The organism is Christiangramia oceanisediminis (assembly GCF_022570735.2).
Lineage (GTDB): Bacteria > Bacteroidota > Bacteroidia > Flavobacteriales > Flavobacteriaceae > Christiangramia > Christiangramia oceanisediminis.
The window spans coordinates 979,504-1,094,846 of sequence record NZ_JANCNS010000001.1; the positions used below are offsets into that span (position 1 = coordinate 979,504).

Genomic DNA, 115,343 nt, shown 5'->3' on the forward strand with positions numbered 1-115,343 from the left:
TAGATAGGTTTACTATTAAAAATTGAACAATGCTAGATGAATATTCAGCAAGCGACAAGGTTCTTCTTGCTTTAGACTGTATCATATTCGGTTTTGATAAGGAAGAATTAAAAATCCTATTGATCAAAAGGGATTTCGAACCGGAAAAAGGAAAATGGTCTCTTATTGGTGGTTTTCTAAAAAAAGAGGAAAACCTGGACGAAGCGGCAGACAGAATTCTTAATAAACTAACCGGGCTCAAAAATGTTTATTTAGAGCAATTACACAGTTATAGTAAAATAGACAGGGATCCTGTGGAAAGGACTATTTCTGTTGCCTATTATGCACTTATTAATATCGAAGAGCATAATGAAAAGCTTATTGACCAGTACGGTGCTAAATGGTTTAGCATCTCTGAAGCTCCAGGCCTTATCTTTGACCATGATATCATGGTGAAACACGCTATTAGCAGGTTGCGTTATAAGACTTCAAAAGAACCGGTAGGTTTTGAATTGCTCCCACCAAAATTCACTATGAAGCAGCTTCAAAAGCTCTATGAATCCATCTTATGTGAAAAGCTGGACAAAAGAAATTTTATCAACAAGATCAACGCGATGGATATACTGGTAAAACTGGATGAGAAAGATATGAGTTCATCTCGTAAAGGTTCATTTTTATATCAATTCGATCATGATAAGTACAAGCGAAAAAAAGCTGATGGATTTGATTTTAAAGTTTAAGGCATCATCGAATTTGCAGTTCTGCTCTGAAAAGGATTTTTCTTTTTCAAGTAATCCAGGGAAATAGGAATTCGCACTTCTTACAGTTCATAATCTGGCGAAAGCAGAAGTCGGCACGCAATCGATTGCGTATTTTCAAAAAGTTCGTATATTCATCCAGTTCGGCTTTAATACAGAAATAAGTCTATGCCCAATAATTCAAAGTTTCCTATTTAAAATGAAAAAAATAATTCTATTCTTACTTGTTTTCCCGTTTGTCTCCTACTCTCAAATTAGTGTGAGCAACCAAAAAACCGATGAAAATGAGTTCGCACTCGTTGATCGTAATTCGGTAGCCAGCATATTATACGATTCTGAAGATGAAAAACTGATTGATATATCGGCAAACTTTTTTGCTGATGATGTTCAAAAAGTAACCGGGAAAGGACCAGAACTAATCACATCTACATCAAATGTAAACGGAAATCTGGTCATTATAGGTTCTATTGGAAACAGCCGTTTTATAGATGATCTAATTGAAAAAGATAAGATCGACATAAGTGAAATTCGAGGCGACTGGGAGCGCTTTATTATTCAAACAGTTCAAAATCCCTATCCTGGGGTGGAACAGGCCCTGGTGATCGCTGGTAGCGACAAACGGGGTACGGCCTACGGTGTTTTCACGCTCTCAAAAGAAATAGGGGTTTCTCCCTGGTACTGGTGGGCCGATGCCCCCGTGCAAAAAAAGCAAAACCTTTTTGTTCAAAACAAATCCTATGTTGCTGAAGGACCTTCGGTTAAATACCGCGGAATATTCATCAATGACGAGGCACCGGCATTAACGAACTGGGCACGTGAAAATTACGGCGGATTCAATCATGAATTCTACGAGAAGGTTTTTGAGCTTATTCTTCGGAATAAAGGAAATTACCTGTGGCCAGCCATGTGGCGACCCACCGTATTTGCTACCGATGATCCTGAAAATCTGCGGCTGGCAGATGAATACGGCATCGTGATCTCAACCTCCCATCATGAGCCAATGATGCGCTATCATGAAGAATGGGATCGCTATGATGCAGGAGAATGGAATTATGAAACGAATGCCGAAAACTTGCAGAAATTCTGGCGTGGTGGAATTGAACGTATGGGTGATTACGAAAGTGTGGTAACAGTGGGGATGCGCGGTGATGGTGATGAAGCCATGGGCGAAGGAACTGCCGTGAATTTACTGAAAAGAATTATCGCAGATCAACGTACCATAATTGAAGATGTAACCGGTAAACCAGCTGAAGAAACTCCCCAGGTATGGGCCCTTTACAAGGAAGTACAGGATTACTATGACAAGGGGATGCGGGTAGATGATGACATCCTGATCCTTTTAGCCGATGATAACTGGGGTAATGTTCGAATCCTTCCGAAGAAGGAAGACCTGGACCATAAAGGCGGCTATGGAATGTATTACCATTTCGATTTTGTTGGCGGACCGGTTTCCTATCGATTCCTGAATGTAACCCAGATCGAAAAGGTATGGGAACAAATGAACCTCGCCTACGAATGGGGAGTGGAGGATCTATGGATCGTTAACGTAGGCGATATCAAACCTATGGAATTGCCTATTAGCTTTTTCCTTGATTTCGCCTGGAATGCTGAAATGAAAGCCCAGGATTTACCCGATTATTATAAAGATTGGGCCACGCAGCAATTCGGCGAGGATCATGCAGAAGAAATTGCAGGGATCCTTTCGGATTATACAAAATACAGTGCCCGTCGCACCCCTGAAATGCTGAAACCGGACACCTACAGCCTTGATAACTATCGCGAGGCGGAAAGAATACTTTCAGAATATGAGCAATTGCTGAAAAAAAGCAGAGCTATTTATAAAAAGCTCCCCGAAACTCACCAGGCAGCCTTCTACCAGCTGGTGCTATTTCCAATTGAAATGAGCAGCAACCTCAACCAAATGTATGTGGCAGCAGCTAAAAATAACAGGTATGCCATGCAGGATAGGGCTTCCACCAATATGTATGCAGAAAAGGTTAAGGAAAGATTCTTTAAGGACGCTGAACTTACCAAATATTACCACGACACACTGGCCAATGGCAAGTGGAACCATATGATGGCTCAAAATCATATAGGCTACACCAGCTGGAACGAACCGTCTGTAAACCGAATGCCTAAAATCACCTATATCCAGAATCAGGACAGGGCAGGGATTGGATACGTGCTGGAAAATGGCGAATCGTCCAGGTGGAATCCAGGTGGTTTGAACAGTAAGAAGTTTTCCCCGTTCGACCCGATAAATGACCAGGAATACTATATTGAAATCTTTAACCGCGGAAAGGAAAAATTGGATTATTCGCTAAACCCGAAAAATGATTGGATCCAGCTTTCCTCGAAAAGCGGAATGGTGGAATATGAGGAAAAGGTCTTTATTAGCATAGACTGGGATAGAGTTCCGAAGGATACAGAAAAAGGAGAACTCGTACTTTCAGGTGCAGGGCAGGAATTCAACATAGAAGTGCCGCTTAGGAAAGATGTTCCGGAAGCTTCAGGTTTTGTTGAGGACAATGGGGTTATTTCCATAGAAGCTGCCAATTTCACCAACAAAATAAATTCTGAAGATATCAGTTGGACGGTAGTGCCCAACATGGGCCGTACCAATTCGGCCGTGATCGTGGAACCGGCAAATGCAGAACGTCAAACACCCGGACCAAATACTCCTCATCTGGAATACGAATTCACAATTTTTGATGAAGGAGACCTGAAGATTGATACTTACCTATCTCCTACGCTGAATTTCAAGAAAAATGAAGGATTGAAATATGCCATAGCCATCGATGATGCGGAACCGCAAATTATCAATATACATGAAGGCGACATCAAACCAGACTGGGAATACCCGGAATGGTGGAACAAATCGGTTACAGATCATATTCGAATTAAGCCGTCTGAACACAAAAATATCAAAGCGGGAACGCATACCTTAAAGATCTGGATGGTAGATCCGGGAGTTGTTTTTCAAAAATTCGTGATTGATGCTGGTGGATTAAAGCCAAGCTACCTTGGGCCTCCGGAGAGCAAGAAGGTTGAATAACGATCAAAAAAACTAACAATCATGTTTCTGAAAAATCCTTACTGGCAGATAATCCTATTTCTGAGCTTTCCATTCTTGATGAAGGCCCAGGTTTCCCAGGCTTACCGGGATAGCATCAACAAACTCTCCTGGGAAGACCACCGGTTAATGCTTGACAAGCTTGATATCGATTCGCTGAGACCGGGTCCGTCTGGAGATCCTTCGGCTCCTAATGCAGCGAATTCTGACGAGGCCAAAGTGAAACCCTTAATTGATCTTCCAGATCCCCTCCAATTTGATAAGGGAGATACAGTAGCAAACAAGCCTGGCTGGGAAAAAAGAAGAAAGGAGATCATAGCGCATTTCAACAGGGAAATGTACGGGAAGGTTCCAGGAAATGTACCTGAGGTTAGCTGGAAGATAATTTCAGAAAAGGACTCGATCCTTGGAACCTTTCCGGTCACCATCCAAAAACTCAAAGGAATTGTAGACAATTCTTCGTATCCCGAAATTGAGGTGGCAATCGACCTAAGCCTGACCATCCCAAAAAATCAGGATAAGCCAGTTCCCGTTATCCTTAAATTTGACTGGATATGGCCAGGAATGCCACAGAAAAAAGAAGTAGAAGAGTGGAAGAAATTATTATTGAAGGAAAATTGGGGATTTGCCAGTCTGATTCCTACAAGTTACCAGGCAGATAATGGGGCTGGTTTGCGAAGGGGAATCATAGGCCTTACCAATAAAGGAGAACCAAGAGAACAACATGATTGGGGAAGCCTTAGAGCCTGGGCCTGGGGTGCTAGCGAGGTTCTAAATTATTTTGAGAACATACCGGAAGTGGATGCCTCCCGGGTCATCATTGAAGGATTATCTCGTTATGGCAAGGCAGCTATGGTGACTATGGCTTACGATGAGAGGTTTGCAGGTGGCTTTATAGGCTCTTCAGGTGCAGGCGGGGCCAAGATTCTCAGGAGAAATTTTGGAGAACAGGTAGAAAATCTTGCTTCGAGCGCTGAGTATCACTGGTTCTCACCGAGCTTTATAAAATATGCCGGCCCTTTAAGCGTAAACGACCTTTCGATTGATGGTCATCATTTAGTTGCGTTAGCTGCACCAAGACCTGTTTTTATCAGTACAGGCAACCCCGAGGTAGAAGGCAACTGGGTGGATGCCAGGGGCATGTTCCTGGCCGGAAAATATGCCAGTCCGGTTTATGAACTATTGGGATATAAAGGTCTGGTTGGAGGGGAGTATCCTGGAGTTGGTTCGTTTTTGAACGAGGGTCGGATTGCCTTCAGAGCACATGAGGGCGGGCATACAGTGGAACCAAACTGGCCTTATTTCATAGATTTCATTAAGCCTTTTTTAGAAAAAGACAATTGATCATTCGGGATTTATATTGGAAAAATAAAAGCCAAACGCTGTCTTCCTATAGATGAACAGGGTTTGGCTTTTTTGATACTAATCTTGTAGCCTCACCAGGGCTAAAACTTATAACCTACCCACAAATAAAACCAACACTTAAGCATGGGCTAAAATAAAAAGGGCTTGTATAAGGGCTAAAAACATTGAACGATTATGAATAATTCACTGAATAGACAGAAAGCTTAAAACATATAAATTTCAAAAAATATATAGCATATCGCTTTATTTCTTAAAAATTAAAACAATAACTTTCCATATAGGAGTTCTCCAAAATGTATAGATTGATCTAGGTAACTGAAAAATAAGGTATTTAAAAACTCTCCAATTAACTAACTAATCTCCTTCGCTTAAGGAAAAACTTCCATCCCCGTTAAAATTAGAAAGAGTAATAGTAACTGACCAAATTCCGGAGGTTCCACTCTGAGTTACACCAGAAAATGAATCAGGTTCTACATCGCCACGTAAAGTTTTATTTAAAACAACATTTCCATCTGCATCTTTAACTTCCATTTCAAATATCCCGGTACTAGAAGACGTAATATCAGCATTATAATCTGCAGAATTTAACGAATTTTGCCATAAAAAAGTTCTTTCAGCACTTCCTCCATTACCAGTGAAATCACCATCCACATCACCGAAAAAATCATCTCCATCATCAAAAAGAACCGTTCCATTAACAGTTAATTCCACAGATTGAGTTGAACTATCATCCTCAGAACTACAACTAACATTAAATGCAAGAAAAGTCGCAAATAAAATAAATAAAGCAGGCTTAAAAAATTTGATTTTTAACATAAATAAGATTTTAAGAGTTAGAGCTAAAACGTTATGTATTAGACAATATTACAAATTTTTATATATTAATAGCTTAATCTGGATAAATGCAATCAGTAAAACAGCGCATATCTCAAATATCGAGTAGTTTAGTGAAAGGATTAATTCAAAAACCATTTAAAAATTAATATGCCGACATATCCGAATCTAATTTTCCGCGACTTGTTTTAGCACGACCGTTCCACAATTTACAATGTTAATTAATAGAATATTTACTCCCACGGATCCTATTTTATTTTTATTAAATCGGATGTAAATTGACTTAGAAATACTTGATAAGCGGTTAGTTAATTTAAGTGGTTCTAATGAGCTTTTTTATTCTTGGCCCAGCTACGTGTTTCTTATTAACTAAAGTGGCTTAAAAACCACATTAATACAGGGCGTAATACAAGTAAGACCGCTTTCCTGGACCTACTTGTATACACCTGTATTTACTTGTTTCGGAATTCAACATCATTACTTGTATTTTTTCGCCTGTAATTATATAGGCTCTTTAGTTATCTAACCTTTACAGTTAATAACTTATCTATATTATAATTAGGAAGGCACCTATTTCAGAAAACCAGCTTTTGAAAGTATCCTACTATTAATTTCTGTTATCACGTATTGCTTATCAGAACTTTTGTGAGAGTGAAATATTTCATAAATTTTCTTTCGATTATAGCTTCTTTTCGGTTTATGTAATGACCTCGAATTAACCCAAAGAATAACCTCGTCCAAACCGGTATTTTTAATCCCCTTATACATTAGAATTTTTTCGAATTCAGTTAAGGTTTTTGGAAATTGAGTAAAATCTAAATCTGAAGAAAATAAATCAACTTTTTCGATATCTGTCAAAATTATACTGCAAAGCTCATCTAATAATAAATCCCAGTTTTTATAAATATCGAAAGGACGTTTCAAGTAACTGAATTTAGTAGCAGAAATAGATCTTAACTCCAATTCTAACCTCATAAAAAGAAGACATTTATTAAGTTTATCTGCTATTTTCCGTTTAGCTATTTTTGGTAATAGTTGCTTTCCTTTATCATAACATTTGAAGGTCAATTTTGTGCCAAGGAATTTTACCGTTTCCTTTTCTACTATCATCCTTTTAAGTTTTCCATATCTTTTCAAACTAGGAATAAATAAATCATGTTCCCGTTTTAACCTTACATTAAAACCAAGCTCTACTTTCTTTATATTACCTGCCATAATAGCTCGAATAGAAATTCCTGTAATCTTCGAAATCTCCTTTGCAACCTCGAAGAATTGTCTTCTATTCAAATCTTGGGATAATGATCCTTTTAATCCAAAATACCACCGCCTCCAACTGCCTTTTATATAGCAATATGGAGTTCTATTATCGGCTACTAATTCTAAGTTTTCTCCATTGCAAGGATTAGTTATTAAAAATTTACGTTTATCCTTACCAATATGGATTAGGGGTTCATTATAGTCAAAGAAGTTCCTTTCTCTAGCTGGCCAATGTATTTCCAATTTCATATTATCTACCATGACCTTCTATTTTTTAAAAATTCCACAAAATCTCCTTTTCTAACCGTAATTTTCCCTTTGTAACCATTCTGAAGAACTTTTAAGCCTTTTATTCGATAACGGTTAAAAGTACTCCTGCTAACCCCAAATTCTTTCTGAATTTCATCCACGGTTAAGTAAGCATCCATCCCTTTTTGAGCTTCAATTCGCTCGAAAAATTCTCTTTGACGTTTTTCCATACGGATGATACGTTTAATCACTAAAATTTTAAGTCTCTGAGAATCTGATTTTTTTGTACTCATTTTAAAACATTTATTGTTACTATTATTTTCAGTAACTAAACCAAATGTTAAAACTCGATGAACGGCATAGTTTTTTAGAGGTGGATATTAACAATTTAAAATTATAATGGCGCTTACATTAATTCTACAAGGGGATAAGCCTGTTAATAACTTTTTTATCCTCCGTAAGTTTTTTCCTACACTTAATTGAAGGATAAAAGATAAAATAAAAAAGCGCCCAAATTGAGCGCTAATTTTTATAATGTAAATAACAAACAAATCTAAATTGTGTTTTTGTATTTACTTAGTATTAAAAATTTGGGCAAATTCATATTCAGGAATATTGGATATAGCTTGCCTCGGTTTTATTTCCTCCATCGCCCTATTTACTTTAGTACGTTGTTTCTCTCCAGCACCCAAAAATTTACTAATAGCTTTCCAATTATTCCCATCTTTAATGGACATTAAAAATGCAGATTGACACATCGATGAAAAATCAAATTCAGGCTGATTAAACTCTTCTATGCCTTGAGAAACTAGCATCACCGCTACACCCTGTGACCTTATCTCTCTGAGTAGTTTTTCAAGGATTTCCTGAGATTTTTTCTCTTTAAATACATTATGAGCCTCATCGATAAGTAAAACGTATCTAAGAGCACTGTGATCTTTCTCCACAGCAACCTTATCCATATTCATAAAAGTGTTATATAAATAGTATATAACCAGAAAAGTTGCCGTAAAACGAACCTCCTTACTCAATTCCCCGGATAAACTGAAATAGTAATTCTGATTTATGAAATCACCATTTTTTTGACTATCGAATAATTCAATTTCGGTAAGCCCAATCAAAATTTGAGTTAAGCTTGAAGGTTTGTCTCCCGCAATTTCATATACATTATCTAGTACCTCTCGCAGCGTTGGAAAAGTACCGTCTTTATGATTTTCAAATGCAGCAATGGTTGCATCTTTTAAATTTTGCTTTTGGACATTCCCTAAATTTGCATATTTAGAAATAATGTCAACAAATCTTCCAATTCCTACGATTTTATTTCTTTCGTTAACATTATCTATAAAGGAAAGTGGATTTACTGGAAAAGAGTTTTGAGGAGTATCAATCAATTGAGCGCCTGTGATATTGAAGAAGCTATTAAAATCGCTATTATCCTTATCTCCTTCATTTAACCCTTTAAAATCTAAATATAAAAAGTTAACCTTACCGTTACTCTCCTGAACAATTCTTTCTAAAATTTTTCTAGAAAAATAAGACTTTCCTGTTCCAGAGTTTCCTGCAACCGCAATATGGCAGTTATTATACTTTGAAGTATCATTAGGAGTAAAATAAATTTCTTCATCATTCGATTCCCCCACTAATATTTTAAGTGGCTCAGAATATCCTTCCTTATCCTCAATGTAAAAATTATTATTTCTGGAGAATTCAAACTTATTTTCGAGATCCTCCATTCCCTCAATTCCCAATTCAATATTATCAAGCAAAAATTCGAATCCAGAAAAATTGGAATTTTCTTCAAAAAAAGTATTAATTAATTCCAGCCCATGATCTAAATGCATTTTTAAATACTTTCTAACCTCCGAGCTATCCTTATGTAGGTTATACTTCTGGCATACTAAAGCCACGTAATAGTTTCGGTAGTTTCCAAACAAAGTGTGATCCTTATATTCTTTTCCACCAAAAGATTTCAAATCCTTATTTAAATCCAGCTCTTCTGATTTATTCAAGGAATATGCTATCGCAATCCTTGATATATGATTTTCTGTACCTAACCCTAATTTATTAGTTAAAGTTTTTACGTAAGGTTCAAATTCCGGAGCAGTACTAATATTAAATTGCATCAGCTTTTTCTTTTTCAAAAACATCAAATAATTCTGTAACAGGCTCTACATGCTTAAAGGAGCTTTTTTCATTACTATGATTATTGATAAGATATGTTTTACTAATTTTTGGCGTAAGAATTTCAAATTCTTCTTTGGACATTTCCTTCTTAAGCAACGGGAATATTATAACTTGATCTGATACCTCAGGATAAAAATACTTCACGATACTCGATGAATGATCTACATCGAACTTTTGCATAGGTGAATCTATAAAAACAGGAAAATCAATATTGGACTCTTCCACAAGTCCTTTTAGTAAGGCTGTGGCGTACAATTGTTGCTCACCTTTAGAAAGAGAGTCCTTATTGATTATCTTCCCTCTTGAATCAATAAGATTTATCTCAATATTCTCACCCACTATTTCAACATTAACATCTTGTATAAAACTCTTCTTATGAAGAAGCAAATCTAAACCTTCCTTAATTTTCTTAGAAAGGGATTGTTTTTTCTCAATTTTGAAATCGGCAATAAACTTTTTCAGATATTGAATTGATTTTTCTACTTCCTGGCTAATTTTCAATTTATCTGAAGATACTTCCAATTTATCAGAAATCCGCTTTATTTCTTTATTAGCCTGGTTGATATTATTTTTATTATCCTCAATATCTCCTGTTAACGCACCAATTTCTCGGAGCTTAGTATCATATTGTAACTCCAAATCTGCTTTTCGCTCACGGTCAGCTTTAACTAAAGCATCTTCGGCTTTTTCTTCAGCTAATTTAATTTTTTTCGAAATATCATTTAGCTCATTCTTCGCTCTAACAAATTCTGTATTAATTCGGTTGAAGTTTTCCTTAAATGATAACTTAATATTATTTATAAATTGATCTAATTCCGCCTTCTCTGATTCCGAAAAATTGTGAATAATCTTAATTTCTTCAGAGGAATTTTGACCATTACTAAGGTGCTTTTTAAGCAAACCTTTCAGAGCTTCAACATAAAAATTCTGAACTTTATAATTAATAACTAAATCTTCCGGTTTAGGTACCGAAATCAAATCATTAATTACTTCATCGGTAAGTGAATCTATTTTTTCGGAATCAAATTTTTGATGAATCTGTTCTCTCTCCTTAACAACTTGCCCGAAAACTTTAGTTAATAATCTTCCAGATATTGCAAATGGAATGAACTCATAATGTGCTTTAAGTTCGTTATTCAGACTACTAACGGTTTCATCTAATTCTTCTCTTCGTTCTTTTAACTCATTTAGCTCCTTTAAGGTTATAAGACTACCTTGTTTAATTAGTTTTTCTTGAAGTTGATTGATTTCAAATTTAAGCCCTCCAGCTTCTTCTTCTAGCTCTTTTATGTCGTCCTCGAATTCTTTGATCTTATCCTTTGCATTATCAACTTTAACCTCTAATTCCTTTAGCGTTCTTTTCTCTTCAGCATTCGCAGTCTCGCTTTTTAGTTTGGTTAAATAACTTCCTAAATCATCCTTAAGGTTTTCGTATTGCTTAATTCCTAAAACTTCTGAATAAGCTCGGCTTAATTTTAACCTTTCTTCGGCAGTATGAATCTCTGCCAACGAAACAATTTTTTCTGCATCAAAGAAGAAAAACTTAGCTATTTCTTTGGGCATTATGAAATCCCTTATAAAGATTTCTTTCCCAACTTCCTCGGCTAGTTCACTTTCGTAGTTATCAATTAAAATTTCGAGATCTTCATCCTTATTCCCTTCAGTGTAATAGGTTCTAGTAACCTTTAATTCTTTACAGGTCACGTCAGGAATATTTACATTTTCAAAAGTTATTGAAACCGAAAATTTGGTTTCACCTTCATGTCCGGAAAGACGATTTAGGCTATTTTTAATATACTGCCGATAATTGCCGTTGTTTTCAATTTCCTTCTTGTAAATATCATCAACATCACTCATTTGTCTACCATATAAACACCAAACGAGAGACATTAAAAAAGTGGTTTTACCATAACCGTTCTTACCACTGATAATGACAATATTTTTATCTTCCGAAACAGATAAATCTATGAGATTTTCCCCCTTATAAATTCGGAAGTTATTTAATTCAATATTCTTTATAATCATGAGGCTGAAATATGCTTTTTATAAAGGTTTTCAATATCCTCAGTTAGACCTCTTCTTCTCATCATAATAACCTTAGATTTCTCTAGTTTTATTAAATCTTGAATAAGTTTAAATTGAGATTTGTCTCCTTCGCATGAGGATAATAGTAGTTCCTCCTCCTTTTGGATTGATCGGTTATGGTCCTTCATATCAAGGGTTTTATTAAAAACTTTATTGTAAATATCGGAAACTTTATAGTCAAAAAACAAATCTCTATACCAGGTTACTTGAATTGCGATTAATTCTTGATTATTAATCAGTTCAATAGAATGTCCTAATTCATTTATTTCCTTCTGAGCTAAAAATATCCTTTCCAGTATTTCAGCACGATGCTTAAATTTCACTACTCCGCCATTGGGAGTTGCAGCCTTATTACCGTTACGTCTAAAATCAGACCTATTCTCAGGTTTATTCCTTTCATCTTGAATCCAATTTCGCAAGTCTCTTAATGGAATCAACCAATCATTACCATTCTCAATCTGAGCAGAAATTGATTTATCCTTATTAACAACCGTACATGTCCAACAGCCGAATCTACTTTGTCCGCAAGATTTATGTGATTTATTCGCAACCATTGTAGGACACTCATAATCATCTGCACTTGCATCTGAGTAAATTGTAAATAATTCAGAGTTATCTGCTCCCCAAGGAGATTTAAATGTATTAATTATATACCAAACCTCTTCTAACTCTAAGTCTTTAATAGGAGAATAAACAAAAACATTTTTTTGAAGTGGATGCTTAGTCAACCTTTTTCCTTTTACTTCATGTTTCTTAATTGACTTAGCCCTGCTAGCACTTTCAGCCCTTCTAGTTCCTACTAGAATTATTGCCTCATCTTCTGGACTTAAAGTTTCTTCAATAAATCTAGAAGTCGGTTTAATTTTCAGCCTTTCAGTACACCATCGGAAAGAATTATTAGGTGCAGGGTAACCTTTTCCTATTAAGTTTACCCAAAATGAATCTTCTAATCTTGGTTTAGTCGTTCTTACTTTGACAGGCAGAGAATGTTTCAAAGCCGCTTTCTCAATTTTTTCCAAAACCCCATAAACATAATTCGTTATTATAGGATTTTCCACGAGAGTGTCATTACAAACAACGTAAATCTCTCTTTTCAAGAATTCGTCTCCGAAATGTTTTTTTACTTTGAGAAGATTTAACCAAACTAAGGTTAATAATACGGTGCTATCTTTTCCACCACTAAATCCAATTATCCAGGGGCGATTATCATCTTTTATAAGGTATTGGTCAACTAATTCGTTAACCACATGATCAGCTTTTTTCATACGTTGTAAAATACGCACTTATTAAAGCCAAAATCAAGCGGTTTTAAACCAAATATTCAGTATTTTTTAACAACTTCGATTAGGCTTTTTTCTATAAAGTTCATTAATAGTCAGACCGGAGCTTACACTTCTAAAAGCATTGCTATTAGAAGTGTTAGTAAGTGTCTTTTGAGTTGTTTGAGGATTTTCCTTAATTAGAAATGAATATTGATTAATAATCTTAAGTGCAAGTTCTTCATTATACTCTTTGACCAATTTCGGAATTCTAAACAAGTCAATTACCCACCAAATAAGGAAGCCCCAGAAAGTAATCCAACATAAAACTTGTATTCCCCATTTTTTGAGATAGGCATAATGCCACCCTAACACTATTAGCAATAAATAAGCTGTTCCTACGGACTTTTTTTTGGTTCTATACTCATTTATATATTGCTTTTGATATTCTGGCTTTAAACCATCTAATTTCTTTTGAACGAGATAAGGCAAATCTTCAGAATTTATCATAAGGGTAATTTTTGAGAAATACTTATTTGGAAACCTCCTTGCTCTTTAAATTCTTCATAAAATTCATTTTCCGTATTGAAATCCTGAGTTATAAAGTACCTATCATATCCATCATCATATTTCCTATAATCTTTATTTGAATTTTCAGTTTCGTACGGCAATAACTCCGCAGTAAAAACCTCTTTAATCCGTGGATTATTAGAAATAAGTATAGTATTCACATATTTAAAACCTTTATCAAAATAAGCCACTACCGTCCGCTTTAAAATTTGCTTTTCATTATCCTGGTCGTAAATAAATTTTTGAATAGATCGTGCAACTCCATCCTCAATTTCTTCAGTAGGACGTATTGGTTCCCATCCATCATATCTTGTAGCCTCAATTAATTCGCCGGCATTAAATTTTGATAAGGCTTTCAATATATCCAGATTATTTACTTGAGCTTGGACAGTATTACAGAATATAAAAATTAATAGTAGTAGTTCTTTTCTCATTATTGTGCTTTTTGGTCATACATAATTTTGGAAATAAAAAAAGCGTGGAACTGAATCCTACGCCCTTAAAGTACCGCCAAGCACTCATCCGACAAATAGGAACAGCCCACGCCGTAGCGTGAGCGTTCAACTATTACAACTGTCGGTATTCTAAAAATTGGCGGTTTTTAAGGGACAAGTAAAAGCTAACGCTTCTCTATACTATGTACTTCTTTCGTTTATTTCATGGGCTAAATATACTTAATTTTGAAATGAAACAGTTTTCATAATATTACCTAATATCTCATCATTAGAGTTTACATATCTACTCGTCATTCTGACGTCGGAATGTCCCATTACATGAGCAATGTGAAAAGGTGTAACTTTATTTAGGGCTAAAATAGTTCCAAAGGTATGCCTCGCAGAATGGAAGGTGAGAACCTTATTTATTTCAGCCATTCCTGCAATATCCTTCAGGTCTCTATTTAATGTAGCATTCGCTCTGTGCGGAAATACTTTACCCTGTAAACCTTTCATTTTATAGAATTTCAAAAGTCTTTTAGCTTCTGGAAGTAATGGAGTACTCACCAATTTTTTAGTTTTTTGTTGAACCTTTTTTATATGATCATCTTTAATGTGTTTCCACTCTAACTCCATGATATCCCCATATCGCAAGCCAGTATAACATCCAAATAAATATAAGTCTCGACTAAATTCTAAACCATTGGTTTTTTTACCACATTCTAAATCCGCGTTTTTAAATTTTCTGATTTCCTTTGGCGTTAAAAAAACGTCCTTTTCATTTTCTGGAAACCGTTTAATTTGCTTACAATAATTCTTCCTAATTAAATCCTTTTTCACGAACTCCTCTAACACGGTTATAAGGTTCTTTCTCCTAGTTGCCAACCCACTGTTTCCCGTTTCCTTTTCGACTTTTACCCAATGAAAAAAATCTGATATAAAACTATAATTCATATCATTCAAAGTTAAAACTTTCATTTTCCGATAATCCCTATATTCTTTCAATTGGGTTTTTAATAGCTCATAAGGTTTTTTAGTCGTCTCCGCTATATTGGGGAATTTCTTTTCTAAGAAATCATCATAGTGGGTGAAGAAATCATCATATTTAAGATCTTTTTCATAGTAAAAGTTCCTAACTTCTTCTTTAGTAATTGTACGGTTTTTAAGGTTGGATTCGAGTACAAACTTTTCCACTTTAGCCACCTCCTTATTTAATTCGCTTTCTACAAGTGAGCTATTTTTACAGTTACTCGTAGGTTTCCTTTTCTTTACATTCCACTCATCAGCTTTTAATCGTTTACCCTTGATATTCATTCTAAAAGTTTCACCATTTAATGTCACCAATAAATTGAGCGGATGCCTTCCGTCTTTTAATTTTTTATCCTTTCTGATAATTACATGTACTAAATAACGATTTTCCATAATTAAGATTTTTTTAACATTTTTAAAGGTCTATTTTTTACAAAGATTTTCAAAGCAAAGCTCCTGAATATTAGACTTTTGACCTAAAAAAGTTACATACAACCAAGCGGGTAAATAAGTTCTACATTTGTATTCTCCCAGAAACCTATTGGAGAGGAAAAAGAAATCAAAATTTAGGGTTCAAGAATAATAGGGCTTGAAAAAGGGCTAATAAATTTGATATATAGTGGATAAAGGTGGTTAGCCAATAAATTGAAAAACCCCCTGAAATAGGAGGTTTTATAGTTCATGATAGTTCATCATGTATCACAAATTGTAGCCTCACCAGGAATCGAACCTGGATCTAAAGTTTAGGAAACTTCTATTCTATCCATTGAACTATGAGGCCCTAATCTGGGTCCAAAAGTAAAGTTTTAAATGATTTTTTTAAAATACAGATGCAAAAAAAAGCGGGGATAATTCCCCGCTTTTAAAATATTTTGAAGCTTTCTATCGCACGCTAATGGATGGATATTTAGCTTTGATGAACATATAAACCCCGTAAGCCACTAAGCCCAGGGCCACAAGGCCAAGTACAATAGACCCGAATTCATTCTGAATATAACTAAAGGCATCGGTTTGCTTTCCTATCCCATTACCACCGGCAAAACCTGACTTCAGGGTGAGATAAGCCATAATACCAATAACGATACCACGAGCAGTATGTCCAACCTTTCCAGATTTGATAAGCAATTCCTGGGCTTTTTGGTCCATTCCGGCTTCCTGTACCTCTTCGCGGAACTTTTCAGAATAGGCCCGGTAAATATCGTAGATCGCTTTAATGGCCATTCCTATACCTACAATAATAGCGATGGTATCTCCATTAGAACCACCCATTATGGATCCCATCATTCCTCCGCCACTTCCAGATCCACCTCCAAAAGCGAGCTTAAATGAATAAAAAGCCAGGGCACCATAGATAAGGCCACTAATAAAAAAGGCTACTCTCTTTGCAGCTCCATTATTCCCTGGATTCTGAAAAACCTGGTAAAAGCGCCAGAAGACATAACCTAATAATCCCAATCCCATTAAAGTTAAAAGGATCTGACCGTAAGACTGGCCGGCGATGTACTGAAGGGCACCTTTGCTGCCGGTTTGCTGCCCGCCTTCGCCAAAGGCCGATAATGCTGTAAGTACTCCAATTATTGAATAAACTGCTCCTTTGGCGATCATCCCAAAGCGTGCAAAATTCTCTTTTTTAGAAGCCATATGTTTGATTTTTGATTAGTTAGATTTTAAATTTAAAGTATGTAAATCAATTCTTTTGGAATATTTAGAAAATATTAAGTTCGTATGAGAAGTTATAACGTAGATTTAAGCCTTTTAGACTCTTTTTCGAGTTTATTAAACTGAAATCACCAATTTGATACTTCAAAATTCGATAACGAATAATCAAAAAAATTAAACCATGAGATATTTTTCAGCTTCTATTATTGCAATTATTTTACTGTTTAGCCAGGGATGTGGCCCGGGCAATAACTCGCAGGCTGAAGGCAGTGAATATACCGGGATAATTGAGGCCTCCGGGATCACCAGTTATCAGTATGGCACTCATACCTTACGAACCGAAAATGACTTCTATGCCTTGAAAAGTGATTCAATAGACCTGAGCATTTACGAAGGTGAGAGGGTAACAGTTCAAGCAAATACAATTAATGGATATCCTGTAGATGGCGGGCCAGTTTACCTGAACGTAACCGAGGTAAGGGATTAGAATATCTGCCTGCGTTCGTGATTTAATGAAGCAAAATCTATATTTGCCAAAAAAGAACATGAAAAAAGCAATTATTCTTGCTGGCTTCCTCAGCCTTTTTATCTCCAACACGGCCCAATCCCAAATTGATGAAGACCAAACCGGTGCCTGGTATATGTACTTCTGGAATACCAGTTTTGGTGAAAGCCAATGGGGATTACAGGGAGATGCGCAATACCGTAACTGGAACCTGGGAGGAGACCTTGAACAATTGTTGCTACGCGGTGGTCTAACCTATTCACCCAAAAATGCCAATATTAAATTCACTTTGGGTTATGCAAATATCACCACAGGCGAATTTGGTGATGGCAATGAAACAGTAAGCGAAAACAGGATATACCAGGAAGCCCTGCTTCCGCACAAATTAACCGACCGGTTTTACCTTACCCACCGTTTTAGATATGAACAACGCTGGGTCGAAGACCAGGATTTTAGAACACGCTATCGTTATAATTTGTTTCTGAATGTACCTTTCAACCAGAAAAATCTTGGCAAAGGAGCCGTTTACCTGGCTTTATACAATGAAATTTTTATCAATGGTGAACGTGAGATCGGCGATGGCCGGGAGGTTGAACTATTTGATCGCAACCGGTTCTATTCAGCATTGGGCTATGCTATTAAAGATAACCTGAAGGTACAGGCTGGCTATATGACCCAGACCACCGATGCGTGGACTAAAGGACAGATCCAGTTAAGCCTTCATCATTCTTTCTAGAAGACCCTGGGAATAATGTCTATCTTTAACTCCTAACACTTGAATTATGAACCGACTTTTTGCTCTAGCCTGTTTCTTTATCTATTCAATTTCATTCGCTCAAAACATAGGTTTTGAAAAGGATGCTTTTGCCCATACCTACTCCATTGTTGCCAGGGATACCATTACCGGCGAAATGGCTGTGGCGGTGCAGAGTCACTGGTTTTCAGTAGGCCCTCTAGTGGCCTGGGGAAGAGCCGGTGTTGGAGTGGTAGCCACCCAGTCTTTCGTTAATCCAGCCTACGGACCTGAAGGCCTGGACCTCATGGAGAATGGGATGAGCGCAGAGCAGGCACTCACACAATTAATTGAACAGGACGAAGGCAGGGCTTACAGGCAGGTTGCCTTTCTGGATGATACTGGCAGCGTTTCAGCATTTACAGGGGAAAATTGCGTGGAGGCGGCTGAACATTTAACCGGCAAACACTTTTCGGTTCAGGCGAATATGATGCTGAACGATGAGGTGGTTACGGCTATGGCGCGGGCATATATGCAATTTGATAAATATCCGGTTGCTGAACGCGTCATGGAAGCTTTAAAAGCGGCACAGGAAACAGGTGGTGATATTCGCGGAAAACAGTCGGCTGCTTTGATCGTAGTTGGTCCTGAAAAGACCAGCAAGGAATGGAAGGAAAAAAAGATCGACCTTAGGGTTGATGATCATCCCGAACCGGTAAAAGAACTGGATAGGCTGCTGAAGGTTTCAAGAGCCTATGAACATATGAACAGGGGAGATCTGGCCGTGGAGGAAGGAGATATGACCAAAGCCCTGGAAGAATATGGCGCTGCCGAAAAAATGTTTCCAGGTAACCTCGAGATGAAATTCTGGAAAGCTGTTGCACTGGCGAACAATGGTAGGATCGAGGAAGCAAAACCCATTTTTCAGTCGATCTTTGAAGAGGATGAGAACTGGAAAGAAATGCTCACCAGGCTACCAAAATCTGGCCTGCTTAGCATTTCAGAAAGTGAACTTGAGGAATTGACCAAATAATTAAATATCTTTATACCAGCAAATTACCCGATTATGAAAAAACTGAACACTATTTCCGCTATAATCCTCATCCTGGTTTCAAGCCTGGTTCTTTCCTGCAAGGATGAACCTAAATCTGAGGAACAACAAGAATCTGCTGCCCAAACCACTTCGTCTGAAGATATGAAGCAAAATATGGCCAAGAGCAGCGATCTAAAATACAATCCTGCTCATGGCGAAGAAGGCCATAGATGCGATCTACCTGTAGGAGCTCCGCTAGACCAGCCAAAAGCCTCGCAACAGCAGGATATGACCATTTCACCGGTACGCTTAAAAAGCGCCATGCCTAAAATCAATCCGCCACATGGCGAACCAGGGCATGACTGTTCGGTTCCGGTAGGAGCAGAATTAAAAGGATAATAAAAAAACCCTCGCAGCAAGCGAGGGTTTTTTGTTTCAGTTTATTAGATAAGAATCAGTCTTCAAGCATTCCAGCTCTTTGAGCGTCTCTTGGCTCCGGCCAGGTCATTTGCTCGCCAGATCTCCTGCTTACAGGCAGGTTGATCTTTTCCCTGGAAGTCCTTTCCGGGTCTTCACTTGCCATATATGCAAGAATAGCCGTTAAGATCACGTTATTCCTAACATCATCAAAAACGATCTTATCATAAGTATCCCTGTTGGTATGCCAGGTATAGTTCCAGTAATCCCAGCTCAAAGAACTCAAATTGAATGCTGGTGCACCCGCAGCTACAAAAGAAGCATAATCTGATCCTCCTCTGCCCGGGGTTCCTGGAAATTCGGTTTCGATATGAGTGGTCACCGCTTCCGGCACCTCATACAACCATTCCCCCAGGTAATCATAGGCATGAAGGAATCCATTTCCGGAAATGTTGACAACTCTTCCTGTTCCGTTATCCTGGTTAAAAAGCACCTGCATATTTTCCACAATTTCGGGATGATCCTTTACAAAAGCCCTGGAACCGTTCAATCCCTGTTCCTCACTTCCCCAGTGACCAACCATGATGGTTCTTTTTGGATTTGGATACATCTTCTTCAGTATTCTCAAGGCTTCCATCATTACAAGTGTTCCGGTACCATTATCGGTGGCACCCGTAGCGCCGTCCCAGCTGTCGAAATGCGCCGAAAGGATCACGTATTCCTCAGGTTTTTCGGTACCTTCGATCTTAGCAATGGTATTGAAAGTAGGCACCTCTCCAAGTTCTTTAGATTCTGCCACTACTTTTATAGTTGGTTTATCTCCATATTCAGCAAGGCGATAAAGCATTCCATAATCTTCCAGCGACACATCGATGGTTGGGATCTTTTTGGTACTGGCTGAGAAAACCTTATTTACACCAAATCCGCGTGACCATCTTGAGGTAACGATCCCTGCAGCACCTGCTTTCTCCAGTGCCGCCGGCAAATCACGATAACCAAGACCTGTTTTTTCGAGACGTGCATCCCATTGTTTTTCAAGTGAATCGCGATCTTTTTTCATCTTTTCGAAAGATTCAGGAGTGGCCCACTCTTCCCAGTTATCATCTGGCCTCCCTGTTGGCTGTGGCATGGAGATCATCACGAATTTCCCTTTTACCTGCTGAAGCTTACTGGCAAAATCGGAAGAATCTGCCGCTTCAGGAATGATGATCACCTCGGCAGTAACTCCATTTTTACCGGTTGACGGACTCCAGGCAAGCTGCCTTGCTTCCAGGCTTTGAATTCGAGGTGAGATCATGTCTACATGAGTGATCCCTCTTTCCCAGCCTTTCCATTTTCCCCACTGCTCTTTTTCAGCGGTAATTCCCCAGTCCTGGTATTTCTTTACGGCCCAGTCATGAGCATTGTTCATTTGAGGTGTTCCTACCAGTCTTGGACCTACAACGTCCAGCAGTTCGTGGGCCAGTTTTTCAAGTTGAGAATTTTTTTCAGCCTCCTGAATAATATTCTCAATGGTTTCCTTTTTAGCATCCTGGGCCAGGCTCAGGGAAACATTCAGGAAAAGCAGCAATGCTGCTACCAATAAATTTTTGTTCATAGTTAAGGTTTAATTTACGAATGGCCTAAGATAACTTTTTTAGTATTTAAAATAAAGATGAGGTTTGCTGGTAATTACAAAGCCGTAAACATTCTGGAAAAGGATTTAAAAAAATTAAAAATTAGCTAACTTGGCGGTCGGCCAAAAAATTGGGCCTTTTTGAAATTAAATCTAAAATCTATCCGTTAAATGAGACCTAAATACGCCTACTTTAAAGTTATTTTTTTAGTGATCCCTTTTTTCCTTTCTGCCCAGCAATCTGACCTGAGCGTAGAAAAGATCATGAAAGACCCTGAATGGATGGGAACCTTCCCAAATTCGGTTAGATGGGGAATTCAAAGCGAAAATGTTTATTTTGAGTATAACCCGGAAGGGAATCCTTCAGATTCACTCTATAAGATCAATGTCAAAAATCCAAAAGACATTCAAAAGGTTAGCCTGGCAGAAGGCCGGGAATTAATGCCACGTGGCGGTGATTTTAACGAATCCCGCAGCAAGAAGGTGTATACCGACAATGGCGATCTTTTTGTTTACGATATGAAATCTGAAAAGAAACAGGAATTACTGGACCTGCCTTTCCGAATCGACGATCCCATGTTCCTGGCGAACGAAAACCAGGTTTCCTTCGAGGCCGATAACAATATTTTCCTGTACGACCTCAAAACGGGCAGCCTGAAGCAGATTACGAATATAGAATCGGGTTCTGAAAAGGATAAAGGAGAACGCAAATTATCTGAAAAAGATGAATGGATCCAAAACGAAAACCTTGAATTACTGGGGATCGTTAACCAAAGAAAAGAAGACAAGGAAAGTAGCATGGCTTATTTTGAATCGGTCAAGGAGAAAGAGGATTTCACGTTTTACCTGAAAGACAGGGAAGTTCGTGACCTCAACCTTTCCCCGAATGCCCGCTATGCCGGTTTTAGCCTGATCACCCGCGAACGCGGAAAAAGCACCAATGTCCCAAATTATGTTGATGAAAGCGGATATACCGTGAACCTGCCAGCGAGAAGCAAGGTTGGAGACATGGAGTATACAGCCGAACTGGCGCTTTATGACCTTCAAAAAGATACGGTCTATATGATCTCCATGGATAACTTACCAGGCATCGATGACCTGCCAGATTACACCGAAGACTACCCGGATAAAGAATGGAAAAAGGAAGCACGTGAAGTGATCCCTTCCGAAGTAAAATTCTCCCCAAATGGTGAAAAAGCAGTGGTAAACTTAAGGTCTACCGATAACAAGGATCGCTGGATCGCGAGTATCGACCTTCAGAACGGAAAAATTAAGTCGATCGAAAGACAACGGGATGAGGCCTGGCTGGCCGGTCCCGGAATTGGCTACACTTACTATGGCAACGAAACTCTTGGATGGCTGCCAGATAATGAACATATCTATTTCCAGAGCGAGGAAACAGGCTATTCCAATCTTTACCTGTTAAATGTGAATACCCGCAAAAAAACCAATCTTACTCCAGGGGATTATGAGGTGTTTGATCCGTTTCTTTCGAACGATAAAAAACACTGGTATTTTACATCTTCCATGGTTCACCCGGGAGAACGACATTTCTACAAAATGCCGGTAATGGGTGGAAACATGGAGCAGCTTACCAGCATGACCGGGAACAACGATGTTGATCTTTCGCCTGACGAAAAATATATGGCTATCACATATTCTTATATGAATAAGCCTGAAGAGTTATTTCTGAAAAAGACCCGGGCCAATGCCGAAGCCATTCAGGTTACCAGCGGCCAGTCTGAAGAATTCATGGCCTACGACTGGCGCGAGCCGGAACTGATACGTTTCGAAGCACAGGATGGCGCCATGGTACCTGCACGACTTTATCTTCCGGAAGCCGATGTAAAGAACGACGCCGCTGTGGTTTTTGTTCACGGTGCCGGTTATTTGCAGAATGCGCATAAATGGTGGTCGAACTACTTCAGGGAATATATGTTCCATAACCTTTTAACCGATCTGGGATACACCGTTATCGACGTGGATTACCGCGGAAGTGCTGGCTACGGAAGGGACTGGAGAACCGGGATCTATCGCCATATGGGCGGAAAGGACCTTAGCGACCAGGTAGATGCGGTGAATTACCTCATCGAAAATCACGATGTAGATCCTGAAAAAGTTGGTATCTACGGTGGAAGTTATGGAGGTTTCATCACCCTGATGGCCATGTTCACCGAAGCGGACACCTTCAATGCCGGAGCGGCACTGAGATCGGTTACAGACTGGGCTCATTATAACCACGGTTATACCTCGAATATCCTCAACGAACCTTCCCAGGATCCTATCGCTTATCGAAGGTCTTCACCTATCTATTTCGCGGAAGGCCTGGAAGGAGATCTTTTGATCGCTCATGGGATGGTAGATACCAATGTTCATTTCCAGGATGTGGTGCGACTGGCCCAGCGACTAATCGAATTAGGCAAGGAAGACTGGGAAATGGCCGTTTACCCGGTAGAAAGCCATGGTTTTATTGAACCAAGCAGCTGGACCGATGAATACAGGCGAATCCTGGAATTGTTCAATGAAAGTTTACTTGGGAAATAATGGATATAGAATTCGTTAGAAAACAATTCCCGGCGCTTCAGAAGGATTTTACCTTTATGGATAATGCCGGTGGATCACAGGTTCTTGGTAACGTGATAGACCGAATCAGCGCCTATATGGTGCATTATAATGTGCAATTAGGAGCCAGCTACAAGATATCTGCTGAAGCCGGGGAAAAAATACAGTACGCGACCTCAAAGATCGCAGAATTCATCAATGCCAGGGAAAGCAGGGAAGTGGTGATTGGCCCTTCAACCACCATGCTTTTGCGCATCCTGAGTCTAAGCATCAGTAAGAACTGGGAAGCTGGTGACGAAGTGATCGTTACCAATACCGATCATGAGGCGAATGTATCTCCCTGGACAGATCTTCAGGAAAAAGGCATTACAGTGCACATCTGGAAAGTCAATCCGGAAACACTCCAGCTTGAGATCGATGATCTGAAAAAATTGATGAATTCAAGAACCAAACTGGTAGCCGTAACTCATACTTCCAATGTGCTGGGGAGCATCAACCCGCTCAGGGATATCGCTAAAGCGGTTCATGAGGCTGGCGCCCTGATCTGTGCCGATGGGGTAGCCTATGCACCGCATCGAAAAGTAAATGTCCAGGAACTGGATGTAGATTTCTATACTTTCAGCTGGTATAAGACCTACGGCCCGCACCTGGCCATGATGTATGGAAAGTATGAACACCTGCTGGAACTCGAGAGCTTAAACCATTATTTTATCGGGAAGGAAGACATTCCTTATAAATTACAACCCGGAAATCTCAATTTCGAACTTACTTACAGCACCCTGGGTATTTTTGAATATTATGAGGATCTATACAGGCAGCATTTCAGCGAAAAGGAAAAAGATCGCGGAAGCAGAATGCAAAAGGTCTTTGATCTTATCGCTTCTCAAGAGGAAAAACTGGCCACGCTTCTGTTGAACTACCTGAATGAAATCCCGGAGATCAGGATCATTGGCGAAACCAATCCACATTCTTCCAAACGCGTACCAACCATTTCTTTCGTTCACTCAAAACTGAAAAGCAATGATATCGTTGAACGGGTGGACCCGCACAGGATAGGCATTCGTTTTGGCGATTTTTATGCAAAAAAGTTGATCCAGGACCTGGAGCTTCAGGAAAAAAATGGCGTGGTAAGAGTTAGCCTGGTTCACTATAATACCAAAGAAGAGGTGAACAGACTAATCAAGGTATTCCGGTCTATATTCTAACGGTAACCTCCAAAAACGCGGTTAAGCGGAACTTTTAGCGAAAGGTAGAAGGCATTTCGCCTCACCCGGTCATCAACTACCGGAAGCAGTTCTGCCAGGCCTCCAACTTCGGCTGTGAACTGGTTTCTTATTCGGTAAGAGATCCCAAGCTTCACCGGCACGGTGATCACGTGTATATCCTTTTCCTGCACCCTTGAGCCGTAATCTGGGATTTCCTGTATAAAGGCCACTCCAATTCCGCCTGTGAAATAGAAATCCCGAATTCTGCGGAAGGGATCATAATTGAAATAAGGCATTAGGGTGAGTGAATTATAATGATCGTCTTCATTAAGAAGAGGCGAAGAAAACCGGTCATAATAGAATTCTAGACCGAACGCCATTTTGGGCTTCAGGTAATAAGCTCCGTAAACTCCCAGTGCATAATTGCCTTCGTAACCGGAATTTGAAAAGCCTTCCGAATTATTAAAAACCTCGTTATTCACATACAGCGAGGTCATTTGAAAATTCAGTAAAGGACCAACTTCAAATTCAGAACCATATTGCTGGGACCAGCTTTCAGCGGAGAGGATCAGTACAAGAAGAAAGAAGAGTTTCCTTGCCATAGACCGGGTTAGGTATCTGGGAATTAGAATGATTTTCGGGGAATAAACTTACTCAATAAACCTGAACCTGCCAAGCCAAAAGCCTGGCAGGCAGGTTAAAAGCAGTTTATAATTTCTGAAGGCCTTTAGCCTCGTCTTTACTGGCCTCCATGATGCTGATGGCATATCCACCACCTGGAACCGACATTTGATTGATCTTGGATTTGTGATCAACCCTGTATTTTTTGATCTCGTAAGCCTGCGGATTTCGCTTATAATGCGCATCTGGCGCATCTGAGTAGACCGTAGCTATATATACCTTGTCCTTATCCAGGAAATCGAATTTGATGGAAGACATTCGGTTATCGTTTCCATTCACATTTCCAACGAACCAGTTGTTACCTCCTTTTTCCTTTCTGGCAATCGTTAAATAATCTCCCGGTTCAGCTTCCAGGTAGATACTGTTATCCCAGTCTATCGCCACATCTTTAATGAACTGGAAGGCATCCGGAAACCTCATATAATTTTCGGGCAGATCGGCAGCCATTTGAAGCGGGCTGTACATTGTTACATACAATGCCAGCTGGTTGGCGATGGTGCTGTTCACATGAGAATTGTTATCAGGATTCAGTTTGCTGATGTCCATTTCGAAGATACCCGGTGTGTAATCCATAGGTCCTCCCAGAAGTCTTGTAAATGGAAGCACGGTCACGTGATTTGGTTTTGAACCGCCAAAAGCCTGGTACTCGGTACCACGAGCCGACTCGTTCGCGATCAAATTTGGCCAGGTTCTGGCAAGTCCGGTAGGTCTTACCGCCTCGTGCGCGTTGATCATGATCTCATAATCGGCGGCTTTTTTGATCGCATACAGGTAATGATCGATCATCCACTGGCTGTAGTGATTTTCAGCTCTTGGAAGGATATCACCCACGTAACCACTTTTTACGGCGTTATAGCCATATTTCTTCATGAACTGATAGGCAGTGTCCAGGTGACGCTCATAATTTCTTACCGAAGAAGATGTTTCATGGTGCATAATCATCTCCACATCCTTGCTGGCGGCATAATCCTGGATCTCTTTTACATCAAAATCGGGATATGGAGTTACAAAATCGAACACATAATCCTTGGAATGCCCAAACCAGTCTTCCCAGCCTATATTCCATCCTTCAACCAAAACGCCGTCAAAACCATGTTCAGCAGCAAAATCGATGTATTCCTTTACATGCTCGGTATTGGCAGCATGGGTGTCGTTTGGTTCAGCTTCCTCAAAATTGGTTTCTCCCAGTCTCACCGCCTGGAATTCATCGGTATAATGCCAGGAGCTTTTCCCGGTGATCATTTCCCACCAAACCCCGATATATTTCATGGGCTTGATCCAGGAGGTATCGTCGATCTTAGAAGGTTCGTTCAGGTTATAAATGATCTGTGAAGCCGGAATATCCCTTGCATCATCACTCACCATCACCACTCTCCATGGAGAATGCGTTGGAGCGATCAAATAACCTTTATCGCCTTTCGCCCCTGGAGTAAGCCAGGATTCGAAGATCATGTTCTCATCGTCCAGGTTAAGGTGCATGGTGGAATAATCCACAAGTGCTGCTTCGTGAAGATTTATATAAAGACCATCATCGCTCTTCATCATCAGGGAAGTCTGCACCCCGGTATTCGAAAAAGAAGTCTGGGAAAGGTTGGCGGTGATGGAACTTTCCATTTTACCTCTTATTTCAGAAAGTCTGGATTCGGTATAATCGTACTCCTGGGTATCGTAATCACCAGGGATCCAGAAAGCCGTATGATCACCAGCCATGGCGAATTGTGTTTTTTCTTCCTTGATCACGAAATGGCCAAGACTTTTCTGCTGCGGAAATTCATATCTTAAACCAAGCCCATCATCATACAATCTGAACCGCAATACCAGCTCACGGCTGGTAGCCTCCTGAAGCAATCTAACTTCCAGTTCGTTGTACTGGTTCCTTACTTCCTTGTATTCCCCCCAAACAGGTTCCCAGGTCTCATCAAAACTCGAGGTTTTGGTGTCTTTTATGCTGAAACCATTTAAAAGGTCTTCCTCTTCCTTCAGATCAAAACCTAACTTACTGGGTTTTATAACGGCTTTGCCTTTGAAATCAAGTTTATAGACCGGGCTTCCGTCTTCAGAAATGGAGAATTCCATCTGAAGGTCAGAATCTGGTGAACTGATGCTTTGTGCGATTGCTGCACTTATGCTTAGCAGGCAAAAACTAAAAAGCAGGGTGATTTTCTTCATAATCTAATTAGGGTATTTTTCAATGAATTTTCAAAAATACGGCTATTTAAGGGTATAAAAAAAGGCTATTCCCGCGGAAAAGCCCTTCTTTCTCCAAATTTTGAAAAATTAGCCGATGGCCTGTTTAAGATCGTTGATTAGATCTTCTTCATCTTCAACACCTACGCTAAGCCTGATGAGTGAATCCACCACGCCCACCTTTTCTCTTTCTTCCTTGGGAATGGAAGCATGGGTCATGCTCGCCGGGTGCCCTGCTAAAGATTCCACCCCTCCTAATGATTCGGCCAGGGTGAAAACTTTTAGGTTTTCAACAATTCGGATCGCGCTTTCCAGGCTGTTCTCTTTGGTTGAAAAAGAGATCATCCCGCCGAAGCCTTTCATTTGTCTTTTTGCGATATCATGATTTGGATGATCTTCGAATCCCGGCCAGTAAACTTTATCGATCTTAGGGTTGGACCTAAGATAATGAGCCACCGCTGCCCCATTCTCACAATGCCTTTGCATTCTCAGGTGAAGGGTTTTGATCCCTCTAAGTACCAGGAAACTATCCTGCGGCCCACAAATGGCCCCGCTCGCCTTCTGAATAAAATATAGTTTATCTGCCAGTTCCCGGTCATTCACCACCAGGCCACCAACAACGACATCGCTGTGACCACCCAGGTATTTAGTGGCACTGTGCATGATGATATCGGCACCAAGCTCTAAAGGCCGCTGAAGATAAGGAGTGGCAAAGGTATTATCTACTGCCAGCAAAAGGTCGTGCTTTTTTGCAATCCTGGAAACCGCCTCGATATCGATAATATTCATCATGGGATTACTGGGAGTTTCCACCCAAATGAGCTTTGTATTCTTATTTACATATTTTTCAATTCCTGATGGCTCCTGCATCCCTATGAAATGAAACTTTATACCAAGCCCTTCGAAGATCTGTGTAAAAAGGCGGTAAGAGCCGCCATAAAGATCATTGGTTGAAATGATCTCGTCGCCGGGTTTGAACAGTTTCAAAACTGCATCTATGGCTGCGAGACCCGATCCAAAAGTCATTCCGAATTTGCCATTTTCAAGGCTGGCCATGGCCCTTTCAAGTGCCGCCCTTGTTGGGTTTCCGCTTCTGGAGTATTCGAATCCCTTATGACCACCCGGGGTACTTTGAGAATAGGTGCTGGTCTGGTAAATGGGCGGCATGACCGAATTGTAAGCAGGGTCTGTATTTTCCTGCCCCCCGTGAATGGTTTTTGTATTGAATTTCATCTTCAGAAAATTTTGAACAACAAATGTATTGAGCCCATTGGGCATTCACAAAAATAGACTTTACCTTTATATGGTTTTTAATATATAATTGCTTTGAAAAAATTTGGTATCCTGCTGGGGCTGGTTTCTCTTTTTATAGCCTGTGCAGATGACCCTAAGGAAAAAGATCAAAAAGAGCCGGATGAATCCCTTCAATTCACTTCTAAAAATATTGAAAAAAGCCTGGAAAACTGTTTGCCTGAAGATGGGGAATGCACCTTTATAAGTCTTAATTTTCCCTTAGCCGAAGGCACCGGTTTCCCTTCGGTTCGCATTAACCGGCAAATCGTCCAGTTTTTGAATAATACTATAGATTACCAGGAGGATGGTGGTATCCTGTCTCCAGATGAGCTGGCCGATAATTTTATCGCAAATTACAGGGAAACAGCTCAGGAGTTTCCCGAATATGAACTACCCTGGGAGGCCACTATCCTTGGGAAAGTGGTTTACTGGGATGATGAAATCATATCGCTTCGGTTTAAAACCAATATGTTCACTGGTGGTGCTCATGGATACGAAAGCACCAATTTTCTGAATTTTGATCCCGAATCGGGAAACAGCCTGAAAACCGAAGATCTTTTTACTGCTGAATTCATTGATTTTGTAGAACAGGATTTCAGAAAAAAGAATAAAATCCCGGAAAATTCAAATATCAACAGCACGGGAATGTTCTTTGAAAATGACAGTTTTCACCTGCCGCAGAATATTGGCATTACGCAAGATCAGGTTATATTACATTATAATGCCTACGAGATTGCCCCCTATTCCTCAGGGAATTTTACGCTTATCTATCCCCACAAGGAGCTTGAAAAATATCTGAAACTTGATTTCAAAAAAGAACCAGAATTGTAAAGCTTTTCCAAAATTCACGAAGTGATTCTTTTAAAAGTCCGTTCTTTGTAGTAATTCAAAGATCTTGGTTATGAAGAAAATTTATTACCTCTCCACCTGTGACACCTGTAAAAGAATTTTAAAGGAAATCGATGTCCCGTCATCCTTCAGACTTCAGGATATCAAGAACGAAGAGATCACTGAAGAGCAACTGGAGGAAATGAAGAAGCTATCTGGTAGTTATGAAGATCTATTCAATAAAAGAGCCCGGCTTTACAAGGAAAGAGAGCTGAAGAACCAGGATCTTTTAGAGGAAAATTTCAAGGCGTTGATCCTGGAACATTACACTTTCCTCAAAAGACCCGTGATCATTAACGGGGACGAAATTTTTATTGGAAACTCAAAAAAGACGGTAGAAGCGGCCAAAGCCTCCATTCATGACTAACCAGCGATTACTCGCGTTGCTTGCTGCTTTTGGTGCCAGCGCGATCTATGGTATAAATCATACCCTGGCCAAGGGTTTGATGCCAACTTATATTGAACCTTTCGGATTCATTTTTCTCAGGGTAACCGGAGCAGCCATCCTTTTCTGGATACTCAGCCTGTTCGCACCCAAGGAGAAAATAGCCACATCAGACTGGCCACGGATCCTCGGGTGCGCCGTCTTTGGGATGGTGATCAATATGCTCTTCTTCTTTAAAGGACTCAGTCTTTCAACGCCTATTAACAGTTCGGTTATCATCACCCTATCCCCGGTAATGGTACTTATACTGGCCTCATTTCTAATTGGCGAAAGGATAACCTGGCTTAAAAGCCTTGGAATTGCGGTTGGAATGGCAGGCGCCCTGGTGCTTGTTTTGTTCAGCAGTGAAGAGAGTTTCAATGCGCCAAATATTCCTTTAGGAAATGTTTTATTCATCGTTAATGCATTTTCCTACGGACTTTACCTCATCCTGGTCAAGCCGTTAACGGCAAAATACAGTTCGATCACCCTGATGAAATGGCTCTTCTTTATTGCTATTTTCATCAATTTCCCGGTCACAATCGGTGAATTCATGGATGTAGAATGGGGCAGTTTACCCTTCGAGGCGATCTGGCGAATGGCCTATGTAGTGGTAGGTACGACCTTTATGACCTATTTACTGAATATCTATGCATTAAAACAACTTTCGGCTTCGACCATCAGCGCTTTTATCTATTTACAGCCGTTGATCGCCATCGTATTCGCGATCTCGGTTGGTGCAGACAAATTAACGCCCGTAAAAGCGATCGCTGCTTTACTGGTTTTCGCTGGTGTTTATATGGTTAGTATGAGGAAGACTAAAGTTAAAGCTTAATAAAGGTCCATATTTGAAGTGCTTAAGCCTCCGGCGATCAAAAGGATTGCCACAGCACCACCAAGTACAGTAAGAACACTTAATACCGTGGAAACCGAGTGATTTTTGGTCCTTACTTCCTCTATGACCAGGCTTTCCAGCGGAAAACTATAATATTTTCCATCCACTCTTCCAATAACTTCCATTTTTCGAAGTTTTTTGAGCGTTGAAGAGCTTTTAGCAAGGCCAAAATAATCTGAATCTATTTTCTTGATTCGTTTAAAAACCAGTGTTTCCTGCTTAGTTTCAATCTTCACCTTTTTTCCTTTGGAGGCCGCTTCATCCAGGCTAGTATTTTTTGAATGGTACACGCTACAGGAATGAAACAGAAAAGAGACAATAAGTAGAAAAATCAGGGGCCTGGAACGGGTTAACAGGGATTTCATATTTCAGAAATTAAAAGCCTCTTAGATTCCCGGAGATTTAACAGGAAAAAAAATCCTGATAAATCATCGTAGAGTTATCAGGAGCAATTACCTTCTAAAGGTAAGCATATTCTATTATTTTTCAATGCTTTAAACCCTTTAAGTGTCCATCTTATAAATTGAAAGCAATGTTAACTTTTTGAAACAATTAGTTCAATAAGCTCATCTTCAGAAATTTCTGCCAGGACTCCCGTTTTATCCTGCAAATATTCCTTCAGTTCCATGGTATTTAAATCATAGGTTTCTTTTAAACCTTTTATGATAGTAGACAAATAGGTTTCATCGGGTTTGTTGATCTCATTTTCCAGGTAGGTTTCACTTGTAAAAGTAATTACAGGAAGGCCTTTAACCTCCCCAAGGTAGAGCAGCATTCCGTATCTACCCTTGCTAAAACAGTTATAATAACCTCGCTCTTTTAATTGCTCGAAATCAACTACGATCTTATCCTCGATTTTCAATTCCTGCCTAACCAGGTCTATAAACTGACCGGTATTTATTAAGTATCGCCTGCCCAGTGTTTCTGCCTCCTCATCTTTTCCGGGACGCAAAAAGCAAATTCCTCCACCATTCCAGGTCGGAGATCGTTTTGCAAAATACAATTCATATGGAATTTTCACAGGACCGCTCTCCACGGGCGGAGTTCTATCTGCACATCCCCTGAAGTTGACCAAAGCTCCAGCCGGAGTACCACCGGCTATATAACACATAAATCTTTCTTTTCTTAGATTTGATCCATAACAGGCATACCATACCTGTTTGACATCTGATTGCATGATTTAAAGCTTTTCTAATTCTTCCGGCCTAATATTTTGCGGAGACTTTCCGTGTTTCCGGGTATCTTCTTTGGTTAGGACCCTAAAATCTTTTGATTTTGGTGTTCCGTCCAGTTGATCGAACAGTTCTTTTGGCAGCCTGGTCAACTTACGCGAATCCAGGTCCAGCCACGACCCCATCATTTCACAAGTCGCACAATTATTGCCATTATGGTCGAAGATCCTGTGAATGAATTCGAAGAACATCCCGTCTTCCGATAATCCGCTTAATTCCAGGCTAACCCTAACCGGTTCCCCGGCAAAGATCTCTTTAAAATAATAGATATGCTCATAGAACACGATAGGGCCTAAATTATAATGGGAAAGTTGTTTATGGCCGAATCCATTTTCGGTTAGAAAACTCATTCGGGTATGGCTCATGAAGTTCACGAATGCCGAATTGGCCAGGTGCCTGTTGGCATCCAGGTCGCTCCATCTTATTTCGAATTTCTTGGTATACATTTCCTTTTTTTTGGCAAAACTATCAATAAAATTAGGCAATCGAAGCCAATTTTATCTAAGTTTATGCTAAAACAAAAGCATGCCCGTCTTAACTGGAAATTATATACCTCCGGGAATTTTTAAAAATCCGGATGTGGCCACCATATATTCGGCCATGCTCAGAAAGGTGGACCTGCCACCAGTAGAACGGGAACGAATTGAACTAAGCGATGGTGATTTTATAGATCTGGACTGGACCTATTCAAAAACCCCTCCAGCCTCCAAAAAACTGGTTATCCTGTTACATGGCCTGGCCGGAAGTTCAGACAGGGCCTATATGAAAGGAATGGCACGAGCTTTCAGATTTAGAGGCTGGGACGCTGCAGCTATGAATTTTAGAGGTTGCAGTGATGAATTGAACAGGTATTTCAGAAGTTATCATGCAGGGGCTACCAACGATCTTGCTGAAGTGATCACCCACGCATTAAGCCTTGGTAAATATGAAAAAATAGCACTGGTAGGATTCAGCCTTGGCGGGAACATGGTTCTGAAATATCTTGGAGAGAACAGAAGCCGACCAAAGGAGATCATAGCCGGAATTGGGGTTTCAGTACCCTGCGACCTGGCCGGTTCGCTAGGCGCGATCAACCGAATGCGCAATTTTGTCTACTCTAAGCGTTTTGAGCTCAACCTGAAAAAACACCTGTTAAAACGTGCTGAAAAATTTCCTGATCATATCAGTAAGGCCGAAATAAACGCCTGCAGTTCTATAAGGGATATTGATGAATTGTATACATCCAGGGCACATGGGTATAAAAACGCCTCAGAGTATTATGAAAAAGCCAGCTGTCTTCAGTTCCTGGATGGGATCGAAATACCAAGCCTGCTCATAAGCGCCAGAAACGACAGTTTTCTTTCTGAAGCCTGTTATCCATTTGGACTGGCAAAAGCTTCTAAAATCTTCCACTTTGAAGCCCCTCCTTATGGAGGACATGTTGGCTTTGTAACCTCAAAATCCATTTATTACCATGAGAAAAGAGCTATAGAATTTATCGAATCTATGCTTTAATAAATCGGTTTTGGGTTGTTAAGCTCATAAATTGGAGATGCTTAGGAATTGACTATCTTTGCGCAAGCTTTTAAAATTCAGGCATGATCCAATCAATGACAGGCTTTGGGAAGAGCGTAGTACAAATTCCCAATAAGAAAATCACCGTAGAGCTAAAATCTCTCAACAGTAAGAATTTTGACCTGAATGCACGCATTCCGTCGCAGTACCGCGAAAAGGAGCTGGACCTCAGAAATATCATTTCGGCTTCCCTTGGCCGCGGAAAGGTGGATCTTTCTATCTACGTGGAATATACCGGCGAACAGACTTCTACCAATGTAAATACCGAGGTGGTAAAAACCTATATGGATCAGCTTCGGAATATCGTAAATGCATCTGAAGTGGAATTGCTGAAAATGGCAGTAAAAATGCCAGATGCCCTTAAGACCATAAGGGAAGAAATAGACGAGGAAGAATTCAAAGCTATCGAAAAAGGGGTAGATGAAGCCCTGACCGAAATCAACAACTTCCGTACAGATGAAGGCCAGGCCCTTGAAAAGGACCTCAATCTCCGAATCTCGAATATCAAGGACCTGCTTGATAAAGTGATAAAAATGGACCCAGAGCGGGTTGAAGGCGTTCGTGAAAGACTTCGTAAAGGAATCGAGGAGATCAAGGAACAGGCCGATGAAAGCCGGTTCGAGCAGGAGATCGTTTATTATATCGAGAAATTCGATATCACCGAAGAGAAAGTAAGACTGGACAACCACCTGGATTATTTTCAGAAAACATTGAATTCTGCCGACTCAAACGGTAGGAAACTGGCCTTTATCTCCCAGGAGATAGGTCGTGAGATCAATACCATTGGGAGCAAATCTAACTATGCTCCCATGCAGCAACTGGTAGTTCAAATGAAGGACGAGCTGGAAAAAATAAAAGAACAAATTTTAAACGTACTCTAAATGGACGAAGGGAAACTAATCGTTTTTTCAGCACCATCGGGATCAGGGAAGACTACCATAGTAAGGCACCTGTTAAGAAATCCCGAATTAAAACTGGATTTTTCGATTTCGGCAACTTCCAGGTCTCCCAGGGAAAACGAAGTAGATGGTAAGGATTATTATTTCCTTTCACTTTCAGATTTTAAGCAGAAGATCAAGAACGATGAGTTTCTTGAATGGGAAGAAGTTTACCGGGATAATTTTTACGGCACGCTAAAAAGCGAGGTAGAGCGTATCTGGAAGGAAGGCAAACACGTGATCTTCGACATAGATGTAGTTGGCGGGCTGGACATCAAGAACATCTATCCGGAAAGAACCCTGGCTGTGTTCGTAAAACCTCCCAGTATCGAAGAATTAAAGATACGCCTCAAAAAAAGAAAGACTGAAACCGATGATAAGATCAATATGCGGGTTGCCAAGGCTTCTATTGAACTTGCAACCGCCCCTCAATTCGATTTTATCATAGAGAACAAACACCTGGGGACAGCTTTGAAGGAAGCTTACAACCTGGTTTCGGAGTATGTTGGAGCTGAAAAACCTTCAGAATGAACAGAAAGGTAGGCCTGTTTTTTGGCACTTTTAATCCTATACATACAGGACATCTCATCATTGCCAATCATATGGCAGAATATTCAGATCTGGATGAAATCTGGCTGGTGGTAACTCCCCACAATCCGCATAAGAAAAAAAGCAGTTTACTAGATAATCATCATCGCCTTGAAATGGTGTACAGGGCCTGTGAAACTTACGAAAAATTAAAGCCCAGCAATATAGAATTCGGTTTACCTCAACCCAATTATACCATTAACACACTGGTTCATCTTCGGGAACGCTTCCCAACTAACCATTTTTGCCTTATCATGGGGGAGGATAATTTAAAGAACTTCCATAAGTGGAAGAATAATGAGGTGATACTTGAAGAACACGAGATCTATGTCTACCCGCGAATAGCTCCCGGAAAAAAGGCCCTGGAACTCGAAGAGCATCCAAAAGTTCATAAAGTTGACGCTCCCGTTGTTGAAATCTCCTCAACTTTTATAAGAAATGCCATCAAAGAGTCTAAAAATGTTAGACCGTTGCTTAGTGCAAAAGTGTGGGAATATATCGACGAAATGAATTTCTACAGGTAAATAAAGACTGTTTAAAGAAATTTTCGAATATCCTTTTTAGCTGATTGATCCTACTTTTTTCATCGTGGAACTACAAGCTCTAGAACGTCGACTGCTCTCAATTTGACATTCTCGACCCCGTTAAACAGTCTTATTATCTTTTGGCTTCCATAGGTGGTATTCTTAAAACCTGACCTGGATAAATCTTGTCCGGATCCTGTAACATTGGTTTGTTCGCCTCGAAAATGAGCGGATACTGGTTTGGATCTCCATAATGCTCCTTGGATATCTTACTAAGCGTATCGCCTCTTTCTACAGTATGGAAAACAGCTTCTGGCTCGGCATTCTTTACATCCATTCGATCGTCTACCCTTCCAATTCCTTCAGAATTTCCAATTACCAGGATGATCTTTTCCCTGGTAGACTGGTCGAGGGCCGTTCCCGAAACCACTGCCATATCCCTTTCGATCTGGATCTTTAAATTTTCTGCTTTCAAATTAAGATCGGTGATGGTTTGCTCTAGTTTCTGAGCTGCTTTTTCATTCTCCCTCACCTGTTCCTTTTCAAGATTATCGCTTTTTCCAGCTTCTTCATTTCTGGTTTTATCTATTCCAAAAATCTTTTTTCCTGCATCTTTAATAAAAGTGAAAATCCCCATATTATAAGTTTGTGATTGGTATTCTTAAATGTACGAAAGCCAAACAGGTTTTAGCTTGCGAGCATTGCTAAAATTTTCCAAAAAATTCTGAAAATAAAAAAAACCGCCTCTCGCGAAACGGTTTTTTTCAACTAAATAACCAACCAAAAAGACTAAGAAAATATTCCATGCAACTTTAATCTGCACAGAACATTATTATAACGTGACATCATTAAATGCATTGTCTGGAAACCCAGGTTTTACTGTTAAATTTTAATTTCATCAGAATTAAAATATTCGCAATAAAAAGCACTAAAGAAAGAGAAAACCTTTATTAACCTTCAAATTTGACTATTTTTGAATAACAGAATGTAAGTAATATGGAGAAAACCCCGAGTTTTGGTGTTATTGGCGGAGGTAGCTGGGCCACTGCCATCGTGAAAATGTTATGTGAAAATCTGGAAACAGTGAACTGGTATATGCGCAGCGTTTATGCGGTGGAGCATATTAAAAAGCAGGATCACAATCCTAATTACCTGAGTTCTGTAGAATTCGATGTTAGTCAGCTTAACCTTAGCAACGACATCAACGAGGTTGTTGAGGCTTCAGAATACCTGATATTTGCCATTCCCTCTGCCTTCTTGAAAAGGGAGCTCGATGCGCTTGAAATTCCATTAAAAGACAAGATCGTTTTTTCTGCCATTAAAGGGATCGTACCTGAAACCAGTTTAATAGTTGGAGAACACTTCAATGAATATTTTGATGTTCCCATGGAGAATATTGGAGTCCTTACCGGGCCCTGCCATGCTGAAGAGGTCGCCCTGGAGCGTCTTTCTTACCTGACCGTTGCCTGCCAGGACGAAAAAAAGGCCGAGATCGTGGCCGGTTACCTGGGAAGTGATTATATCACCTGCAAGATAAGCGACGATGTGATAGGTACCGAATATGCCGCCGTTCTAAAGAACATTTATGCTATTGCAGCAGGGATCGCTCATGGGCTTGGTTACGGTGATAACTTCCAGAGCGTTTTGATGAGCAATGCCATAAGGGAAATGAAAAAGTTCATCAAGAAAGTACATAAGATGAAACGGAATATCAACGACTCGGCATACCTGGGAGATTTGCTGGTAACCGGCTATTCTGTGTTCAGCCGAAACCGTATGTTCGGGAATATGATTGGCAAGGGATATACCGTGAAAAGCGCTCAAATGGAAATGAGTATGATCGCAGAAGGTTATTATGCCACTGAAAGTGCCTACAAGATCAATAAGGAAAAGAAAGCGAAAACTCCAATCATCAATGCTGTATATGCCATCCTCTACAAAGGAGAAAATCCAAAAAAGGTCTTTAAGAAATTAGCAGATAAACTAAATTAATTAAAGTTTTTTCCTACAAAATTTCCGTTACTATTCTGATTATTAAACATTTCATCGGATTTTTTTGCATGAAATAAAAATATATATACTACATTTACAGGACCAAATCCAATTAATCTAAAATTATCATGAACAAGAAGTTTTTAATTCTTTGTCTTGGAGCGGGTATGTTTTTTACCAGTTGCCAGACAGACACCATTTCTGAAGATGTAATATCTGAAGAGCATTCCATTTTAAAAGAAAAGACATCCACACAGGTAGATTCTAAATTCCATACCGGGCCAGACTGGATCGTTGGGCCTGGGGCAGAGCTTCATGAACCAGACTGGATCACAGAACCGGGAGCCAATTTCCATACCGGGCCAGACTGGATCGTAGACCTTGCATTCTTTGCTTGTGGAGACGAATATGACGGAAAGGCAAACCTAACCGTTAATAAAAATAATGAAGCTGCTTATTCGAGCGCCGAGTCTGGAGAAGCGGTAAAGCTTAAGAACCTGAACGTTGGTGGAAAGCTTGATTTTTGCGGACTGCTTAGCGTTGAGAATGATGTGAACCTGCATCGTAATGCTGAATTTCGCCTAGCCGGAGAAATGATGATCGGGACTCCAGAGGAACCTGCAGACCTTATCATCAACAACGGAGCTCACTTCGATATCGCCGGTAAGGTTTATGTAACCGGAAACCTGATCATTAATCATAAAGGTACTTTGGAGATCTTTGGTGGAGAAGGCGAAGTGATGATAGTAGGAGGAGAAATTCAATTGGCCGACGTGATCCACTTTGTTGATCATCGCGATCATGACCACGACCACGAACATTAATAGTTATTTTGAATTATCGAAAAAACCGGTTGAGTTTCCTCAACCGGTTTTTTTATTTCGCCAGAATTCCCTTCTTCGGGATTATTGGTATTTGTAAGGCCGATTCTTTAATGCTGTTTTTCGAAAATTTGAAGGTCTTATCCAGCATCTGGTTGCCAATAAAATAACTTATCTTGAATTCATTATTCAGGCTAAGTACATCATCCTGTATGAATTCGATCTTTGCAAAATTTTTGGCGGGAAGCCGTTCCAGCCTGTGCCGCATGACCGAGGTCTTCTTCTTTTTATCATGTCCTTCTGAAACGATAAGAACCATTTCAAGTTCCTTATTAGAGTCGTTGATCAAATACACGTTCCACTCATCTGCACGGAATTCTTCGTTGAATTCGCGAACGGCAGCAACATAAACATCCTTAACCTCTGGAATTTCGATATCTTTTTTCAAAACTAGTCCTGTGTTTTGCTCTTTAATTTTTTCCAGATGAACCATAATATAACGGCTGCCAGGACGACCAGTCCAATCCCCATGCTCAACTCGATGAGAGCCTTGATAAAGGTCACATAAATGATAAGCAGTAAAACGATCAGGACTAATATTCCGAAGCCGTATTTCTTCATTACAGTGCCGATTTGAATTGTTCCAGGAATCTAAGATCGTTCTCGTAGAACATTCTAATATCCTCGATCTGGTATAAAAGCATGGCAATTCGTTCTATTCCCATACCAAATGCAAAACCTGAATATTCCTTCGGGTCAATTCCGCAGTTTTTAAGAACATTTGGATCTACCATTCCGCAACCCATGATCTCGAGCCAGCCGGTACCCTTGGTGATACGGTAATCGGTTTCGGTTTCAAGTCCCCAGTAAACATCTACCTCGGCACTTGGTTCGGTGAACGGGAAGTAAGACGGTCTTAGCCTTATTTTCGATTTTCCGAATAACTGCTTGGTAAAATAAAGAATGGTTTGCTTTAGATCGGCAAACGAAACATCCTTATCTATATAAAGTCCCTCCACCTGGTGAAAGATACAGTGCGATCTTGCTGAAATAGCTTCATTCCTGAATACTCTTCCCGGTGAGATCGTCCGGATAGGCGGCTTGTTATTTTCCATATACCGTACCTGGACCGAAGAGGTGTGGGTTCTTAGCAGAATATCCGGATTTGTTTGTATAAAAAAGGTATCCTGCATATCCCTGGCCGGGTGATATTCCGGAAGGTTGAGGGCGGTAAAATTATGCCAGTCGTCTTCCATTTCCGGGCCTTCGGAAACATTAAAACCAATATTTGAAAAGATCTCTATGATCTGGTTCTTCACGATGGAAATAGGATGACGCGAGCCTATTTCAACAGGCTCTGCTGGCCTGCTAAGATCCCCGTAGACACCCTTTTCTTCCTGATTCTTATCCAGCTCATCTTTAAGACTGTTAACTTTAGCCTGTGCAGTGGTCTTCAGTTCATTGATCACCTGGCCAAATTCCTTCTTTTGTTCGTTGGGAACATTTTTGAACTCGCTGAAGAAGTCATTCAGTATCCCTTTTTTTCCGAGATATTTGATTCTGAAGGCTTCTATTTCATCTTTGGTCTTCGCGTTAAAACTTTCAACCTCAGCAATATGCCCTTTAATTTTATCGATCATAGATGATTACTTTTCCGGAAGCGCAAATTTAATAAAATTTAATCCTAAACCTTTCCTTTTGAAGCCTTATTCCTGAGTGCAGCATTTGAATCGGCAAACATCTGGGTTCGCCTGTCTTCATAGATGAACTTGATAAGAAAGAATACCGAAATAGCCCCGAAAACATGCCAGAGCCAGTGAGTTCCCATTGGCATCACATAAACAAACCGGTCCATTAACCTGAAACTGATGGCCAGCCCAAAGCTTAAAAATGCCAGAAACACCCACCACCAATAATGGGTTCTCGTAGTGAAGAAGTACGTGATAATGGGCAGCAACAATCCAACAGCTGTACCAATATAACCTATTGAGGTTTTCAAAGAAACCGGCCAGGGGATCATCCTGATCCCGAAAACCAGGAATAGAATGATCAAAATCAGTAATAATCTTTGTTTTCGAGTTGCCTTCAGTTTAATTGTATAATACACCGAAACAGCCAGACACAGTATGACGATTGGCAACCAGTCCATATACATCCAAACATCATGGCTACGGGTTGCGTGGTAAACAGTACCCCCAATAAAGCCCAGCAAAAGCACCGGCAGACTCCAGGCGAGGAATCGATGATTATGGTAATCCCTGTAAACCTTTAAGGAAAAATAGATTATGATACCTAAGAACAGGATATTGCTGTAGGTATTGAAGGGTTCAACAGGTAACCTGCCCGCCAGGGTCTCCTGATAGATTGGACCGCTATCAAAAGGGAAGGATTCCACGATCTGCTTCAGGGCCATTTATGAGATGTATTCTTTTTCCATAAAATAATGTACAATAGCTTCTTTCATCAAAACGCTTTGTTCACCTGCCTTTAAAGATGGCAGTTCCTCCTTCACCTTAAAATGTGGCCATCCCTCATCATCATAAAAATCAAATTCATAATAACCATAGGGCTCCAGTAAGGTACAAATAGCTATATGCATTAGATCTATCTTATGATCTTTTTTATATCTGCGGTGGGGCTGACCCAATTCCTGGACCCCTATTAAGTAAATAATAGCATCCAGCTCCATTAACTCACCATCTGCGAACTGCATGGATAGTTTCTGCTGAACTTTCTCCCATCGTTCTTTTAATTGTTCATCTCTTGCCATATTGCAAAGATAATTCCTAGATTTAATTATTCTTATATTTGAGATATGAATACCGTGGATATTATTTTAAGCCTGGTACTGCTCTACGGACTGGTACGGGGCTTTTTTAGAGGCCTTCTTACCGAACTGGCTTCGCTGGTTGGGATCGTGGCCGGAATTTACGGAGCCGTTCATTTTTCTCATTTCCTGAGTGATTTTTTAACCAATCAGGTAGAATGGAAACCTCAGTATATAAATTTAATAAGCTTTGCGATCACTTTCGTAATCATTGTGGTACTTGTTTCCCTTGCCGGAAAAATGCTTACCAAAGTAGCTGCTTTTGCCGCCCTGGGAGTGGTGAATAAAATCCTTGGTTCGGCTTTTGGGATGATCAAGTCGGCCTTTGTAGCCAGCGTTATCATCATGTTCTTTAAAGCTACTAATGAGCGTATCGAGATCGTGGAGGATAAAACGCTCAGCGAGTCAATTCTTTATGAACCAGTAGAAAGCATTGCCCCTATCATTCTTCCTTCCATAATCAAGCAGGTTCGGGAACGGGACCTTCTGGAAGATTCTGGAGATGAAAACCTGATATAAAAAATCCGGCAAACCACCATAACTGGCTTTTGCCGGATGTAAATATTCTGAAAGTCTTACAGGAGACTAACCTTTCCTGTAGAGATGGAGTAGACTCCTCCTACGATCTTGATCTCTCCATTCTTTTCCATTTCATTAAGAATAGGACTTTTTTCCCTGATCCTGTTCATGGTAAGTTTCACATTGTTCTCTACCACGCCAGCCACAAATGAATCGTTCTTGGAACTTCTCTCACCATCGGTTTGAGTAGCCTCAACTGCAGGTTTAATATTACTAAGCAGGTGGGTGATGTTGCCAAGCTCTACATGGTCGCAGGCAGCTTTCACCGCACCACAGGCTTCATGGCCCAGCACCAGCACCAATTTACTTCCTGCTACTTTACAGGAATATTCCATACTTCCAAGGATATCGGTATTCTCAAAATTCCCGGCCACCCGGGCTACAAAAATATCTCCAACACCCTGATCGAATACTGTTTCAACCGGTACCCGTGAATCGATACAGCTCAGTACCACGGCCTGTGGCCACTGTCCTCCACTGGTTTTATCGATCTGGCTGGAATAATCCCTTTCATGCATATTCTTATTGGTAAACCTTTCATTTCCCGCCATCAGGTCATTGAGAACATCATCCGGGCTTAGTTTAGTTTGCTTTTCTTTATCTATAATCTCTTTAATCATCGCTTTAAAATTTTTGATTTAACTATAATTTGCGAGCCTCAGCAGGCTCATGTTTCTTTTCCAACTGAAAGAATTCGTAATAACTCTCAGGATTCTCGATAATCCCCCTTTCAGATATTAACTTGATATCTATATTTCTTTCTTCAGCTTTAATTTTAAAATCATCCAGTATCTCGATAATATCATCATCGAGGTATTTAGTACGGGTAACATCCATAATAAGATATGAATTTTTTTCCAGCCTGTTCAGCTCCTTGATGATCGCACCTTTGTTGATAAAGGTTACTTCTTCGGCAAGAGTCATTTTAACATTTTTACCTCCGTTGTCCAGGTTTTCCATATGTAGGAAATAAGAATTCTGGTAGTTTTTGATGAGAATTACTGCAATTCCCACTAGCAGTCCAAGACTAATACCTATTAGAAGATCCCCAAATACGATCCCGGTGATGGTCACCATGAATGGCACGAACTGCTTCCATCCTTTCAAATACATTTCCTTGAAAAGAGCTGGTTTAGCTAACTTATAACCTACTAAGAACAGGATCGCTGCCAATACCGAAAGTGGTATATAATTCAGGATATTTGGAATGATGATAATGGAGATCAACAGCAGGAATCCATGCATGATGGCAGACATTTTTGTCTGACCACCAGACTGGATGTTTGCAGAACTTCGTACGATCACCTGTGTAATAGGTAATCCACCTATCAATCCAGACATCAGGTTACCGGTTCCCTGTGCAAATAACTCCCGGTTGGTAGGGGTGGTACGTTTATGAGGATCTAATTTATCGGTTGCTTCCACGCAAAGAAGTGTTTCCAAACTGGCAACCAGTGCGATGGTAAAACCGGTCACCCATATTTGAACCGTCCCGATCATTTCCAGGGAAGGAAAGGTGAACTGTCCCAGAAACGAATCTAAACTATCCGGCACCGGAACATTAACAAGATGGTCTGCAGAAATAGCGAAGATTTCAGAGTCCCTTGTAAGCAGGTAAAAAACGATCCCCACAACTACAGCCACCAGCGGACCCTGCACCAGTTTAAAGAATTTACCCTTTTTAGACAGGACCGCTTCCCAAAGAACGAGTATCGTCATCCCGATCACCGCAATTAAGGTGGCGCCTGGACTAATATTATTGAAAACATTGAAGATTTCTGAAAAGGTATTTTCCCCATCAACCTGGAAAAAAGCCCAGTCTCCCTGGGGATCACTATCATAACCGAAGAAATGAGGAATTTGTTTCAGAATAATAATAATCCCGATACCTGTAAGCATTCCCTTAATGACCGAATTAGGAAAATAATATCCGATGATCCCGGCTTTTAAAAGACCAAACCCAATCTGAATAGCCCCTGCGATTACAACGGCCAGCAATAGGTTTTCATAACCAATAGTGGAGATGGCTGCGAGCACGATAGCTGCAAGACCAGCTGCCGGACCACTAACTCCAAGGCTGGAACCACTAATAGCCCCAACAACTATTCCCCCAATTATACCTGCAATAAGGCCTGAAAACAGTGGAGCACCACTGGCTAATGCGATTCCAAGACATAAGGGAATAGCTACGAAAAATACGACGATACTTGCAGGAAAATCTTTATTAAGATGTTTGAACATAATTTTATATAATTGATCCCAGTGATCCCTGAAACTTTTTAGATCACCTGAATGGTTGGTTTGATAAATAATTAAAATCCCGTCCCAGTAAGAATGAAACGGTCACCTGATTGCATGGCAATCACTTAGAAAATAACGCGTTATGCGTTTTTGGGAGGAGGCGATGTTATGGAGAGGAAAACGCCATAATAATCGTCTAAATAGTAGAAACCAGCTTCTCTCCTGGTTTGAAGAAAATGAATACTTTCATAATTCGATTCTATTTCTTCATAAGTATATTCAAAATTGATCTGGTTCTTGGAAGAGCTTTCTTCTTCGTTCGCATTGTACACAATTGGGATATCGATATCACCATCGATTAAACAATCCAGGGTATTCATACCTAAAAATGCAACAAATACCAATGCAAGTATGTGGGAAAATATCTTCACAATAGCTAAAATAGAAGAATTTTAAGATATCTAATAATAGATTGGCAGAACAATTTTTAAGAAAATGTGAATTTTGTTTAAAGTTTTCTCACATCTTCGGTCTTAATCCAGCCTTGCGCGCCATTTGCAAGTTCTATCTTAGACCACTCCTGGTAGTTCTCAAGGATGCGGGCCTTGGTGCCTTCGTGCAATTCAAAACTGCTTTCTCCTCGTAGATTTGGTTCATCACGAACTTCGGTCTCCTCTGCAAAAATAATAGCGTACTGATTGTTCTCAATATAGCTCTCCTGCTGGAAGGCAAATATTACAGAAACCAGGCTAAAGATCAACATGGCCATGGCCCCACCAAAAAGCAGTCTTTTGTATAAGGGAGTAGCCGAAAAGTAATATAGAAGGAAAAGAACCACGAATACAACCGAAAATACAATGCTCAAAACAGCCCAGGTATTATAGCTGAATACCGCAATAAGATCATTAAACCACCTGTCTATTCCGGTTTGTTCTACGGCTTCGATGTCATCAATAGCCATATTACGTGCGAATTCGATATTGTTCCTGATATCTTCATCTCCGGGGTCCAGCTGTAAAGCCTTTTCATAATGGTAGATACTTGGTGCAACCCGGTTTAATTTATAGTAGGAGTTTCCAAGATTATAATATACCTCAGCCGAAGCCTCGCCGTTTTCGAGAATTTCCTCGTACTTCGCCGCTGCTTCTTCATAGTTTCCGTTTTGGTAAGCAGTGTTTGCCGCCTCAAAAAGATCTTCTCCCTGGCCAAATACGCCAAAACCTAATAACAAAAAACTTAATAAGATCAATTTTTTCATTATTACAATTGTTTATCTAGGGTTGAGATTACACTAACCGATTTTTCATAATCCTGCTGCATGGCATCCCTGGAAGCAGGGGTATACCTTGCATATTCACAGCTCTCCAATAAGGATATAAAATCGGCGTTGGTCTGCTGGTCTACCTTCTTATCCTGAAGCAGGGACTGTATACGCTCCTTGCTCATCTCGCTGGTTTGAATACGCAGCTTGGCCTTCAAATAATTATGCATCGAACGTTCAAGTGCCAGGTAAAATTCTTTTTGATTTCCAAGATTTCGTTTGGCTTCAGAAAGGTATCGGCGTGCAAGTTTATCCGCTTTTCTAATACGATTCCCTTTTATATCGCGAGCACGTTCTTCTCTTTTCTTTCCGAAGAGAATAAAAAGAGGGATCGCGGCCAGAGGTAATACCAGCGCACTCCAGAAACCTAAAGAGCCCAGGAAGTTGTCATCATCCATAGACCTGAGACTGGTCTTTAATTTTATAAATCTGAACTGCTCATCAGGAATAGAAACTGCCTGCCTGCTGGAATTCGAAATTCCGCTGGGTTCGTTCCCTGCAAGCGGACCACTATCCACATTGATCAGGATCTCCTCAGAATTCATGGTCTTATAGGTTTCAGTCGAAGGGTCGAAATAGGAAAAGGAAAGTGCCGGAATTGGATATTTTCCCTTACGTGTTGGCACTATGGTATAGGTTTCAGAAATGCTTCCCTGCATACCATTGAGATTCGTGTTTACATTTTCCACTCGTTCCGGATCGTACATTTCAAGCGAAGAAGGAGCGGTAAGATCTGGAAGCTCAAATAACTTCAGGTTTCCATTTCCTTTCACCTCGACCTTTGCCTGTAAACTTTCACCTGCATTTAACTCATCCTTATTCGTGTTCACGTTAAAACTGAATTTCCCTACAGCCCCGGTGAAATTGGCAGGCTTGCCGTCTGGTAATTGCTTTACATTGATGGTCTTGTTATCTGCCGCTACGGTTTTATTGACCGTTTTATAGATTCGGCTACCAAAAATGTCCCTTCTTTCGCTGGGAACATCTACCGCGATGGAAAGGGTAAGGGGTTCAATATTGAGTTCTCCGCTTTTCTGTGGATAGAGAATAGTCTTTCTAAGGATTACATAACGATAAGGCTCCCCTCGAAATTCACCGTTTTCAACCCTTAATTGCTGAATGTCGATACTCTGACTCCAGAAGTCGTTGTATTTTGGACTGTCAAGTTCGCGCCAGTTGCTAACGCTCACCCTCGGGCTAACATAAAGCTTATAAACAATAGTAATGGCTTCGTTGAGATATGGATTAGCATTAGAGACCTCGGCGACCAGGTGAAGGTTGTCTTCAGCGATCAGCTCAGTATTGTCACCATCGGTTGGTTTATCTACCGCGGCCGTAATTTCTACTGCTAAAGGAGAAGTCTTGTAAATTTCGTCATCTATCAGCACCTCAGCCTGGCCAATCGTTAATTTCCCCCGTTTTTTAGGCTGAAGGTAAAAACTATAGACCTTGGAATATTCCATTTTCCCGTTCAGGATAGAATGGCTGATCTTCTGGTTTGGACCTCCAACCACGGTAAATCCGTCGAAGGAAGGAGGTTTGAAGTTATCTCCATCTTCGTTCATTTCAAAATCAACCCGCAGGCGTTCATTGATCCCCAGTTTTTCCCTGCTCACTTTAGCCTCAAAGCGAACCTGGGCCTGGATCACACCCCCGGCAAACAGTAAAAAACTCAATACCAAGTACTTCAGTTTCATCTTTTTTCTCCTTACAATCAGTCCTTTTGGTCGAAATTACAGCAAAAATGTTACCAATCTTTTTCAGATTTGACTTTCACTCCTTTTGCCTTTTCAGCGTTGATCTTATCCTGAACTTTTTTCTCTTCATTGTTCATCGCCTCCAGCAGGTTGTTTATTTGCTGTGGTGAAAGCTGGCCTTGTGCAGGTCTGGGTTGTTGTTGCTGCTGGTTATCGGTTTCTCCCTGATCTTTCTGTTGCTGGTCTCCCTGCTCCTTTTCATTTTTCTCATTCTCATTACCTTCCTGCTCATCCTGCTTATTCTCACCTTCATCACCAGGCTTCTGGTCCTGGTTCTGATCTTCACCACCTTCACCATCCTGGTTCTGCTGCTGCTTGTCTTCCTTCTCTTCATCGCTTTCTCCACCGCTATTCTGATCCTGGTTCTGATCCTGGTTTTGCTGTTCCTTCTCCAGCATCTTTTTCGCGAGGGCCAGGTTATACCGTGTTTCATCATCGGTTGGATCATTGCGCAAGGCATCCTTAAAGGCATCTACTGCCTCCTGATATTGCTTTTGCTGCATATAGGTGTTCCCCAGGTTATGATAAATACGATGTTTGTCTTCCTTTGTTGCAGCTACCTCTGCGGCTTCCTTTAATCTGCTTTCTGCATTCACCGATTTTTCCTTGGTGTAATACAGGTTTCCCATATTATACTTGGCGTCCACATTATCAGGTGCCTTGGCAATTGCTTTTCGGTAAGAAGCCTCGGCTTCGGCAAAATTGTTATCAGACAGTGCTTCCTGGGCCTCAGCCACATAGTCATAAGACTGCCTGAGCAGTTTTTCAGGTTTTTCCTGCGCATTCATATAGCCTAAGCCGAACAGGCAGATAATCGCCACCAGGATATTTTTCAGCTTAATTTTCATCTTTTTCCCCTTTCTTTTTTCTTTCATTGAAAAGATTCAACCTTTTTATCCAGGCCGTACTTCTCTCTAACACAAAGATATCTAGAAATAATAATGCCAAAGCCAATCCCAGGAACCATTGAAAATGAGATTTAAAATCGGCAAACTGTTTGGCTTCGAATTCGGTTCGTTCTATATTCTGAAGCTCCTCGCTAACCTGCTCTGTCACTTTACTCGTAACATTTCCTTCGATATAACTTCCCCTGGCCTGGTTTGCTATCTCCTGAAGGATCGATGGATTCAAGCGAGTGATCACCGTTTCACCCTGTGAATCTTTCTTATAATTCTGGATCACTCCATTTCTTTTAATTGGGATAGGCCCGCCCTTCTCTGTTCCAACACCAATGGTGTAGATCCTGATGCCCATTTCGGCAGCCTGATCTGCGATATCCTCTACATTACCTTCATGATCTTCCCCATCACTGATTATGAACAAAACGCGGTTGGTTTGCTGTTCATCATCATAATAGGTGGTGGCCAGTTCAATCGCATCGCTGATCGCCGTTCCCTGCGAGGAGATCATATCGGTATTCAGCGCCTGCAGGAACATCCTGGCAGCAGAGTAATCGGTTGTTATTGGAAGCTGCGGAAATGCTCCCCCGGCGTAGGCTATGATGCCAACCCGATCACTTCCGAGGTTAGAGAGGATCTGGCTTACCAGCTGCTTGGATTTTTCCAGTCGGCTTGGCGCTATATCCTCGGCATCCATACTTTTGGACACGTCAATCGCGAAAACGATATCCACACCTTCCCTTTTTACGGTTTCCAGTTTAGTGCCCATTTTCGGGTTTACCAGGGCGATCACCAGGCTGGAGATTGCCAGGATTACCAGCACGAGTTTTATAAAATATTTGGACCGAGACCTGTTAGGTGCCAGGAATTTTAGCAGTTGCGGATCGGCAAATTTCTTACGTGTTCGGTTCTGCCAGTACATCAACACCAGGAAAAACAGGATGATCACCGGGATCACCAGTAAGAACCAAAACCAATTTTCTTCCTCGAGTACGAACATCTTAAATAAAGCTTCTAAATAGGGTTAAACGCAGTAGAATCTCCAGCAGGAGCAGGCCACCGGCAAGCAATACCAAAGGTCTGAATTTCTCATCATAATTATAATAGCGGAATTCCTCTATTTCGGTCTTTTCAAGGGAATCGATCTCGGCATAGATCTCTTGCAGCTTTTCATTATCGGTTGCCCGGAAGTACTTCCCTCCGGTATCATTGGCGATTTCTTTAAGCAGATCTTCGTCAATCTCTACCTGCACATTTCCAAACTGGAATCGCCCGTTGGCCAATGTACCTATAGGGGAAAGCGCCATCCCGTTGCTTCCCACTCCAATTGAATAAACCTTGATCCCAAACTCAACGGCCAGCTCGCTGGCGGTATTTGGATCTATAAAACCAGCATTGTTCACACCATCGGTGAGCAGGATGATAACCTTGCTTTCGGCCTCGCTATCCTTCAAACGATTCACGGCGGTAGCCAGGCCAGAGCCAATGGCCGTACCGTTTTCCAGCACATTATTGTATTCTATATCTTCCAGTGCGTCCAGCACTATAGCCTTGTCGCTGGTTATTGGTGTTTTCGTAAAGCTCTCACCTGCATACACCACAAGACCTATACGATCTCCAGGACGATCATTAATAAATTCTTCAGCAACTTCTTTTAAGGCATCCAGTCGGTTTGGCTGAAGATCCCGCGCCAGCATACTGGCCGAAACATCTATGGCCATCACGATATCAATTCCCTGGGTGCTGCTGGTTTGCGTGGTCACATCTACCGTTCGGGGCCTTGCCATGGCCATGATGATAAGCACCAGTACCAGCAATCTTAATACAAAAAGAACAGGACGCAGTTTGGCCAATATTCCGCTTTTTGCTTTAAAGCCTTTGGTAGAAGAAATCTTTAACTCGGCTGTTTGCTTATGGCGCTTCCAGAAATACCAGGCGATGGCCATTGGTAGCAACAATAGCAACCAAAAGAATTCCGGGTTTTCAAAGTTGAAATTAGCAAACATTAGTTTAGATTATTTATTTCTACCGAGTTGATGATGCGTTCCGAGATCTCCTTGGCATATTGATCATTTTCATTGAATATCACCACTATTTGTTCAAAACCTCCCTTTTCAGCGAAATTAAGGATCACATATTCATTTGGAATACTTTCCCCGGTAATTGGATTAACCGCTTGCAGCGTACCAAAAACTTTCAATCCTTTCGCTCCATTGAGCGTGGTGAACTCTTCCTGTTTCATGATGATATTTCTTGCCCCCTGTTCTTCCAGATTAGCATAAATACCATCCACCGCTTTTTCAAGTTCAAAGTTCACTTCTCCCTGGAATTTGATGGTGCTCAGTGTAACATAGAAATTGCTAAGCAAACTTCCATACATAAAGCTTTCAGAACCTACCATCATTCGCTCAACTTCTCTTGGCATTTCAATTTCCCCGCGAATCAGTACCTCAGGCGTGGTAACCGCCACAGCCGGATTTCCATATTCACTTCGTATCCACTCTCCCTCCAGCAATTCCTTGGTAGGGTGCCCCAGGTAGGTGTCCTTAACATATGTATAGCCTTTGGTTGCGATCAGTGCAGTGATGCCGATCACAATTACAAGTACACCAGCAGCAATTCCCAGGATAATCCTGCGTCTTTTTCGTTTTCTGGCTCGTTCAGCCCTGTAAGCCTCATCTATTTCCAGTTCCTCCTCGGTAGGCTCAGGCACCGAAGCCCTCAGGTCATCTATGATATGCTGAGTCCTGGAACGATCTTCCTTAGCCGTGATCACGTCGGGTTTAGAGCGTGCGAATTTGGCGAGGTCAGCGCGATTCAGCATTTTTCTAAAGTCTTCGATGGTAGAATCGCTAAGATTTAGTTTATGCTGATCTTTTTGTTCCTTAAGATAAGTGATCAATTCGCCGGTGGTCATTTCCAGTCCATGATCATAAATTTTCCTGTCGAGATATTTTCTCGCGGCAAAACTCAATTGGGAATAATATTCCTTGATCTCCCGTTTTTCGAGCAATTGAGATTTATCGAGCTTTTCAAGCTCGGCCATCGCTTCTTCATAAGGTGGTAACTCCGGCTCTGCCTCATCCCGTCGTTTTTTCCGAATGATCAGGAATGCCACCAGCCCTCCGGCCAGCAGTATTCCCAGCAACCACCATAACCAGGATGGAATACTGAATCGTGGCGGCACCTCAACGGCAGGTTTTATGGGATATAATTTCTGTTTGGTCGTATCTACGATCACATCATAGACTTCAACCGGAATGGAATCTGTATAAAAGCTATTGTTCCCAATCAGAACTTCCTGTGATGGGATCACGTACTTTCCTGAATCGAACTGGGTTAAGAAATATTCTTTAAGCAGTTTATAATTATCCTTATTTCTTATAGTATCGACCTCATAGGATTCAACCATTTCAAGCGGGGAGAAACTATCTCCTTCCGGAAACACAACCAGATTTCCTGCAGCTGTTTCGACCTCAATGCTATAATTTATCTTTTCACCGATCTCGATCTCGGTTGAATCTACAGCAGCCGAAACCCTGGACTGTGCATTGATATTTGCACTTACAAGGAAGAAGGATATAAAAAACAGAAATCCCAGGCAGCCTGAGATATGCGGTTTAGAATATGTAGGTATCTTGTTTCTGTACATTTTAGTTTCTAAGCTCTTCTTTTAAAATAACCCAACAACTTTTTTACATAGCTGTCATCTGTGCGGTTATTGATTATCCCGGCACCGCTGAGATTGAAACTTTGATGAAAGTAATCCACGCGCTCCTGGAAATATTTGGAATAAGAATGCCTAACTGATCTGGATCCTGTATTTACCATTACATATTCACCAGATTCCTCATCCAGCATTTGCACCAGACCAAGGTTTGGAATGCTTTGTTCCATTTTATCAAAAACCCGTATTCCCGTAACATCATGTTTTCCGGCAACGATCTTCAGGGTTTGCTGGTAATCGTCTGCCATAAAATCTGAAAGGAGGAAAACAATGGCCTTCTTCTTCATTACGTTGGACAGGTATTTTAAGGCTCCGGCAATATCGGTCTTTTTACCCTGCGGCTGAAATTCGATTAGTTCGCGAATGATCCTTAATACATGCGAACGACCCTTTTTAGGCGGAATATAAAGTTCGATCTGGTCTGTAAACAAGAGTAGCCCGATCTTGTCATTATTCTGCGTGGCAGAAAAGGCAAGTGTCGCCGCGATCTCGGTAATGACCTCTTTTTTGAACTGTTGCTGAGTACCGAACATTTCAGATCCCGAAATATCCACCATCAGCATCATGGTTAGTTCCCGTTCCTCCTCAAAAACCTTTACAAAAGGTTCATTATATCGGGCGGTCACATTCCAGTCGATACTACGAACATCATCGCCAAACTGGTAAGCCCTTACCTCACTAAAGGTCATCCCCCTACCTTTAAAAGTAGAATGATATTCACCACCAAAAACATGGTCGCTCAAGCGCCTTGTCTTGATCTCTATCTTCCTAACTTTTTTAAGTAGCTCCTTTGTATCCATCTTTTGAAGTGGGCAGTTTTCAGTCGCAGTAAGCAGTCTGTAAACCGGCAATTTTTTCACTGCCTAGTGCCACTGCCAACTGTTTACTAATTTTAAGGTACTTCAATCTCGTTTACGATCTTATTGATAAGATCTTCTGAAGTAATATTTTCGGCCTCTGCCTCGTAGGTGATACCAATACGATGACGCAGTACATCGTGCACCACGGCCCTTACATCTTCCGGCACCACGTAACCGCGGCGCTTGATAAAAGCATAACATTTTGAAGCCACAGCCAGGTTAATACTACCCCTAGGAGAGGCACCAAAACTTATAAGCGGCTTTATGTCTTCGAGATTGTATTTTTCAGGAGTACGGGTAGCGAATATGATATCAAGAATATATTTTTCGATCTTTTCATCCATGTAGACCTCGCGTACCGCACTTTGCGCCCTTAAAATTTGTTCTAGACTCACAACCGGGTTCACTTTTTCGAACGCGCCTTTGAGGTTCGCACGAATAATGAGTTGCTCCTCGGCCATTTGCGGGTATTTGATGACGGTCTTTAGCATAAAACGGTCTACCTGTGCTTCTGGCAATGGATAGGTACCTTCCTGTTCCACCGGGTTTTGTGTGGCCATCACAAGGAAAGGCTTATCCAGAATAAAGGTTTCATCTCCAATGGTCACCTGTTTCTCCTGCATGGCTTCAAGCAATGCCGACTGCACTTTTGCAGGAGCACGGTTGATCTCATCTGCCAGCACGAAATTGGCAAAGATCGGCCCCTTCTTTATACTGAAATCATTCACCTTCATATTATAGATAAGCGTACCAATCACATCGGCAGGCAAAAGATCTGGAGTGAACTGGATTCGGCTGAACGAACCATGAACGGCTTGTGAAAGCGTGTTGATCGCTAAGGTCTTTGCCAGACCAGGAACTCCTTCCAGGAGGATGTGCCCCTGGCCGAGGAGGCCTATTAAAAGACGTTCTACCATGTGTCTCTGACCCACGATCACTTTGTTCATTTCAGTGACCAGCAGGTCTACGAATGCACTTTCTTTTTCAATTTTTTCGTTAATACTGGCTATATCAACAGATGAATCGTTTTCCATCATGATTTTCAGATTTTGATGTCGTGAATATACGTACTTGAAGTAAGCGTCGCAAATTGAAAATTTATTGGATTTAGAATTGTTAAAAAAAGGTTAAATAAAAAAGGCGACATAGAAATGCCGCCTTTGATTTGAGTTTAGTTGTTTACTTGTATTTCTACAATTCGATCTCACCAAGATCGGTAGTTGCGTTAGGTTCTACTTCAACATCGGTAATGGTGAATACTGAAATCCCGGCATCAGCTTCTGGAGTTACAACAAGATCATAAGTTCCTGCTGGCACACCATTCAATGAGAAATTACCTTCAGAATCGGTATAGGCCGAAATATTCACTCCTTCACCGGTAAGGCTTACCGTATGCTGAATATTGGTTTCCAATCCAACCGGATCGATCACCGTTCCAACTACCACTCCTGCATTGGCTTCAGCATTCACCCTGATTACAGGCTTAAGGATATAACCTCCGTTTCCGGTAGTTACAATAGATTCATCCACATCAAAATCAAGAATATAGGCATAGTTTTCACCAGCTTCAAAATCCTGGTTGATCTTTAGTTTCAAACCAGATTGCTGTGCGCTAGGAGTGTTCAATGGTTTTTTCTCACCATTCACGGTTACCGAGTTCTCTGTTCCAAGGATGAGTCTCATTTCGCTAACGTAACCTGCAGAAACTTCAGTATCTGCAAGCATTTGGGTCACACCACCGGTTAACGTTAGCAAATCATAAACTCCGGTTTGAACATTTTCCAGGCTTACCCAGCCATCACCTTCAACTTCTCCTTCTACCTCGCCTTCGGTTACGCCTTCAATTTTGATTTGAACATCCTGCACATCCACATGAACAGCATCATAATCTCCTGGAGCATCGGTCATCCTAACAGTTAAACTGGCTGTACCTTCACCTGTGCCGTTGGAATCATCATCACTACAACTCATAAAAGTAAATGAAACGATTGCAGCCATGAACAGGCCTTTTAATGTTAGATCTTTAAAATAATTCATAAGTAGATTTTATAGGTTTTGGAAGGGATAACGGCAAGATGCATGCAAGAATTTTTTCATGCAGGTGTTTTTAACGTATTTTAACGCAACTTAACCAGGGTTTAATGAAATAAAAACCTGTTGAAATCCTTATCATTTTAAAAAGAAAACCATGTTAACAGCTTTAATTACAGGAGCTACCAGCGGAATTGGCAAGGCAACCGCCCTTAAGTTCGCGAGCGAGGGTATGAACTTGATCTTATGCGGAAGAAGAACCAACAGGCTGGAGCAGCTACGTCAACAATTATCTGTGGAAACTGAGGTACAAATCCTCACTTTTGATGTAAGAAACCGCAGTGAAGTAAATGAAAGTTTGAATTCACTTCCGGAAGACTTCCGTAAAATTAATATTCTGATTAATAATGCCGGAAATGCTCATGGCCTGGATCCAATCCAGCAAGGGAATGTGGAGGACTGGGATGCGATGATCGATATCAATGTAAAAGGATTGTTATATGTTAGCAAAGCTGTGATCCCAGGAATGATAGAACGAAAATCAGGACACATCATCAATATCGGTTCAACCGCAGGGAAGGAAGTCTATCCAAACGGAAATGTATATTGCGCGAGCAAGCATGCGGTAGATGCGATCAACCAGGGAATGCGCATCGACCTTAACGGAACGGGTATAAGGGTTGGAGCGGTGAATCCCGGCCTCACACAAACCGAATTCAGCGATGTGCGATTCAAGGGCGATACCAAAAAAGCCGAAAAGGTCTACCAGGGTTTCAATGCCCTTCAGCCAGAAGATATCGCCGATATAATTTATTTTGTGGTTACCAGACCATATCATGTAAATATTGCCGACCTTGTAGTGATGCCAACCGCCCAGGCGTCGAGCACGATCGTTCATAAGAATTGATTATTTTTTATTCTTATTATTTATTCAGGCATGGCTCATTACCAAAATTTTGAAGAACTGGAGATCTACAAATTAGCAAGAGCTCAATGCATGAGCATTTGGAAATTGATCAATTCAACCGAGCTAGCAAAAGATTACAGATTAAAAGACCAAATTAATGGCTCTTCAGGCTCCGTAATGGATAATATAGCAGAAGGTTTCGGAAGGGGAGGCAACAAAGAATTCATCCAGTTTTTGAGTTTTGCCCGTGGTTCTAATCATGAAACAAAAGCACAGCTTCAGAGAGCTTTGGACAGAAATTATATATCCCAGACTGAATATCTGGAACTAACGGAAAAGTCTGAAATTCTCAATGAACAAATCTCTAGATTCATCAACTATTTAAGATCCTCTGAAAGAAAAGGATCTAAATATGACTAAAAATTAAACCAATAGAAAATAGAAAATAAATAATAGTAATAGCCAATAGAAAATCCATGATCAACAAACGCCTGCTTATCAAGAACCTGCTCGCTCATAACGACGAGAACAGTTTCTATGATAAAAAACGGCAGTTGAATATTGGCGAACGCGAGGGCAAGGCTAAATTCTTAAAACATATCTGCGCACTTTCCAATTCCAATCCCGAGAACAATTCATATATCGTGATAGGCGTGGAAGATGAGGATAACCAAATTACCGGGATCGATTTCTTCGATGATAGTAAGATCCAGAACCTGGTGAATGCCTATTTGACGAATCCACCTATCATTTCTTATGAAAACATTCCTTTTCCACATCTACCGGACCATCTGGTGGTGGGCCTGGTAACCATTAGACCCAATCATGGAAAGATCTGTTCCTTTAGAAAAAATATCTGGAAATATTATGGAGGTTCGGTTTTTTTCAGGGATGGAAGCATTAGCATGCCAAAGGTATTCGACATCGAGATCCAGGATGTTAACTCGGGCATCGTAGCCTCGATCGAAAATCATTCGCACAACAATATTGAACACACCCTGGACGGCGTTTTCGATTTTATGAAAAAAAGAAGGGATTACAATCCTACCTATAAGGTTTTTAAGGAGTATTTCGTGGTTTGCTGGGCAGGAAAGGAAAAGAAAATCAGGAATGAAACCTATTACTCCAGGGTAGACATTGAACTCATCAATGAACAGGTCAAGTTGTTTTATTCAGATCTTGACGAGGTAAGCATTAAGGTGGACAAGGATAATTTCAGTATCCTGGAATATGTTCACCTGGGATTTCATGACCAGTTCAAATATTACCCACTTGAGGAGGTAACCATCCGGTTTAAGGACAATGCGGGATATGATATCGACAGCAATTTATTGTTTGAACCACCTCGATTCGATAAAAAGACCCTTTTTCATATCTACAATACCAACCTCGCGCTTATACAGAAATTAAAAAACGGGCATGAGCTTACCGAAAGTCAAAAGAAAGATCTCAAAAACCTGCCGTCAACATTTTTATTATGTTATTTGAATAATTTTAATGAGGCTTTAACCGAACTCGAAGAAGCCAAACCTTATCTTAAGGCCTACAGCAAGGAAATTTACCAGTCATACAAAGAAAGTATGCGAATTTTAAGAAAGGTAAAATATAACTAATATGGCGAGGAAATTAGTAATTGGAGATCTTCATGGCGGGCTTAAGGCACTTGTTCAGCTATTGGAAAGATTAGATCTCACTCCAAATGATAAACTGGTCTTTTTAGGTGATTATGTAGATGGCTGGAGTGATTCGGCAAATACCGTGAGTTACCTAATAGATTTGGCCAGGCAGAATTCATGCATCTTCCTTCGCGGTAATCATGACGACCTGGCCCATCGCTGGCTCGAAAGTGGTGAAATGAACCAGAAATGGCTGGAACATGGGGGGCAGTCCAGTCTCGATGCCTATCGTAGATTAAACAAAAAGGAAAAGAAAGCTCACATTGAGTTCTACAGAGATATGTTCAATTATTATAAAGACGAGGATAACCGGCTTTTTGTTCATGCTGGTTTTACCAATCTTCATGGACCGGAACAGGAATATCACAGCACTGCTTTTTACTGGGATCGAACCCTTTGGGAAATGGCCCTGGCCATGAACCATGAACTGGAACCGGGTCATCATTCGTATCCAAGAAGATTAGGTCATTTCAAGGAAATCTATATTGGGCACACCCCGGTAACCCGTATTGGAGAGACCAAACCTGTTAACAAGGCAAATATCTGGAATGTGGATACCGGCGCAGCCTTTATGGGCCCAATTTCGGCCATCGACGTGGATACCAAGGAAATTTATCAAAGCGATCCGGTGCATACCTTCTACCCTGATGAACAGGGTAGAAATTAGCTTTTAATTATTACGTCTTCTAAAAGACTATTCATATATTTGAAGTTCAATTCCTTTGCGCCGGGTAAAAATTAGATATCCTGGCACGATAATGGAGATTTACCCTACTATAAAGTGACATAGAACATGGCGTTAAGCAATATTAGATTAGAAGTAATGAATACGGTCGAAAAATCTGTACAGGGATTTATCGACAAATATCTGATTCCCGTTGAAGAGATCTGGCAACCAACCGATCTTCTCCCCAACCTTCAGCAAGAGGAAGGATTTGAGCAGGTCCACCAGATCAGGGAAGAAGCCAAGGAATTAGGCTATGATTTCTGGGTAGTGCTGGTCGCCGACATGGTAACCGAAGAAGCACTTCCAACATATGAGTCCTGGTTAATGGACATGGAAGGTGTTGAGCAACATGGTAAGAGCCGTGGAGAACAGAACAGCTGGGCAAAATGGGTACGCCACTGGACCGGTGAGGAAAACAGGCATGGTGACACGCTCAATAAGTATCTATACCTCTCCGGAAGGGTGAATATGAAAGAGATCGAAAAAACGACTCAGCACCTAATAAATGACGGTTTTGACATTGGTACCGGAAGAGATCCTTACAGAAACTTCGTTTATACCAGTTTCCAGGAACTGGCCACCAATATCTCTCATAAACGAGTTGGGCAACTTGCCAAGAAGAAAGGAAATAAGATGCTGGCTAAAATGTGTAATATTATCGCCGGTGACGAGATGAGACACTATATGGCTTACCGCGAATTCGTAAAGACCATTTTCGAACACGATCCAAGCGAGATGATGCTGGCTTTCCAGGATATGATGAAGAAAAAGATCGTGATGCCTGCGCAGTTCATCCGCGAATCTGGCCAGGGTATCGCAGAAGCCTTCGAAAACTTCTCCAATGCAGCTCAAAGACTGGGCGTTTACACCACTCATGATTATATCGACATCCTTAAAAAGCTGAATGCTTACTGGGAAATCGATAAGATGAGGGAACTTAGCGATGACGCTGAAAAGGCCAGGGATTATTTAATGGCCCTTCCCGATCGTATGACCCGTATAGCCGAGAGAATAGCTGTTCCTCAGGATTCTCATAAATTTAAATGGGTGGAAGCCAACGGAATGGTCTAATCCCACTAAAGGAAAAACCAATATAAACCCTGCCTGATTTAGCAGGGTTTTTTATGAACTACATACAAAACCAAATCATGAAAAAAAGCCTTAGCCTAATTGCTATATTATTTTTGGTACTTTCAGGTTATGCCCAGACTTCGGAAAGACAGAACGAGATCAAACTCAATATCGCCAATACCATCGCAATCGCTTCGGTGGAATTTGGCTACGAACGCTTCCTGGACGAGCATCAATCCCTGGAAGGCGTTATACTTATCAACGATAGGATGAGCTATCGATCTGAAAAAGACTCGAGGGAATTCAAAACCAATAGTTTTAAGCTGGGATATAATTATTACTTCGGAAATGATTACGCCGGTTCGGGATTATATGTAAATCCCTTTTTGAAATATCGAAGCGGAGAATTTATTGAGGAAGATCCTATTGAGGACGGTAGTTCCCTCCGGATCACCGATATGGATTCTTTTATCATTGGCCTGGGTTCGGGGTATAAATGGAATTTCAACAACACCTTCGTACTTGGCCCATTTGTCAATATTGGCAGGAATTTCAGTGAAGAGGTAAAAGACCGATTTTCAGCCATTGAATTCAATGCCGGCTTTCATGTAGGATACCGATTTTAAAATTACATTTTCAAGCATAAAAAAAACCTGCCATGTTCTGGCAGGTTTTTTATTTTAAATAAGATCATTTATTAGGATTCCAGGGATTGTCCATCTCTCCAGCGCTTGTAGGTCGCCAGGTCCTTTTCCATCAAATTCAGGCAGAATGCGATTACCGCCGCATCATCCAGGTAACCTATCACAGGAATAAAATCCGGGATCAGGTCTATTGGTGACAGTACGTACAGCAAGGCTGCTCCCGCAGCGGCTATGATATTGAATGGAATATCCCGGTAATTTCCCCCGGCATAATCCTTAACCAGGGAAAATAGCAAAATGGCATCGTCCATATAGCGCTTGAGCTTTCCTTTACTTTCAAATTTGTTCAGGATGCGCTCCTCTTCTTCGATCACCTTTCCTACATCCTCTTTATCAAAGTTCTCGGTGCGTTTTCTGTGTTCCTCTTTTATTTCTTCTTCTGAAATATGACTCATTCCAATTCTGATTTTTCAATAAGGCCGAAAATAAAGATTAATTGAACCGAAGCCAAGTTTAAGCAACCAATTTAAGTTGGATTTAACTTTGAATTTTTCAGCAGCTTTGACTTTTGATCATAAAAAACCCCGGGCGAAGCCGGGGTATGAATTACACTTAAGAAACTAAACTACAAATCAAATTTGATCCCCTGGGCCAGAGGTAATTCGGTAGTATAATTGATCGTATTTGTTTGTCTTCTCATATAGATCTTCCAGGCATCCGATCCGCTTTCGCGACCTCCGCCGGTTTCTTTTTCTCCTCCAAAGGCTCCGCCGATCTCGGCTCCGGAAGTCCCGATATTCACATTGGCAATTCCGCAATCTGAACCTTCAGCCGAAAGGAATCTTTCAGCCTCTCTCAAATTGTTGGTCATGATCGCTGAAGACAGTCCCTGCCTCACACCGTTCTGTATATCGATCGCGTTTCCAACATCGCCTTTATATTTCAGCAGGTATAATACAGGAGCGAAAGTCTCATGCTGTACGATCTCGAAGTGATTTTCAGCTTCTGCGATCGCAGGTTTTACATAGCATCCGCTTTCGTAGCCTTCACCTTCAAGCACGCCGCCTTCTACAAGCACTTTTCCGCCTTCTTCTACCACCTTATCCAAAGCAGCCTGGTAATTCTTCACCGCGTCCTTATCGATAAGCGGACCAACATGGTTATTTTCATCCAGCGGGTTCCCGATTCTGATCTGCTTATAAGCGTTCACGATCGCATCCTTCACCTTGTCGTATACATCTTCGTGAACGATTAGTCTTCTTGTTGAAGTACAACGCTGACCGCAGGTTCCAACCGCTCCAAATACAGCACCTATAACGGTATTCTTGATATTGGCATCGGGAGTTACAATAATGGCGTTATTTCCACCCAATTCAAGCAGCGACTTTCCCAGTCTTGCCGCTACAGCCTGGGCAACGATCTTGCCCATTCTAATGGAACCGGTAGCCGAAATAAGCGGTACACGTTCATCCTTGGTCATCATCTCACCAACTCTGTAATCCCCGGTGATCAGACTGGAAACGCCGGCTGGCACGTTATTTTCCGCAAAGATCCTGGCCGCAATATTCTGGCAGGCAACAGAGGTCAATGGAGTCTTTTCGGATCCCTTCCAGATACAGGCATCGCCACAAACCCAGGCAAGAGCCGTGTTCCATGACCAAACCGCAACCGGGAAGTTAAAGGCCGAAATGATCCCAACCACACCAAGTGGATGATACTGTTCATACATTCTGTGGCCCGGTCGCTCACTGTGCATGGTTAGCCCATATAGCTGCCTTGAAAGTCCAACCGCAAAATCACAGATATCGATCATTTCCTGAACCTCACCGAGTCCTTCCTGGTAGGATTTTCCCATTTCATAGGAAACCAGTTTTCCAAGCGGCTCCTTCAGTCTTCTTAATTCGTCGTTGAACTGCCGTACCACTTCACCTCGTTGAGGAGCGGTCCAGGTTCTCCATTCCTTAAAGCCTTTTTCGGCCGTGGTGATCACCTTTTCATAATCCTGCTTGGTGGTAGCTTTTACTTTTCCTATCAGCTCTCCATCTACAGGCGAATATGATTCTATGATATCTCCGGTACTGAACCAGTCGGTTCCGGTGGAAGTTCCGTTATTGCTGTCGTTTAAACCTAAATCTTTCAGGGCTTGTTTGATCCCGAATTCTTCAGCGATTTTGCTCATTAATTTGTGTTTTTATCGATTATTTTGTGTAGTTGTAGCGAAAATACTAAAAATAAACCGCTATTCCTCGGCAGCCGTAAAGCGCTCATCTACTGGCATCACCTGGCCACAATTATTGCAGGTTCTCAATTCCTTGCTGCTGTAGAATTTCTTAAAATGCTTTAAAAAATCGGTTTCTATATCCCTTAGGGGAAAGTAAACCTCGTGTAATTTATGATTGCAGTTATCACAGAACCACATCAGGCCGTCCTTGCCTTCTTTATTCGGCCGCTTTCGTTCCACCACCAGTCCAATTGAGCCATCATGCCTAACCGGAGAATGCGGAACCTTGGCCGGATGCAAATACATATCTCCAGGCCCCAGTTTCATGGTTTTCTTTTGTCCATCCTCCTGTATATGCACTTCTATATTTCCTTCCAGCTGATAAAAAAGCTCTTCGGTTTCATTATAATGATAATCCTTTCGGGCGTTCGGCCCGGCTACTATCATCACGATATAATCACCAGATTCCCTGTACAGATTTCGATTCCCCACAGGCGGTTTCAGGGATTCCCGGTTCTGGTCTATCCACTTATTTAAATTGAATGGTTCGTTAACGGCCATATTTTCTATTTTTCCTAAAATTAATCATTCCTCCTTACAAAATTCTAAAACCCATATTAAATTGGGCGCCTGCCCTGCACCGCGCTATTCGCTCCAAGTCCTCGTCCAGCCTGTTGGCGAGACTCCGGGCTTTTCGCTGCTATCGCTGGCGCGCTTTCTATAAAAAGAATTGTCTTTTATAGAATATGCTCCAATTTTTAGTATTTTCAGGGCAAATATTCCCAAAAACATGAAAAAACTATTATTCCTATTCAGTTTAAGCTTTTTAATAGCCTGTAATGATCAAAATACCCAGGTTTCCGAAGGCAATGACACAGCCAGCAAAACGGAAAAGGATACCGTTCAAAATTTCGGGATCGTCATCCACGGCGGTGCCGGTACCATCCTTAAAGAAAATATGAGCGATTCGCTGGAGCAGGCTTATAAAGCCAAGCTGGAAGAGGCCATTCGTACCGGTCACGAGATCCTTGCCAATGGCGGAACGGCGATAGAAGCAGTACAACGAACCATCAACGTGATGGAAGACAGCCCGCTTTTCAATTCAGCAAAAGGAGCCGTATTTACCAACGAAGGCAAAAATGAACTGGATGCTTCTATTATGGATGGAGAAACCCTGAATGCAGGCGCTGTTGCCGGGGTGACAAATGTGAAAAACCCTATTAACCTGGCTTACGAGGTGATGGTAAATTCAGAACACGTGATGCTTTCTGGCAAGGGCGCCGAGCAGTTTGCCAAGGAGCAGGGACTGGAGATCGTAGATCCTGAATATTTCTATACCGAAAACCGCTACAGATCTATGGAAAGAGCCCGCGAAAGAGAAAAAAACAAAGAGGCAAATAAAACAGCTTTTTACGACCCGTTCATCAAAGATGAAAAATTCGGAACCGTAGGCTGCGCCGCCCTTGATAAGAACGGTAACCTGGCCGCCGGAACCTCAACAGGTGGAATGACTAATAAAAAATATAACAGAATTGGCGATGCACCAATAATTGGTGCCGGAACCTATGCCAATAACAAGACCTGTGCAGTTTCCAGTACAGGCTGGGGAGAATATTTCATCCGCGGGGTGGTTGCCTATGATATTTCGGCGTTGATGGAATATAAAGGCCTAAGCCTGGAAGAAGCGGCAAAAGAAGTGATACAGAATAAACAGCCAGAATTAGGTGGAAATGGCGGTATCGTTGCCATCGACCATGAAGGAAATGTTTCCATGGAATTCAACACCGCCGGCATGTACCGTGCAAAAATGAACAGGGAAGGTGAACTGGAAATCGGGATCTATTCAGAATAAACTATTTTTATTTTTTGCTTCAAAGTCCGCTCATGGCGGACTTTTTTATTTCCCGGGGTTTCGCTAAACACTTCAAAACATCCTTAAGAAGGATTAACAAAATTTTAGTTTTATTGGTTCGGAAGTTACCGAACAAAAAGAATAATTTTGCGGCCTTATGAAGAAAATGGACTGTTGTTCGCCCGAAAAGCAAAAACTGATCGAAGAGGTTGGCTTACACTTCGAGAAGACTCAGAATATGGCGCCACTGGCGGCTCGTATCTATGCCATCATGATACTTTCACCCAGCGATGGCCATACTTTCGAGGAGATCAAGGAGATCACCGCGGCGAGCAAAAGCTCGGTTTCCACGCAGCTCAATTTGCTGATGCAAACCAAAAAGGTAGATTATTTTACCAAACCCGGGGACCGAAAAAGATTTTTCAAAGCCAGCAGGGCTTACCTGAAAAATACCCTCAAGGAATACCTCGAGAATATTTCGGAAGAGATCAAAATGGTGGAAAAGATCATACAGTTCAACGCTACCTATAATTCAGAAAAATTTGAAAAGGACGGTCACATTCCCAAACTGTTCAGGGAATACCTGGCTGCCCAAAAAGAAAACCTGGAAACTACCATTCAGCGAGTTTCGGAATATGAAAATGATTAAGAATTAAAAATTGCTATGAAAAAGAGAACATTTTTTCAATTTCTTATTGCTTTGATCGGCCTCGCTGGAATGGTTTCCTGTAATGAGGGAAATTCCAGTGAACAAAATGCCGCTTCGGGACCGCCTCCAACCTACCCGGTCCTGGAAGTCCCCAGAAGGACCGTAACCGCTTTCAATTCCTATCCGGCGAACATTGAAGGATCGGTAAACAGTGCTGTTCGGGCTAAAGTTTCGGGTTATATTACAGATGTGCTTGTAGAAGAAGGCGAAGAAGTGAAAAAGGGCCAGTTGTTATTTAAGCTGGAAACCGAATCCCTGAACCAGGATGCCGAGGCTGCCAAGGCCAATGTGAATGCGGCCCGGGTGGAAGTTGAAAAACTAAAACCGCTTGTGGAAAAGGACATTATCAGCGAGGTGCAGCTGGAAACGGCCAAAGCTCAGCTGGAACAGGCTAAAAGCAATTATAACAGTATAACCGCCAATATCGGGTATGCCAATATCAAAAGCCCGGTAGATGGTGTGGTAGGAAAAATAAATTTCAGGAAAGGAGCACTGGTGAGTCCCCAGGACCAGATGCCACTTACCCAGGTCTCTTCCATAGAAGAGGTATACGCCATTTTTTCCATGAACGAGAAAGACTTTCTTGATTTTATGAGTGACGCCGAAGGGAAGACCAATTCAGAAAAGATCAGCAATATGCCTCAAGTTAGCCTGGTAATGGCGAACTCTAGAGCATATGAAAAAGAGGGAAAGATCGAAACCATTTCAGGCAACATCGATGAACAAACCGGTACGATATCTTTCCGGGCAAAATTCGAAAATAACGGCCTGCTCCGTAACGGAAGCAGCGGCACCGTAAAGATCCCGAAAACCTATGAGAACGCTGTCGTGGTGCCTAGCCTTTCAACTTATGAAAGACAGGGACAAAGCTTCGTCTATAAGGTAAAGGCAGATACCCTCACCTCCAGCGCCATTCAAATTTTAACCGAGGTGAATAAGCTGTATGTGATCAGGGATGATGATGGGGTTGACGAGGGAGACATCATTCTTGCCCAGGGAACCAGTAAGGTTAGGCCAGGCATGAAGATAAAACCTCAAAGGGTAAGCCTCGATAGTATCACCAATTCATTTGACCAGGTATTCAAATAAGGATCTATGCTTAAGACATTTATAGAACGCCCTGTACTATCTACCGTGATCTCGATCATTATCGTGATCCTTGGTATTCTTGGGCTCACCCAGCTTCCGGTAACACAATATCCCGATATTGCCCCGCCAACCGTACAGGTAAGCGCCACTTACCCTGGGGCCAATGCAGAGACTATCGTGGAAAGTGTGATCATTCCCATCGAGGAAGAGATCAATGGTGTGGAAGGGATGAAATACATGACCTCCAGTGCGAGTAATAATGGTTCCGCCACGATCCAGGTTTTCTTTGAACAGGGATATGATCCCGATATCGCAGCGGTGAACGTTCAAAACCGGGTGGCCAGGGCGAATGCCGTGTTGCCTTCAGAAGTTATTCGCTCCGGGGTTACCACGACAAAAGCCCAGAATTCGGCTTTATTGTATGCCGGGCTTTATTCCACTAATCCCGATTTCGATGACACCTTTCTTCAGAATTACCTTAACATCAATGTAAAGCCAGAACTTCAAAGGATCAACGGAGTTGGAGAGGTCACTGTTTTTGGTGGTAAGGATTACGCGATGAGGATCTGGCTGGATCCCGCAAAAATGGCCAATTATGGCCTGGTACCATCAGATGTTACTGCTGCAATAGGAGAACAAAGCCTGGAAGCCGCAGCAGGAGCTCTCGGCCAGAACGCCGGGGAATCCTTTGAATACGTTTTAACCTATGGCGGTAGGTATAAAACCGTCGAGGAGTATTCCAACGTGATCATTAAAGCCCAGGAAAACGGGGAACTATTGCGTTTAAAAGACGTAGGGACCGTAGAACTGGGAGCTCAATCCTATTCCTCCTTATCCAAATCGAAGGGTTACCCGGCACTGAGTTTCGGGGTATTCCAAACTCCGGGATCCAACGCCCAGGAGATCATTGAAGAGATCTATGTGAGGCTGGACGAAATGAAGAAGGACTTTCCGGAGGGAGTGGAATATATAGTCAATTACGACACCAATAAATTTCTTACGGCTTCCATATCCAAGGTACAAACCACCCTGATCGAAGCCTTCCTCTTAGTATTCCTGGTGGTCTTCGTTTTTCTCCAGGACCTAAAATCAACATTAATTCCAGCCATTGCCGTTCCGGTATCGATCATAGGAACTTTTTTCTTTTTGAACATGCTGGGATATTCTATCAACCTGCTCACGCTTTTCGCGCTTATCCTGGCTATCGGGATCGTGGTAGATGATGCCATCGTGGTGGTGGAAGCCGTGCACGCCAAACTAGAGGGCGGGGAAAAGGATCCTAAAAAAGCTTCGGTTTCGGCCATGAGTGAAATCGCAGGCGCGATCGTTTCGATAACCCTGGTAATGGCAGCGGTTTTTATTCCGATCACCTTTATCCAGGGACCGGCGGGAGTCTTTTATGAGCAATTTGGAGTAACGCTTATCATTGCTATTCTTATTTCGGCAGTGAACGCACTTACACTAAGTCCAGCTCTTTGCGCCATTTTCCTGAAACCCGAAAAGGAGAATAAGAAGAAAAACCTTTTACAAAAATTCTACGCAGCTTTTGATGCTGCTTTTGAAGCTACCCGGGATAAATATGTGTCTTCCCTTGGTTTCCTAACCCGGAATAAATGGCTGAGCTTCGTAATTCTTGGGGTGGCTGCAGGACTTATTTTATGGGCAAATAATCAGATCCCTACTGGCTTTGTCCCAACTGAAGATCGTGGAGTTGTTTTCGTGAACGGAGATCTGCCTCCGGGGTCTTCCCTGGACCGTTCCTTTAAAACCGCCGAATTGCTTTATGACCAGATGCAGGAGGTGGAAGGTGTTAGAACTGCTACCGTAATAGCTGGAAGAAACTTTTTCTCCGGTGCTGGTAGTTCTAATTTTATGGGCTTTATCATCCTGGAAGACTGGGAAAAAAGAGAGACAGAAGCGACCAGCATAGATTCCATCATCGCAAAACTCAATCAGAAATCATCCAGCCTGAGCGACGCCGAGATCATTTATTTCACCCCTCCCTCGGTTCCTGGTTTTGGTAGTGCCGATGGTTTTGAAATGCAATTACTGGACAGGCAGGCCGGCAGCCTGGAAGACCTCGATGAAACGGCGAACAATTTCGTGAATAATCTTATTCAGCAGCCAGAGATCGCTTATGCCTCGAACCCGTTCAGCACTAATTATCCGCAATTGCGAATCGATATCAATACTGCCAAGGCCAAACAGGCCGGCGTGGGAGTAAACGACATACTTTCTGTACTCCAGGGATATATCGGAGGAATTTACACTGCCAACTTCAGCCGATTTGGAAAACAGTATCGCGTTTTTGTTCAGGCCCTGCCAGATGAAAGGATTGAAAAAACAAGCCTGAACAGCATGTACGTAAAAACTTCAGGCGGAGAAATGTCACCCGTTTCCCAATTCGTGACCCTGAACAGGATATACGGCCCACAAAGCATTAACCGATTCAACCTTTTTAACGCGGTGGCGATAAACGGTACCGCAACACCCGGTTATAGCTCAGGTGGGGCAATTGATGCCATTCGAAGAACCGCAGACGAAGTTTTACCGAACGGCTACGATGTGGCTTTTTCCGGGTTAACGCGTGAGGAGATCGCGTCTTCCGGACAGGCGGGGATCATCTTTATGCTCAGCATCGTATTCGTTTATTTTCTGCTGGCTGCTCAATACGAAAGTTACCTGCTGCCATTTTCAGTAATACTGTCGCTGCCGATAGGAGTTTTTGGTGCCTACCTGGCCACCTGGTTAAGCGGACTTCAGAATAATATTTATTTCCAGATCGCCCTGATCATGCTTATTGGGTTGCTGGCCAAAAATGCGATCCTGATCGTGGAATTTGCCAGGCAGCGAAGACATGAAGGATTATCCATCACCGAAGCTGCCATTGACGGAGCTAAGGTACGATTAAGACCAATCTTGATGACCTCCTTCGCATTCATCCTGGGGCTTTTACCGCTTGTACTCGCGAGCGGTGTGGGAGCCGAAGGGAACAGGTCTATTGGTACAGGTGCCGCAGGAGGATTATTGATAGGAACCGTTTTCGGAGTTTTCGTGATCCCGGTTCTTTTCATCATTTTCCAGTGGTTGCAGGAGAAGATCGGTAAAAAACCCGAAAGCGTTCAAAACAATTAATCAAATCAGGAAAACGAAGAAAATGAAGAAGTTTTTTAATCTGAAATTGATACTTGCTGGCTTTGCGCTTATAAGTCTTCAGTCCTGTTTTGTGGCAAAGGATTATAATCAGCCTGAAGTAGTAGAAGAGGAGAGGTTCAGAACCGATAATATTGACCAGGACAGCCTGAATATGGCGAATGTTTCCTGGCGCGAACTATTTACAGATCCTGTACTGCAGGATCATATTGAAAAAGGCCTGGAGAACAATATAGACATCAGGGTAGCGCTGCAGCAGATCATCGCAGCCGAGGCGTATGTAAAGCAGGGAAAAGCAGGCTATCTACCCACTCTTGATGGGAATGCAACCTTCACTCACCAGGAACTATCAGAAAACAGCCAGTTCGGGTCCTTTTTCAGTTCGGTGAACCAATACGAAATAAGCACAGGACTTTCCTGGGAAGCCGATATCTGGGGAAAAATTCGCAGTCAGAAAAGGGCTTTTGATGCTCGTTATCTCCAGAGCCTTGCCGCCCACCAGGCTGTAAAAACCAGGCTGATCGCTGAGATCGCTTCCACTTATTACCAGTTGCTTGCACTGGATGAACAGATCAGGATCACCCAGGAAACGGTGGATACCCGCGAAAAAAGTCTCGATGTGACCCAGGCGCTTAAAGAAGCAGGTAATCTTACCGAGGTTGGGGTAAAACAAACCGAAGCACAATATTACACCGCCAGGGCCATTCTGATTGATCTGAAAAACGAGGAAAGATTGCTGGAAAATACCTTTTCTATCCTGCTGGGTGAAGCTCCGAAACAGATAGACCGGACCGAACTGGACGAACAGGAGATCACTACCGAGCTCAATATTGGGGTTCCGGTTCAATTATTACGGAACAGACCCGATGTCATGGCTGCCGAATATGAATTGATGAACGCCTTTGAGCTAACCAACGTGGCCCGAAGCAATTTTTATCCTTCCCTTACGCTTTCAGCTACCGGCGGACTTCAGGCACTGGAAGCAGAGGACCTGTTTAGTGTGAATTCTTTATTCGCCACGATCATAGGTGGACTTGCTCAACCCATCCTGAACGGGCGTCGTATCCGGACCGAATATGAGGTTTCACAAGCCGAACAGGAACAGGCAAGGTTGAGATTCCGTGAAGCGATCCTTACAGCCAGCAAGGAAGTCTCAGATGCGCTTTATTCTTACCAGGCTTCAACCGAAAAGATCGAAGTGAAACAAAAAGAATTTGAAGCTTATGACCTGGCTACGGAATATTCTGAAGAACTGCTTGTAAATGGTCTTGCCAATTACCTGGAAGTTCTAACAGCCAGGGAAAATGCTCTTAATTCCAGCCTGGATCTTACGAATGCACGCTTCAACCAGCTAAGATCTATCGTGGATCTTTATGAAGCGCTGGGAGGAGGCTGGCAATAAAAACTTTATAAATCGATAATTAGTTGAATGAGGACCCCAAGCCTAATGCGCGGGGTCTTTTTTAACCCTATCTTAAAGGTTTTCTGAAGCACAAAATCGTAAATTTAGGCTTAAAACCAGCAAAAATGAAAAGCAGTTTTAGTGAAATAATCAAAAGCGAAACGCCGGTACTGATCGATTTTCACGCCGATTGGTGTGGTCCCTGCAAGACCCTGGCACCAATATTAAAACAGGTAAAGGAAGAACTTGGAGACCAGGTAAAGATCGTAAAGATAGATGTGGACAAAAACCAGGAACTGGCAGGAAAATACCAGGTTCGCGGAGTGCCAACCATGATCCTTTTTAAAAATGGAGAACAGGTTTGGAGACAGTCTGGAGTGATGCCTGCAGAAGAGATCAAAAGTCGTATCACTTCAGCCTGATCACAGCTCGCTGAGGGGCGGAACTTTGAGTTCCTTAATATTCCAGTTGGCTAAGGAGGCCCCGGCCTGATAGGCACTTTCAAGAAAATCCAGCAGGGCTTTTCGTGGATTGTCCTTTTCCAGCAGATCGGAATAAGTGAGAATGGCCATGGGCGTACCATTATTCATTACCCAATTGGCTTCTTTTGGTTCTAACGGCTGGTTATCTAACCCTTCCGGTGATGGGAACGTATAAGAATAAAATGCAGGTTCCTGTACATTGTCATCCCCGGCCCAGAATCCAAAACTGATGCATTCATGGCTGTAAGCATCCTTATCTGATATTCGTGCCTCTTCCGGCATTGGCGGTGCTTTTTTACCAGAAAATCTTGTTACTGCAAGATCCATGGAATGCCAGTATAAATGAACCGGGCAGGTCTTACCGTAAAATCTTCCGCTGAATTCCTTAAAAACCCCATCTGTCCACCTGAAAGCTTTCCAGTAGGTTCTCACATAATCGGGATCGTAATGATGAAGATGTTTGATCTCTGAAAATTTATCTGCAATATCAAGATCATAAGGCCTGGAATTGATCTTTACGGGAATGCTCAGCTGATCCATGATCTCCATAAGACGCATGTAAAAGGTGCCTAGGTTCGTGCCTTCCTCCAGTGCAAAACTTTTTAGTTCACCCGTGCTTTTCCTCACCTGTATTTCATCATCCAGAACTTTTAAATTGATCGAGAAGGTTTCAAACCCATCCTTAATTGGAACAGGACCGGTGGTAAAGCCCTCTTCATTTACATATAATGTAATGTACCACCAGTGATTCTTCCTTGGCATGAAACACATCCTGATCTTGCCCATCATTTGAAACAATAGGTGCAGGCTTAGCTTCTCTTTTTCGTTACCAACATATTTGAAATCGGGCAATCTACTGGCTGTTTTCATCATTATTATTTTAAGGTTCCTCCTTTGGCCACCCACCATGGATGGACTTCTACGATTAGCCTGCCGGCCTGTACCATCGGGTCCAGCCTGGCAAGGCTATCGGCCTCTTCCAGAGTTGGCGTATTGTAAACCACAATCCCTCTAAGATCACCGTCTTCTCCCATGGGGCCAGTTAAACTGGTATAGCCCTCTTCGTACATCCTGGACAGGTGTGCCATATGTTGCTTTTGCAATTCAGCGGCTTCCGTTGAATCCTGGCTACGGGTAGGACCTGATTTTAAAAATACCATATAATATTGCTGCATTAAATAGGTGGTATCCCCATCTTTATAACTAAATGTCTGGTATCCATCTTTTTTTAAGCGAGCTTCCATTTCAGCGATATCATTTTTTACAAGGCTATCTGCTGGCCTGGTCCTTTCAGTCTCCAGGGAATTATTATTCTGTTCTTTCCCCTGGCAGGAAATTAAAGCCACAGCGGCTATTATCGTCCATATTTTCTTCATGATTTCCAGGTTTTAAATGGGTTGGTTAGCAGATTTGAATTATAATACTCAGCTTTTCCGGTGACTTCCTCTCCAAGCCAGTCGGGTTTATGGAAAATTTCTTCCTCGTCTTCGAGTTCTACTTCAGCGATCACCAGGCCTTCATTTTCATCATAAAACTCGTCAACTTCATAGGTATGATCGCCTTCTAACACCTCATATCGATTTTTTTCGATCTTTCCAGGCTCGCAGATCTTTAGAAGGATTCTTGCTTCATCAAGGGGAATTTCCTTTTCCCACTCGAAACGCGTCATACCATTTTCTGAAGATTTCCCCTTGATCGTCAAAGTGCCTTTTTGGTCATTGATCCTAACCCTAATGGTCCTTTCCGGGTCGGTATTGAGGTAAGCCTGGATGATTAGATATTTTCTATGGGCCAGATCCTTGAATTCATCAGAACGTACCAGGAATTTTCTTTCGATTTCTTTCATCTTATTTTTTGTGCTTAGAAGCTATATCTTTTATTTCATCAGATTCTATTCTTCCACTCTGGTACGGGTTATTTGCCAGGTAGATCATCGCATCTACGATGGTTTCGGGATGTATGCTTCGATATTTCTTTAATTTTCCAACCAGCAGGCGATCGCCTAGTGTCATGATCTTTTTCCAGGCGAATTCGAACGGCCTGCTTTCATCCCGATCACCCGAGATTAGAGAGGGTCTTAAAATATAGGTATGCGGTATTCCTTTTTCGATTACTGCACCTTCCATCTCGCCTTTTGTACGATTATAAAAGAACCGGCTCTCTTCATTGGCTCCCATGGAGGAAATGACCTGAAAAGTCTGGATATTATTCTTTTTTGAAAGTTTGGCTGCCGTTGCCGGAATACCAAAATCTACCATCCTGTAAACTTCTTCATCTGGAGTTTTCTTCTGGGTACTGCCAATACAACAAAAAACCTCGTCTGCCGTAAAAAGTTCGGTCAGGGTTTCCAGTTCAAATAGATCTACCAGGAATTCCTCGATCTTTTCATGTTTTCGATCTACATGTCTTCGGGTAAAGACCTTTATCCTGGTATATCGTTCATCTTCAATTAACCTATCCAAAAGAATACCTCCGGTTAATCCGGTTGCGCCAAGGATGATTGCGGTCTTATTCATGTTCCTAGAATCTTATTTATCGATTCTATAAAGTTATCAATTTTTCCAGTGGAATGTAGACTTACAACCTATGTTCAGAAACTGTAACTTTGAAACGTGAACTCCAACAGGAAAATCATTCATATTGATATGGATGCATTCTATGCTTCCGTAGAGCAACTGGATAACCCGGAATTGCGTGGAAAGCCTGTTGCCGTTGGTGGAAGTTCCCAACGCGGGGTGGTAAGCGCAGCCAGTTATGAAGCGCGGAAATTTGGCGTACGAAGCGCGATGAGCAGCGTGATCGCTAAGCGAAATTGTCCGGACCTGATATTCGTAAAAGCCCGATTTGAACGATACCGGGAGATCTCACAGCAGATCAGGGAAATCTTTTTTGAATATACCGACCTGGTGGAGCCGCTTTCGCTGGATGAAGCCTATTTAGACGTAACCGAAAATAAAAAAGGGCTGCCCAGCGCCACGCTTATTGCGAAACAGATACGGGATCAAATTAAGGAAAAAACGGGCCTGAATGCTTCGGCCGGGATCTCGATCAATAAGTTTATCGCCAAGGTGGCCAGCGATATCAACAAACCAAACGGACAAAAAACCGTGCCGCCGGAAGAAGTGCTTCAGTTTTTAGAAGACCTGGATATTCGAAAATTTTACGGAGTAGGAAAAGTAACCGCCGAGAAAATGTACCGCCTGGGCATTTTCAGCGGAAAGGACCTGAAGGAAAAAACCGAGGAGTATCTTACCGAGCATTTCGGAAAAAGCGGCAAACACTTTTATAACGTGGTGCGGGGAATTCACCTTTCCGAAGTAAAGCCGCACAGAATCAGGAAATCCCTTGGCGCAGAAAGAACCTTCAGCGAGAACATCAGTTCAGAGATCTTTATGCTGGAAAAACTGAAGAATATCGCTGAAGAGATCGAACGACGACTGAATAAAAGCCAGGTGGCCGGGAAGACGGTGACTTTGAAGATCAAATACAGTGACTTTACCCTGCAAACCCGCAGTAAAACCATAAATTACTATATTTCCAGTAAGGAACTGATCCTTGAACTCGCAAAAGAGCTGTTATACCAGGAAAAAATGAAGGATTCAGTTCGCCTGTTAGGCATTAGTTTATCCAATTTGAATACGGAAAAGGAAGATGAAAATGAAAAGAAGGAGATTTCGGTTCAGTTAAAATTCAAATTCTAAAGTTTCATGAAATACCCGCATCTTCTCTCGTGTATCTGGCTTGCGGCCTTATTCCTGTCCTGTTCCGAAGAAAAGACTTACCAGTTACCTGAAAATGCTGAATCGCTGCTTCACGGTGACAGTACCAAAACCTGGAAGATCGCCAGAAGATATAATAATGAGGTACGAATGAATATGGGACCCTGTTTTATGAGCTACCGGCAGAGCTTTAGCAAAGATCATCAGGTTAGCGATAACAATGCTGAAAATGACAATTGCGGACCAAGCCTTGTGGGAAACTGGGAATTTAAAAAAGGGGCAAAGGGCGATCCATATATCAAGATCAGCAGCCCTGATATTCCGGAATTACTGAATACAGATAAGGATTATAAATATTTCAAGATCCTGAAACTAAGTGCCGATACCCTGAAATTATCCTTTAAACACACCCAATACGGAAATACTTCGCGCACCATTACCGATATCCTGGTAAGAGAAGATCTCGACATAGGTGACCGGTATTTTCATCATTAAAATAATCATCCATGAAGAAAAGTATGCTGGTTAGTATCCTACTATTCGTATCGGTTACAGCGCTATTATCCGTAGGATATGATCATATTTTTGAGGGAAGCATAACCTATACTTGGATAGACTTAATTGGATCTATAATTGTTGGGACTGTAGTAACACTTCTTCTGTACTCCTTAGGCAAAAGATGGAAGGTGATTTACGACAATAAAAAACCGTAAGCAGGACTTACGGTTTTTTTAAATTTGATTAATTCTTCTGTTATTCGATCTCCGAAACCCTAAGTGTGTTCACCATTCCCTTGGCAGTAATAGGCATTGCCGCCAGGTTGATGGTAAAGTCTCCAGCCTCCACAAATCGATATTTCTTAGCAATTGCGCTAATATCCTCGATGGTTTCGTCGGTACTTACAAATTTATCATAGTAGAATGCCTTAACACCCCAAAGCAAACTTAACTGGTTCAGAATTCTGGTATTTGAAGTGAAAACCAGGATATGTGCCTCAGGTCTCCATGCTGAGATCTGGAAAGCGGTGTATCCACTATTTGTAAGAGTACAAATCGCCTTTGCCTTGATCTCGTTGGCCATATTGGCCGCGTGATAACAAACCGCCTTGGTGATATATCTTTTAGTTCTTACGTGAGGTGGCTCATGTGGCACTTTGATCAGTGGTGAATTTTCTACGGAATGTAGTATTTGCGACATCTTTTGGATCACCTGTACCGGGTACTGCCCTACCGAAGTCTCTCCCGAAAGCATTACCGCATCTGCCCCATCCATCACCGAGTTGGCAACATCATTTACCTCAGCCCTGGTTGGTGTAAGGCTGGTGATCATGGTTTCCATCATCTGGGTTGCGATGATCACAGGGATCCTTGCCTTTTTAGCGGTTAGTACCAGTTTTTTCTGAATCAATGGTACTTCCTGGGCAGGAATCTCAACTCCAAGGTCTCCACGTGCCACCATCAGTCCGTCGCAGTAAGCCACGATCTTGTCAATATTAGCGACTCCTTCCGGCTTTTCGATCTTCGCGACGATTGGAATTTTATACTTGCTATGTTTCTTGATCAGCTCCTGAAGTTCCATCAGGTCTTCAGCATGTCTCACAAAAGAAAGTGCGATCCAGTCTACCTGTAGTTCACAGGCGAATTCGGCATCTTTTACATCTTTCTCGGTCAGGGCCGGAAGTGAAATATTGGTATTTGGCAGGTTAACTCCCTTTTTCGATTTTAAGGGCCCTCCCTGTATTACTTTAGTTTTAACCTCGTTCTTCTTATTGGTAGATTCTACTTCGAAAATAAGCTTTCCGTCGTCCAGCAAAATTCGCTCCCCGGCTTTTACATCCTGTGGGAACGAATCATAGTTCATATAAACTCTTTTCGCGGTGCCCTTAAACTCCTCGCCGGTAGCAAAAGTAATTTCGTCGCCTTCATTCACCACTACCTCTTCCTTCATAACCCCAACCCGTAGTTTAGGCCCCTGAAGATCGGCAAGGATAGCGGCGTTAAAACCTTCCTCCTCGTTTAGTTCCCGAATCATTTTTACACGTTCCTTTACATCTTCATAATCGGCATGTGAAAAGTTAATTCGAAATACATTTACCCCTTCCTGCAGCATTCTCTTCAATACGTCTTTAGTGCTGGTTGCAGGGCCCAGAGTTGCGACTATTTTTGTTTTCTTGTTGGTAGGCATTATTCGAAAATTAGATTTTGTTTGGATTTAAGATTATCTACATCAATCGCATGTGCGGCCTGAACTCCAGGAATTTGCCCTATACTGTTGATCATTCTCAGGAATTCGTTTGTTGTTGCCTCTTCGCTTAGCTTCAAAAAATAATCAACCTTGTTATATTCGGGAACCAGGTAAACCTCTTGTGGAGATACCTCTTCTTCCCTGAATAGTGAACCAGACCTAAGCACCTTTACCGGTTTGCCTTTAAACTTGTTAGCTACAAGTTCAAATTTAAGGTAGGTGGCGGGATTCTTAAAAGAATACAGAGGATAGACAGCATTAAAAAGATTATGCATAAAATCTATATCCATCCGATCTCTTGTGAGCTTAAGCTTTAGATACTTATTTAAAAAAAATGCCATTTTGTATTCCTCCATAGAGGAATAAATAGCAATTAATTGAAAATGCTCATCTTCAACATCCAGAAGCACTTTATGCGATTGCATAAATTTAACTTTGAAGGCTAAAGATACTATTTGATTGACAATTTGAGGATAAAGCAGTCCTAAAATTCATAATTTTCTACGAAAACGTTTTAGTTCTCGTTAATTTCTTAAAAAATTATTCCATTTTTGTCTGCAGTGCGTAGTAAGCTCTTTTTGAGGCCTTTTCTTCGGCTTTTTTCTTGGAGGTCGCCCTGGCTTTTCCAACAACTTTGTCTTCTATCCAGAGTTTTACCCCAAAATGTTTTAATTCGTCGTTCCCGGTATCCTCATAGGTCTCATACTCAAAATCCTTTTTTTCTTTCTGACACCACTCTATCACCAGGCTTTTATAGCTGATCACCTTTCCTTCAAGTTGCTCGATATCCACGTAAGGATCTATTACCCTATCATAGATAAAGCGTTTGCAATATTTGTATCCCCGGTCAAGATAGATGGCACCCACCAGGGCTTCGAAAAGATTCCCATGAATGTTCACCCCAAATTGTTCCTTCGGAATATTGGTTTGAACATGATCTATAAGTTTAAGATCCTTTCCAAGTTCATTCAGGTGTTTACGGCTTACTACCTTGGATCTCATCTTGGTAAGATAACCTTCATTCCCCCCTGGAACCGCCTTAAATAGGTGAGAAGCAACTACGGCGCTCAGCATGGCATCCCCTAAAAATTCCATGCGTTCGAAATTAATCGCGTTGCCTTCAGAATCTCTTTGATTAAGGGAACGGTGGGTGAATGCTTTTTTATAATGAATGAGATTCTTGGGCTTAAACCCCAGGATTCCGGTAAGTATATTAAAAAAATTCCCGCCTTTACCAGAGCGGGAATTTAATATGTTACGAATAACGCTCATCGTTTATTCGTCGAATTTCTTAAAAACAACACAGGCATTATGACCTCCAAAACCAAAAGTATTGCTCATCACAATGTTGATATCTCTCTTCTGAGCCTTGTTTAGAGTAAGGTTCAATTCAGGATCTATATTCTCATCAACATGCTCGTGGTTGATGGTAGGCGGTACGATTCCATGTTTGATGGAAAGAATCGCAGCAATGGCCTCGATCGCACCGGCAGCACCCAACAGGTGGCCAGTCATGGATTTCGTGGAATTGATATTAAGGTTTTTCGCATGCTCACCAAAAACTTTCGTGATCGCCTTCAATTCGGCTACGTCTCCAAGAGGAGTTGAAGTTCCGTGAGTATTGATCGCATCAACATCTTCCGGTTTTAATCCTGCATTTCGAAGGCAGTTTTCCATCACCGCCACAACCCCATCACCTTCAGGATGAGGAGCCGTCATATGGTAAGCATCAGAAGAAAGACCTCCTCCTAAAACTTCGGCGTATATCTTTGCTCCGCGGGCTTTGGCATGCTCGTATTCCTCAAGGATAAGAGCACCACCACCTTCACCTAAGACAAAACCGTCCCGGGTAGAATCGAAAGGTCTGGAAGCTGTTTCCGGGCTTTCATTCCTGGTAGAAAGAGCGTGCATCGCATTAAAACCGCCCATTCCTGCCTGCGTAACTGCCGCTTCAGACCCACCTGAAACGATCACATCGCTATATCCAAGCCGGATATTGTTCAGTGCATCGATCATGGCATTAGCCGATGAAGCACAGGCTGATACCGTAGTATAGTTAGCTCCCATGAATCCATGTTTGATCGAAATATTGCCAGGGGCAATATCTGCGATCATCTTTGGAATAAAGAATGGATTGAAACGCGGTGACCCATCGCCAGTTGCAAAATTGATCACCTCATTCTGGAAAGTTTCCAGGCCTCCTATACCAGCTCCCCAAATAACTCCTACATGAAATTTGTCTACAGTATCCAGATCTATACCTGAATCCATAATGGCTTCGTCTGCAGATACCATCGCATACTGGGCAAACCGGTCCAGTTTCCTGGCCTCCTTTCGATCAAAATGATCTAAAGGATTGAAGTTTTTGAGTTCACAAGCGAATTTAGTCTTGAACTTTTCGGTATCAAAATAAGTGATAGGAGCACTACCACTTTTACCATTTACCAGCCCATCCCAATATTCATCAAGGTTGTTACCAATTGGGGTTAAGGCACCAAGGCCTGTAACTACAACTCGCTTTAACTCCATATGGTGTGTTAGTTTTTTATTTTTTTGCGTCTTCAATATATGAAATTGCCTGACCTACAGTGGCAATGTTCTCTGCCTGATCGTCTGGGATCTGGATATCAAACTCCTTCTCAAATTCCATGATCAATTCCACTGTGTCTAGTGAATCAGCACCCAAGTCGTTGGTGAAGCTGGCTTCGTTTACAACTTCGTTCTCGTCAACACCTAATTTATCAACGATTATAGCTTTTACTCTTGATGCAATGTCTGACATAATTTTTTATTTTAATTTTGATTAGGTGGCAAAAATAAAAAACTTTATTTTAAAACCGATTTTTCCTCTAAAAATGTGAGGTTAATTTACATAAAATTCATTGAAACGAATTAATTTTGCTTCCCAATAATTGTTAACACCCTTATTTTGAGTGACAAGCCGAAAGATTCCCCAAAAAAGATCGTCATATTTGCTTCAGGCTCTGGAACCAATGCAGAGAACATTATAAAATACTTTCAGAAAAACGATCAAATTGAAGTGGTGGCCCTTTTGTCTAATAACAGGTCTGCCGGGGCACTCAAAAAAGCACACCAATTAAATGTAAAAGCCCTGCTATTCGACAGGGAAGCGTTTTATGAATCCCACGAGGTACTCAATGTATTGAAGGATATCAAACCAGATCTTATCGTTTTAGCCGGATTTCTTTGGTTGTTGCCCTCCAACATCATTCGCAATTTCCCAAATAAGATCATCAACATCCATCCCGCTTTACTGCCAAACTACGGCGGAAAAGGAATGTACGGGAACCGGGTTCATGAAGCAGTGATCGCAAATAGCGAAAAGGAAAGCGGCATTAGTATACACTATGTAAATAAAGAGTACGATGAAGGGCAGATCATCTTTCAGAAAACCTTACCGATAAGCAGGCAGGACACCCCCGAAAGCCTGGCAGAAAAGATCCACGAACTGGAATACCGGCATTTCCCTGAAGTGATCGAAGATCTCCTAAACAACCAGCAATAGTGCAGGATTTCCAGGTTCATATGTATACCGATGGTGCAGCCAGAGGTAATCCTGGTCCTGGTGGCTATGGAATTGTAATGGAGTGGGTAGGAAAGCCATACCGAAAGGAATTTTCTAAAGGATATAAACTTACTACCAATAACAGGATGGAGCTGCTTGCCGTGATCGAAGGCCTTAGGAAGCTCAAAAAACCAGGAATTCATGTAAAGGTATTTACCGATTCCAAATATGTGGCAGACGCTGTAAACAAAGGATGGGTATTTGGCTGGGAAAAGAAATCTTTTGTGAACCGAAAGAACAGCGACCTGTGGATCGCCTTTTTAAAAGAATATCGCAAGCATCATGTGAAGTTTCAATGGATCAAGGGGCATAATGACCACCCGCAGAACGAACGTTGTGATGCGCTGGCAGTTGCTGCGTCCAAGCAAAAGAACCTACCGGTAGATGCGGGTTACTCCTCCTGAAAAATCAGGTGTAAATTCGGGTTTAGCGCTTGAAAAACAAACTGTATATTTGCAACTCATTTAAAAGCTGTTATGAGTAAATTATTGATTGTAGGAACCGTAGCCTTCGATGCCATTGAAACCCCATTTGGAAAAACCGATAAAATCCTTGGTGGCGCCGCCACTTATATAGGTCTTTCTGCTTCCCATTTTAACGTGGACAGCGCAGTGGTTTCAGTAGTAGGTGACGATTTTCCTCAAAAATACCTGGATCTTTTAACCTCCAACAATGTAAATATAGACGGAATTGAAATCGTAAAAGGAGGCAAAACCTTTTTCTGGAGCGGTAAATATCATAATGATCTGAATACCCGCGATACCCTGGACACTCAACTGAATGTTCTTGCCGATTTCAAGCCCGTAGTACCCGAAGCTTATAAGGATTCTGAATTCGTAATGCTGGGCAATCTTCACCCGCTGGTACAATTAAGTGTACTGGAACAGGTTGAAGATCCAAAACTGGTTGTACTGGACACTATGAATTTCTGGATGGACAATGCCCTGGAAGATTTGATGAAGGTGATCGCAAAGGTTGATGTGATAACAATAAATGACGAAGAAGCTAGACAACTTTCAGGAGAACATTCGCTGGTAAAGGCAGCCCGTAAGATCGAAAAGATGGGGCCTAAATTCGTGGTCATTAAAAAAGGAGAGCATGGAGCCCTGCTTTTCCATAAAGGACAGATCTTTTTTGCGCCTGCACTTCCGCTGGAAGAAGTATTCGACCCAACCGGGGCAGGAGACACCTTTGCCGGTGGATTCATAGGTTACCTGGCAAGAACGGGGGACATTTCCTTTGAAAATATGAAGAGTGCCATTATTTATGGTTCCAACCTCGCATCTTTTTGTGTTGAAAAATTCGGAACCGAAAGGATGGAAGTCCTTTCTGAACAGGAAATGAACGAGAGGCTTTACGAGTTCAAGACACTAACACAATTCGAAACCCAACTGGATTAATTTAACGCCCTGTAATTTCAGGGCTTTTTTTGTGACAAAAACAACAATATTCCTAAAAATCGGAAACTGAGTTATGAGTGATGCTTTAAAACACGAATGCGGAATCGCACATATTAGACTTTTAAAACCTCTTGATTACTATAAGGAGAAATATGGAACTGCATTTTATGGGATTAATAAAATGTATTTGCTGATGGAAAAACAGCATAACCGTGGGCAGGATGGCGCCGGTTTTGCAAGCATCAAACTCAACACCCTGCCAGGCGAAAGATATATAAGCCGGGTACGTTCCAATAAATCCCAGCCAATTCAGGATATTTTCGAACAGATCAACCAAAGGATCAACGAGGAAATAAAAGCCAATCCTGAGTATGCCGATGATACTGAATTACAAAAAAGACATATCCCCTACCTTGGCGAAGTGTTTTTGGGACATGTTCGCTATGGCACCTTCGGAAAAAACAATATCGAAAGCGTTCATCCATTTTTGAGACAGAATAACTGGATGCACCGAAACCTGATCGTTGCAGGAAACTTCAACATGACCAATGTAAACCGCCTTTTCAACAACCTGGTAGAGCTTGGTCAGCATCCTAAAGAACGCGCCGATACGGTTACCGTAATGGAAAAAATTGGGCACTTCCTGGATTCTGAAGTTCGTAAATTATACAAGAAATTAAAGAAAGAAGGATATTCTAAAGTTGAAGCATCACCCCTGATTGCAGAACAGCTTAATGTATCTAAAATCCTGAAGAAATCTTCCAAGAACTGGGATGGCGGGTATGCCATGGCCGGTTTAATGGGTCACGGAGACTCCTTTGTTCTTAGAGATCCTGCAGGAATAAGACCTGCCTACTATTATAAGGACGAAGAAGTGGTAGTAGTTGCTTCAGAAAGACCGGTTATACAAACGGTATTCAATGTGAATTTTGAAGATGTAACCGAACTACCTCCAGGACACGCCATTATCACTAAAAAGAACGGTAAGGTTAGCATCAAGAAGATCATCGAACCGCTCGAAAGAAAGGCCTGTTCATTTGAGCGCATCTATTTTTCGCGTGGTAGCGATGCAGAGATCTACCAGGAACGAAAAATGCTTGGAAGGCTGCTGATGCCAAAGGTGCTGGAATCCATAAACCACGATACGCTAAAAACAGTATTCTCTTTTATTCCTAATACGGCTGAAACTTCATTCTACGGAATGGTGGAAGCGGCCCAGGATGAATTGAACAAACAAAAGAATGAAGCGATCCTTGAGGAAAAAGAGACCTTAACCGATGCCAGGCTGCAGGAAATTCTTTCTCATCGACTGCGAACCGAAAAGATCGCCATCAAAGATGTAAAGCTGCGTACATTCATTACTGAAGACAGCAGCAGGGACGACCTGGTAGCGCACGTGTATGATGTTACCTATGGAGTGGTAAAACCAGACGATAATCTTGTGATCATTGACGATAGTATCGTAAGGGGAACCACCCTTAAAAAGAGCATCATTAAAATGATGGACAGACTCAAGCCACGCAAAATCATAGTGGTTTCTTCAGCTCCACAGATTCGTTATCCTGATTGCTACGGAATCGATATGGCGCGGCTTGAAGATCTGGTAGCATTCCGCGCTGCCCTTGAATTATTAAAAGCGGCCGGGAAATACGAGATCGTGGAAAAGGTCTATGAAAAATGTAAAGAACAGGTGGACCTGGACGATACCGAAGTAAAAAACTTTGTAAAAGAGATCTACGATCCATTCACCGATGAAGAAATTTCTGATAAAATTTCGGAGTTGTTATGCGATGAAGATGTGAATGCCGAGGTTAAGGTAATCTATCAATCGGTAGAAAACTTACATAAGGCATGCCCTAAGAATCTTGGAGACTGGTATTTTACGGGAGATTATCCAACGGCCGGTGGTAACAGGGTCGTGAACCGGGCCTTCATAAACTTTTTCGAAGGCAAAAAAGACCGAGCTTATTAAAAATCGGCCATTCAACTATTAATTATGCACTTCATCTAATATTCTTTGCATGAAGGTTTTTTCTGTCTACTTTAGTATTGCCATAACATAAGTAGGTTAAGTTCATGGTAGATTTGGGGCAAAAAAAGGTGGATGCAAATCCGCCTTTTTTTATTTGTAAATACTACACCGTTCCTGAATATCCTTTAAAAATTTTCTTCGTCCTTACAGACACTTTCAAGAATTGAATTTTAATTAAAATTATTGATTTTCAGTATTTTAACTAATTTATTTGCACTTGGTCTAAAAGCCGAAAATCGCAAAAAGATTCTTCTTATCTTTAAGATACCATAGCATAAGTAGGTTAAGTTCATGGTAGATTTGGGGCAAAGAAAGGTGGATGCAAATCCGCCTTTTTTTATGGAGTAAACTGAAATGATATTTAAGCCCTACCTAAACAACTTTCTGTTAAACAGCACTTTACCAATTTTTTGAGCCGTTCATCTAAAAGTTTGAAAGTCGACGATCTTTCTGCGTATATTCGGTAGACCATAGCATAAGTAGGTTAAGTTCATGGTAGATTTGGGGCAAAAAAAGGTGGATGTAAATCCGCCTTTTTTTATGGAATAAATTCAGGTTCAGACTTTCATAATTTCAAACAACTTATTGTCCTTCAGTATTTTATCAATTATTTTTACCGTTCATCTAAAAGTTTGAAAGTCGACGACCTTTCTGCGTATATTCGGTATACCATAGCATAAGTAGGTTAAGTTCATGGTAGATTTGGGGCAAAGAAAGGTGGATGCAAATCCGCCTTTTTTTATGGAATTTATTCAATAAAAAAAGAGCTGTTTTTCAACAGCCCTTTTTCATTTTTACGGAAAGTAAATATTATTTCGCCTTTGCGTATCTGCTTGAAACCTCTTTCCAGTTGATCACGTTAAAGAAAGCATCGATATACTCAGGACGCTTATTCTGATAATTCAGGTAATAAGCATGCTCCCAAACATCGATCCCAAGGATTGGCGTTCCGCCACATCCAATTCCAGGCATGATTGGATTATCCTGGTTGGCAGTAGAACAAACTTCTACCTTTCCACCTTTATGCACACATAACCAGGCCCATCCAGAACCGAACTGACCTGCAGCCGCCTTTGAAAATTCATCTTTGAATGCTTCAAAAGATCCAAAAGCGCTGTTAATGGCTTCAGCAAGTTCTCCTTCAGGTTTTCCTCCTCCATCTGGTGACATGATCTCCCAGAACAGCCTGTGGTTATAAAATCCACCACCATTGTTTCGAACTGCCTTATTATCCATATCAAGGTTTTGCAGAATATTCTCAATATTCTTGCCCTCAAGATCGGTTCCTTCAATTGCCGAATTCAACTTACTGGTATATCCAGCATGGTGTTTCCCATGGTGAATTTCCATAGTTCTGGCATCTATATGAGGCTCCAGGGCGTCAAAGGCGTATTTTAGTTTTGGTAACTCAAAAGACATAATTCTTCGTATTTTTAGTGATTAGTATAAAATATCTCACCCAAATTTAGCCATTCAGGCATTTAAAGGAAATTATTTAGTGTTATAAAATACTTAAAAGCAAGGTTACTTCCGGCTTCCTTATTATTTTACTTTTCAACAACCAATTCTCGCTATATTACAGGCTCAAAAATAATTCTGGATTGACTAATAGTTTCAATATTTACAATGCCTCTGCAGGCTCGGGAAAAACTTTTACGCTGGTCAAGGAATACCTGGTTCTGCTTTTCAATTCCCGGAAAAAGGATTCCTATAAAAATATCCTTGCCATCACTTTTACCAATAAGGCTGTTGGAGAAATGAAAAAAAGGATCATTGAAAGCCTTACGGATTTTACAATTGCACATGAGGAATCAGCAAAAAACCCGCTCCTTCAGGAAGTTTCCAGGGAAACCGGTTTGAGCGAAGAAGAAATACGATCACGGTCTGCTCAAATCCTTAAAAGCATCATCCATAATTACGCTGCTTTCGAGATCTCTACCATAGACGGCTTTACTCACCGCATTTTAAGAACCTTTGCCAGGGACCTGGGTATTCCCATGAATTTCGAGGTAGAACTGGACACCGAAGACATTCTAATGGAAGCTGTGGAAAGTTTAATAAGCAGAGCAGGTTCCGACCGGAAACTTACTGAGGTGCTCATAGAGTTCACGCTCACAAAAACCGATGATGATAAAAGCTGGGATATAAGCAGGGACCTTTTTGAGATTTCAAAACTGCTTATCAACGAAAACCACCAGAAATACATACAGCTTCTGAAACCCAAAACCCTGGAGGATTTTGAAAATTTCGACAGCAAACTGGTCTCAGATATCGAAATTGCTGAAAGAAGCCTTAAAGCTTATAGCGAGCATTTTTTTGACTTGATTAATAGCAACCAAGTCGAGGAAAGCTGGTTTACCCGAAAATCTGTTCCAGGTTATTTCAATAAATTATTGAAAGGTGATAAAAATGTAAATTTTGAAACCAACTGGGCGCGTAATATTGCCGATGCGCCCCTTTATAATAAATCCTTAGAACAAAGCCGAAAGGATCTCATGGACGGCCTGCAGCCAGAGATCGCCGATATATTTCAGACCACCAAAGATGCTTTTTTCAAGATCGAATATTTCACCGAGATCAGGAAAAACCTGGTACAGCTTTCTTTGCTGAACGAAATTAACAGGGAGGTTGAAAAGATCAAAAAAGAGCGAAATGTTCTATTGATCTCAGAATTCAATCCAAAAATAAGTGAACAGGTAAAAGATCAGCCGGCTCCTTTTATATATGAGAGACTGGGAGAGCGATATCAGAATTATTTTATAGATGAGTTCCAGGACACTTCCATCATGCAATGGGAAAACCTTATTCCGCTTATCGATCACAATCTTTCCCAGACTCAAACCAGTTCAGGACTTACCATAGTAGGAGATGCCAAACAAAGTATCTACAGGTGGCGGGGAGGCAGGGCCGAGCAGCTTATTGATCTTTACAACCAAAATAAGAATCCCTTTCAAATTGAACCTAACTTGATAAATCTGCCGGATAATTATAGGAGCGGTTCTAGCATTGTAAATTTTAATAACAGCTTTTTCCAGTTTGCGGCTTCCAGCCTTTCCTATCCCGATTACGCAGAATTATTCAGGCAAAGTGCTCAAAACCCCAAAAAGGGAAACTTCGGTTATGTGAATATTTCATTCCTGGAAGTAGAAAAAAGAGAGGAAGAATTCGAAAAATATCCCGCCAGGATCCTTGATATCATTTCAGAAATTGAGAAAAACGGTTATACAAGAAAGGATATTTGTATCCTTACCCGTAGGAAAAAAGAAGGTATTGCGGTTGCCGAATATCTCAGCGAGAACAGCATTCCTGTTATATCCTCAGAAACGCTTTTGATAAGTCAGTCTACCGAAGTACAATTAATAATAGACATACTTAACTTTTCCATCAATCCGGAAGACGGGCTTTTAAAATTTTCAATTTTCGACAAAATAGGCCCGGGAATAGTGCCTGAGCAGGACCAGTTCAGAATTCTCCATGAAAATCTCAAATTTCACGGAGCCGAATTTTTCAACTGGCTGGCAGATTATGATATTGACTTCGAACTTTCCAGGTTAAAAAAGCTATCGCTTTATGAAGCTTCGGAATATATTATAAGGAGTTTTGACCTGGTAAGCGGCTCGAACGCTTATGTACAGTACTTTCTTGATTTTGTTTTCGAAAACTCTCAAAAAACCACCAACAGCCTTCACGGTTTTCTGGAGAAATGGGAGAAACAGCAAAACAAACTTAGCATAGTGGTACCCGAAAGTGGCGATGCAGTAAATATAATGACCATCCATAAATCCAAGGGTCTTGAATTTCCGGTGGTGATCTATCCTTTTGCCAATTCCGAGCTTCAGGATACCCGAACCGATAATGTGTGGCTGCCAACATTTGACGAAAATATTCCGGTTGCTTATTTAAGTGCTTCCAAAAAACTGCTCAACTGGAATGAAAATTCAACAAACGCATATAACGAACTGATCGCTCATAAAGAACTGGATACATTGAATGTTTTGTATGTAGCCTGTACACGTGCTGCGCAGCAACTCTATATACTTTCTAACTATCATGAAAAACCTAAAAGCAACCCGAATGTCCCCGATTTATTAATGGATTATCTGAAATCCCAAGGTAAGTGGAGCGAAGATATGGTTTGCGAATTTGGTGATAAAGCCATGACTTTTCCTTCAAAAAACGAAGAAAGCAAAGCCTTTGCTCCTTCAAGATTTTACTCCTCTCCGGTTCAAAACCAGGCCGTGAGTATCATCACCCGGTCTGGATCCTTATGGGATTCCAAACAACAGGAAGCCATTGAAAAAGGAGAGATCGCACACGAAATCCTGGCCAGGGTAAATAAGGCACCCGATCTTCCTCATGCTTTAAGCTGGGCCATAGATTCAGGCTTGATCACGGAAGCTTCCCGATTGGAAATTGAGAACTTACTGCGTAAGATCCTTGATCACCCCGATCTAAAAGAATATTATTCTGAAGGGGTTAGAAATTATAACGAAAGGGAGCTTCTAACTTCAGAAGGAGAAAGGCTACGACCAGACCGATTGAATTTTAAAGGAAATACAGTAACCATTATTGATTATAAAACCGGTGGATTTGTAGATAAGCATGAAAAACAGATCTCAAACTATGCAAAAGCGATAAAAAACATGGGCTTTGAAGTGGATAAATGTCTACTGGTTTATACGAATGAGCCCGTTTTGATCAAAGTTGTGTAAAAGAAAATTAAATTTGTGGTTTGGTCTGCCTAATCAAAGACCATTCAATTAATAATTAAAAAATCTGATAAAAATCACACATATTATGTACGGAGCTATAAAACAGCATTTAGAAAAAGAACTGGAGGAAATCAAGGAAGCTGGGCTTTATAAAAAAGAGCGCATCATTACCAGCCCACAGGACGCGGTAATAAAAATTTCCACTGGCGAGGAAGTGATCAATTTCTGTGCAAACAATTACCTTGGACTGTCTTCACATCCAGAAGTGATAAAGGCAGCAAAAGACACCCTGGACAGCCACGGTTTTGGAATGTCGAGCGTTCGCTTTATTTGCGGTACCCAGGATATCCATAAAGAACTTGAGAAAAAGATCTCCGATTTTTACGGAATGGAAGATACCATCCTGTATGCAGCCTGTTTCGATGCGAATGGAGGGATCTTCGAACCCTTGTTAACAAAGGACGATGCGATTATTTCAGATTCACTAAACCATGCATCGATTATTGACGGAGTGAGACTTTGTAAGGCCGCCAGGTATCGCTATGAAAATGGGAATATGGATGATCTTGAAAAGCAATTGAAAGCGGCCAATGAAAGTGGCGCTAGATTCAAGCTTATCGTAACCGATGGTGTTTTCTCTATGGATGGACTTGTAGCACCATTAGACAGGATCTGCGACCTGGCCGATAAATATGATGCCCTGGTGATGATAGACGAATGTCACGCGACAGGTTTTATAGGTGAAAACGGCATAGGAACCCCGGAAGAGAAAAATGTACTGGGACGAGTAGACATTATCACAGGTACCCTGGGAAAGGCGCTAGGTGGAGCCATGGGCGGTTATACTACTGCTAAAAAAGAGATCATCGAGATCTTAAGACAGCGATCAAGACCCTATTTATTCTCTAATTCCCTCGCCCCTTCCATTGTTGGAGCCTCTATCAAGGTCTTTGAAATGCTTGAAAAAGATGACAGTCTCAGGAACAAGTTAAAGGAAAATACAGCCTATTTCAAAAAAGGGATCAAGGATGCCGGTTTTGAGATCATAGACGGGGAAGCCGCTATCGTACCGGTAATGCTGCATGACGCCAAGTTATCACAAGATATGGCCGATAAATTGTTAAAGGAAGGAATCTATGTAATTGGCTTCTTTTACCCGGTAGTTCCAAAAGGAAAGGCAAGAATTAGAGTTCAACTTTCAGCAGCTCATAATAAGGAGCATTTGGATAAGGCAATAAATGCATTTAAAAAAGTTGGAAAGGAATTGGCCGTAATCTAGTCTTAAGACAAATATTAAAATTATCTTAATTTTTTACTTAAATTACTGAGAATTAAATATTAAAATTCTAACAAAGCCCTTGTTAAGGCGCTGCAATTAAGAAAACTTTATTATTTTTATCTTTGGTTATATGCGTTAAGCGCATACTTTTGTTCACAATTAACACTTAAAACTAAACTATTAAATATGAAACATCTTAGCAAAATTGTACTGGCCACAATATTTCTTTTTGGCCTTACTTCGGTTAAGGCTCAAGATGCCGATAACCCCTGGGCAATTGGCATTGGCGTTAACGCAGTAGATTTCTATCCTACTGGTGAAGATGCTCCACTTGGAGGGTTCTTCGACGAATATTTTAACACCGGTGATCACTGGAACATTCTCCCAGCAGTTTCCAAACTTTCTGTATCGCGTTATATAGGAGCTGGATTCGTAGGGGAATTATCTGGTACCATCAATCAAATCGATAAGTATGGTGATAGAAGTGTTTCAGATCTTTCATACTATGCAGCCGATTTAAGTTTGGATTATAGTCTTCGCGCTATGTTAAACACCGGTTGGTTCGATCCTAATATTGGTATAGGTGGAGGTTACACCTGGATAGGCGATCAGGATGCTGAAGACATTTCAAACCTTGATTCATTTTCCTTAAATGGTAAGCTAGGGGTGAACTTCTGGTTTTCAGACCATGTTGCACTTTCAGTTGAATCAAAGTATAAAGAATTCTTTGAAGTAGAAACTGCTTCTCACTTCCAGCATTCAGCCGGAATTAAGTTCATCTTCGGTGGAAAAGATACCGATGGTGACGGGATCTATGATAAATACGATGAGTGTCCAGAAGAACCAGGTTTAGAAGAATTCAACGGATGTCCAGATTCTGACGGTGATGGAATCGAAGATCGTCAGGATGCATGTCCTAACGAAGCTGGTCTTGCTCAGTTTGACGGTTGTCCAGATTCTGATGGTGATGGTATCGCCGATCCAGACGACGACTGTCCTGATACTGCTGGTCTAGCTGAACTTAATGGATGTCCAGATTCTGACGGTGACGGAATCAGAGATGGTGATGATAACTGTCCAAATGAAGCTGGTCCTGCTGAAAATGACGGATGCCCATGGCCAGATAGCGATGGAGACGGAATCCTTGATAAGGATGATGACTGTCCAAACGAAGCCGGTCCTGCCGCTTCTAACGGATGTCCAGAACCATCAGCTGAAGTAATTTCTGAATTGAACGAATATTCTAAAACTGTACTATTCGACTTCAATAAAGCTACAATCCGTTCAGAGTCTGAAGAAGCTCTTCAGTCTATCGTAGACATCATGAATGAGTATCCACAAACTATTTTCCACGTTGAAGGTCATACCGATAGTGTAGGTGCTGAAGCTTATAACATGAAGCTCTCTAAAGAACGTGCTGCTTCTGTTGAGCAATGGCTTGAAGAAAATGGTGTACCAGCTAACAGATTAACTTCTGAAGGTTATGGTGAAAGCAGACCAATTGCTACCAACGACACTCCTCAGGGAAGACAGGAAAACAGACGTGTTGAGATCTCTCTTGACAAAGACAGAGAAATGAAGCAATAATTAGGAATTAGATTCTTAATAAATCATAGAAGAAAAACGCTCCGCTTTGCGGGGCGTTTTTTTATTTTAGGCCTATGGAATCATTTATTCACGAGGTATTAAAAAAACTGGACAAATCCTCGACCCCGCTTTCTGAGATCATCTTCATCCTTCCCAGTAAAAGAGCCGGATCATTTTTGCTGAAAGAGCTATCAACAATTACCGAAAAGGCAATTTTTGCACCTACTATTTACAGTATTGAGCAATTTACCGAAGAAGTATCGGGACTAGAAACTATTGATAACATTACCAGCCTTTTTGAGTTTTTCGAAGTTTACAGGCAAACTACTCCTAAAGACGATCTGGAAAATTTCGACTCCTTTCTTAACTGGGGTCAAAGCCTTATTCATGATTTCAATGAAATAGATCGCTACCTAATTGATCACCATTCTTTCTTCAATTACCTTTCAGAAATCCAGGATATCAACCACTGGTATTTAAAGGAAGAGAAAACTGAACTCATCAAACGGTATTTGAAATTCTGGAAATCACTGCCAAAATATTATGAAGCGCTAAAAGATTCCCTGTTAAAAAGCGGCCGTGGATACCAGGGTTTAATCTACAGGCGTGCGGCAGAAACAATCCAGCGGTACTCGAATATTACTTCCAAAAAACATGTGTTCATTGGCTTTAACGCGCTGAATGCGGCTGAACAGCTTATTATGCAAAAGCTGCTGGAAACGAATGTTGCAGAGGTTTTCTGGGATCTGGACCAGCATTTCTATCAGGATCCCGATCATGCAGCTTCAATTTTTATCAGGCAATATTTAAAAGAATGGGATTATTATAAAAAACAGCCTGTAACTATCAGTTCACAGCACTATTCAGAAGAAAAGGAAATAGATATTGTTGGTATTCCCAAGAACGTAGGCCAGGCAAAATACCTGGGTGAGATATTAACCGGAATGCAGCCCGACCAACTGAAAAATACGGCTATCATTCTTGGGGAAGAGGATCTATTATTGCCAGTACTCAATTCGATTCCCGAAGAGATAGGCGAACTGAACATTACGATGGGCTTCCCGGTGAAGAATGCCCCGGTGAATTCGTTGTTCGAAAACCTGTTTCATATCCATCGAATTCAGTCTGAAAATTATTATTACAAAGATGTGATAGCGATACTGGAAAGTCCTTCGCTTCAGTCTTACCTGGGCAAATCGGCAAACGAATTCTTAAACCGAATCCAGAAGGAAAACTTGGTTTATCTTTCGGCCAGCCTTATCATCGATTCCTTTCCAGATGAGCTGAAAGATACTGTTTCAGCCTGCTTCAGCCCAAAAAATAATTCCGTTAAGCAATTCCTTGATGATATTCAGAAGATCATTCAGAAAATAAAAATCCAGCAGAATAATGAAAATAATCAAATTGGTCTGGAGTTTTTGTTTCATTTTCACACCCTGTTCAACCAACTGGAAAATCTGAGTGAGAAGTATGAGCATATTCAAAATATCGACTCACTATACAGGTTCTACAATGAGCTAATGAGTACCCAGAAACTCGATTTCCAGGGAAAACCTTTTACCGGACTGCAGTTAATGGGAATGCTGGAATCAAGGGCAATTGATTTTGAAACAGTAATTATTACTTCTCTTAACGAAGGGGTGCTGCCGGCCGGAAAATCAGATAATTCATTTATTCCATACGACCTTAAACAGGAATATAAACTTCCCACGTACAGGGAAAAAGATGCGGTTTACACCTATCACTTTTACCGGTTACTCCAACGAGCCAAGAAAGTATACCTGCTTCACAATACCGAGGTTGATGGTCTTAATTCGGGCGAAAAAAGCAGGTTCCTTACCCAGCTGGAAATCGAAAAAATGTCCCGGCATAAAATGAAAAAATACCTGATAAGTCCAAATGTGCCTGGAATTAAACAGCAACTGCGCCAGGTTAAAAAAACTCCCCTGATCATGGAGCGCATTAAGTCTCTTGCAAATTCAGGTTTTTCACCTTCGGCCTTAACAACATATATAAGAAACCCTATGGATTTTTACCAGCAATATGTGCTGGGGATACGAGACCGGGAAGAGGTAGAAGAAACTGTTGCTTTTAACACCCTGGGGACAGTGGTTCATAATTGCCTGGAAAACCTGTATCGTCCCCTGGAAGGAAAGACTCTTACCAAAGACATCATTGGTTCATTTTTAAAAAGAGCCGATGAGCAGGTGACAAAGGAATTTCAGGACGCCTACAGCAAAATACCTTTAAAACAGGGTAAGAATCTACTTATTTTTGAAGTTGCCAAAAGGTATGTATTCAATTTTCTTCAATTTGAACTGAAAAGGCTCAATGAGCAGGAAGAAGTACAGATTCTCGAAATTGAAAAGGAATACAAAGCACAACTTTATATGGAAAAATTGCCTTATTCGGTTTATCTTCGCGGCAAAATTGACCGGTTCGAATTGGCAAACGGCATACCCCGAATTGTCGATTATAAAACCGGGAAAGTGGAGTCTAAAGATCTGAAACTGGACGACTGGGAGGAAATAACAAAAGATTATGATAAATACTCCAAAAGTTTTCAGGTTTTAACTTACGCTAGCTTGATTGCGCTGGAGAAAGGCCTTACATTCCCCGCTGAGGCAGGGATCATTTCTTTTAAAAATATGAGGTCTGGCTTTCTGGCTTTTGAAATGAAAAATAGCAAGCAAAAACTGATCTCCCAGGATATACTGGAACATTTCCAGGAAGAATTAAAGGCATTAATTTTAGAGATTTGCGATCCTGAAATCGCATTTGTAGAAAAAGACATTAAAAAGAATTATGGAGGTTTCTAAAGAAAAGAATATCATCGTTCAGGGACGACATGACAAACCCGTTGTAGTAGACCTGATCTTTAAAGATGATGGAAAACCTAAGCCAATCGTGATCTTTGCTCATGGTTATAAAGGCTTTAAAGACTGGGGCGCCTGGGATATAATGGGAGAAGAATTTGCAAAAGGAAACTTCTTTTTTATAAAATTCAACTTTAGCCATAATGGCACCACTCCTGAAAACCTAACCGAATTCATGGATATTGAAGCCTTTGGTGATAATAATTATGTGAAGGAGCTTGATGACCTTCAATCGGTTATAGACTGGGCTTTACTTCCTAATTTTAAATTCGCTTCCCAGATTAAGGCCGGAGATCTTAACCTTATTGGTCATTCTCGCGGTGGAGGAATCACGCTGGTCAAAGCAGCCGAAGACAACAGGGTAAGCAAATTACTTACCTATGCTTCGATCTCAGATTTTGGATCTCGATTTCCTGAAGGAAAAAAACTGGAAGCCTGGGAGAAGAAAGGAGTTAATTATATCGTAAATAGCAGGACAGGGCAGCAATTACCACATCATTATCAGTTTTACAAAAATTTCAAAGAAAATAAAGAAAGACTGAATATTAAAAAGGCAGCGAAAAAGCTTACGATCCCACACCTGGTTGCCCATGGTAGTAGCGATACCAGTGTATCTATTGGAGAAGCCGGAAATCTATTCGAATGGAGTCCTGCACCAAAACTACTGCTTATCGAGAATGCAGATCATGTATTCGGAACAAAACATCCGTGGAATGACGAAGAACTTCCAAAAGTTTTTAAGCATCTCATTCAAAAAAGCATTGACTTTCTCAACACCGATTCCCAGGAATTATGGGATGAATACGGGGAGTCTGACGACGATTAAATTAAAAAACCACTGCTGAAAACAGTGGTTTTTTTATAAAGATATGTTTCCCGACATTTTGAAAAAAGGCAAACAGGCATTTATCCATAAAAAAACCACCGCTGAAAAGCGATGGTTTTTGGTGGAGAATATCGGAGTCGAACCGATGACCTCTACGCTGCCAGCGTAGCGCTCTAGCCAGCTGAGCTAATCCCCCGGCTTGGGGCAAATGTAATAATTTTTCTGAAATAAGGAAATCTTTTATTTATTTTGAATTCATGATCCAATTAGCCCAGATTTCCGAGCTTCAGGAAATTAAAAATTTAACCGAAGCCTGCGCCAAAGCCATGCAGGGAAAAGGCATTTTTCAGTGGAATGAGCATTATCCTTCACTCCAAAAACTGGAAGAAGACATTCATAAAAAGGAACTATATGTCCTGAAAGAAGAGAAAATGATCCTTGGGATCATTGTTCTCACCAATCACATGGATGAAGAATACGTTCCCATAGAGTGGCTAAGCAAAACCAATAACAATTTGTATGTACACAGGCTGGCCGTACATCCTTCGGTCTGGGGTGAAGGTTACGGGCAACAATTAATGGATTTTGCTGAATCCATGGCCAGGCAGCAAAACTACGAATCGGTACGGCTGGATACCTTTAGCCAGAATCAAAGAAATCAACGCTTCTACGAAGCCAGGGGTTATACTAGACTGGGCGATATCTATTTCCCGAAACAAAGTGAGCATCCTTTTTACTGTTATGAACTATTGATTAAATGACAGGGGATTCTATCTTTGCCCTGCAACCAGTCATTCTTTGGAAAATTCAGTAAGTTTCAAGAGCATCAACAGGATCGCGATCCCGGCTATTATAGCTGGAATCGCAGAACCCCTAATTTCCCTCACCGATATCGCGGTAATTGGGAATGTAGATGATAATTCTGTTGAAGCCCTGGCGGCTGCAGGGATCGTTGGTTCGTTCCTATCTGCCATCATCTGGATCGTGGCTCAAACCAAAACAGCCATTTCTGCGATCGTATCCCAGCATTTGGGTGCAAACAGGTTACACGCCGTAAAGACGCTGATCCCACAGGCCATCGCTTTCAATTTCCTGTTCAGCCTGTTGATCTATATAACAACGGCCTATTTTGCAAAGGCTATATTCAGCGCCTATAATGCGGAAGGACTTATTCTTCAATATTCCGAAGAATATTACCAGATACGGGCTTTAGGTTACCCCTTAACCCTGGTTACCTTTGCGATTTTTGGAGTTTTCAGAGGTTTACAGAATACTTACTGGGCCATGAAATGTAGTTTAACAGGAGCTGCCGTTAACGTTCTTCTGGATTATCTTTTGGTTTACGGAATTGATGGAGTGATCCCAGCCATGCACCTGGCCGGAGCAGCCTATGCCAGCCTTGCTGCACAGGCAACCATGCTCATCATGGCTTTCTGGTTCTTTTTTAAGAAAACGCCCTTTCATCTTAAATTGAGCTTTACTATCAATCCCAGAATGAAAGGCCTGCTTTTGATGGCGGCCAACCTTTTTGTTAGAACCGCAGCCCTCAATTTTGCGATCTACCTAGCCAACGCCTATGCGACCGACTATGGTAAGAATTATATCGCAGCCCAGAGCATCCTGATGAACATCTGGCTGTTCTTCAGCTTTTTTATTGATGGCTATGCGAATGCAGGAAACGCTATAGGCGGGAAGTTACTGGGAGCCATGGATTATAGAAATCTTTGGGAGCTCAGTAAGAAGATCAGTAAATACGCCGTTTTCATCGCCCTGATACTAATGGGTATTTGCGCGCTTTTCTATGATGAGATCGGCCTGCTGTTCAATAAAGAGGAAAATGTCCTGGTGCTGTTCTCTTCGGTCTTCTGGATCGTACTGCTTATGCAGCCGGTAAATGCAATCGCCTTTATGTTCGATGGGATCTTTAAAGGTCTTGGAGAAGCCAAATACCTTAGGAATGTGTTATTGGTTGCAACCTTCCTCGGTTTTACTCCTACTCTACTGGTCGCCGATCATTTCGGACTTCAACTTTATGGGATCTGGATCGCTTTCTTTGTCTGGATGCTTATTAGAAGCGGAGCCCTGGTAGTTTATTTCAGAAGGAAATACCTCCATAAGGACGTTTAGTTTCTGTTAAGATGCCTTTTGCTTTTCAGCATTATGGTTAACTTTGAGGAAAAGCCTGTATTTTATGAGCACCACGCGTGAAAACGGAAGTTTATATAGCCATATAGAAAATAAGATCGCCACCGTAGAATTTGGCCACCCGGCCAGTAATTCATTTCCTTCCATTCTATTGGAAAGACTGGAAAAAGAGATCAGGAAATTATCTGAAGAAGATTCGGTAAATGTGATCCTTCTTAAATCAGAAGGTGAAAAAGCATTTTGCGCCGGCGCCTCGTTCGACGAGCTGGTAGCGATCGAAAACCTGGAAGATGGTAAGAAATTCTTTTCCGGCTTTGCCCGGGTGATCAACGCCATGCGGGAATGTAAAAAATTGATCGTTGGCAGGGTTCAGGGTAAAACTGTAGGTGGTGGTGTAGGCCTTGTCGCAGCCTGTGATTATGCGATGGCCACAGATGCAGCAGCCATCAAGCTTTCAGAGCTTAGCATAGGCATAGGCCCATTCGTGATCGCCCCGGCGGTGGAACGCAAAATGGGAGTGGATGCCCTTGCAGAACTCAGCCTTGCCGCTCATGAGTGGAAAAATGCTTACTGGGCAAAGGAAAAAGGCCTTTATGCAAAAGTTTTTGAGTCTGTAAAAGACCTGGATAAGGAGATCGAGATATTTACTGAAAAGCTGGCCTCTTATAATCCGCAGGCTCTGCTGGAGATGAAGAAAATACTCTGGAAAGAAACTCATAACTGGACATCTTTGTTGGATGAACGAGCAGCCATCTCGGGCGAACTGGTACTTTCTGATTTCACAAAAACAGCCCTGGCTAAATTCAAAAAATAAAAATGATGTTGAATCTCTTAATAGATCTGAGCAAAGAGCCATCTTATGAGGCCGGATATGAGCTGGGAAGTTTCCTGGCAGATAATATCTATCTTCTGCTAGGTTTATTGATTGGAATTGTAGCAGCTGTAATACTTAGAAAAAATCTTAAAATAAAACCATGATGCAGGAGCATTTACCAAAAGACAAGGATCCCAGTGAAGTCCAGGAATGGGGCTGGACGCTGGAAGAGTTCATCACCGAAAACTTCTGGTATCTACTGGCCGTGCTCATCCTTCTGGCCCTGTTCTTTTATGCCCGCCATCGCTGGAATGTCAGGAACCGAAGAAAATACCGCAATTAATGGAACAGGATACCTGGGAATTCTTCAACTTTTTAAGCGGAATGGGCTTATGGCTCATTCTGGCACTAATCCTAATAGGAGTATTTATCTATAAAAAATTCAGGAAATGATCAGCGTGTCTTTAACCACCCGGTGATGCTCAGGCGGGGAACCTTTACCGGTTTCACCTCATGCTCCAGTTCCTGGCTTTCAAAAATTACCACACGACCTGCCAAGGGATAAATATTCATTTCTTCTTCTTTTCCGTCCTCGTTGGTATAGATGGTTAATTCACCACCATTTTCAGGTTTCCAGTCTTCATTATTCAAATAACAAACCATCGATAATTTCCTCCTGCCATCATTCTGAAACGTGTCCAGGTGGCGCTTGTAAAAGGTTCCTTCAGGATAGACCGCGTAATGGAATTCCTTGTGCAAAATTCCCATAAAGCAGGTACGGTTAAGGTACTCAACAAGAGAGTTAATTTTCTTGAAATAAAGGTTTTCAGCAGGGCCATTGTCGGCTTCGTTGATCCAGAGAATAAAATCACCCCTGATAGATTTCTCAATGATTTCATTCGTTCTATTACCAATTGCAGCCTTTTTGAAATTATCCTCTTCATATTTCCTCATGAGACTATCCCTAAGGACATGAACCTCCTCGGCAGTGAAAAAGTCATCTACAATGCTGTACTTTTTATCCATGAGATCCTGGATAATGCTTTCGTACTGCTGATTTTCAACAAACTCAAGCTGCTCAAAAAGTTCCAATTCTGTATCTACCATGCTGAAAAAAATTTGGCAAATATAGTTCAGAAATCAAATTGAAAAGTGTTAAAAATTCAGCCATTAAAAATCGATTATCTTTGCACTAAAATCCTGTTTAAATGAGCAATATTAGAATCACTAAACAATTTTCTTTTGAAACCGGCCACGCGCTTTACGGCTACGATGGGAAATGCCGTAACGTACACGGCCACAGTTATAAGCTTAGTGTGACGGTAATTGGCCAGCCTATTACAGATAGTGATCATGTAAAGTTCGGGATGGTGATCGATTTTGGAGATCTCAAGAAGATCGTAAAGTCTGAAATAGTTGATCAATTCGATCATGCAACTGTTTTTAATAAAAATACGCCTCACGTGGAACTGGCCGAAGAACTAAAAAGCCGCGGACATCACGTTTTACTGGTAGAATACCAGCCAACCAGCGAGAATATGGTCATCGACTTTTCTGAAAAGATCAAAAAGCAACTCCCCTCACATATAAAACTACATTCCCTAAAATTGCAGGAAACCGAAAGCTCCTTTGCCGAGTGGTATGCCAGTGATAATATTTAGGGCGCATCCCCTCCGCCAAAGGCGGACAGGGTCGGGCTATACGCTTTTAGTCCCAATGGCCTGATAGCCATCGGGAGCTAAGCGCTGCTATCCCTTGCGCGTTCAGTAAGCATTAGACCTCACAGGTTTTTAAAACCTGTGAGGTCTGCCTTATCAGATCATTTCCAAGCTTTAGAGAAATCTCATATCTTTACCCCCGAACAGATCATTTATGAACATCCCCGAAGGCAAAAAAGTTTATTTCTCCAGCGACAATCACCTTGGCGCTCCAACCATGAAGGAAAGCCGCAAAAGAGAAGCGATTTTCGTGAAATGGCTGGACGACATCAAAAACAATGCTGCTGCGATTTTCCTGCTGGGAGATCTGTTTGACTTCTGGTTCGAGTATAAACACGTAGTGCCAAAAGGATTTGTTAGAACCCTCGGGAAACTGGCCGAAATAAAAGATTCTGGAATCCCGGTTTACTTTTTTGTAGGGAATCATGACCTCTGGATGAAAAATTACTTCGAAGAAGAATTGAATATCCCGGTATATCATAAACCCAAAGAATTTGAATTCAGCGGTAAAAAATTCCTGGTAGGTCATGGTGACGGACTAGGCCCCGGGGACGAAGGCTACAAAAGGATGAAAAAGGTCTTTACCAACCCCTTTGCTCAATGGCTTTATAAATGGCTGCATCCGGACCTGGGAGTTCCGCTGGCACAATACTTTTCGGTAAAGAACAAAATGATCTCGGGCGAAGAAGACCAGGAGTTTTTGGGAGAAGAGAAAGAATGGTTAATTCAGTACTGCAAGCGAAAATTAGAATCGAAACATTATGATTATTTCCTGTTTGGACATCGCCATTTACCGCTGGAAATAGACCTCAACGGAAAATCGACTTATGTAAACACCGGAGACTGGATAAGCCATTACACCTATGCCGAATTCGACGGCGAAGATCTTAAGTTGAAAAAGCTGGATTCTTAAACCGATTCCCTGATATCCTTCAGTTTTAACTGGATACTGGTATTCCCGTTCCAGGTATTTTCATCAAGGCTGTAAACAGCATCGAACTTTTTACCTGCTTTTATCAGGTCAAGTTTATCACCAAGGTTAAACCCTATCACATCAAATGCAGGACCGTTTTCATACTGTCTTACCTGGCATTTCAAATGGGTTTTGTCTCCACCAACGCATTTACCATAACCGGTATCTGTTAAGCCTCGGGATAGAAATACAGGAGACATATTTCCGGGACCAAAAGGAGCGAATTGTTTTAGTATCCTATAAAATTTTGGAGTGATATCTTTCAGTTCCAGTTCAGCATCTATACTGATCTCAGGCGTAAGCAATTTTCGATCTATGGAAGCCGAAACCACTTCCTCGAACTTCCTCTTGAAATTCTCATATTCCGATTCGAGAAGGGTTAGACCAGCCGCGTATTTATGTCCGCCGAATTGTTCAATATATTCCCTGCAACCGTCCAGGGCTTCATATACATCAAAGCCCTTGACCGATCTTGCCGAAGCCGCCAGCTTTTCGCCGCTTTTCGTAAAAACCAGCGTTGGCCGGTACCAGGTTTCCGTAAGCCTTGAAGCAACGATCCCGATCACGCCTTTATGCCAGTTCTCATTATAAACAACCGTGGTTAGTCGTTCTTCTTCCTGTAGCTCGAGGATCTGTTTTTTGGCCTCTTCGGTAATGATCTTATCGGTGCTCTTCCTATCTGTATTAAAGGTCTCTATCTCTTCAGCAAAGCCTTTAACCACTAGTTCATCCTCTTCGGTTAATAAATCCACGGCATGTAATCCATGCTTCATCCTTCCAGCAGCATTGATCCGTGGAGCCACTATAAAAACCAGGTCGGTAATCGTCACCTGCTTACGATCCCCTAAAATGCTTTTAATTCCTTTTCGAGGAGCCACATTGATCACGTGTAGCCCATGATAGGCCAGTATTCGGTTTTCGCCGGTTATTGGGACGATATCGGCTCCAATTGCTGTTGCTACCAAATCGAGATAAGGCAAAAGGATATCTTCAGGCTCCTCATTCTTTCTCACAATAGCCTGGATAAGCTTAAAACCAACCCCACAACCACAAAGTTCGTCGTACGGATATTTACAATCTTCCCTTTTTGGATCCAATACCGCAATGGCTTTAGGAATTTCAGAACCCGGCCGATGGTGATCACAAATGATGAAATCAATACCTTTCTCCTTTGCGTAAGCAACTTTTTCGATCGCCTTGATCCCGCAATCCAGAGCGATGATCAGGCTTATATCGTTATCGGCTGCAAAATCGATTCCCTGGTAGGACACGCCGTAGCCTTCTTCATAACGATCTGGAATGTAAGTAGCTACATTTGGATACCGCGATCTCAGGAAGGTAGCCATCAAAGCCACACTGGTGGTTCCATCCACATCATAATCTCCATAGACCATGATGTTCTCTCCGTTCTCCAACGCCTTCTCTATACGCTCCACCGCCAGATCCATATCCTTCATTAAAAACGGATCATGAAGATCGGCTAGCTCTGGCCTGAAGAATTTCCTGGCCTCTTCGAACGTATTGATCCCTCGCTGAACCAGAAGCCGGGCTACCGGCAATCCCACTCCCAGTTTATCTGAAAGTGTACTAACGGTAATAGTATCCGGTTTGGGTTTTAAGGTCCAGCGCATAAAATTTCGGTAAATGAATTTTGATCGAAAGTATTAAAAAAAGGAATAGCAGCTTTTAAAATTTAGCTCAATATTTCACGAACTCTTTTCTGAATTTGGGGCACTACTTCCTCCTCGAACCATGGGTGCTTACTGCGCCAGAATCGGTTCACAGGGGAGGGATGAGGAATAGGCCAGTGATCAGGTAAAAACTGATCGTAATTTCTTACTTTCTCTGTAAGATTTCCTTTTGAACTTAGATAATAACTGGTTGAATAAGCACCGATCAAAAATTTCAGTTTGACATTTTCCAGTTCTCTCCAAACTTCTTCATGCCACATGGGTGCACATTCCTTGCGCGGAGGCAGGTCACCGGTTTTTCCTTTTCCAGGATAACAAAAACCCATGGGAAGAATCGCGAAATTTTCAGAATCATAAAAGGTTTCCTCATCAACACCCAACCATTCCCGTAACTTTTTACCACTCTGGTCTTTCCAGGCGACTCCGGATTCATGTACCACTCTTCCCGGAGCCTGGCTTATAAGTACAATTTTTGAATTCTTACTGGCTTCAATGATCGGTCTTGCGCCAAGTGGCAGATGTGCCTGGCAAACCTTACAATCCCTTATATTCGTTAATAGTTGTTCCAAATCATAATTTTCCGGCCACCACGATCACGATCTCTCCCCTGGGAGGATTACTGGTATAATGTTCCAGAACCTCTTTGGCAGTACCTCTAATACTTTCTTCATGCATTTTGGTGATCTCTCTGGAAACCGAAAGCCTTCTTTCTTCCCCAAAATATTCCACAAAATTTCCCAGTGTCTTGATAAGCTTGTGAGGAGATTCATAAAAGATCATGGTTCTTGTTTCTTCGGCCAGCAATTTAAGCCGGGTTTGTCTTCCTTTCTTAACTGGTAAAAATCCTTCAAAAACGAATTTATCATTCGGAAGCCCGCTATTTACAAGTGCAGGTACAAAAGCCGTGGCTCCAGGCAGGCAGTCAACCTCGATTCCGTTTTCCACACAGGCACGGGTAAGTAAAAACCCAGGATCAGAGATCGCTGGCGTTCCGGCATCACTGATCAATGCTATGGTTTCTCCAGATTGGATCCTTGAAACGATCTGATCCACCGTTTTATGCTCATTATGCATATGATGGCTTTGCATGGGGGTGCCAATCTCGAAATGTTTCAGCAACTTCCCGCTGTTACGGGTATCCTCGGCAAGAATAAGATCAACCTCCTTAAGAACCCGGATAGCTCTTAAAGTAATATCTTCCAGGTTGCCTATAGGAGTAGGCACCAGAAACAGTTTTCCCATAAAATTCGCTTCTTATTTATCGAACTTATTTTCGATGTGGGCCATAAACCGGTTTTCGTGTTCCTCTTTTCCTTCCCAGTGATTATAATCTGGTTTTACAACCAGGTTGATGAATTTGGTAGCCTCTTCATGGCTGGTAAAGGTATTCAACTGGGAAAGAACGCGGTTATAATCGGCTGTATTTCCATCGAACAAATGCTTGATATAGGCAAGGCGTTCGTTAAGGCCAATATTGATGCCCTTCTTCAGCCGGTCGTTGAGAGACCTTGGTTTATTCTCTTCTGCCTTCTTATTGTTTACCGGCTCAAAATCTGGCAGGTTATCATAGTCTACCCCGATATTCCTGAAATCCTTTTTTGGCTTATGTTCAACCGTCTTTGAACCTGAAGATTCCCTGATGGAATTCAGGTCGTTCATCATGATATCTACCTTCTCGGTTTCCGGTGGCATCTGGGCCACGATATCCTTGATCTTTTCGGTAGCGGGTTCGGTAATCGCCACAGAATCCTTATTATACTCGGTTCCGTCTGGATGAAATTCATCATAAGACTGTGTTCTGGAAATGCGTTGTGGCATTTCGACTTCCAGTTCCTCATCTTCTTCAGCTTCCGAAACATCCAGGTGTTTTTCAGTAAAACTAAGCACCGTTAATTTCTCATAAAGGTGCCTGGCTAGCTTTTTAAGTTCTTTCGCATCCATATCCCCTTTTTTCTGAAGGATCAGTTCTGCGATATGGATCAAATCGGCTTCAATTTTCTTTTTCATTGTAAACTATTTTTCGATTAAACGTTAAAATATTATGGATCGAGGAATCATGAATTTAGTTCAAAATCTGTTCCGAATTCGATTTGAAAACTTTAACGAATAGGCCCTCAAGCGGGTTGTATTTTTAATAAATTTGTTCCACCTTTATGCGAAAGAGGTATTTCCCCATTTCGATTTGAAAAATACAAAATGTTTCTCGAAAATACAGTAAATCACGAAGAGCAATTTGGTTGGATAGAGGTTATTTGCGGCTCTATGTTTTCCGGAAAAACCGAAGAGCTGATCCGTCGTCTTAAGAGGGCGAAATTCGCCAAGCAAAATGTCGAGATCTTCAAACCTGCCATCGACACCAGGTACGACGAGGAAATGGTAGTTTCTCACGATTCCAACGAAATTCGCTCTACTCCGGTACCTTCAGCAGCCACTATTCGGATTTTGGCAGACGGTTGTGATGTGGTGGGGATCGATGAAGCCCAATTTTTCGATGCGGAGATCGTAACGGTTTGTAACGACCTTGCCAACCAGGGAATACGCGTTATCGTAGCAGGTCTGGATATGGATTTTAAAGGAAATCCTTTCGGCCCCATGCCTAATCTAATGGCGACCGCAGAGTATGTGACCAAGGTCCATGCGGTTTGCACTCGAACCGGGAACCTTGCACAGTTCAGTTACCGGAAGTCGATCAATGACGACCTTGTATTCCTGGGGGAAAATGAAGAATATGAACCTCTGAGTCGAGGCGCCTATTTTAAGGCCATGCTGAAGGAAAGGGTAAAAAAGATCGATGTAAACGACCCGCAGGAATTGAATTCAAAACAAAAGGAGGAAAATGCCGAAGGCTAAAGAAAGTGTTCTCGAGATCAATCTTGGAAATCTTGCCCATAATTATCGCTATTTAAGATCAAAATTAGACAAAGAGGTTAAGTTCATGTCTGTTGTCAAGGCTCATGCCTACGGAAGTGATTCGGTAGTCATTGCCCAGAAACTGCAGGAACTGGGAACCGATTATTTCGCTGTTGCCTATGTGGAAGAAGGTGTTCGTTTAAGAGAAAACGGAATCACACTTCCCATCCTGGTGCTGCATCCGCAATTCCATAATTTTGAGGAGATCATTGAACATTGCCTGGAACCCAATATTTACTCTGAAAAGATACTCAGGACTTTTATAGAAATTGCCGAAAAACAAAAGCAGAAGAACTATCCGGTTCACATCAAGTTGAATACTGGCCTCAACAGGCTGGGTTTTGATCAGCCAGAATTAGATACCGTATTCGAGCTTATTTCAGGAACCGGCAGCCTGAAGGTCGCTTCGATTTTTTCACATCTTGCGGCCAGCGAAGACTGGAAAGAACGGGAGTTCACGCTTGGCCAGATAGACCTCTTTCGAAAAATGGCCTGGCAGCTGGTTGAGAACTTGGGATATGAACCATTGCTACATATTTGCAATACCTCTGGTGTGATCAACTATCCGAAGGCCGCATTCACTATGGTTCGAAGTGGGATTGGCCTTTATGGTTACGGAAATGATGAAAATGTGGATCCTTACCTGAAACCTGTCGGCACTTTGAAAACCATTATTTCACAAAAGCGAAACCTGGAAAAAGGTGCTACAGTTGGTTATAACCGCGTATTTAAGGTAGAAAAACCCAGTGTGATCGCAACTCTTCCCATTGGTCATGCCGATGGCATCAACCGCATCTACGGAAAACAAAAAGCCGGCGTCTTCGTGAACGGCAAATATGCACCTATAATTGGCAACGTTTGTATGGATATCATCATGGTAGATGTTACCGACATCGATTGTGATGAAGGCGATGAAGTGATCGTTTTTGGAGGACCTCAACATCCGGTAGATTTTGCCGAGGCCGGAGGCACCATTTCCTATGAATTAATTACCGGAATCCAACGCCGGGTCACCCGGAAAGTGATCCCGGAATAACTGTATTCTCCAATATTTAAGTTTTTTATCTAAATTAGGGCCTCAACTAACTCCTAATACTAATATTTATGGCCTTTTTAAAAGACTTTAAAGCATTCCTTTTTCAGAAGGACATCGTAATGCTTGCTACTGCCGTTGTGATTGGCGCAGCATTTAACAAGATCGTAACCTCTGTGGTGAACGATGTGATCATGCCAATCATAGGCCTGCTTACCGGCGGAATTGATTTCACCCAGAAATTCATTTCACTCGACGGGGAGAGCTATGCAGACCTTGCCGCTGCACAGGAAGCCAACGCTGCCGTGATCACTTACGGGAACCTGATCCAGGCGATCATCTATTTCATAATCATTGGCTTTTTCATATTTTTGGTGCTGAGAGCTTACGAGAGAACCAAGAAAAAAGAGAACGTGGAAGAAGCTCCGGCTCCAAAAGGTCCTACTCAGGAAGAGATCCTTTTAGAGATAAGAGACGAATTGAAAAAACAGAATTCATAAAGAAGTACGCTTACCGCTACATTACTCATTTAAACACCAAACCCCCGGAAAAAACCGGGGGTCTTTTTTTTACAAATCTCACAAATTCGTAAAAATTGAACACTTCAGGTTTTTTTTTCAATCCATAGTATCGCCTGTTCCAATTCAACTAATACCTTTGCAATCACATTTTTAAAATTCTTGGCTAATTATGAAAGTAGCTGTTGTTGGAGCCACCGGAATGGTGGGAAACGTAATGTTAAAAGTACTTGAGGAAAGAAATTTTCCTTTAACTGAATTAATACCGGTAGCTTCGGAAAGATCGGTAGGAAATAAGATCGAATTCGCAGGAAAGGAATATGAAGTAGTTGGATTGGAAACAGCGGTTTCGATGAAACCGGAGATCGCCTTATTTTCAGCCGGTGGAGACACTTCGCTGGAATGGGCACCAAAATTTGCTGCAGCCGGCACTACCGTGATCGATAATTCTTCAGCCTGGAGAATGAATCCTGAAAACAAACTGGTTATTCCGGAGATCAATGCAGATCTGCTTTCAGCTGAGGATAAGATCATCGCCAATCCAAACTGTTCTACCATTCAGCTTTTAATGGCATTGAAACCGCTTCATGATGCTTATAGGATCAAACGTGTGGTGGTTTCGACTTACCAGTCAATCACCGGAACCGGGGTAAAAGCTGTAAAGCAGCTGGAAAACGAATATGCCGGAGCTCAGGGAGAAATGGCCTACCCTTACCCAATTCACCGTAATGCGTTGCCTCACTGCGACGTGTTCCAGGACAACGGGTATACCAAGGAAGAAATGAAACTTACGAACGAAACCAAGAAGATCCTTGGCGACGACTCGGTAAATGTGACCGCTACCGCCATCAGGATTCCTGTGGTTGGCGGGCATTCTGAATCGGTGAATATCGAGTTCGAAAGAGATTTTGATGAAGTGGAAGTAAGGCAGTTGTTAAATGATTTCCCCGGAATCAAAGTCCAGGATAATCCAGGTGTGAACACCTATCCTATGCCTATCTATGCTGAAGGGAAGGATGATGTTTTCGTAGGCCGAATCAGGAGAGATCATTCCCAGCCAAACAGTTTGAACATGTGGATCGTGGCCGATAACCTTAGAAAAGGAGCCGCTACAAATGCCGTTCAGATCGCTGAATATTTGATCGAAAACAAGCTGGTATAAAATCAAAAAATATTTGAATATCTTTAAAGGCCTGATAAATTAAACTTTCAGGCCTTTTTTTGGTCTAAGAAATATAACCCAAGCATTAATTAAATTTTATGAAAAAAATAATAACCCTTGCCTTAGCTGCCGGAACCCTGATTGCCTGCAACGATGAGGCGGAAAAAAAAGACAGTATCGCTGTGAATTATCCCGAAACTAAAAAAGTGGATACCGTTACCGATTATTTTGGAACCGAAGTTAAAGATCCCTATCGCTGGCTGGAAGACGACCGCAGCGAGGAGACCGAAAGCTGGGTAGAAGCCCAGAACGAGGTTACTTTCGATTACCTGGAAAAGATCCCGTATCGTGAAAAGTTAAAGCAAAGACTTACTGAATTATGGGATTATGAAAAACTAGGAGCTCCTTTTACCGAAGGTGATCATATCTATTTTTATAAGAACGACGGACTTCAGAACCAGAGCGTGCTTTACAGAAAAAAAGGTCCTGATGCCGAAGCAGAGGTTTTCCTTGATCCGAATAACTTCAGCAAGGACGGAACCACTTCTCTTGCCGGGATGAGCTTCTCTGAAGACGGAAAGAAGGTGGCTTACGCCATTTCTGAAGGCGGGAGTGACTGGAGAAAAGTCATCGTGATGAATACCGAGAACAAGGAGATCCTTGGAGATACCATTAAGGATGTAAAATTCAGCGGACTTTCCTGGAAAGGAAACGATGGCTTCTACTATTCAAGTTATGACAAGCCAGAAGGCAGCGAGCTTTCAGCCAAGACCGATCAGCATAAATTGTATTACCATAAACTGGGAACTGCTCAAAGCGAGGATAAGGTTATTTTTGGTGATAAGTCTGAACAAAAAAGAAGATATGTTGGAGGTAATGTAACCGAAGACAACCGTTATTTGATCATTTCTGCAAGAAATTCGACCTCAGGCGGTGAACTTTACCTGATGGACCTTCAAAAACAAAATCCGGAACTGGTAAGTATTATTGATAATATGGATACTGACAGTTACGTGATCGATAACGAAGGAAGCAAGCTTTATATCGTGACTAACCTGGATGCGCCAAACAGAAGGATCGTAACTGTAGATGCGTCTAATCCTTCTCCAGAGAACTGGGAAGACTTTATTCCTGAGACAGAAAATGTATTAAGTCCATCTACAGGTGGAGGCTATTTCTTTGCGGAATATATGGTAGATGCCATTTCCCAGGTCAAGCAATATGATTATGATGGTGAACTGGTAAGGGATGTAGAACTTCCTGGAATTGGTTCAGCAGGTGGATTTGGAGCGAAAAAGGATGAAGATGTTCTTTACTATTCGTTCACTAATTATGTTACTCCGGGAACCATTTACAAGTATGATATCGAGGAGGGAACTTCAGAAGTTTACAACAAACCAAATATCGATTTCAATTCAGAAGACTATACCAGCGAGCAGGTGTTCTATACTTCCAAAGACGGCACTAAAATACCAATGATCATTACCTATAAAAAAGGTACTGAAATGAATGGCAAGAATCCAACACTTCTATACGGCTATGGTGGATTCAATATCAGTCTTACACCTGGATTCAGTACCGCTAACAGCGTATGGCTGGAGCAGGGAGGTATTTACGCTGTTCCAAACCTTCGCGGAGGCGGAGAATACGGAAAAGGGTGGCATGATGCCGGTACCAAGCTTAAAAAACAAAACGTATTTGACGATTTTATCGCAGCTGCGGAATATCTGATCGAGAACAATTACACTTCTAAAGATTATCTTGCGATTCGTGGAGGTTCAAATGGTGGACTGCTTGTTGGTGCTACCATGACCCAGCGTCCAGACCTAATGAAAGTTGCTCTTCCAGCCGTTGGAGTGATGGATATGTTAAGATATCACACCTTTACTGCAGGTGCCGGATGGGCATATGATTATGGAACTGCTGAAGACAGCAAGGAAATGTTCGATTATCTATACGGTTATTCTCCTGTTCATAATGTGGAAGCCGGAGTTGAATATCCTGCAACCCTTGTAACTACGGGAGATCACGATGACCGAGTGGTGCCAGCACATTCATTCAAGTTCGCTGCAGAACTTCAGGAAAAACAGGCTGGTGATGAGCCGGTATTGATCCGTATCGAAACCAAGGCGGGGCATGGAGCCGGAAAACCTACCAGCAAGATCATCGAAGAATATGCTGATATCTTCGGGTTCACTCTTTACAATATGGGCTTTGAGGCTTTGCCGAACGAGATTGATAAAAATGTAAAAGGTTAATTCAATTCAATCCCAAAAATTTTTAAACGCCGGCCTAGTGCCGGCGTTTTTTATTTCACTTTGATTAATCGATCTCCTTTAAGATAAAAACCCTCCTCCGCCTCATATAGGATGGCTTCATCATCATCTGAATAAGACCTTAAGATCACGAAATCCTCCTCGATAAATTGATGTAAACGCCTTACTTTTTCTTCATCATTACAGGCTTTACCAATAATATGATATTTCCCGTCCCGATATTCAGTTTGAGTTCCAATTACTTTCACAGGCAAGATGGTCTCCAGGTATTTAACATAGATCTCATAAGCGCCGGTGACAACATACACTTCAATTCCATTTTGAATGCTCCTATTGATTTCGTCCAGAAATTCTTTCCTGAATTGCTCCGGAAATTCCCTTTCCCAGTATTCTTCAGCCAATTTCTGAACCTCTCCCGGTTCCAGACCGTTCAGATATTCATAAAACCGATCTTTAAACCAGGTCTTATCAGCAAGATCCAGGCTATAGACCAGCCCGGCATATAACATTCGAAAAATTGAAACACACACTCCCTGGTGTTGACGACACAGGAATTTAAAGAACTCGTTTTTCGAGGACTTCTTATAAAGAGTTTTATTAAGATCATAAACCAGGATCCGCTTCATATGCTTCCGCTTATAGCATTAAGATAATAAGCAAAAATCAAATTGATAAATCATTTGAAATCGTAACTTAGATTTTAAAAGTTGGCATGCTCAAATTAAGCAAGGTTTCTTTTAGTTATGACAGGGAACCGGTTCTCCAAAATATCAGTTTAAAGATCAGTGAAGGCCAGAATATCTCGGTTATTGGGGAAAGTGGCTGTGGTAAAAGCACACTGCTTAAGCTCATTTACGGATTGTTACACACCGATGGCAAGATCACCTGGAAAGACCGGGAGCTGAAAGGCCCGAATTTTAACCTCGTACCGGGCGAACCTTTTATTAAGTATCTGGCACAGGATTTTGACCTGATGCTGCCCCTGACCGCTGCCGAAAATGTGGGTAAATTCCTCAGTAATTTTTTTCCAATTAAGAAAAAACGCCGGATCAAGGAATTACTGGAAGTTGTTGAAATGGAAGACGTGGCCAATAAAAAGGCAAAGTTTCTTAGCGGTGGACAGCAACAGCGAATCGCCCTGGCCCGAGCACTTGCCGATGAACCCGAAATTTTGCTTCTCGACGAACCTTTCAGCCATATAGACCATTTCAGGAAGAACAACCTTCGAAGGCGACTTTTCTCTTATCTGAAGGAAAAGAATATCACCTGCATCATTGCGACTCACGACAGTACCGATGCCATGTCGTTTGCAGACAGGACGCTGGTGATCAAAAATGCTGGTATCTATGCCGACGGAAGTCCCGAGCAACTTTATAACAATCCGCCAAACCAGTATGTAGCTTCACTTTTTGGAGATGTGAATCACCTGATGCACAAGAATATTTCGGCAGATTCAGAAAGTAGAAAACGAGTTGTTCTTTATCCCCACGAAATTGGAGTAAACCGGAATTCTAAATTCAAAGCAAGCGTTAAAAATTGCTATTTTAAAGGAGAATCTTATTTAATCGAAGCCAACCTAAACGGGGAGCGAATACTCCTGGAGCATCCTGAAAGTTTGAAGTTGGGAACCAAAATAGGAATTTCAGTTTCAGAAAAACTGATCCAAAAAAGGTTTACCTAACTTTTTGAATATGAATTTTCTTGCCGTTCAGTTCGAATTCCTCCTGCTCCTTTAGGCCTAAAAGCTGTTGAGCCACCGGGGCCTGCACACCAATTGCATAGAACTTTTCACCTTCCACCTCCATCTCACCCGCAGGGATCGAAATAAAATAATTTGCGGCACTGGTATACACGATGCTTCCCACACCAATTTTCTCATTGATCTTTTCCTTCGGAAGCCTGGCTAGAATGTGATCAAGTCTTTCATATTCCCTGAGCTGAACATGGAGCTTGTTCCATTCGATATTGATCATTTCCCTGCCGGTTTCGTATTTATCGCCTGCACTGCTTTTGGATTCATTTTCGAGATCCTCCTTTAGCTGTTCCATGGCGATCGAAATTCGCTGAATTCTTTGCTCCACATATTTCTTACAGGAATTCATTAATTCCAGCCTGACATTATTCATGGTTACATCTATTGTAAAAATCTCACAGGTTTCGGAAACCTGTGAAGTTTGCTTTCATCTTACTCCAAGGAGAATTTGCCATAATTAGACATCTGCCCCACGATCCAGTTCTTCCTTCGCTGGATAAAACTTGAGGCAGGATTAGCCCTGTATTCACGGGGATTTGGCAAGACCGCCGCAATGGCAGCCGACTCATACGCCGTGAGATCTTTAGCGTCCTTTTTGAACCAGTGATAGGCAGCAGCTTCAGCACCGTACACGCCCTTGCCCATTTCGATGCTGTTGAGATAGACCTCAAGAATACGCTCCTTACTCCACAGCATTTCAATCAAAAAGGTGAAGTAGGCTTCCAGGCCTTTCCTGAACCAGGTGCGCCCGGGCCAGAGAAATACGTTTTTAGCAGTTTGCTGTGAAATGGTAGAGGCTCCCCTGATCTTTCTTCCGGAACGGTTGTCTTCCATCGCCTTTTTGATCGCTTCAAAATCGAAGCCCTTGTGTTTTACAAAGTTCTGATCCTCGCTTGCGATCACTGCCAGTTGAAGATGCCTTGAAATATCCTCAATCGGGACCCATTCATGATCGATCTCTTCCTCGGGATGTTCAAAATACCTGATTACCATGAGTGGCGTTGCAGGTACCGGAAGCCATTTATAGACCAGCGTAATAAAAATGCTGAATAAAAAAAGTCCCAGAAGGATCTTGAATATGAATTTAAAAAATCGTTTTATCATGATTTTAAAGCTAAATCTGCCAGTTCCCGACCTACAAGGCTACCTATTGCTACGCCCATTCCGCCAAGTCTAACGCCTGCATAAACATTGGGTGCAATTTGCCTGATAATTGGCTTTTTTTGATCGCCCACTCCCATGATACCGCTCCAGGATCTTTCGATCTCGAAGGGAATATCAGGTAAAATGCAGGTTTTTAATAGTTCTTTTAAGTTATTCTGAATGATTTCGGTAAGGCCGGTTTGATCGGTTTCCTCGGTCTTAAAATCGAGGTTCCTTCCCCCGCCGAAAAGTATGCGGTCGCCGATATTTCTGAAATAATAATAGCCTTTATCCAGGTGAAAAGTACCGCGGAAAGGAAGTTTTTCGAGGGGTTTGGTGATCAGGACCTGGGCCCTTGCCGGCTTAACTTCTTCGATACCAAGCCTGTGACCAAAACCATTGGTTGCTATTAATAAGTTTTTGGAGTGGAGTTCAAGTTGATCGGTTTCGATTTTCACATAATCTGCTGCAGAATCGAAACTTTTTACCTCAACCCGGTTCAATATTTTGATGCCTTCTGAATGTGCTTTTTTAAGCAGGGCGCTCATCATTTTACCAGTATCGATCTGCCCCTCGAATTTGCTGTAGATCAGTTTAGGCTGAATTTTTCTAAATCCAAATTTGTTCTCTTCAAGGCTGAATACCTTATCATGGAACACGGGTTCTAATAATTCATTGATTTCAGGAATTTTCCTGATACATTTAGCATACAACTCCTCATCTTCCGGAACAAATAGCTCATATCCACCATAGTTTTGATAATCGATCTCACGATCACCCAGGTTCTTTCGAAGCAGTTCCAGGCCTTTAACGCGCTTCTTTACCAGTTCCACCACTTCTTCTTCAGAATGCGTTTTAAGATCCTCAAGGATCTCGGAAATACTCCCAAAACAGGCAAAACCGGCATTCTTGGTACTGGCTCCCTCCGGCAGTAATCCTTTTTCGAGAACCAGAATTTTTGAACCAGGATCCAACTCTTTTAGTCTCAATGCGCAATTGAGTCCGGTGATTCCGCTTCCAACGATGGAATAATCGATATTTTGAATCCAGGAGTCGGCTTCCCAGAAGGAGAAATTCATTGATTTTTATTTTGTACTGGTGAAAATACAAAAAACCTCACAGGAATCTGAAACCTGTAAGGCCTATTAGGAGCAATAAAAAACCCCGGTAAAACCGGGGCTTCGTTTATGCTTCATCCATGGGCTTCATTTTGAAGTCTTCCATGAATTTAGTGGTGTAATTACCTTCTATATAATCCGGATGATCCATCAATTGTCTATGGAACGGGATCGTGGTTTTGATACCTTCGATCACGAACTCATCCAGCGCACGCTTCATCTTATTGATCGCCTCTTCCCTTGTCTGGGCGGTTGTGATCAATTTCGCGATCATGGAATCATAGTTTGGTGGAATGATATATCCGCTGTAAACGTGGGTATCGATACGCACCCCGTGACCTCCCGGTGCATGCAGGTTAGTGATCTTTCCTGGTGAAGGACGGAATCCATGATAAGGATCCTCTGCATTGATCCTGCACTCGATGGAATGCAATTGTGGGAAATAATTCTTTCCGGAAATCGGCACTCCGGCAGCAACAAGGATCTGCTCACGGATCAGGTCGTAATCGATCACCTGCTCGGTGATTGGATGCTCAACCTGGATACGGGTATTCATTTCCATAAAGTAGAAATTCCTGTGTTTATCTACCAGGAACTCAACGGTTCCTGCTCCTTCATATTTGATGAATTCAGCAGCTTTTATCGCGGCTTCTCCCATTTTCTTACGAAGCGTATCGGTCATGAAAGGCGACGGAGTCTCCTCGGTAAGCTTCTGGTGACGACGCTGCACAGAGCAGTCTCTTTCAGAAAGGTGACAGGCTTTTCCGCTGCTGTCTCCAACAACCTGGATCTCGATATGGCGAGGCTCCTCAATAAGCTTTTCCATGTACA

General features: G+C 41.6%; 112 protein-coding genes, 2 tRNA genes and 1 pseudogene (1 of these 115 running past the window's edge). 55 read left to right on the forward strand and 60 right to left on the reverse strand.

Annotation, left to right across the window (positions count from 1 at the left end):
- Positions 1–29 precede the first annotated feature (29 nt).
- The 3 genes from MKO06_RS04330 to MKO06_RS04340 all read left to right on the forward strand — a co-directional run bounded on the left by MKO06_RS04330 (position 30) and on the right by MKO06_RS04340 (position 5,154).
- Entirely contained in the window at positions 30–719 is a 690-nt protein-coding gene (locus MKO06_RS04330) for an NUDIX hydrolase (RefSeq protein WP_241549433.1), read from the forward strand.
- 217 nt (positions 720–936) lie between these two features.
- Positions 937–3,792: a glycosyl hydrolase 115 family protein gene (locus tag MKO06_RS04335; protein ID WP_241549434.1), complete on the forward strand. Its 2,856-nt coding sequence runs from the start codon at positions 937–939 to the stop codon at positions 3,790–3,792.
- 21 nt (positions 3,793–3,813) lie between these two features.
- Positions 3,814–5,154: a glucuronyl esterase domain-containing protein gene (locus MKO06_RS04340; protein WP_241549435.1), complete on the forward strand. Its 1,341-nt coding sequence runs from the start codon at positions 3,814–3,816 to the stop codon at positions 5,152–5,154.
- Positions 5,155–5,529: 375 nt separating this feature from the next.
- Here MKO06_RS04340 and MKO06_RS04345 read toward each other — a convergent pair whose 3' ends face one another.
- The 11 genes from MKO06_RS04345 to MKO06_RS04395 all read right to left on the reverse strand — a co-directional run bounded on the left by MKO06_RS04345 (position 5,530) and on the right by MKO06_RS04395 (position 16,717).
- The gene (locus MKO06_RS04345; RefSeq protein ID WP_241549436.1) at positions 5,530–5,991 is read right to left on the reverse strand and encodes a hypothetical protein; all 462 of its coding nucleotides are present in this window, start codon (positions 5,989–5,991) and stop codon (positions 5,530–5,532) included.
- A gap of 588 nt (positions 5,992–6,579) precedes the next feature.
- Entirely contained in the window at positions 6,580–7,527 is a 948-nt protein-coding gene (locus MKO06_RS04350) for a hypothetical protein (RefSeq protein WP_241549437.1), read from the reverse strand.
- A complete protein-coding gene (locus tag MKO06_RS04355) occupies positions 7,521–7,808 on the reverse strand; it encodes a MerR family transcriptional regulator (protein ID WP_241549438.1) in 288 nt (95 codons plus the stop codon). The genes MKO06_RS04350 and MKO06_RS04355 overlap by 7 nt, the downstream gene beginning before the upstream one ends.
- A gap of 279 nt (positions 7,809–8,087) precedes the next feature.
- A complete protein-coding gene (locus tag MKO06_RS04360; protein ID WP_241549439.1) occupies positions 8,088–9,656 on the reverse strand; it encodes a DndE family protein in 1,569 nt (522 codons plus the stop codon).
- The gene (dndD, locus tag MKO06_RS04365; protein ID WP_241549440.1) at positions 9,628–11,724 is read right to left on the reverse strand and encodes a DNA sulfur modification protein DndD; all 2,097 of its coding nucleotides are present in this window, start codon (positions 11,722–11,724) and stop codon (positions 9,628–9,630) included. Before dndD ends, MKO06_RS04360 begins: the two co-directional genes overlap by 29 nt.
- Positions 11,721–13,049 carry a DNA phosphorothioation system sulfurtransferase DndC gene (gene dndC / locus MKO06_RS04370; RefSeq protein ID WP_241549441.1) on the reverse strand — a complete coding sequence of 443 codons (1,329 nt, stop codon included), beginning with the start codon at positions 13,047–13,049 and terminating at the stop codon, positions 11,721–11,723. Before dndC ends, dndD begins: the two co-directional genes overlap by 4 nt.
- Positions 13,050–13,115: 66 nt before the next feature.
- On the reverse strand, positions 13,116–13,553 hold the full coding sequence (locus MKO06_RS04375) for a TM2 domain-containing protein (RefSeq protein ID WP_241549442.1): 438 nt from the start codon (positions 13,551–13,553) through the stop codon (positions 13,116–13,118).
- Positions 13,550–14,047: a hypothetical protein gene (locus MKO06_RS04380; RefSeq protein WP_241549443.1), complete on the reverse strand. Its 498-nt coding sequence runs from the start codon at positions 14,045–14,047 to the stop codon at positions 13,550–13,552. Before MKO06_RS04380 ends, MKO06_RS04375 begins: the two co-directional genes overlap by 4 nt.
- A 240-nt stretch (positions 14,048–14,287) precedes the next feature.
- Positions 14,288–15,469, reverse strand: a complete 1,182-nt coding sequence (locus MKO06_RS04385) for a site-specific integrase (RefSeq protein WP_241549444.1) — start codon at positions 15,467–15,469, stop codon at positions 14,288–14,290.
- A 316-nt stretch (positions 15,470–15,785) separates the two neighbouring features.
- Positions 15,786–15,857, reverse strand: a tRNA-Arg gene (locus tag MKO06_RS04390).
- Positions 15,858–15,958: 101 nt separating this feature from the next.
- Complete coding sequence (locus MKO06_RS04395; RefSeq protein WP_241549445.1) at positions 15,959–16,717, reverse strand: DUF1206 domain-containing protein; 759 nt, start codon at positions 16,715–16,717, stop codon at positions 15,959–15,961.
- A 199-nt stretch (positions 16,718–16,916) separates the two neighbouring features.
- Between MKO06_RS04395 and MKO06_RS04400 the strand changes: the two genes are divergently transcribed.
- The 4 genes from MKO06_RS04400 to MKO06_RS04415 are packed head-to-tail and all read left to right on the forward strand — an operon-like array spanning position 16,917 to position 19,405.
- On the forward strand, positions 16,917–17,222 hold the full coding sequence (locus MKO06_RS04400) for a hypothetical protein (protein WP_241549446.1): 306 nt from the start codon (positions 16,917–16,919) through the stop codon (positions 17,220–17,222).
- A gap of 58 nt (positions 17,223–17,280) precedes the next feature.
- Positions 17,281–17,976, forward strand: coding sequence for a DUF2490 domain-containing protein (locus MKO06_RS04405; protein WP_241549447.1), 696 nt, complete (start codon positions 17,281–17,283; stop codon positions 17,974–17,976).
- A 46-nt stretch (positions 17,977–18,022) separates the two neighbouring features.
- The gene (locus tag MKO06_RS04410; protein WP_241549448.1) at positions 18,023–19,006 is read left to right on the forward strand and encodes a DUF1028 domain-containing protein; all 984 of its coding nucleotides are present in this window, start codon (positions 18,023–18,025) and stop codon (positions 19,004–19,006) included.
- A gap of 33 nt (positions 19,007–19,039) precedes the next feature.
- On the forward strand, positions 19,040–19,405 hold the full coding sequence (locus tag MKO06_RS04415) for a hypothetical protein (protein WP_241549449.1): 366 nt from the start codon (positions 19,040–19,042) through the stop codon (positions 19,403–19,405).
- 55 nt (positions 19,406–19,460) lie between these two features.
- Here the strand turns inward: MKO06_RS04415 and MKO06_RS04420 are convergent, their stop codons facing one another.
- A complete protein-coding gene (locus tag MKO06_RS04420; protein WP_241549450.1) occupies positions 19,461–21,020 on the reverse strand; it encodes a M20/M25/M40 family metallo-hydrolase in 1,560 nt (519 codons plus the stop codon).
- A 189-nt stretch (positions 21,021–21,209) separates the two neighbouring features.
- On the opposite strand from MKO06_RS04420, the gene MKO06_RS04425 reads away from it, so the two are divergent.
- Both MKO06_RS04425 and MKO06_RS04430 read left to right on the forward strand, forming a co-directional pair.
- Complete coding sequence (locus tag MKO06_RS04425; RefSeq protein WP_241549451.1) at positions 21,210–23,582, forward strand: S9 family peptidase; 2,373 nt, start codon at positions 21,210–21,212, stop codon at positions 23,580–23,582.
- Entirely contained in the window at positions 23,582–24,805 is a 1,224-nt protein-coding gene (locus tag MKO06_RS04430; protein ID WP_241549452.1) for a cysteine desulfurase-like protein, read from the forward strand. The genes MKO06_RS04425 and MKO06_RS04430 overlap by 1 nt, the downstream gene beginning before the upstream one ends.
- Here MKO06_RS04430 and MKO06_RS04435 read toward each other — a convergent pair.
- The 3 genes from MKO06_RS04435 to MKO06_RS04445 all read right to left on the reverse strand — a co-directional run bounded on the left by MKO06_RS04435 (position 24,802) and on the right by MKO06_RS04445 (position 28,906).
- Complete coding sequence (locus MKO06_RS04435; RefSeq protein ID WP_241549453.1) at positions 24,802–25,407, reverse strand: outer membrane beta-barrel protein; 606 nt, start codon at positions 25,405–25,407, stop codon at positions 24,802–24,804. The two genes, MKO06_RS04430 and MKO06_RS04435, sit on opposite strands and share 4 nt — an antisense overlap.
- A gap of 106 nt (positions 25,408–25,513) precedes the next feature.
- Positions 25,514–27,655, reverse strand: coding sequence for a glycoside hydrolase family 97 protein (locus MKO06_RS04440; protein WP_241549454.1), 2,142 nt, complete (start codon positions 27,653–27,655; stop codon positions 25,514–25,516).
- Positions 27,656–27,763: 108 nt separating this feature from the next.
- Complete coding sequence (locus tag MKO06_RS04445) at positions 27,764–28,906, reverse strand: trans-sulfuration enzyme family protein (RefSeq protein ID WP_241549455.1); 1,143 nt, start codon at positions 28,904–28,906, stop codon at positions 27,764–27,766.
- Between the two features lie 93 nt (positions 28,907–28,999).
- Here MKO06_RS04445 and MKO06_RS04450 point away from each other — a divergent pair, with 93 nt between their 5' ends.
- From MKO06_RS04450 to MKO06_RS04460, 3 genes are all read left to right on the forward strand, one after another.
- Positions 29,000–29,797, forward strand: coding sequence for a DUF3298 and DUF4163 domain-containing protein (locus MKO06_RS04450; protein ID WP_241549456.1), 798 nt, complete (start codon positions 29,000–29,002; stop codon positions 29,795–29,797).
- Positions 29,798–29,867: 70 nt separating this feature from the next.
- Positions 29,868–30,221, forward strand: a complete 354-nt coding sequence (locus MKO06_RS04455) for an arsenate reductase family protein (RefSeq protein WP_241549457.1) — start codon at positions 29,868–29,870, stop codon at positions 30,219–30,221.
- On the forward strand, positions 30,214–31,113 hold the full coding sequence (locus MKO06_RS04460) for a DMT family transporter (RefSeq protein WP_241549458.1): 900 nt from the start codon (positions 30,214–30,216) through the stop codon (positions 31,111–31,113). The genes MKO06_RS04455 and MKO06_RS04460 overlap by 8 nt, the downstream gene beginning before the upstream one ends.
- On the opposite strand, the gene MKO06_RS04465 is transcribed toward MKO06_RS04460, so the two are convergent.
- The 3 genes from MKO06_RS04465 to MKO06_RS04475 form a co-directional block, all read right to left on the reverse strand.
- The gene (locus MKO06_RS04465) at positions 31,110–31,538 is read right to left on the reverse strand and encodes a hypothetical protein (protein WP_241549459.1); all 429 of its coding nucleotides are present in this window, start codon (positions 31,536–31,538) and stop codon (positions 31,110–31,112) included. The genes MKO06_RS04460 and MKO06_RS04465 overlap by 4 nt on opposite strands.
- 170 nt (positions 31,539–31,708) lie before the next feature.
- Positions 31,709–32,350: a hypothetical protein gene (locus MKO06_RS04470; protein ID WP_241549460.1), complete on the reverse strand. Its 642-nt coding sequence runs from the start codon at positions 32,348–32,350 to the stop codon at positions 31,709–31,711.
- A 3-nt stretch (positions 32,351–32,353) separates the two neighbouring features.
- Complete coding sequence (locus MKO06_RS04475) at positions 32,354–32,851, reverse strand: acyl-CoA thioesterase (RefSeq protein ID WP_241549461.1); 498 nt, start codon at positions 32,849–32,851, stop codon at positions 32,354–32,356.
- A gap of 79 nt (positions 32,852–32,930) precedes the next feature.
- Between MKO06_RS04475 and MKO06_RS04480 the strand changes: the two genes are divergently transcribed.
- The 4 genes from MKO06_RS04480 to nadD all read left to right on the forward strand — a co-directional run bounded on the left by MKO06_RS04480 (position 32,931) and on the right by nadD (position 36,009).
- A complete protein-coding gene (locus MKO06_RS04480) occupies positions 32,931–33,899 on the forward strand; it encodes a YheT family hydrolase (protein ID WP_241549462.1) in 969 nt (322 codons plus the stop codon).
- An 83-nt stretch (positions 33,900–33,982) separates the two neighbouring features.
- On the forward strand, positions 33,983–34,840 hold the full coding sequence (locus MKO06_RS04485; protein ID WP_241549463.1) for a YicC/YloC family endoribonuclease: 858 nt from the start codon (positions 33,983–33,985) through the stop codon (positions 34,838–34,840).
- Positions 34,841–35,428, forward strand: a complete 588-nt coding sequence (gene gmk, locus MKO06_RS04490; protein ID WP_241549464.1) for a guanylate kinase — start codon at positions 34,841–34,843, stop codon at positions 35,426–35,428.
- Positions 35,425–36,009 (forward strand): nicotinate (nicotinamide) nucleotide adenylyltransferase, encoded by a 585-nt coding sequence (gene nadD, locus MKO06_RS04495; RefSeq protein WP_241549465.1) that lies wholly within the window; start codon positions 35,425–35,427, stop codon positions 36,007–36,009. The genes gmk and nadD overlap by 4 nt, the downstream gene beginning before the upstream one ends.
- Positions 36,010–36,142: 133 nt before the next feature.
- On the opposite strand, the gene lysM is transcribed toward nadD, so the two are convergent.
- On the reverse strand, positions 36,143–36,646 hold the full coding sequence (gene lysM, locus MKO06_RS04500) for a peptidoglycan-binding protein LysM (RefSeq protein ID WP_241549466.1): 504 nt from the start codon (positions 36,644–36,646) through the stop codon (positions 36,143–36,145).
- Between the two features lie 359 nt (positions 36,647–37,005).
- Here lysM and MKO06_RS04505 point away from each other — a divergent pair, with 359 nt between their 5' ends.
- Together MKO06_RS04505 and MKO06_RS04510 are read left to right on the forward strand one after the other, a co-directional pair.
- Positions 37,006–38,001 (forward strand): NAD(P)H-dependent glycerol-3-phosphate dehydrogenase, encoded by a 996-nt coding sequence (locus tag MKO06_RS04505; protein ID WP_241549467.1) that lies wholly within the window; start codon positions 37,006–37,008, stop codon positions 37,999–38,001.
- 128 nt (positions 38,002–38,129) lie between these two features.
- Positions 38,130–38,825: a hypothetical protein gene (locus MKO06_RS04510; RefSeq protein WP_241549468.1), complete on the forward strand. Its 696-nt coding sequence runs from the start codon at positions 38,130–38,132 to the stop codon at positions 38,823–38,825.
- 52 nt (positions 38,826–38,877) lie between these two features.
- Here MKO06_RS04510 and MKO06_RS04515 read toward each other — a convergent pair whose 3' ends face one another.
- Genes MKO06_RS04515 through MKO06_RS04535 form a run of 5 tightly spaced genes read right to left on the reverse strand, consistent with a single transcriptional unit; the run spans position 38,878 to position 41,592 of the window.
- On the reverse strand, positions 38,878–39,270 hold the full coding sequence (locus tag MKO06_RS04515) for a hypothetical protein (RefSeq protein WP_241549469.1): 393 nt from the start codon (positions 39,268–39,270) through the stop codon (positions 38,878–38,880).
- A 2-nt stretch (positions 39,271–39,272) separates the two neighbouring features.
- Positions 39,273–39,443: a hypothetical protein gene (locus tag MKO06_RS04520; protein WP_241549470.1), complete on the reverse strand. Its 171-nt coding sequence runs from the start codon at positions 39,441–39,443 to the stop codon at positions 39,273–39,275.
- Positions 39,443–40,462 (reverse strand): phenylalanine--tRNA ligase subunit alpha, encoded by a 1,020-nt coding sequence (gene pheS, locus MKO06_RS04525; RefSeq protein ID WP_241549471.1) that lies wholly within the window; start codon positions 40,460–40,462, stop codon positions 39,443–39,445. The genes MKO06_RS04520 and pheS overlap by 1 nt, the downstream gene beginning before the upstream one ends.
- A 44-nt stretch (positions 40,463–40,506) precedes the next feature.
- Positions 40,507–41,235: a hypothetical protein gene (locus tag MKO06_RS04530; protein WP_241549472.1), complete on the reverse strand. Its 729-nt coding sequence runs from the start codon at positions 41,233–41,235 to the stop codon at positions 40,507–40,509.
- Complete coding sequence (locus MKO06_RS04535; protein ID WP_241549473.1) at positions 41,236–41,592, reverse strand: hypothetical protein; 357 nt, start codon at positions 41,590–41,592, stop codon at positions 41,236–41,238.
- A 45-nt stretch (positions 41,593–41,637) separates the two neighbouring features.
- Here MKO06_RS04535 and MKO06_RS04540 point away from each other — a divergent pair, with 45 nt between their 5' ends.
- On the forward strand, positions 41,638–42,168 hold the full coding sequence (locus tag MKO06_RS04540; RefSeq protein ID WP_241549474.1) for a CvpA family protein: 531 nt from the start codon (positions 41,638–41,640) through the stop codon (positions 42,166–42,168).
- Between the two features lie 56 nt (positions 42,169–42,224).
- Here MKO06_RS04540 and MKO06_RS04545 read toward each other — a convergent pair whose 3' ends face one another.
- The 12 genes from MKO06_RS04545 to MKO06_RS04600 form a co-directional block, all read right to left on the reverse strand.
- A complete protein-coding gene (locus MKO06_RS04545; protein WP_241549475.1) occupies positions 42,225–42,848 on the reverse strand; it encodes a carbonic anhydrase family protein in 624 nt (207 codons plus the stop codon).
- A gap of 22 nt (positions 42,849–42,870) precedes the next feature.
- Positions 42,871–44,469: a SulP family inorganic anion transporter gene (locus tag MKO06_RS04550; protein WP_241549476.1), complete on the reverse strand. Its 1,599-nt coding sequence runs from the start codon at positions 44,467–44,469 to the stop codon at positions 42,871–42,873.
- 140 nt (positions 44,470–44,609) lie between these two features.
- On the reverse strand, positions 44,610–44,900 hold the full coding sequence (locus MKO06_RS04555; protein ID WP_241549477.1) for a hypothetical protein: 291 nt from the start codon (positions 44,898–44,900) through the stop codon (positions 44,610–44,612).
- Between the two features lie 77 nt (positions 44,901–44,977).
- The gene (locus MKO06_RS04560; protein WP_241549478.1) at positions 44,978–45,727 is read right to left on the reverse strand and encodes an SH3 domain-containing protein; all 750 of its coding nucleotides are present in this window, start codon (positions 45,725–45,727) and stop codon (positions 44,978–44,980) included.
- A gap of 2 nt (positions 45,728–45,729) precedes the next feature.
- The gene (locus MKO06_RS04565; RefSeq protein ID WP_241549479.1) at positions 45,730–47,487 is read right to left on the reverse strand and encodes a BatD family protein; all 1,758 of its coding nucleotides are present in this window, start codon (positions 47,485–47,487) and stop codon (positions 45,730–45,732) included.
- 50 nt (positions 47,488–47,537) lie between these two features.
- Positions 47,538–48,395 carry a tetratricopeptide repeat protein gene (locus MKO06_RS04570; protein ID WP_241549480.1) on the reverse strand — a complete coding sequence of 286 codons (858 nt, stop codon included), beginning with the start codon at positions 48,393–48,395 and terminating at the stop codon, positions 47,538–47,540.
- A complete protein-coding gene (locus MKO06_RS04575; protein ID WP_241549481.1) occupies positions 48,385–49,446 on the reverse strand; it encodes a vWA domain-containing protein in 1,062 nt (353 codons plus the stop codon). Before MKO06_RS04575 ends, MKO06_RS04570 begins: the two co-directional genes overlap by 11 nt.
- A 1-nt stretch (position 49,447) precedes the next feature.
- A complete protein-coding gene (locus MKO06_RS04580; protein WP_241549482.1) occupies positions 49,448–50,452 on the reverse strand; it encodes a vWA domain-containing protein in 1,005 nt (334 codons plus the stop codon).
- Complete coding sequence (locus MKO06_RS04585) at positions 50,452–52,098, reverse strand: BatD family protein (RefSeq protein ID WP_241549483.1); 1,647 nt, start codon at positions 52,096–52,098, stop codon at positions 50,452–50,454. Before MKO06_RS04585 ends, MKO06_RS04580 begins: the two co-directional genes overlap by 1 nt.
- Before the next feature lie 8 nt (positions 52,099–52,106).
- Positions 52,107–52,973 (reverse strand): DUF58 domain-containing protein, encoded by an 867-nt coding sequence (locus MKO06_RS04590; RefSeq protein ID WP_241549484.1) that lies wholly within the window; start codon positions 52,971–52,973, stop codon positions 52,107–52,109.
- A 92-nt stretch (positions 52,974–53,065) separates the two neighbouring features.
- Positions 53,066–54,070 carry an AAA family ATPase gene (locus MKO06_RS04595; protein ID WP_425248404.1) on the reverse strand — a complete coding sequence of 335 codons (1,005 nt, stop codon included), beginning with the start codon at positions 54,068–54,070 and terminating at the stop codon, positions 53,066–53,068.
- Between the two features lie 154 nt (positions 54,071–54,224).
- Positions 54,225–55,070 (reverse strand): DUF4382 domain-containing protein, encoded by an 846-nt coding sequence (locus MKO06_RS04600; RefSeq protein WP_241549485.1) that lies wholly within the window; start codon positions 55,068–55,070, stop codon positions 54,225–54,227.
- A 151-nt stretch (positions 55,071–55,221) separates the two neighbouring features.
- On the opposite strand from MKO06_RS04600, the gene MKO06_RS04605 reads away from it, so the two are divergent.
- The 6 genes from MKO06_RS04605 (at position 55,222) to MKO06_RS04630 (ending at position 60,071) form a co-directional block, all read left to right on the forward strand.
- Positions 55,222–55,971: an SDR family NAD(P)-dependent oxidoreductase gene (locus tag MKO06_RS04605; protein ID WP_241549486.1), complete on the forward strand. Its 750-nt coding sequence runs from the start codon at positions 55,222–55,224 to the stop codon at positions 55,969–55,971.
- Between the two features lie 30 nt (positions 55,972–56,001).
- On the forward strand, positions 56,002–56,391 hold the full coding sequence (locus MKO06_RS04610; protein WP_241549487.1) for a four helix bundle protein: 390 nt from the start codon (positions 56,002–56,004) through the stop codon (positions 56,389–56,391).
- Positions 56,392–56,447: 56 nt separating this feature from the next.
- Positions 56,448–57,584: an ATP-binding protein gene (locus tag MKO06_RS04615; protein ID WP_241549488.1), complete on the forward strand. Its 1,137-nt coding sequence runs from the start codon at positions 56,448–56,450 to the stop codon at positions 57,582–57,584.
- Between the two features lies 1 nt (position 57,585).
- The gene (locus tag MKO06_RS04620; protein ID WP_241549489.1) at positions 57,586–58,314 is read left to right on the forward strand and encodes a metallophosphoesterase family protein; all 729 of its coding nucleotides are present in this window, start codon (positions 57,586–57,588) and stop codon (positions 58,312–58,314) included.
- A 126-nt stretch (positions 58,315–58,440) separates the two neighbouring features.
- On the forward strand, positions 58,441–59,445 hold the full coding sequence (locus tag MKO06_RS04625; protein WP_241549490.1) for an acyl-ACP desaturase: 1,005 nt from the start codon (positions 58,441–58,443) through the stop codon (positions 59,443–59,445).
- Between the two features lie 77 nt (positions 59,446–59,522).
- Positions 59,523–60,071 carry a DUF3575 domain-containing protein gene (locus MKO06_RS04630; RefSeq protein WP_241549491.1) on the forward strand — a complete coding sequence of 183 codons (549 nt, stop codon included), beginning with the start codon at positions 59,523–59,525 and terminating at the stop codon, positions 60,069–60,071.
- Between the two features lie 149 nt (positions 60,072–60,220).
- Here the strand turns inward: MKO06_RS04630 and MKO06_RS17155 are convergent.
- From MKO06_RS17155 to MKO06_RS04645, 3 genes and pseudogenes are all read right to left on the reverse strand, one after another.
- A pseudogene (locus MKO06_RS17155) lies at positions 60,221–60,325 on the reverse strand (YkvA family protein); the annotation flags it as partial.
- A 389-nt stretch (positions 60,326–60,714) separates the two neighbouring features.
- Positions 60,715–62,268, reverse strand: coding sequence for an L-piperidine-6-carboxylate dehydrogenase (gene amaB / locus MKO06_RS04640; protein ID WP_241549492.1), 1,554 nt, complete (start codon positions 62,266–62,268; stop codon positions 60,715–60,717).
- 60 nt (positions 62,269–62,328) lie between these two features.
- Positions 62,329–62,871 carry a 3-hydroxyanthranilate 3,4-dioxygenase gene (locus MKO06_RS04645; protein WP_241549493.1) on the reverse strand — a complete coding sequence of 181 codons (543 nt, stop codon included), beginning with the start codon at positions 62,869–62,871 and terminating at the stop codon, positions 62,329–62,331.
- 229 nt (positions 62,872–63,100) lie between these two features.
- Between MKO06_RS04645 and MKO06_RS04650 the strand changes: the two genes are divergently transcribed.
- The 6 genes from MKO06_RS04650 to trxA all read left to right on the forward strand — a co-directional run bounded on the left by MKO06_RS04650 (position 63,101) and on the right by trxA (position 70,937).
- Positions 63,101–64,162, forward strand: coding sequence for an isoaspartyl peptidase/L-asparaginase family protein (locus tag MKO06_RS04650; RefSeq protein WP_241549494.1), 1,062 nt, complete (start codon positions 63,101–63,103; stop codon positions 64,160–64,162).
- Positions 64,163–64,319: 157 nt separating this feature from the next.
- Positions 64,320–64,811, forward strand: a complete 492-nt coding sequence (locus MKO06_RS04655; protein WP_241549495.1) for a GbsR/MarR family transcriptional regulator — start codon at positions 64,320–64,322, stop codon at positions 64,809–64,811.
- Between the two features lie 15 nt (positions 64,812–64,826).
- Complete coding sequence (locus MKO06_RS04660; protein ID WP_241549496.1) at positions 64,827–65,960, forward strand: efflux RND transporter periplasmic adaptor subunit; 1,134 nt, start codon at positions 64,827–64,829, stop codon at positions 65,958–65,960.
- A gap of 6 nt (positions 65,961–65,966) precedes the next feature.
- The gene (locus tag MKO06_RS04665) at positions 65,967–69,095 is read left to right on the forward strand and encodes an efflux RND transporter permease subunit (RefSeq protein ID WP_241549497.1); all 3,129 of its coding nucleotides are present in this window, start codon (positions 65,967–65,969) and stop codon (positions 69,093–69,095) included.
- Between the two features lie 22 nt (positions 69,096–69,117).
- Positions 69,118–70,515, forward strand: coding sequence for an efflux transporter outer membrane subunit (locus MKO06_RS04670; RefSeq protein ID WP_241549498.1), 1,398 nt, complete (start codon positions 69,118–69,120; stop codon positions 70,513–70,515).
- A 125-nt stretch (positions 70,516–70,640) separates the two neighbouring features.
- A complete protein-coding gene (gene trxA, locus MKO06_RS04675; RefSeq protein ID WP_156280427.1) occupies positions 70,641–70,937 on the forward strand; it encodes a thioredoxin in 297 nt (98 codons plus the stop codon).
- On the opposite strand, the gene MKO06_RS04680 is transcribed toward trxA, so the two are convergent.
- From MKO06_RS04680 to MKO06_RS04695, 4 genes are read right to left on the reverse strand one after another with little or no spacing between them, the layout of a single operon-like run.
- Positions 70,938–71,870 (reverse strand): DUF5996 family protein, encoded by a 933-nt coding sequence (locus MKO06_RS04680; RefSeq protein WP_241549499.1) that lies wholly within the window; start codon positions 71,868–71,870, stop codon positions 70,938–70,940. It abuts the gene before it with no gap.
- Between the two features lie 2 nt (positions 71,871–71,872).
- Positions 71,873–72,373: a YciI family protein gene (locus MKO06_RS04685; protein ID WP_241549500.1), complete on the reverse strand. Its 501-nt coding sequence runs from the start codon at positions 72,371–72,373 to the stop codon at positions 71,873–71,875.
- A complete protein-coding gene (locus MKO06_RS04690) occupies positions 72,370–72,843 on the reverse strand; it encodes a CYTH domain-containing protein (RefSeq protein WP_241549501.1) in 474 nt (157 codons plus the stop codon). Before MKO06_RS04690 ends, MKO06_RS04685 begins: the two co-directional genes overlap by 4 nt.
- A 1-nt stretch (position 72,844) precedes the next feature.
- A complete protein-coding gene (locus MKO06_RS04695) occupies positions 72,845–73,513 on the reverse strand; it encodes an NAD(P)H-binding protein (protein ID WP_241549502.1) in 669 nt (222 codons plus the stop codon).
- A gap of 96 nt (positions 73,514–73,609) precedes the next feature.
- On the opposite strand from MKO06_RS04695, the gene dinB reads away from it, so the two are divergent.
- Positions 73,610–74,698, forward strand: a complete 1,089-nt coding sequence (dinB, locus tag MKO06_RS04700) for a DNA polymerase IV (RefSeq protein ID WP_256946154.1) — start codon at positions 73,610–73,612, stop codon at positions 74,696–74,698.
- 6 nt (positions 74,699–74,704) lie between these two features.
- On the forward strand, positions 74,705–75,211 hold the full coding sequence (locus MKO06_RS04705; RefSeq protein WP_241549504.1) for a lipocalin-like domain-containing protein: 507 nt from the start codon (positions 74,705–74,707) through the stop codon (positions 75,209–75,211).
- A gap of 258 nt (positions 75,212–75,469) precedes the next feature.
- Here MKO06_RS04705 and pyk read toward each other — a convergent pair whose 3' ends face one another.
- The 5 genes from pyk to MKO06_RS04730 form a co-directional block, all read right to left on the reverse strand.
- Positions 75,470–76,900 (reverse strand): pyruvate kinase, encoded by a 1,431-nt coding sequence (gene pyk / locus MKO06_RS04710; protein WP_241549505.1) that lies wholly within the window; start codon positions 76,898–76,900, stop codon positions 75,470–75,472.
- The gene (locus tag MKO06_RS04715; protein ID WP_241549506.1) at positions 76,900–77,385 is read right to left on the reverse strand and encodes an IPExxxVDY family protein; all 486 of its coding nucleotides are present in this window, start codon (positions 77,383–77,385) and stop codon (positions 76,900–76,902) included. Before MKO06_RS04715 ends, pyk begins: the two co-directional genes overlap by 1 nt.
- Positions 77,386–77,500: 115 nt before the next feature.
- Entirely contained in the window at positions 77,501–78,232 is a 732-nt protein-coding gene (gene rnc / locus MKO06_RS04720; protein ID WP_241549507.1) for a ribonuclease III, read from the reverse strand.
- Positions 78,233–78,235: 3 nt separating this feature from the next.
- Positions 78,236–79,489 (reverse strand): beta-ketoacyl-ACP synthase II, encoded by a 1,254-nt coding sequence (fabF, locus tag MKO06_RS04725; RefSeq protein ID WP_241549508.1) that lies wholly within the window; start codon positions 79,487–79,489, stop codon positions 78,236–78,238.
- Positions 79,490–79,505: 16 nt separating this feature from the next.
- The gene (locus tag MKO06_RS04730) at positions 79,506–79,742 is read right to left on the reverse strand and encodes an acyl carrier protein (protein ID WP_013069791.1); all 237 of its coding nucleotides are present in this window, start codon (positions 79,740–79,742) and stop codon (positions 79,506–79,508) included.
- 147 nt (positions 79,743–79,889) lie between these two features.
- On the opposite strand from MKO06_RS04730, the gene purN reads away from it, so the two are divergent.
- The 4 genes from purN (at position 79,890) to MKO06_RS04750 (ending at position 83,918) form a co-directional block, all read left to right on the forward strand.
- Positions 79,890–80,486: a phosphoribosylglycinamide formyltransferase gene (gene purN, locus MKO06_RS04735; RefSeq protein WP_241549509.1), complete on the forward strand. Its 597-nt coding sequence runs from the start codon at positions 79,890–79,892 to the stop codon at positions 80,484–80,486.
- A 20-nt stretch (positions 80,487–80,506) separates the two neighbouring features.
- Positions 80,507–80,950: a ribonuclease HI gene (rnhA, locus tag MKO06_RS04740; RefSeq protein ID WP_279346167.1), complete on the forward strand. Its 444-nt coding sequence runs from the start codon at positions 80,507–80,509 to the stop codon at positions 80,948–80,950.
- Between the two features lie 72 nt (positions 80,951–81,022).
- Positions 81,023–81,946 (forward strand): PfkB family carbohydrate kinase, encoded by a 924-nt coding sequence (locus MKO06_RS04745; protein ID WP_241549511.1) that lies wholly within the window; start codon positions 81,023–81,025, stop codon positions 81,944–81,946.
- Positions 81,947–82,019: 73 nt separating this feature from the next.
- Positions 82,020–83,918: an amidophosphoribosyltransferase gene (locus tag MKO06_RS04750; protein ID WP_241549512.1), complete on the forward strand. Its 1,899-nt coding sequence runs from the start codon at positions 82,020–82,022 to the stop codon at positions 83,916–83,918.
- A gap of 870 nt (positions 83,919–84,788) precedes the next feature.
- On the opposite strand, the gene MKO06_RS04755 is transcribed toward MKO06_RS04750, so the two are convergent.
- Complete coding sequence (locus tag MKO06_RS04755; RefSeq protein ID WP_241549513.1) at positions 84,789–85,397, reverse strand: superoxide dismutase; 609 nt, start codon at positions 85,395–85,397, stop codon at positions 84,789–84,791.
- A 182-nt stretch (positions 85,398–85,579) separates the two neighbouring features.
- Here MKO06_RS04755 and MKO06_RS04760 point away from each other — a divergent pair, with 182 nt between their 5' ends.
- From MKO06_RS04760 to MKO06_RS04780, 5 genes are all read left to right on the forward strand, one after another.
- Positions 85,580–88,690, forward strand: coding sequence for a UvrD-helicase domain-containing protein (locus MKO06_RS04760; RefSeq protein WP_241549514.1), 3,111 nt, complete (start codon positions 85,580–85,582; stop codon positions 88,688–88,690).
- 85 nt (positions 88,691–88,775) lie between these two features.
- Positions 88,776–89,969, forward strand: coding sequence for a glycine C-acetyltransferase (gene kbl, locus MKO06_RS04765; RefSeq protein ID WP_241549515.1), 1,194 nt, complete (start codon positions 88,776–88,778; stop codon positions 89,967–89,969).
- Between the two features lie 186 nt (positions 89,970–90,155).
- On the forward strand, positions 90,156–91,556 hold the full coding sequence (locus MKO06_RS04770; RefSeq protein WP_241549516.1) for an OmpA family protein: 1,401 nt from the start codon (positions 90,156–90,158) through the stop codon (positions 91,554–91,556).
- Between the two features lie 74 nt (positions 91,557–91,630).
- Positions 91,631–94,375 (forward strand): PD-(D/E)XK nuclease family protein, encoded by a 2,745-nt coding sequence (locus MKO06_RS04775; protein WP_241549517.1) that lies wholly within the window; start codon positions 91,631–91,633, stop codon positions 94,373–94,375.
- A complete protein-coding gene (locus MKO06_RS04780; RefSeq protein WP_241549518.1) occupies positions 94,362–95,258 on the forward strand; it encodes an alpha/beta hydrolase family protein in 897 nt (298 codons plus the stop codon). The genes MKO06_RS04775 and MKO06_RS04780 overlap by 14 nt, the downstream gene beginning before the upstream one ends.
- A gap of 119 nt (positions 95,259–95,377) precedes the next feature.
- Here the strand turns inward: MKO06_RS04780 and MKO06_RS04785 are convergent.
- Positions 95,378–95,454, reverse strand: a tRNA-Ala gene (locus MKO06_RS04785).
- A 61-nt stretch (positions 95,455–95,515) separates the two neighbouring features.
- On the opposite strand from MKO06_RS04785, the gene MKO06_RS04790 reads away from it, so the two are divergent.
- The 5 genes from MKO06_RS04790 to MKO06_RS04810 all read left to right on the forward strand — a co-directional run bounded on the left by MKO06_RS04790 (position 95,516) and on the right by MKO06_RS04810 (position 98,560).
- The gene (locus MKO06_RS04790) at positions 95,516–96,019 is read left to right on the forward strand and encodes a GNAT family N-acetyltransferase (protein ID WP_241549519.1); all 504 of its coding nucleotides are present in this window, start codon (positions 95,516–95,518) and stop codon (positions 96,017–96,019) included.
- Positions 96,020–96,056: 37 nt separating this feature from the next.
- Positions 96,057–97,385, forward strand: a complete 1,329-nt coding sequence (locus MKO06_RS04795; RefSeq protein WP_241549520.1) for an MATE family efflux transporter — start codon at positions 96,057–96,059, stop codon at positions 97,383–97,385.
- Between the two features lie 64 nt (positions 97,386–97,449).
- Complete coding sequence (locus MKO06_RS04800) at positions 97,450–98,217, forward strand: enoyl-CoA hydratase/isomerase family protein (RefSeq protein ID WP_241549521.1); 768 nt, start codon at positions 97,450–97,452, stop codon at positions 98,215–98,217.
- Positions 98,218–98,219: 2 nt separating this feature from the next.
- On the forward strand, positions 98,220–98,381 hold the full coding sequence (locus MKO06_RS04805) for a hypothetical protein (protein ID WP_241549522.1): 162 nt from the start codon (positions 98,220–98,222) through the stop codon (positions 98,379–98,381).
- Positions 98,378–98,560, forward strand: coding sequence for a hypothetical protein (locus tag MKO06_RS04810; RefSeq protein WP_241549523.1), 183 nt, complete (start codon positions 98,378–98,380; stop codon positions 98,558–98,560). Before MKO06_RS04805 ends, MKO06_RS04810 begins: the two co-directional genes overlap by 4 nt.
- Before the next feature lie 110 nt (positions 98,561–98,670).
- Here MKO06_RS04810 and MKO06_RS04815 read toward each other — a convergent pair whose 3' ends face one another.
- The gene (locus MKO06_RS04815; protein WP_241549524.1) at positions 98,671–99,324 is read right to left on the reverse strand and encodes a 2OG-Fe(II) oxygenase; all 654 of its coding nucleotides are present in this window, start codon (positions 99,322–99,324) and stop codon (positions 98,671–98,673) included.
- A gap of 101 nt (positions 99,325–99,425) precedes the next feature.
- On the opposite strand from MKO06_RS04815, the gene MKO06_RS04820 reads away from it, so the two are divergent.
- Positions 99,426–99,878, forward strand: coding sequence for a 6-pyruvoyl trahydropterin synthase family protein (locus MKO06_RS04820; protein ID WP_241549525.1), 453 nt, complete (start codon positions 99,426–99,428; stop codon positions 99,876–99,878).
- Between the two features lie 211 nt (positions 99,879–100,089).
- The gene (locus tag MKO06_RS04825; protein ID WP_241549526.1) at positions 100,090–100,848 is read left to right on the forward strand and encodes a UDP-2,3-diacylglucosamine diphosphatase; all 759 of its coding nucleotides are present in this window, start codon (positions 100,090–100,092) and stop codon (positions 100,846–100,848) included.
- Here MKO06_RS04825 and recJ read toward each other — a convergent pair.
- From recJ to MKO06_RS04845, 4 genes are all read right to left on the reverse strand, one after another.
- Positions 100,845–102,539 (reverse strand): single-stranded-DNA-specific exonuclease RecJ, encoded by a 1,695-nt coding sequence (recJ, locus tag MKO06_RS04830; protein WP_241549527.1) that lies wholly within the window; start codon positions 102,537–102,539, stop codon positions 100,845–100,847. The two genes, MKO06_RS04825 and recJ, sit on opposite strands and share 4 nt — an antisense overlap.
- Before the next feature lie 62 nt (positions 102,540–102,601).
- A complete protein-coding gene (locus MKO06_RS04835) occupies positions 102,602–103,168 on the reverse strand; it encodes a uracil-DNA glycosylase family protein (RefSeq protein ID WP_241549528.1) in 567 nt (188 codons plus the stop codon).
- Between the two features lies 1 nt (position 103,169).
- Entirely contained in the window at positions 103,170–103,841 is a 672-nt protein-coding gene (gene rsmI / locus MKO06_RS04840) for a 16S rRNA (cytidine(1402)-2'-O)-methyltransferase (protein ID WP_241549529.1), read from the reverse strand.
- A gap of 12 nt (positions 103,842–103,853) precedes the next feature.
- Positions 103,854–104,606: a hypothetical protein gene (locus tag MKO06_RS04845; RefSeq protein ID WP_241549530.1), complete on the reverse strand. Its 753-nt coding sequence runs from the start codon at positions 104,604–104,606 to the stop codon at positions 103,854–103,856.
- Between the two features lie 189 nt (positions 104,607–104,795).
- Between MKO06_RS04845 and MKO06_RS04850 the strand changes: the two genes are divergently transcribed.
- From MKO06_RS04850 to MKO06_RS04870, 5 genes are all read left to right on the forward strand, one after another.
- Positions 104,796–105,449: a thymidine kinase gene (locus MKO06_RS04850; protein WP_156280479.1), complete on the forward strand. Its 654-nt coding sequence runs from the start codon at positions 104,796–104,798 to the stop codon at positions 105,447–105,449.
- A complete protein-coding gene (gene alr / locus MKO06_RS04855; protein ID WP_241549531.1) occupies positions 105,436–106,545 on the forward strand; it encodes an alanine racemase in 1,110 nt (369 codons plus the stop codon). Before MKO06_RS04850 ends, alr begins: the two co-directional genes overlap by 14 nt.
- Before the next feature lie 68 nt (positions 106,546–106,613).
- Positions 106,614–107,042, forward strand: coding sequence for a large conductance mechanosensitive channel protein MscL (gene mscL, locus MKO06_RS04860; RefSeq protein WP_241549532.1), 429 nt, complete (start codon positions 106,614–106,616; stop codon positions 107,040–107,042).
- A 190-nt stretch (positions 107,043–107,232) separates the two neighbouring features.
- On the forward strand, positions 107,233–108,222 hold the full coding sequence (locus tag MKO06_RS04865; protein WP_241549533.1) for an aspartate-semialdehyde dehydrogenase: 990 nt from the start codon (positions 107,233–107,235) through the stop codon (positions 108,220–108,222).
- 98 nt (positions 108,223–108,320) lie between these two features.
- A complete protein-coding gene (locus MKO06_RS04870; RefSeq protein WP_241549534.1) occupies positions 108,321–110,480 on the forward strand; it encodes a prolyl oligopeptidase family serine peptidase in 2,160 nt (719 codons plus the stop codon).
- A gap of 50 nt (positions 110,481–110,530) precedes the next feature.
- Here the strand turns inward: MKO06_RS04870 and MKO06_RS04875 are convergent, their stop codons facing one another.
- The gene (locus tag MKO06_RS04875; protein ID WP_241549535.1) at positions 110,531–111,124 is read right to left on the reverse strand and encodes an HAD family hydrolase; all 594 of its coding nucleotides are present in this window, start codon (positions 111,122–111,124) and stop codon (positions 110,531–110,533) included.
- Between the two features lie 86 nt (positions 111,125–111,210).
- Here MKO06_RS04875 and MKO06_RS04880 point away from each other — a divergent pair, with 86 nt between their 5' ends.
- A complete protein-coding gene (locus MKO06_RS04880) occupies positions 111,211–112,179 on the forward strand; it encodes an ABC transporter ATP-binding protein (RefSeq protein ID WP_241549536.1) in 969 nt (322 codons plus the stop codon).
- On the opposite strand, the gene MKO06_RS04885 is transcribed toward MKO06_RS04880, so the two are convergent.
- The 4 genes from MKO06_RS04885 to accC form a co-directional block, all read right to left on the reverse strand.
- The gene (locus MKO06_RS04885; protein ID WP_241549537.1) at positions 112,172–112,624 is read right to left on the reverse strand and encodes a transcription elongation factor; all 453 of its coding nucleotides are present in this window, start codon (positions 112,622–112,624) and stop codon (positions 112,172–112,174) included. The two genes, MKO06_RS04880 and MKO06_RS04885, sit on opposite strands and share 8 nt — an antisense overlap.
- A gap of 59 nt (positions 112,625–112,683) precedes the next feature.
- Positions 112,684–113,355 carry a monofunctional biosynthetic peptidoglycan transglycosylase gene (gene mtgA / locus MKO06_RS04890; RefSeq protein WP_241549538.1) on the reverse strand — a complete coding sequence of 224 codons (672 nt, stop codon included), beginning with the start codon at positions 113,353–113,355 and terminating at the stop codon, positions 112,684–112,686.
- A complete protein-coding gene (locus tag MKO06_RS04895; protein WP_241549539.1) occupies positions 113,352–114,473 on the reverse strand; it encodes an NAD(P)/FAD-dependent oxidoreductase in 1,122 nt (373 codons plus the stop codon). Before MKO06_RS04895 ends, mtgA begins: the two co-directional genes overlap by 4 nt.
- A gap of 106 nt (positions 114,474–114,579) precedes the next feature.
- Positions 114,580–115,343, reverse strand: partial view of an acetyl-CoA carboxylase biotin carboxylase subunit gene (accC, locus tag MKO06_RS04900; protein WP_241549540.1) — the 3' portion only. 589 nt of this gene lie beyond the right edge of the window; 764 of the gene's 1,353 nt are visible here — the last part of the coding sequence; its start codon lies beyond the right edge, outside the window — the gene reads right to left on this strand; its stop codon occupies positions 114,580–114,582.

Bases quoted from the DNA above. Each gene is read 5' to 3' on its own strand.
- MKO06_RS04330 (WP_241549433.1), top strand. From the start codon at position 30: ATGCTAGATGAATATTCAGCAAGCGACAAGGTTCTTCTTGCTTTAGAC.
- MKO06_RS04335 (WP_241549434.1), top strand. From the start codon at position 937: ATGAAAAAAATAATTCTATTCTTACTTGTTTTCCCGTTTGTCTCCTAC.
- MKO06_RS04340 (WP_241549435.1), top strand. From the start codon at position 3,814: ATGTTTCTGAAAAATCCTTACTGGCAGATAATCCTATTTCTGAGCTTT.
- MKO06_RS04345 (WP_241549436.1), bottom strand. From the start codon at position 5,991: ATGTTAAAAATCAAATTTTTTAAGCCTGCTTTATTTATTTTATTTGCG.
- MKO06_RS04350 (WP_241549437.1), bottom strand. From the start codon at position 7,527: ATGGTAGATAATATGAAATTGGAAATACATTGGCCAGCTAGAGAAAGG.
- MKO06_RS04355 (WP_241549438.1), bottom strand. From the start codon at position 7,808: ATGAGTACAAAAAAATCAGATTCTCAGAGACTTAAAATTTTAGTGATT.
- dndD (WP_241549440.1), bottom strand. From the start codon at position 11,724: ATGATTATAAAGAATATTGAATTAAATAACTTCCGAATTTATAAGGGG.
- dndC (WP_241549441.1), bottom strand. From the start codon at position 13,049: ATGAAAAAAGCTGATCATGTGGTTAACGAATTAGTTGACCAATACCTT.
- MKO06_RS04375 (WP_241549442.1), bottom strand. From the start codon at position 13,553: ATGATAAATTCTGAAGATTTGCCTTATCTCGTTCAAAAGAAATTAGAT.
- MKO06_RS04380 (WP_241549443.1), bottom strand. From the start codon at position 14,047: ATGAGAAAAGAACTACTACTATTAATTTTTATATTCTGTAATACTGTC.
- MKO06_RS04385 (WP_241549444.1), bottom strand. From the start codon at position 15,469: ATGGAAAATCGTTATTTAGTACATGTAATTATCAGAAAGGATAAAAAA.
- MKO06_RS04395 (WP_241549445.1), bottom strand. From the start codon at position 16,717: ATGGCTTCTAAAAAAGAGAATTTTGCACGCTTTGGGATGATCGCCAAA.
- MKO06_RS04400 (WP_241549446.1), top strand. From the start codon at position 16,917: ATGAGATATTTTTCAGCTTCTATTATTGCAATTATTTTACTGTTTAGC.
- MKO06_RS04405 (WP_241549447.1), top strand. From the start codon at position 17,281: ATGAAAAAAGCAATTATTCTTGCTGGCTTCCTCAGCCTTTTTATCTCC.
- MKO06_RS04410 (WP_241549448.1), top strand. From the start codon at position 18,023: ATGAACCGACTTTTTGCTCTAGCCTGTTTCTTTATCTATTCAATTTCA.
- MKO06_RS04415 (WP_241549449.1), top strand. From the start codon at position 19,040: ATGAAAAAACTGAACACTATTTCCGCTATAATCCTCATCCTGGTTTCA.
- MKO06_RS04420 (WP_241549450.1), bottom strand. From the start codon at position 21,020: ATGAACAAAAATTTATTGGTAGCAGCATTGCTGCTTTTCCTGAATGTT.
- MKO06_RS04425 (WP_241549451.1), top strand. From the start codon at position 21,210: ATGAGACCTAAATACGCCTACTTTAAAGTTATTTTTTTAGTGATCCCT.
- MKO06_RS04430 (WP_241549452.1), top strand. From the start codon at position 23,582: ATGGATATAGAATTCGTTAGAAAACAATTCCCGGCGCTTCAGAAGGAT.
- MKO06_RS04435 (WP_241549453.1), bottom strand. From the start codon at position 25,407: ATGGCAAGGAAACTCTTCTTTCTTCTTGTACTGATCCTCTCCGCTGAA.
- MKO06_RS04440 (WP_241549454.1), bottom strand. From the start codon at position 27,655: ATGAAGAAAATCACCCTGCTTTTTAGTTTTTGCCTGCTAAGCATAAGT.
- MKO06_RS04445 (WP_241549455.1), bottom strand. From the start codon at position 28,906: ATGAAATTCAATACAAAAACCATTCACGGGGGGCAGGAAAATACAGAC.
- MKO06_RS04455 (WP_241549457.1), top strand. From the start codon at position 29,868: ATGAAGAAAATTTATTACCTCTCCACCTGTGACACCTGTAAAAGAATT.
- MKO06_RS04460 (WP_241549458.1), top strand. From the start codon at position 30,214: ATGACTAACCAGCGATTACTCGCGTTGCTTGCTGCTTTTGGTGCCAGC.
- MKO06_RS04465 (WP_241549459.1), bottom strand. From the start codon at position 31,538: ATGAAATCCCTGTTAACCCGTTCCAGGCCCCTGATTTTTCTACTTATT.
- MKO06_RS04470 (WP_241549460.1), bottom strand. From the start codon at position 32,350: ATGCAATCAGATGTCAAACAGGTATGGTATGCCTGTTATGGATCAAAT.
- MKO06_RS04475 (WP_241549461.1), bottom strand. From the start codon at position 32,851: ATGTATACCAAGAAATTCGAAATAAGATGGAGCGACCTGGATGCCAAC.
- MKO06_RS04480 (WP_241549462.1), top strand. From the start codon at position 32,931: ATGCCCGTCTTAACTGGAAATTATATACCTCCGGGAATTTTTAAAAAT.
- MKO06_RS04485 (WP_241549463.1), top strand. From the start codon at position 33,983: ATGATCCAATCAATGACAGGCTTTGGGAAGAGCGTAGTACAAATTCCC.
- gmk (WP_241549464.1), top strand. From the start codon at position 34,841: ATGGACGAAGGGAAACTAATCGTTTTTTCAGCACCATCGGGATCAGGG.
- nadD (WP_241549465.1), top strand. From the start codon at position 35,425: ATGAACAGAAAGGTAGGCCTGTTTTTTGGCACTTTTAATCCTATACAT.
- lysM (WP_241549466.1), bottom strand. From the start codon at position 36,646: ATGGGGATTTTCACTTTTATTAAAGATGCAGGAAAAAAGATTTTTGGA.
- MKO06_RS04505 (WP_241549467.1), top strand. From the start codon at position 37,006: ATGGAGAAAACCCCGAGTTTTGGTGTTATTGGCGGAGGTAGCTGGGCC.
- MKO06_RS04510 (WP_241549468.1), top strand. From the start codon at position 38,130: ATGAACAAGAAGTTTTTAATTCTTTGTCTTGGAGCGGGTATGTTTTTT.
- MKO06_RS04520 (WP_241549470.1), bottom strand. From the start codon at position 39,443: ATGAAGAAATACGGCTTCGGAATATTAGTCCTGATCGTTTTACTGCTT.
- pheS (WP_241549471.1), bottom strand. From the start codon at position 40,462: ATGATCGATAAAATTAAAGGGCATATTGCTGAGGTTGAAAGTTTTAAC.
- MKO06_RS04530 (WP_241549472.1), bottom strand. From the start codon at position 41,235: ATGGCCCTGAAGCAGATCGTGGAATCCTTCCCTTTTGATAGCGGTCCA.
- MKO06_RS04535 (WP_241549473.1), bottom strand. From the start codon at position 41,592: ATGGCAAGAGATGAACAATTAAAAGAACGATGGGAGAAAGTTCAGCAG.
- MKO06_RS04540 (WP_241549474.1), top strand. From the start codon at position 41,638: ATGAATACCGTGGATATTATTTTAAGCCTGGTACTGCTCTACGGACTG.
- MKO06_RS04545 (WP_241549475.1), bottom strand. From the start codon at position 42,848: ATGATTAAAGAGATTATAGATAAAGAAAAGCAAACTAAACTAAGCCCG.
- MKO06_RS04550 (WP_241549476.1), bottom strand. From the start codon at position 44,469: ATGTTCAAACATCTTAATAAAGATTTTCCTGCAAGTATCGTCGTATTT.
- MKO06_RS04560 (WP_241549478.1), bottom strand. From the start codon at position 45,727: ATGAAAAAATTGATCTTATTAAGTTTTTTGTTATTAGGTTTTGGCGTA.
- MKO06_RS04565 (WP_241549479.1), bottom strand. From the start codon at position 47,487: ATGAAACTGAAGTACTTGGTATTGAGTTTTTTACTGTTTGCCGGGGGT.
- MKO06_RS04570 (WP_241549480.1), bottom strand. From the start codon at position 48,395: ATGAAAATTAAGCTGAAAAATATCCTGGTGGCGATTATCTGCCTGTTC.
- MKO06_RS04575 (WP_241549481.1), bottom strand. From the start codon at position 49,446: ATGTTCGTACTCGAGGAAGAAAATTGGTTTTGGTTCTTACTGGTGATC.
- MKO06_RS04580 (WP_241549482.1), bottom strand. From the start codon at position 50,452: ATGTTTGCTAATTTCAACTTTGAAAACCCGGAATTCTTTTGGTTGCTA.
- MKO06_RS04585 (WP_241549483.1), bottom strand. From the start codon at position 52,098: ATGTACAGAAACAAGATACCTACATATTCTAAACCGCATATCTCAGGC.
- MKO06_RS04590 (WP_241549484.1), bottom strand. From the start codon at position 52,973: ATGGATACAAAGGAGCTACTTAAAAAAGTTAGGAAGATAGAGATCAAG.
- MKO06_RS04595 (WP_425248404.1), bottom strand. From the start codon at position 54,070: ATGATGGAAAACGATTCATCTGTTGATATAGCCAGTATTAACGAAAAA.
- MKO06_RS04600 (WP_241549485.1), bottom strand. From the start codon at position 55,070: ATGAATTATTTTAAAGATCTAACATTAAAAGGCCTGTTCATGGCTGCA.
- MKO06_RS04605 (WP_241549486.1), top strand. From the start codon at position 55,222: ATGTTAACAGCTTTAATTACAGGAGCTACCAGCGGAATTGGCAAGGCA.
- MKO06_RS04610 (WP_241549487.1), top strand. From the start codon at position 56,002: ATGGCTCATTACCAAAATTTTGAAGAACTGGAGATCTACAAATTAGCA.
- MKO06_RS04615 (WP_241549488.1), top strand. From the start codon at position 56,448: ATGATCAACAAACGCCTGCTTATCAAGAACCTGCTCGCTCATAACGAC.
- MKO06_RS04620 (WP_241549489.1), top strand. From the start codon at position 57,586: ATGGCGAGGAAATTAGTAATTGGAGATCTTCATGGCGGGCTTAAGGCA.
- MKO06_RS04625 (WP_241549490.1), top strand. From the start codon at position 58,441: ATGGCGTTAAGCAATATTAGATTAGAAGTAATGAATACGGTCGAAAAA.
- MKO06_RS04630 (WP_241549491.1), top strand. From the start codon at position 59,523: ATGAAAAAAAGCCTTAGCCTAATTGCTATATTATTTTTGGTACTTTCA.
- amaB (WP_241549492.1), bottom strand. From the start codon at position 62,268: ATGAGCAAAATCGCTGAAGAATTCGGGATCAAACAAGCCCTGAAAGAT.
- MKO06_RS04645 (WP_241549493.1), bottom strand. From the start codon at position 62,871: ATGGCCGTTAACGAACCATTCAATTTAAATAAGTGGATAGACCAGAAC.
- MKO06_RS04650 (WP_241549494.1), top strand. From the start codon at position 63,101: ATGAAAAAACTATTATTCCTATTCAGTTTAAGCTTTTTAATAGCCTGT.
- MKO06_RS04655 (WP_241549495.1), top strand. From the start codon at position 64,320: ATGAAGAAAATGGACTGTTGTTCGCCCGAAAAGCAAAAACTGATCGAA.
- MKO06_RS04660 (WP_241549496.1), top strand. From the start codon at position 64,827: ATGAAAAAGAGAACATTTTTTCAATTTCTTATTGCTTTGATCGGCCTC.
- MKO06_RS04665 (WP_241549497.1), top strand. From the start codon at position 65,967: ATGCTTAAGACATTTATAGAACGCCCTGTACTATCTACCGTGATCTCG.
- MKO06_RS04670 (WP_241549498.1), top strand. From the start codon at position 69,118: ATGAAGAAGTTTTTTAATCTGAAATTGATACTTGCTGGCTTTGCGCTT.
- trxA (WP_156280427.1), top strand. From the start codon at position 70,641: ATGAAAAGCAGTTTTAGTGAAATAATCAAAAGCGAAACGCCGGTACTG.
- MKO06_RS04680 (WP_241549499.1), bottom strand. From the start codon at position 71,870: ATGATGAAAACAGCCAGTAGATTGCCCGATTTCAAATATGTTGGTAAC.
- MKO06_RS04685 (WP_241549500.1), bottom strand. From the start codon at position 72,373: ATGAAGAAAATATGGACGATAATAGCCGCTGTGGCTTTAATTTCCTGC.
- MKO06_RS04690 (WP_241549501.1), bottom strand. From the start codon at position 72,843: ATGAAAGAAATCGAAAGAAAATTCCTGGTACGTTCTGATGAATTCAAG.
- MKO06_RS04695 (WP_241549502.1), bottom strand. From the start codon at position 73,513: ATGAATAAGACCGCAATCATCCTTGGCGCAACCGGATTAACCGGAGGT.
- MKO06_RS04705 (WP_241549504.1), top strand. From the start codon at position 74,705: ATGAAATACCCGCATCTTCTCTCGTGTATCTGGCTTGCGGCCTTATTC.
- pyk (WP_241549505.1), bottom strand. From the start codon at position 76,900: ATGCCTACCAACAAGAAAACAAAAATAGTCGCAACTCTGGGCCCTGCA.
- MKO06_RS04715 (WP_241549506.1), bottom strand. From the start codon at position 77,385: ATGCAATCGCATAAAGTGCTTCTGGATGTTGAAGATGAGCATTTTCAA.
- rnc (WP_241549507.1), bottom strand. From the start codon at position 78,232: ATGAGCGTTATTCGTAACATATTAAATTCCCGCTCTGGTAAAGGCGGG.
- fabF (WP_241549508.1), bottom strand. From the start codon at position 79,489: ATGGAGTTAAAGCGAGTTGTAGTTACAGGCCTTGGTGCCTTAACCCCA.
- MKO06_RS04730 (WP_013069791.1), bottom strand. From the start codon at position 79,742: ATGTCAGACATTGCATCAAGAGTAAAAGCTATAATCGTTGATAAATTA.
- rnhA (WP_279346167.1), top strand. From the start codon at position 80,507: ATGTATACCGATGGTGCAGCCAGAGGTAATCCTGGTCCTGGTGGCTAT.
- MKO06_RS04745 (WP_241549511.1), top strand. From the start codon at position 81,023: ATGAGTAAATTATTGATTGTAGGAACCGTAGCCTTCGATGCCATTGAA.
- MKO06_RS04750 (WP_241549512.1), top strand. From the start codon at position 82,020: ATGAGTGATGCTTTAAAACACGAATGCGGAATCGCACATATTAGACTT.
- MKO06_RS04755 (WP_241549513.1), bottom strand. From the start codon at position 85,397: ATGTCTTTTGAGTTACCAAAACTAAAATACGCCTTTGACGCCCTGGAG.
- kbl (WP_241549515.1), top strand. From the start codon at position 88,776: ATGTACGGAGCTATAAAACAGCATTTAGAAAAAGAACTGGAGGAAATC.
- MKO06_RS04770 (WP_241549516.1), top strand. From the start codon at position 90,156: ATGAAACATCTTAGCAAAATTGTACTGGCCACAATATTTCTTTTTGGC.
- MKO06_RS04775 (WP_241549517.1), top strand. From the start codon at position 91,631: ATGGAATCATTTATTCACGAGGTATTAAAAAAACTGGACAAATCCTCG.
- MKO06_RS04780 (WP_241549518.1), top strand. From the start codon at position 94,362: ATGGAGGTTTCTAAAGAAAAGAATATCATCGTTCAGGGACGACATGAC.
- MKO06_RS04790 (WP_241549519.1), top strand. From the start codon at position 95,516: ATGATCCAATTAGCCCAGATTTCCGAGCTTCAGGAAATTAAAAATTTA.
- MKO06_RS04800 (WP_241549521.1), top strand. From the start codon at position 97,450: ATGAGCACCACGCGTGAAAACGGAAGTTTATATAGCCATATAGAAAAT.
- MKO06_RS04805 (WP_241549522.1), top strand. From the start codon at position 98,220: ATGATGTTGAATCTCTTAATAGATCTGAGCAAAGAGCCATCTTATGAG.
- MKO06_RS04810 (WP_241549523.1), top strand. From the start codon at position 98,378: ATGATGCAGGAGCATTTACCAAAAGACAAGGATCCCAGTGAAGTCCAG.
- MKO06_RS04815 (WP_241549524.1), bottom strand. From the start codon at position 99,324: ATGGTAGATACAGAATTGGAACTTTTTGAGCAGCTTGAGTTTGTTGAA.
- MKO06_RS04820 (WP_241549525.1), top strand. From the start codon at position 99,426: ATGAGCAATATTAGAATCACTAAACAATTTTCTTTTGAAACCGGCCAC.
- MKO06_RS04825 (WP_241549526.1), top strand. From the start codon at position 100,090: ATGAACATCCCCGAAGGCAAAAAAGTTTATTTCTCCAGCGACAATCAC.
- recJ (WP_241549527.1), bottom strand. From the start codon at position 102,539: ATGCGCTGGACCTTAAAACCCAAACCGGATACTATTACCGTTAGTACA.
- rsmI (WP_241549529.1), bottom strand. From the start codon at position 103,841: ATGGGAAAACTGTTTCTGGTGCCTACTCCTATAGGCAACCTGGAAGAT.
- MKO06_RS04845 (WP_241549530.1), bottom strand. From the start codon at position 104,606: ATGAAAAAGAAAATTGAAGCCGATTTGATCCATATCGCAGAACTGATC.
- MKO06_RS04850 (WP_156280479.1), top strand. From the start codon at position 104,796: ATGTTTCTCGAAAATACAGTAAATCACGAAGAGCAATTTGGTTGGATA.
- alr (WP_241549531.1), top strand. From the start codon at position 105,436: ATGCCGAAGGCTAAAGAAAGTGTTCTCGAGATCAATCTTGGAAATCTT.
- mscL (WP_241549532.1), top strand. From the start codon at position 106,614: ATGGCCTTTTTAAAAGACTTTAAAGCATTCCTTTTTCAGAAGGACATC.
- MKO06_RS04865 (WP_241549533.1), top strand. From the start codon at position 107,233: ATGAAAGTAGCTGTTGTTGGAGCCACCGGAATGGTGGGAAACGTAATG.
- MKO06_RS04870 (WP_241549534.1), top strand. From the start codon at position 108,321: ATGAAAAAAATAATAACCCTTGCCTTAGCTGCCGGAACCCTGATTGCC.
- MKO06_RS04875 (WP_241549535.1), bottom strand. From the start codon at position 111,124: ATGAAGCGGATCCTGGTTTATGATCTTAATAAAACTCTTTATAAGAAG.
- MKO06_RS04880 (WP_241549536.1), top strand. From the start codon at position 111,211: ATGCTCAAATTAAGCAAGGTTTCTTTTAGTTATGACAGGGAACCGGTT.
- MKO06_RS04885 (WP_241549537.1), bottom strand. From the start codon at position 112,624: ATGAATAATGTCAGGCTGGAATTAATGAATTCCTGTAAGAAATATGTG.
- mtgA (WP_241549538.1), bottom strand. From the start codon at position 113,355: ATGATAAAACGATTTTTTAAATTCATATTCAAGATCCTTCTGGGACTT.
- MKO06_RS04895 (WP_241549539.1), bottom strand. From the start codon at position 114,473: ATGAATTTCTCCTTCTGGGAAGCCGACTCCTGGATTCAAAATATCGAT.